Source organism: Streptomyces sp. NPDC030820, assembly GCF_055572075.1.
Genome location: NZ_JBVIEB010000010.1, coordinates 13,746 through 129,088 on the forward strand (window position 1 = coordinate 13,746; position 115,343 = coordinate 129,088).

Sequence of the window (115,343 nt, forward strand, 5' to 3'; positions counted from 1 at the left end):
GAGGGGTGGGAGGAGAGGGGCGGGGGGGGGGGGGGTGATCCTCTCCCCTTGTCTCTTCTGGGAAGGGGGGGGGGGGGGGGGGGGGGGGGTCCCCCCCCCCCCCCCCCCCCCCCCACCACCCGCCGAAGCCGCCAGGGACACCGACCAGGGGGGACCCACGCATGTCCGACACCGCACGCGCCGCGCTCGCCGACGCCCGCCTGTACCTGTGCACGGACGCGCGCACGCGCCAGGGCGACCTTCCCGAGTTCCTGGACGCGGTCCTGGCCGGCGGTGTCGACATCGTGCAGCTGCGCGACAAGGGCATGGAGGCCGCCGAGGAGCTGGCGCACCTGGAGGTCTTCGCGGACGCCTGCGCCCGGCACGGCAAACTTCTCGCGGTGAACGACCGCGCGGACGTCGCCCACGCCGCCCGCGCCGATGTGCTGCACCTCGGCCAGGGCGACCTGCCGGTCCCCGCGGCCCGCGCCGTCCTCGGCGACGAGGTCCTGATCGGCCGCTCCACGCACGCCGAGTCCGAGGCCGCCGCGGCCGCCGTGCAGGAGGGCGTGGACTACTTCTGCACCGGACCCTGCTGGCCCACCCCCACCAAGCCCGGCCGCCACGCCCCCGGCCTGGACCTGGTCCGGTACACGGCCGGCCTGGGCACCGACCGCCCCTGGTTCGCGATCGGCGGGATCGACCTCGCCAACCTCGACCAGGTGCTGGACGCGGGTGCCCGCCGGGTGGTCGTGGTCCGCGCGATCACCGAGGCCGACGACCCGGGAGCGGCCGCGGCGGAGTTCGCGAAGCGGCTGCGGCAGCCCTAGCTGTCCAGGTTTCTGTCCAAGGGGTGGACAGGAAGGCGACAATTCGGGCAAATCTTTGTGGTTCGGTTGGGGGACCGCCCGCCCCTGGCTAACCTGCCGGTATGGCCCTCGGAACCCCCTCCACCAGGACTGATCGCGCACGCACCGTGCGCGACATGCTCGCCACCGGCAAGGCGACGTACTCGTTCGAGTTCTACGCGCCGAAGACCCCGCAGGGCGAGCGGAACCTGTGGAACGCGCTCAGAAGGGTCGAGGCCGTCGCCCCCGACTTCGTCTCCGTCACCTACGGCGCCGGCGGTTCCACGCGCACGACCACGGTCCGCGAGACGCAGCAGATCGTCGTGGACACGACGCTCACACCCGTCGCCCACCTCACCGCGGTCGACCACTCCATCGCCGAACTGCGGAACATCATCGGCCAGTATGCGGACGCCGGGATCCGTAACATGCTCGCCGTGCGGGGCGACCCGCCCGGCGACCCGATGGGCGAGTGGGTGCCGCACCCCCGGGGACTGACGTACGCGGCCGAACTCGTCCGGCTCATCAAGGAGTCGGGCGACTTCTGCGTGGGCGTCGCCGCCTTCCCGGAGATGCACCCCCGCTCCGCGGACTGGGACACCGACGTCGCCCACTTCGTGGACAAGTGCCGTGCGGGTGCGGACTACGCCATCACACAGATGTTCTTCCACCCGGAGTCGTATCTGCGGCTGCGTGACCGCGTGGTGGCCGCGGGCTGCGAGACCCCCATCATTCCCGAGGTCCTGCCGGTCACCAGCGTGAAGATGCTGCAACGGGTGCCCAAGCTCAGCACCGCCCTGTTCCCCGACGCCCTGAAAGAGCGGATCCTCACAGCGAAGGACGATCCGGCGGCGGTACGCTCCATCGGTATCGACTTCGCCACGGAATTCTGCGCTCGGCTGCTCGCCGAGGGAGTGCCCGGACTGCACTTCATCACGCTGAACAACTCCACGGCGACCCTGGAAATCTACGAGAACCTGGGCCTGCACCACCCCCCGCAGGCCTAGACCGGCCGCACCGCGATACGACACACTGCGTAGCGGTCACTGGGAGAGGGGCGTACATGGGCTGGACGGTCCTCTACATCGCGTTCGGCGTCGTCGCACTGTGGTTGCTGGGCGAGGTGCTGCTGCAGTACAAGGCGCGCCTGCGCTGGCGGCTGCTCGCGTTCGCCGGCTTCCTCGGCGTCGTGGTCGGCGTGCTGATGCCCTCCGTGATCGTGATCGGCGTCGGTGCCATCGCCTTCGCGGTCGGCCAGACCTATGTCACGCTGTCGTTCCGCCGCGGCTTCGCCGCCGGCTGGGCGGTCAAGCGCCCCGAGCCCGGGGACGAGCCCGAAGGCGGCAGCAAGCGCCGCCGCGGCAGGGCCGACCGGCACGACGCGGCACTGGACGGCCCCGACCCGGAGCAGGCCCTCGGCCCGGAGGACGACCGGGACGCCGACGGGGCCGGCTACGGCCAGGGGTACGGCGACTACGGCGACTACGACCGCGACGACGTCTTCACCCCGGCCGGGCCTCAGGCCACAGAGCCGACCGCGGCCGAGAGCACCGCCGTCTACGAGCCCCAGCCGCTGCCCGAGGACACCGGCTCCTACGGCGTCTACGGCGACACCGCCTACGCGGGGGCCGCCCAGCCCCAGCCCGGCGAGCAGCAGAACTACGCCTACGGCTACTCCGGCTACGGCCAGCAGGGGTACGGCTACGACACCGGCGGCCAGCAGGGCTACGCCAACTACTCCGACCCGTACATCGGCAGTCAGTCCTATGGCGGCGCCTCGTACGACACCGGCTACTCCGGGCAGTACGACCAGCAGGGCTACGCCCAGGCCCCCTACGGCGGCGGCTACGGCGAGACCACGGCCGGCGGGGTGTGGGTGCCGCAGCAGCGCACCGACGAGACCTACGGCGGCGAACTCCCGCCGGAGCAGCCGTACCCGTACCAGAACCAGGGGCACGGGTATGCCCAGCAGCCCGGTGCCGAGTACGACGAGCAGTACCGCTTCTAGGCCGTTCCGCTTCCGGGGCCCGGCCCCGGCTCACCGGGAGCCGCGGAACTCCGGGCCCTCCACGATCAGCCCCGCCACCAGCGCGCCCGACATGCCCGCGTGCGGCAGCCCGCCGCCGGGGTGTGACCAGCCGCCGACCCGGTACAGACCGGGCAGCCGCGTGGTGTTCGACGGGTGCAGGAAACGCCCCTGGCCGGCGGCCAGTGCGGGGGCCGGCACCGTGCCGAGGAAGGCACCCGTCTCGTCGTCGGTGTTGTCGGGTGTGCGCACCTCCTGCCACAGGACGCGCTCCCGCAGGCCCGGTATCGCGACCTCGGCGGCTTCGAGAAGATGCTCCGTGTACTGCCGGACCATGCCCTCCTCGTCCCAGTCGACGGCGCTCGGCACCACCGCGGACAGCACCACGGACTCGTGCCCGTCGTCGGGTCTGAGCGCGGGGTCGTCCGGGCGCAGCACGGTCACCGTGGGCGCCGGCGGCTGGTCCCCCTCCGGCGAGGCCAGGAAGTCCAGCTCGGACTCCGGGTCCGGCGCATGGACGACCGCGCGATGTGCGGCACCGGCCTCGCACCCGCCGCGCAGGGCCAGCAGCACCGCGAACCGCCCGGGACGGGGCATGAACGGATCGGCCCGCACATCCCCGTTCTCGTCCAGGGGACGGTCCGTCAGCGTCTTCAGCCACGCCGGGTCCACGTCCGCCACGACATGGTCCGCCTCGGCCACCGTGCCGTCTCTCAACTCCACGCCCGCGGCCCGGCCGTCCTTGACCAGGATGCGCAGGACCTCCGCGTCGAAGACGAACTCCACCCGCCGCTTCAGACACCGCTCGTACACCGCGCGCGCCAATTCCCGGATGCCGCCGCGCACGTACCAGGTGCCGAAGGCGTGCTCCATGTAGGGCAGGACGGCCGCGCTCGCCGGAGTGGTCCGCGGATCGAGGCCGTGGGCGAGCACGGAACTCTCCAGCAGGGCCGCGAGACGCTCGTCGCCCAGCTCCCAGGTGCCGATCTCGGAGAGCGTGCTCGCCCGCCGCGTGCGCAGCAGCCGCTTGTGCGGGACGGCCGGATACGGCTCCTTGTCGGCCAGCACCCGCCAGTTGGGCCACAGCGGCTCCTCCAGCAGCGGCCTGCGGGTGCGGTCCCAGGCCTCCCGGGCCCGCACCAGGAACTCGCCCCAGCGCTCGCCCGCGCCCCCGCCGAGCGCCTCGTCCAGGGCCGCGACCACACCCGCGCGCGAGGCGTTCGGCAGCGACACCTCGGTGCCGTCCGCGAAGAGGTGCCGTGACGACGGATCGACCTGGACCAGCTCGACGCAGTCCTCCATCGGCTCCTTGCCGGTCTTGACGAACAGATCGCGGTACACGGCGGGCAGCGTCAGCAGGCCCGGGCCGGTGTCGAAGCCGAACCCGTCCCGCTCGAAGCGGCGCACCGCACCGCCGTAGGTGTCCGTGCGCTCGTACACCACCACCCGGTGGCCCGCGACGGCCAGCCGGGCAGCGGCCGCCATCGCGCCCATCCCGGCGCCGATCACCGCAATCCGTGCCATGCCTGCGACTTTATCGACCGCCACTGACAATGCGGCCCGCGGGAGGCCGGGGCGCCCGGGACACGGCCCGGAAGCGTGGGCACGCGTGCGCAGTCCTGAGTACCCGTACTCAGGTCGCGAGATGAGTACGCGCGCGGATGGGCCGCGACCTGTGCGAACGGGAGAGTGGAGACACGGCAAGGGGGCGTGGCCCGGCACCGCCGACACGGGGCGGCGGAACGGCGCCCGCCACCCGGCCGCTCCTTCCGCCGATCCGTCGGCGGAAGCGAGCCGGGGGACCCGGGGACGACCGCCCACGGGGGACCACAGGGGGAGTACGGGGGAGTGGGAGGGCGCCGGTCCGGCAGCGGACCGGCGCCCTCCTCATGTGCTCAGCCCTTGCCGCTCACGCGTCCCTGGAGCAGCCGGGACAGGGCCGCGTGGACGTCGTCCAGGGACCGCTCCGGCTGGAAGGACTTCCAGTCCAGCGCGGCCACCAGGACCATGCCCACCAGCGCGGCCGCCGTCAGCTGGATGTCGATCTCGTCGCTGAACTCGCCGGCCGCCACACCCTCGCGCAGCACCCGCTCGACCACGGCGACGGCCTCCTGCCGGACCACCATCAGCGTGGACTGCCAGGCCCGGTTGGTGCGCCACAGCTCGGCCACGTACAGCTGGGTGAAGGCCGGATAGCGGTCGATGAAGACCAGGCCCGCGCGGATCATCGCGTCCAGCGCGTCCACCTTGCTGCCGCCCGCCCGCGCGGTCTGCTCGGCCGCCTCCTGCAGAGAGGCGGTGAGCAGGCCCACACCGTGCCGCAGCAGCTCCTCGAAGAGGACCGACTTGCTCGCGAAGTTGTAGTAGACCGTGCCCTTCGCGACCCCGGCCCGCTCCGCGATCTCGTCCACCGTGGTCGCGGAGAAGCCCTGCTCGGCGATGAGCGTGACGGCCGCCTCGTAGAGCTTCTGCCGGGTGGCCTCGCGACGCGTGCTGCCGCCGGACCTGGCGCTGCTGCTTTCCATGGCCCTGATTCTCACAGGTACGCGCGCGTGCGGGGCCTCCCCCCGGTTCACAGGCTCAGTTCCGGGTGCAGCCGGTCGAGCGTCCACACCTGGCGGCGCCGGGCCGCGAGGGCGGTCAGCGCGAGCGCGCCCGCGGTGAACGCGGCCAGCACACCGCACGCCTGCCAGACCGGGCCGAGCCCGCCGCCGGTGATCAGCCGGCGCAACGCCTCCACGATGTAGCTCATCGGCAGGAACGGGTGGATCGCGTTGAAGAAGCCCGGGCTGGTCTGCACCGGGTAGGTGCCGCCCGCCGAGGTCAGCTGGAGCATCAGCAGCGCCAGCACCAGGATCCGGCCGGCCGCGCCGAAGCGGGCGTTCAGCCACTGCACGATCGCCCCGAAGCAGGCCGTGACCAGGCACAGGAAGCCGATCGTGCCGGCCGCGCGGAACATCTGCAGACCGATCGCCCAGTGCAGTACGGCCATCAGCGCGGCCACCTGGAGCACACCGACGGCGACCACCGGCAGCCAGCCCGCGAGCGCGATCCGCCAGGCCGGCGAACCGGCCGCCAGGGCACGCCGGTTGAGCGGCGGGATCAGCATGTAGGCGACCATCGTGCCCACCCACAGGGACAGCGGGATGAAGTACGGGGCGAATCCGGTGCCGTAGTTGGGCGCCTTGTGCAGGTCGTGGGAGGCCAGCTGGACCGGGTCGGCCATCACGCCGGTGCGCCGGTCGCGGTCCTTCTTGTCGTAGTCCGGGATCTTCCTGGCGCCGTCGTGCAGTCCGCCGGCGAGCTTCCCGGAACCGTCGGAGAGCTTGTAGAGGCCGCCGTTCAGGGTCTGGGCGCCCGACGCGGCCGTGCCGATGCCCTGGTCCAGCGTGGTCGCGCCGGTCTGTGCGGTACCGAGCCCGGCGTGCAGCTTCTTGGCACCGTCGGCGACCTGCCGAGCGCCGGCGTTCAGTTGGTCGATCTTCTCGACGGCGTCGTCGACGTCCTCGTACAGGTGCGGTGCGCGCTTCTCGAGGGCCGTGGCCTGGTTCTGGAGGGTGCCGAGGTTGTCCCGCATCGTCTTCAGGTCGCCGTCCTGGTCCGCGATCAGCGTGTTGAGGTCGTCGGCGACGGTGGCCACCTCGGCTGCGGCCTTCTTGGCGCGCTTCAGCTGGGGGCAGTACGGATCGGGGATGGTCGCGGTCTCGCAGCGCGCCCTGTAGATCTCGTCCAGGATGGCCGAGTTCGTGTGGGCGGTCTGCGCGGCGCCCGGGGCGAGCTTCACCAGGACGTCGAGATTGTCCTTGACGGTCCTGGCCGAGTCGGCGACCAGCCGGGCGGTGTCCCCGATGGTCTTCTCGTTGTCCTTGAGGTAGGGACCGGCCTTGCCGTAGACGCCATTGACCTTGTCGGCGAGGGCCTGCGTGCCGTCGGCGACCCGGCGGGAGCCGTCCTGGAGGTCGCCGGCGCCCGTGTTCAGCTTCTTCAGGCCCTCGGCCAGCTTGCCGCTGCCGCTCTTGGCGTCCTTCAGCCCGTCGGCGAGGTCCTTGGAGCCCTTCTCCGCCTTTCCGATACCGGTGTTCAGCCGGTCGGCGCCCTCCGCGGCCGTGACGGTCTTGTCGTGGATGCCGGAGAACGAGACGAAGATCCGGTCCAGGTAGGTGCGGGAGGCCTTGGCGGAGGCGGCCGAGCGGACCTCGTGGAACACGGTCCGGGAGATCTGGCCGACGATGTAGTTGTTGGCGTCGTTGGAGCGCACCTGGAGGGCGCCGGTCTCGGGGGAGTTGCCCGAGCTGGAGGCGATCCGCCGGCTGAAGTCGGCCGGCACGGTCAGCGACAGGTAGTACGTGCCGTTCTCGACGCCCTCGCGGGCCGCCTTGTCGCTCACCTCGTGCCACTCGAAGGTACGGCTGTCGCGCAGCCCGGCCACGATGTCGTCACCGGCGGCGATCTGCTTCCCGCCCGCGGATGCGCCCTTGTCGTCGTTCACCAGGGCCACCGGAATGCGGTCCAGCCGGCCGTACGGGTCCCAGAAGGACCACAGGTACAGGGCGCCGTAGAGCAGCGGCAGCACGAGCAGCGCGACCAGGGCGGCACGCGGCAGCCGCCCGCGCCCGAAGCGCCTGAGTTCGAGCGCGGCCAGCCTAGGCGAGCGCATCGACGTCCTCCTTCGGGTCGCTCTTCCCGGCGCTCTCGCCGTCGGTCTCGTCGCTCGTGCCGGACTCGGCTCCGGCCTTCTTCGCGTCGCCCGTGCCGGTCTTGGCGCCGGTGGCCTTCGGCCCCGTCGGTACGACGACGCAGTCGCCGGGGGCCGTGCGGCAGACGACCGCCACCGTCGTCCCCGCGCGCGTGAGCGAGCGCAGCAGCTCCCACAGTTCGCCGCGCTCGGCGTCCGAGAGCTTGGTGTCGATGTCGTCGATGCCGAGCAGTCCGGGCCGGCCGAGCAGCGCCAGGGCGATGGACAGGCGCAGTTCCTGCGGCCGCTCCAGGTCGCGCACGGCCGTCCGGGAGCCCTTGGGCAGCGTTTCCAGGTCGAGTCCGGCGGCGGCCAGGGCCGCGTCGACGCGCAGCCGTGCCTCGTGCACGCGCTGGGTGCGCGGGCGCAGCAGTTCGCGCAGCGAGTCGCCGAAGCGGCTTTGCAGCAGGGCCCGTTCGCGCAGATGCTCGCCGACGGTCAGGGCCGGCTCCGGATCGGTCATCCCGGCCACGTTGGCCACCGCGCTGACGCGGCGCAGCCGGGCCATGTGCCGGGGGAGCCGGAACCCGCCGACGGTGGCCGTTCCCTCGGTGGTCCTCATCCGTCCCGTGAGCGCGAGCAGCAGACATGTGCGCCCGGAGCCGGACGGTCCCTCGATCGCGATGAGTGAGCCGGGCTCCGCGTCGAGGGTGACGCCCCGGAAGGCCCACCCCCGAGGCCCCTTGAGCCCGAGGCCCTCCGCCCTGACGTGCATGCCGTCCACAAGCCCCCCTGTGGCTCGGTGATTTTTGAACTGACTGGTCAGTGCAAAAATACGCCCGAACCTACGATCGAAGCAAAACCCCAGGTCAGAACGGATTGTCAGTGCCATACCGCACGATGGGCACATACGGCACCCGTGCCGTCACCCAGACGACAGGAGGTTCGTCATGGCCAACCCCTCCGCAGCCGCCGCCCGCCGGCGCCGCGCCACCGGCCCTGCCCCCTCACTGACCGGCCCGGCGAGCGATGTGCACCCCGTGCTCCGCCGGGCCACGGCCCCGCCCGCCGCCCTTGACCTGCTCGCTCAGGCCCGGGCCGCACTGGACGAGTCCACCGTCCTGGAAACGCCGAACGAGCGCTATGCGACGGCCCACCTCGCCGCCCTGCGCACCGCCGCCGCCGTGCTCGCCGCCCGCGGCCGCCCCGAGACCTCCCCGCGCCGCCGCGCCCGGATCCGCAGCGCCTGGGAAGTGCTGCCCGAGATCGCCCCCGAACTGACCGAGTGGAGCGCGCTGTTCGCCTCCGGCGCCGCCCGCCGGGCCCGTGCCGAGGCCGGCATCCAGGGCGCCGCGAGCCGCCGCGACGCCGACGACCTGATACGGGACGTGGCGATGTTCCTGCGCATCGTCGAGCGGATGCTCGTCCTCCAGCCGGTCCTGCCCCAACCCCGCCAGGACCCCGGGGAACCGGACGGCCCGAGAGCGCGCGGTGAGCTTCCGGACGCGGGCTGACCACCGGAAGTCCGGCGTTCGAGACGTGCCCGGTCGTATCCGTCCGCGGTGACCGGTAGGGCGGCGGAGGCAATAGGGTGGAGTCGCCTGAAGCGATCCAGCCCTGCCGAGGAGTCAACTGCCGTGTCGGACCCGAGCCGCCCCCGCGCCTCCCTGCGTACCGCCGTGGTCTGGGAGGTCCTTCAGGACGCCCTCGACCGCCGGGTCAAGGCCACGGGACGGGAGTCGCTGGACGTCCTCGACACCGGAGGCGGCAGCGGCCACTTCGCCGTGCCCGTCGCCCGGCTCGGCCACCGCGTCACCGTCGTCGACCCCAGCCCGAACGCGCTGTTCGCGCTGGAGCGCCGGGCCGCCGAGGCCGGTGTCGCCGACCGGGTCAGGGGCGTCCAGGGCGATGCGCACGGCCTCTTCGACGTGGTCGAGCGCGGTGGTTACGACGCCGTGCTGTGCCATGGCGTCCTGGAGTACGTGGACGACCCGGCCGAGGGCATCCGCAACGCCGTCGCCGCGCTGCGCTCCGAGGGCGTGCTCAGCCTGCTCGCCGCCGGTCTCGGCGGCGCCGTGCTCGCCCGCGCCCTCGCCGGCCACTTCACGGAGGCCCGGCAGGCGCTGCAGGACCCCGAGGGCCGCTGGGGTGCCGGCGACCCGATGCCGCGCCGGTTCACCGCCGAGCAGCTCATCGCGCTGGTCGAGGGCGCGGGTCTGACGGTCGGCGCCGTGCACGGCGTGCGGGTCTTCGCCGACCTGGTCCCCGGCGTGCTCGTGGACACCGAGCCCGGCGCCCTGGACGCGCTCCTCAAGCTGGAGGCCGCCGCGGCCGAGCTGCCGGCGTTCCACTCCGTCGCCACCCAGCTGCACGTGCTCGGTGAGACGCCGGGTGCCGCCGAGGCCTGAGCGGACCGCCGTGACCCGCCGCTGATCAGGGCCTTGGCAGCGGATGGAGTACGCCACAAGACCCCCGATCGAGGGGTTTGCGCCGTATGATCGAGGTACACCGCCCGGCATGACGGGTCGGCCGCCGGGGAATGGAAGCCTCAGCGAGCCGGGACGGCCATGACGGACTCCGGTTGGCCAATTGGCGTAGAGGGGCGGGTTTCACGGGGGCGATTCCCTGCCTATCCTGAAGGGACCCCCCGGGTCGCCCCGGCGACTGCACGATGAGGAGGACTCCGTGCCGCTCTCGGAGCACGAGCAGCGCATGCTCGAGCAAATGGAGCGAGCGCTGTACGCCGAAGATCCCAAGTTCGCGTCGGCGCTTGAGGGAAGCGGGCTGCGTACGTACACCCGGCGGCGGGTCTACCAGGCGGTCGCAGGCTTCCTCGTGGGAATCGCGCTCCTCATGGCCGGAATGGTCGCGCAGCTGATCTGGGTCAGCGTGGTGGGTTTCCTCGTCATGCTGGGCTGTGCCGTACTCGCCGTCACCGGCTGGCGCAAGACCCCGAAGCCGGGCGAACAGCCCGCGGGTGCCGCTCGTCGCCAGGTGCGGCCGAAGCGCTCCATGATGGACCGCATCGAAGAGCGCTGGCAGCGCCGCCGGGACGAACACGGCCATTAGCCGGCGACGGTCCTCCCGGAGTTCCCCGGACACCGACAGTCACCATGTGAGGGGCGACCACCAGCGGTGGTCGCCCCTCACACATGCTCTCAGCCCTGCTGCTGCGACGGCCGGCGCAGGCCGCCGGGCCGGGCCCCCGCCACCCGCGCCCTGAGCGCCGACCAGCGGGCCGCCACCGCCCACAGCACCCGCACCGACGAGCGGGGCAGGAACAGCGCCCGCAGCCGGGTTCCGGTGCCCGCCGTGCCACGCAGCCCCTCGATCACCCGGTGCACGTCCGCCGCCGTACCCGCCGACGGGCGTGGCCGGGGCGCGTACAGCACGTGCTCCACCGCGTCCGCGACCCGGTGCACCGCGGCACCGGTCGCCTGGTCCAGCCGTCCGAGCTCGGCGATCCGGGCGGCCGCCCGGCGCGGGGTCAGCGACTCGTCCGGCGCGATGCCGTGATCCCAGGCGCTGTCCGTCAACTCCTGCCAGGCCGCCAGGGTGTGCGCGGCCGCGCCCTGCTCGGTCCGGGCGTGCCCGCCGAGCCGCACCGAGCGCACTCGCATCCGCCACAGCAGCGGCGACAGCGGAATCGCCAGGACCACCAGCGCGGCCAGGCCGATCAGCGCATACCACCACGGGCCCGTACCACCGCCACCGCTCTGCGGGGCCGCCGCGGCGGACGCGGTGTCGCAGCCCTGCAGCCGGACCACATCGCGCGCACAGCTCTGGCTCGGCGAGGCCGCCGCCGAGGGCGCGGTGGAGGACTGGTGCGACGGCAGGGTCTGGTCCGGCAGCGAGCTGCCGTGCGTGTCCGACTGGGTGTACGACGGCGTGGTGCCGCGGGTCGGGGTCGGCTCGAAGCGGGTCCAGCCCACACCCTCGAAGTACAGCTCGGGCCAGGCGTGCGCGTCCTTCTGGTTCACCGCCACCGTGCCGTCGGGCTGCGGGGTACCGGGTGCGAAGCCCACCGCGACCCGGGCCGGGATGCCGAGGGTGCGGGCCATCGCCGCCATGGCGAAGGAGAAGTGGACGCAGAAGCCCTCCTTCTTCTTCAGGAAGTTCGCGATGGCGTCGGGGCCGCGCCCGACCTCGACCCGGGTGTCGTACTGGAAGCCGCCCGTGACGGCGAAGTAGTCCTGGAGCTTTACGGCCTCCTCGTAGTGGCTGTGTGCGCCCGCCGTGATCTCCTTGGCGGTGCTGGCCACCACCTTCGGCAGCGCGGACGGCACCTTCGTGTAATCGCGCTTCAGGGCCGCCGGCGGCTCCGGTGCGGTGGACAGCTGCTCTGCGGTCGGCTGCACGTCCAGGCTGGTCACCTGGTAGGTCTCGCCACGCGTGGTCTGGCCGTGGTCGCCGACCAGGGTCATGCCGACCGGCTCGTAGCGCCAGCGGCCGCCGATCCGCACACCGCTCGGCGGGTACGGCATCGGCAGCCAGTCCTGGGCGTACCAGTCCGACGCCGAGACCGTGGTCGTCACCGTGCCGCGCTTGACGTCCGCGTCGAGGCCGATGGGCGTCGGGAACCTGTCCGGTACGCCGACGATGTGCCGCTGGGCCGGCTTCCAGGTGGTGCCGTCGAAGTCGTCCAGGGACACTATCCGCAGATACAGGTCCGAGATGTCGTTCGTGCTGGTCTTCAGGGACAGCACCTGGCGGTCGTTGTTCGTGTTCAGGCTGTCGCGCAGGGACACCAGCGGATTGACCGCGGAGATCGTGCCGCCGTTGCCGTTGCCGGCTCCCACGCCCGCGCCGGCGGCGTCCAGCAGGCCTCCCTGCATCGCGGGCAGGGCGAGCGGCACCACCAGGGCCGCACCGAGCGCGACCGCGCCGATCCGGCGTCCGGTCCGCGCCGGAGCCACCGCGCCGGTCTCCAAGGAGCCCTGCGTACGGGGAGCGCCGCCGAAGACCCGGCCCCACTGCGCCAGCCGGTCCCGGCCCTCCGCGAGCAGCAGCATCAGATAACCGGCCGCCGCCACCAGGAACCACAGCCAGTCGGCGCCGCCGTCGGACAGCCCGGCGGCCACCGAGTACAGCGCGAGCAGCGGCAGCCCGGCCGGGGCCGCGCTGCGGAAGGTCACCGCGAGCGTGTCCACCAGCAGGCCGATCAGCAGCACGCCGCCGATCAGCATCAGCTTGATGCCGTCGGTCAGCGGCGCCGGTATCGCGTACTCGCTGACGTCGGTCGAGCCCTGCTGGAACAGGTCGGCGAAGTGCCGGAAGGCGTCCGGGCCGGGAATCAGCCCGATGACCGCGTACTCCCGCGCGAAGACCAGGGTCAGCAGCACCAGGGTGACCAGCGCCTGCGCCAGCACGGTCAGCGGACGGCCCAGCGGCACCCGGCGGGCCGCCGCGCCCACCCCGGTCTGCACGGCCACCAGCGGGATCAGCTGCAGCAGCCAGGTCGGCTCGGCCACCAGGGGCAGCAGCGCACAGGAGGCCATCAGCGTGGCCGCGGCCGCGCACAGCGCCAGTCGTGCCCGCCCGCTCATCGCGCCGCCTCCCCGCCCACCGCGGCCAGGCCCGAGCGCTCCCGGTCCGCCTGCTGCCACAGCCCGTTCAGTGCCGCGCCGCGGGGCACGCTCAGCGCCGTCCAGCCCGCCTCGCGCAGCATCCGCAGCCGCTCGGCATGCCGGTCGCCCGGCCGCGACACATCGGTCGCCTCCCGCACCCACGTGTCCGGGTCCAGCACGAAGGCGACGGCGCCTCCGCTGCGCCGGCTCATCTTGGCGACCGTCGCGGCCTGCTCCTCGTCCAGGTCGCCCAGGAAGGCGACCAGCAGCCCCTCGTTGCCGCCGCGCAGCACGTCGTACGCCCGGGACAGGCCCGTGCCGTCGGAGTGGTCGATCACCGCGAGGGTGTCCATCATCAGCCCGGCCGCCTCCGCGGTCTCCTGGCCGGCACCCGCGAACCCGTCGGCGCCCTCGCCGGGCACCACACTGCCGCTGTCGGTCAGCAGCCGTACCGAGAAGCCGCGTTCGAGCATGTGCACCAGCACCGAGGCGGCACCGGAGACGGCCCACTCGAAGGCCGCATCGGGGCCCGCGCCCTCGTAGGCGCCGCCCCGGGTGTCCAGCAGGACCGTGCAGCGCGAGCGACGGGGCTGCTCCTCGCGCCGCACCATCAACTCGCCGTAGCGCGCGGTGGACCGCCAGTGCACCCGGCGCAGATCGTCGCCGTAGCGGTAGCCGCGCGGGATCACGTCGTCCTCGCCGGCCAGGGCCAGCGAGCGCTGCCGCCCGTCGCCGTACCCCTTGGCCTCGCCGCTGAAGCGGACCGGGGCGAGCGGCGCCACGCGCGGGATGACCGTGAGGGTGTCGAACGTCGAGAAGGAACGGGTGAGTTCGCACATTCCGAAGGGGTCCGTGAGCCGCAGCTGCAGCGGGCCCAGCGGATAGCGGCCGCGCAGATCGGAGCGGACCCGGTAGGACACCTCGCGGCGGCCGCCCGGCTCCACCCGGTCCAGCACGAACCTCGGGCGCGGACCGAGGACATACGGCACCCGGTCCTGGAGCATCAGCAGGCCGGTGGGCAGCCGGGAGACGTTGTCCATCCGCAAGTGCACCCGGGCCTCGCTGCCGGCCGGCACGCGCGCGGGGGAGAGCCGGCGGGTGCCGGACACCCGGTAGCGCGTGCGGTACACCACGGTCGCGCAGGTCAGCGGCAGTACGGCCAGCAGCAGGCCGACCCGCAGCAGATCGCTCTGGCCGAGCACGTACGCGCAGATCGCGGCCGCGATACCGGCCGCCAGGAAGGAACGGCCGCGGGTCGTCAGCCCCGCCAGGGCCGTACGGACGCCGCCCGACTCCCCGCGGTCGGCCTCCGCCTGCCCCGTCCCCCCGGCGCTCATCACAGACTCCGCGGGGGCTGCTGGGGATACGCCGGAACGCCACGGCCGAGCCCACCGAAGCCGCCCTGCTGCCCCGGCGCGGCGGGCACCGGGGTGTGCTGCAGGATCTCCTGGACGACCTGCTCTGCGGTACGGCGGTTCAGCTGGGCCTGGGCGGTGGGCAGCAGACGGTGGGCGAGGACGGCGACGGCGAGCGCCTGGACGTCGTCCGGAAGCGCGAACTCCCGGCCGGCGAGGGCCGCGGACGCCTTCGCCGCCCGCAGCAGATGCAGCGTCGCGCGCGGGGAGGCGCCGAGTCTGAGGTCGGGGTGGGTGCGGGTGGCGGCGACCAGTTCCACCGCGTACCGCCGGACCGGCTCGGAGACGTGCACTCCGCGCACGGCCTCGACCAGCTTCACGATCTCGTGCGCGTGCGCCACCGGCTGCAGGTCCTCCAGCGGGCTCACCCCGCCGTGGATGTCCAGCATCTGCAGCTCGGCCTCCACGCTCGGGTAGCCGACGGAGACACGGGCCATGAAACGGTCGCGCTGGGCCTCGGGCAGCGGGTAGGTGCCCTCCATCTCGACCGGGTTCTGCGTGGCCACCACCATGAAGGGGCTGGGCAGTTCGTACGTCTGCCCGTCGATGGTGACCTGCCGCTCCTCCATGGACTCCAGCAGTGCCGACTGGGTCTTGGGCGAGGCGCGGTTGATCTCGTCGCCGATCACGATCTGCGCGAAGATGGCGCCCGGCTTGAACTCGAAGTCCCGGCGCTGCTGGTCCCAGATGGACACACCGGTGATGTCCGAGGGCAGCAGGTCGGGCGTGAACTGGATGCGCCGCACCGAGCAGTCGATGGACCGCGCCAGCGCCTTGGCCAGCATCGTCTTGCCCACTCCGGGGACGTCCTCGATCAGCAGGTGGCCCTCGGCGAGCAGCACGGTCAGCGCGAGCCGTACGACCTCGGGCTTGCCCTCGATCACGCCCTCCACCGAACCGCGCACCCGCTCCACCGTGGCGGTCAGATCTGTGAGGCTCGCTCGATCGTCATAGGTCGTCACCCGGCCCTCCTCGGCCCATTCTTTCCGGGCCGACGCTGCGTGCGAAACCGGCCCACCCCGAAACACGGGCACCACGCGGGAAAAGTTCCGCGCGACGCCACACCCCGCATTCTTGCCGCCGTTACCGATTCGTGTCACTCGCCTGTGGACAACTGCCCGCACGATGTCGGTCTTACGACTTTTTCGACCGCATTTTCGATACGGCGATACGGCGGACGGCGGGGTGCTTCCGGGGCGGCCGGCCGGTGTGCCGGGGTCAGGCCGGGTCGACCTCGCGCAGCAGACCGGTGCGCACGTCGAACACAAAACCGCGCACGTCGTCGGTGTGCAGCAGGAACGGCGAGGTGCGCACGCGCTGCATGGACTGGCGCACGTCCTGGTCGACGTCCCGGAAGGACTCCACCGCCCAGGCCGGCCGCTGGCCGACCTCCATCTCCAGGTCGTGCCGGAAGTCCTCGGTGATGGTCTCCATGCCGCATCCGGTGTGGTGGATGAGCACGACGCTGCGGGTGCCGAGCGCACGCTGGCTGATGGTCAGGGAGCGGATCACGTCGTCGGTGACGACACCGCCCGCGTTGCGGATGGTGTGACAGTCGCCGAGCTGCAGGCCGAGCGCGGCGTGCAGGTCGAGACGCGCGTCCATGCAGGCCACGACCGCGACCTTGAGAACGGGACGGGCGTCCATTCCGGGGTCGGTGAACTCGGCGGCGTATGTCTGGTTGGACTCGACCAGGCGATCGGTCACGGTGCCACCGTTGGTTATGGCGCCTTCGGATCCAGTGGGCACTGCTGCGGAAGTCGTCATACCCATGACGTTACTGGTCACCCCCGGTTCCGTCCTGATGTGAGAGTGGGACAAAAAACGTCATCGCGGCTTGTTGTGAGCTACCCCACAGGGGGGCAAACATCCTCCGGTCGGGTGAATTCCGTCGAATTGCGTCGCCTGCCGCGGTGCGGTAGGCGACGCGCAGGCCGGTTGATTGACCGCGAGACACGGTGGACTAAAGTGACGCGAAGCGGGAGACGTGGCTCTCCCTGCTGGTAAAACCCCCGGAGACCCCGGCTCACCCCGGACCGTCTCCCCGCGTGCGCGGCGCGTACGTACGGCTCGGCCTCCTCCCGCTCCCGGTCCGGCTGACGCTTCCGGCGCCTGCAGGCCTCCCCTACACGAGCTGGCGGGGACCCGGCGGTGCGTACGGCCCGCCGGAAGATGAGAGGCCCCCTTGAGCCAGAGTCGACACGTCCCGGTGATGCTCCAGCGGTGCCTGGACCTGCTGGCGCCCGCCCTGGAGCGCCCGGGAGCGGTGGTCGTCGACTGCACCCTCGGCCTCGGCGGACACAGCGAGGCGCTGCTGACCCGGTTCCCCGAGGCGCGGCTGATCGGCCTGGACCGGGACAAGGAGGCGCTGCGCCTGTCGGGCGAACGGCTGGCGCCCTACGGCGAGCGCGCCACCCTCGTGCACGCCGTCTACGACGAGCTGCCCGACGTCCTGCACAAGCTCCGCGTCGCGCGCGTGCAGGGCGTGCTGTTCGACCTCGGGGTGTCCTCCATGCAGCTGGACGAGGCCGACCGCGGCTTCGCCTACGCCCAGGACGCGCCGCTGGACATGCGGATGGACCAGACGACCGGCATGAGTGCCGCCGAGGTCCTGAACACCTACCCGGCGGGCGAACTGGTGCGGATCCTGCGCGCCTACGGCGAGGAGAAGCAGGCCAAGCGGATCGTGGCCGCGATCGTGCGTGAGCGCGAGAAGGAGCCGTTCAGCAACAGCGCGCGGCTGGTCGAGCTGATCCGTGACGCTCTGCCGCAGGCCGCCAAGCGCACCGGCGGCAATCCCGCCAAGCGCACCTTCCAGGCGCTGCGCATCGAGGTCAACGGTGAACTGTCCGTCCTGGAGCGGGCGATCCCGGCGGCGGTGAAGGCCCTGGACGTCGGCGGCCGTATCGCCGTCCTCTCGTACCACTCGCTCGAGGACCGCCTGGTCAAGCAGGTCTTCGCGGCCGGCGCCACGTCCACCGCACCCCCCGGCCTCCCGGTCGTGCCGGAGCGCTACCAACCGCGGCTCAAGCTGCTCACCCGGGGTGCCGAACTTCCCACCGAGGAAGAGGTCGCCGAGAACCGCCGGGCCGCACCGGCCAGGCTGCGCGGCGCCGAACGCATCAGGGAGGACGCCGAGTGACCGAGACGGGTCGGTTGGATTCCCGAACTCACCGGGACTCCGGGTCTCTCCAGGGGGGTCGGGGACATGCCCGGACTCGCCAGGGAGATCGCGCGGCTTCCCGCACGTACCGGGCGCCGCGCGCGATCCGCCTGGCTCCCCAGGACGGCCGCGGGGACCTTCGGACGCACCGGGGGGCCGGTGAGGGATCCCGGACTCGCCGGGAGCGCCGCGAGGATCCCCGGACTCGCCTGGGGTGCCGTGGGGACTCCGGAACGTGCCGGGGGGCCGGTGCGGGGTTCCGGACTCGCCGGGAGTGCCGCGTGAACTCTGGAACGTGCCGGGTTCGTGGTGTGGACCTCGGAGCTTGCCGGGGGTGCTGCGAGGGTTCTCGGACTCGCCTGGGGTGCCGAACCGACCGGGGGAGCTGTGAGTAGGAAACCGCACTTGAGGGGGCGGGCCGCGCGGCTTGTCCGGCTTTTTCCGGCCGGCCGGGCCCGGGCCGCCCGCACCCCGTTCGTCCTGCTCGTCGTCCTGCTCCTCGGCGGCGGTCTCATCGGACTGCTGGTGCTCAACTCCGCGCTCAGCGAAGGCTCGTTCAAGCTGGCCGACCTGCAGAAGCAGACGAAGAACCTGACCGACGAGGAACAGGCCCTCCAGCGGGACATCGACGCCTACTCCTCTCCCGACGCCCTCCAGCGCCGCGCCCGTCAACTCGGCATGGTTCCCGGCGGCGACCCGGCCTTCCTCGGCTCCGACGGCAAGATCAAGGGCGTCCCGAGCCCCGCCACCCCCGAGCCCGCCGCCTTCACCGACCCGGTCGCCCCCGAGGTCCTGACCCCGGCCCCGGCCCCCTCCACGGCCTCGGCCGCACCCACCACCCCGGCCTCGGGCACGCCCTCCGCCACCGCACCGGCACAGGGACGGACCCAGTCCGCCCTCATCGCCTCCGCCCCCGCGGGGGCCGTTCCCCCGTCCCCCTCCACCCCCCAGCCCATCCCCACCCCGACCCCCGGCAGGTGACGGAAGTGTCCGACAGGGAACCGCCGCGCCGTCGTGTGCCCGGGCCGGCCAGGCCGCCGCGGCCGAGGAGTGCCGTGCGGCGGCAGCCCGCGCCCGGTGCGCGTCCGGCGGTGCGGCGGCCGAGTGGTGCTCGACCGCCGTATCAGCGCCCGCTCCGGCTCGGCAGCCCGCGGCCCCGGCTGCGCCTGGTCAGCCTCACGCTGACCCTGGTCCTGATCGCCTTCGTCGTACGGCTGCTCCAGGTGCAGGCCGTCGACGCCAGCGCGTACGCCGCGCGGGCCGAGCAGAACCGGTATGTCGTGCACACGCTGGCCGCCGAGCGCGGCGGGATCACCGACCGCAACGGCGTGGCCCTCGCCATCAGCGAGGACGCGTACGACATCACGGCCGATCCGACGATGTTCAACAGGAAGCAGCTGAAGGTCGACGACGGCCCGGAGCAGGCCGCCGCGCTCCTCTCGCCGATCCTCGGGCAGAGCCAGGGCGACATCGTGAAGAAGCTGCGGCCGAAGAACAAGAACTCCCGGTACGCCCGGCTCGCCACCCGGCAGACCCCGCAGGTCTGGAAGCAGATCAAGGACCTGAAGACCGCGCTCGCCAAGAAGGCGGAGACGGACAAGAACACCGTCAACGTGCTCGCCGGCGTCTTCGCCGACCCGAGCAGCCAGCGGGTGTACCCCAACGGCGACCTCGCCGCCGGGATACTGGGCTGGGTCAACGCCGACGGCCAGGGCGGCGGCGGCATCGAGCAGGAGCTGAACAAGCAACTGTCCGGAAAGGACGGCAAGATCCGCTATGCCCAGTCCGGGGGGCGTGAGGTGCCCACGGCGGGATCGACGGAGACGCCCGCCGTGCCCGGTTCCGACGTCGAGCTGACCATCGACCGCGACATCCAGTGGGCCGCGCAGAACGCCATCACCGAACAGGTGAAGAAGTCCAAGGCCGACCGCGGTTACGTCGTCGTCCAGGACACCCGCACCGGGCAGATCCTGGCCATGGCCAACTCGCCGGGTTTCGACCCCAACGACCTGTCGAAGGCCGACGGCGCGGCCCTGGGCAACGCGGCCGTCCAGGACGCCTACGAGCCCGGCTCCACCGCCAAGGTGATGTCCATGGCGGCCGTGCTGGAGGAGAACGCGGCCACTCCGCTCACCCACGTCGTCGTACCGAACCGGCTGCATCGGGGCGACCGGCTCTTCTCCGACGACGTCGACCACGGCACCTGGAACCTCACGCTGAACGGCGTCCTCGCCAAGTCCAGCAACATCGGCACCATCCTGGCCACCGGCCAGCTCGGCAGGACGCAGTCCGAGGCCAACAAGGTCCTCTACTCCTATCTGCGCAAGTTCGGCATCGGCCGCTACACCGGACTCGGCTTCCCGGGCGAGACCCCCGGCATCCTCGCGCCGTACCAGAAGTGGTCCACCTCGCAGCAGTACACGATTCCTTTCGGCCAGGGCTTCGCCATCAACGCCGTCCAGGCCGCCTCCGTCTACTCGACCATCGCCAACGGCGGGGTCCGGATCGAGCCGACCCTGGTGCGCGGCAGCAAGGGCGCCGACGGCCGCTTCACCCCTGCCCCCAGGGCCAAGCAGACCCGCGTGGTCAGCGAGAAGACGGCCCGGACCCTCGCCAGGATGCTGGAGTCCGTCGTGGACGACGAGCAGGGCACCGGCGTCAAGGCCCGCATCCCCGGCTACAACGTCGCGGGCAAGACCGGCACGGCCAACCGCGTGGATCCGGCCACCGGCAAGTACCACGGGTACACCTCGTCCTTCGCCGGCTTCGCACCCGCGGACAACCCCCGCATCACCGTCTACTGCGCCATCCAGAACGCCACCTCCGGCAGCTACTTCGGCGGTCAGATCTGTGGCCCCATCTACAAGCAGGTGATGGAGTTCGCCCTGAAGACCCTCCAGGTCCCGCCGACCGGGGCGCCGGCCGCGAACCTGCCCGTCGACTACAAGCCCTGATCAGCACACCGGAACACCAGGAAACGAACTCGTGACAACGATCACCCCGGAACCCGGGAACCAGGGGGCCGAGAACCCCTCACTTCGCCCCGGAGCGGGTACGCCCGGTACGCTCACCGCCGTGCCACACGCTGATCAGTCCCAAACCACCCAGAAGGGCCAACCCGTGACATATCCGGGACTGCCCAGGCCGACGCTGCTCCCCGCCACACCCCTCGCGGAGCTCGCCGACCAGCTGGGTGTCACCGCGCCGGAGGGCGCCGCCGAGATCAAGGGCATCACCCATGACTCGCGCGCCGTCCGCCCCGGCGACCTGTACGCCGCCCTCCCGGGCGCCCGGCTGCACGGCGCCGACTTCGTCACCCAGGCCGCGAGCCTGGGCGCCGTCGCCGTGCTCACCGACCCCGCGGGCGCCGAGCGCGCCGCCGCGACCGGACTGCCCGTCCTGGTCGTCGACGACCCGCGCGGACGGATGGGAGAGCTGGCGGCCACGATCTACCGGCACCCGGGCCGCGACCTGCTCCAGATCGGCATCACCGGCACCTCCGGCAAGACCACCACCGCCTATCTCGTCGAAGGCGGCCTGGGCGCGTCCCGCCCGGCCGGCCTCATCGGCACGGTGGAGATCCGCATCGGCGACGAGCGCATCAAGTCGGAGCGCACCACCCCCGAAGCCACCGACCTCCAGGCCCTGTTCGCGGTCATGCGCGAAAGAGGGGCGGAGGCGGTCGCCATGGAGGTCTCCAGCCACGCCCTGGTCCTCGGCCGGGTCGACGGCTGCGTCTTCGACATCGCCGTGTTCACCAACCTCAGCCCGGAACACATGGAGTTCCACTCCGACATGGAGGACTACTTCCGGGCCAAGGCGCAGCTGTTCACCCCGAAACGCAGCAAACTCGGCGTGATCAACGTGGACGACGCATACGGCCGCCGGCTGGCCGAGGAGGCCTCGGTCCCCGTCGTCACCTTCTCCGCCGAGGGCCACCCCGACGCCGACTGGCGCGCCGAGGACGTCCAGGTCGGCCCGATGGACTCCACGTTCACCGTCGTCGGCCCGAACGGCGAGCGGATCCACGCCAAGTCGCCGATCGCCGGTCCCTTCAACGTGGCGAACACCCTCGCCGCCGTCGTCGCCCTCGCCGCCGCCGGTCTCGACCCGCAGACCGCCGCCGACGGCATCGCCGCCGTCCCGGGCGTCCCCGGCCGGCTGGAGCGCGTGGACGCCGGGCAGCCCTATCTCGCGGTGGTCGACTACGCCCACAAGACCGACGCCGTCGAGTCCGTGCTCAGGGCGCTGCGCAAGGTCACCAAGGGCCGCCTGCACGTGGTCCTCGGCTGCGGCGGCGATCGCGACCGGACCAAGCGCGCCCCGATGGGCGCCGCCGCGGCCCGGCTCGCCGACACGGCCGTACTGACCTCCGACAACCCCCGCTCCGAGGACCCCCTGTCGATCCTCGCGACCATGCTCCAGGGCGCCGCCTCCGTGCCCGCGCACGAGCGTGGCGAGGTGCTCCTGTTCGAGGACCGGGCCGCCGCGATCGCCGCCGCCGTGGGCCGCGCCCAGGCCGGCGACACCGTGCTGGTCGCGGGCAAGGGCCATGAGCAGGGCCAGGACATCGCCGGCGTGGTCCGTCCCTTCGACGACCGCCAGGTGCTCCGCGAAGCCATCCAGAAAACCCAGGGATGAAAATCCAGAAGACCCAGGGGATGAACTTGTGATCGCCCTCTCCCTCGCCGAGATCGCAGCAGTCGTCGGCGGGCAGACGCACGACATACCGGATCCGTCCGTCGAGGTCACGGGACCGGTCGTCCGGGACTCCCGCGAGGTGGTGCCCGGCAGCCTGTTCGCCGCCTTCGTCGGTGAACGCGTGGACGGCCACGACTACGCACCGCAGGTGATCGAGGCGGGCGCGGTCGCCGTACTGGCGTCGCGCCCGGTCGGCGTGCCCGCGATCGTCGTCGACGACGTCCAGACCGCGCTCGGCGCCCTCGCCCGGCACGTCGTACGTCGGCTCGGCGCGACCCTCGTCGCCCTGACGGGCTCGGCGGGCAAGACCAGCACCAAGGACCTGATCGCGCAGGTGCTCCAGCGCAAGGCGCCGACGGTGTTCACGCCCGGCTCGCTCAACAACGAGATCGGGCTGCCGCTGACCGCCCTGTCCGCCACCGAGGAGACGAAGTTCCTCGTGCTGGAGATGGGCGCCCGCGGCATCGGGCACATCCGCTACCTCACCGACCTCACGCCTCCCAGGATCGGTCTGGTCCTCAACGTCGGCACCGCCCACATCGGCGAGTTCGGCGGCCGCGAGCAGATCGCCCAGGCCAAGGGCGAGCTCGTCGAGAGCCTGCCGGAGGACGGCGCCGCGATCCTCAACGCCGACGATCCGCTGGTCCGGGCCATGGCCGCCCGTACCAAGGCGAAGGTGGTCCTTTTCGGAGAGTCGGCCGAAGCGGACGTACGCGCCGAGAACGTGCGACTCACGGACAGCGGACAGCCCTCCTTCAGGCTTCTCACACCCTCCGGTGCATGCGATGTGACCATGCGCCTGTACGGTGAGCATCACGTGTCGAACGCGCTCGCCGCGGCCGCCGTCGCCCATGAGCTGGGCATGTCCGCGGAAGAGATCGCCACCGCGCTCTCCGAGGCGGGCTCCCTCTCCCGCTGGCGCATGGAGGTCACCGAGCGCCCGGACGGCGTGACCATCGTCAACGACGCCTACAACGCCAACCCCGAGTCCATGCGGGCCGCCCTTCGGGCGCTCGCGGCCATGGGCAAGGGGCGCCGCACGTGGGCGGTGCTCGGCAAGATGGCCGAGCTGGGGGACGAGGCGCTCGCCGAGCACGACGCCGTCGGGCGGCTCGCCGTCCGGCTCAACGTCAGCAAGCTCGTCGCCGTCGGGGGGATTGAGGCCTCCTGGCTGCAACTGGGCGCATATAACGAGGGTTCGTGGGGTGAGGAGTCGGTGCACGTGTCCGACGCACAGGCGGCGATCGACCTGTTGCGCAGCGAGTTGCGCCCGGGGGACGTCGTGCTCGTGAAGGCGTCCCGTTCGGTGGGTCTGGAGAGCGTTGCCCAGGCGCTCGTCGAGACCGGTGCCGAGGGCGAGGTTGCCGCCCGATGATGAAGCAGATCCTGTTCTCAGGAGTCATTGGCCTCTTCCTGACGCTGATCGGCACCCCGCTGCTGATCAAGCTCCTCGCCCGCAAGGGCTACGGCCAGTACATCCGTGACGACGGTCCGCGTGAGCACGCCAGCAAGCGCGGTACGCCGACCATGGGCGGTATCGCCTTCATCCTGGCGACGATCGCGGCGTACTTCCTGAGCAAGCTCATCACCGGTTACCCGCCCACCTACTCCGGGCTGCTGGTCCTCGGCCTGATGTTCGGCATGGGCCTGGTCGGTTTCCTCGACGACTACATCAAGATCGTCAAGCGGCGTTCGCTGGGTCTGCGGGCCAAGGCGAAGATGGCCGGCCAGCTGATCGTCGGCATCGCCTTCGCGGTGCTGTCACTGATGTTCGCCGACGCGCGCGGCAACACCCCGGCCTCCACCAAGCTGTCCTTCATCACCGACTTCGGCTGGACGATCGGCCCGGTGCTGTTCGTCGTCTGGGCGCTGTTCATGATCCTCGCGATGTCGAACGGCGTGAACCTCACCGACGGTCTGGACGGCCTGGCCACCGGCGCCTCCGTGCTCGTCTTCGGCGCCTACACGTTCATCGGCGTCTGGCAGTTCCAGGAGTCCTGCGCCAACGCCACGACCCTGACCAACCCGGGTGCCTGCTACGAGGTGCGCGACCCGCTCGACCTCGCCGTCGTCGCCTCCGCGCTGATGGGCGCCTGCCTGGGCTTCCTGTGGTGGAACACCTCGCCGGCGAAGATCTTCATGGGCGACACCGGTTCGCTCGCCCTCGGCGGTGTGCTCACCGGTCTGGCCATCCTCTCCCGCACGGAGCTGCTGGTGGCCATCATGGGCGGCCTGTTCGTCCTCATCACCATGTCGGTCGTCATCCAGGTCGGCTCCTTCCGGCTCACCGGCAAGCGTGTCTTCCGGATGGCGCCACTCCAGCACCACTTCGAACTCAAGGGCTGGTCCGAAGTCCTGGTGGTGGTCCGATTCTGGATCATCCAGGGCATCTGTGTGATCGTCGGACTGGGCCTCTTCTATGCAGGATGGGCAGCGGACAAGTGACCTCCACCTCGGAGCTCTACGACTTCCAGGGCAAGCACGTCACCGTCGCCGGGCTCGGCGTCTCCGGCGTCCCGGCGGCGAAGGTGCTGCACGCGCGCGGGGCGGTCGTCACGGTCGTCAACGACGGCGACGACGCACGCGCGCGTGAGCAGGCCGCCGAACTGGAGGCGCTCGGCATCACCGTGCGCCTCGGCGACGGGGCCACCCTGCCGGAGGGCACCGAGCTGATCGTCACCGCGCCCGGCTGGAAGCCCGACAAGCCCCTCTTCACGGCGGCGGCCGAAGCGGGCGTGCCGGTCTGGGGCGATGTCGAGCTGGCCTGGCGCCTGCGCGGACCCGACGCGGCGCCCTGGCTGGCCGTCACGGGCACCAACGGCAAGACCACGACCGTGCAGATGCTCGCGTCCATCCTGCGGGCCGCGGGCCTGCGCACGGCCGCCGTGGGCAACATCGGCGTCTCCCTGCTGGACGTGGTGCTCGGGGACGAGGAGTACGACGTCCTCGCCGTGGAGCTGTCCAGCTACCAGTTGCACTGGGCGCCCTCGCTGCGCGCCCACTCGGCCGCCGTCCTCAACGTCGCCCCGGACCACCTCGACTGGCACGGCTCGATGGAGGCGTACGCCAAGGACAAGGGCCGTATCTACGAAGGCAATCGGGTCGCCTGCGTCTACAACGTGGCCGACAAGCTCACCGAGGAGCTGGTGCGCGAGGCCGACGTCGAGGAGGGCTGCCGGGCCGTCGGCTTCACCCTCGGCACCCCGGCGCCCTCCCAACTCGGCGTCGTGGAGGGCATCCTGGTCGACCGCGCCTTCGTCGAGAACCGGCAGAAGAACGCCCAGGAGCTGGCCGAGGTCTGCGACATCAACCCGCCGGCGCCGCACAACATCGCCAACGCCCTTGCCGCGGCGGCCCTCGCGCGCGCCTTCGGGGTGCCCGCCAAGGCCGTACGGGACGGCCTCAAGGCCTTCCGCCCGGACGCGCACCGCATCGCGCACGTCGCCGACCTCGACGGGGTCGCGTACATCGACGACTCCAAGGCGACCAACACCCATGCCGCGGAAGCATCATTGGCGGCATATGAGTCGATCGTATGGATTGCGGGTGGTCTGGCGAAGGGTGCGACGTTCGACGAGCTGGTCGCCAAGTCGGCGAAGCGACTTCGCGGAGCCGTCCTGATCGGCGCCGACCGTGAGCTGATCCGCGACGCCCTCGCGCGACACGCACCGGAAGTACCCGTGGTCGACCTCGACCGGACCGACACTGGGGCGATGCTCCAAGCGGTGACGGAAGCGAAGCGGCTCGCTCGGCCCGGTGACACGGTGTTGCTGGCCCCGGCCTGCGCCTCCATGGACATGTTCACCAACTACAACCAGCGCGGTGACGCGTTCGCGGCGGCGGTCCGCGAACTCGGCGCGGGCGCCTGACGGCGGGTCTCGGCCACCTGGGGTGCTTCGGGACCCTTGGAGGGACGCGTGAGGCGGATGTGGCTCGGGTTTGGTCGGCGGGTGCGAGGAGCTGGTGATGTCCGGTAGCCGTACAGGCCGTCCACCGGTGCAGCGCGCCGCCGGAAGGCCCGCGGCAGCCCGCCCGCCGCGCGAGAACCCCGTACAACGGCTCTACACCCGCGCCCGGAAGGCCTGGGACCGGCCGCTGACCGCCTACTATCTGATTGTCGGCGGCACCCTGCTGATCACCGTGCTGGGCCTGGTGATGGTCTACTCGGCCTCCCAGATCACGGCGCTGCAGCTGTCGCTGCCCGGGTCTTACTTCTTCCGCAAGCAGTTCCTCGCCGCGGTCATCGGCGGTGTACTGCTGTTCGTGGCCTCCCGCATGCCGGTGAAGCTGCACCGGGCGCTGGCGTACCCGATCCTCGCCGGCGCCGTCTTCCTGATGGTCCTGGTGCAGATCCCCGGGATAGGGATGGCGGTCAACGGCAACCAGAACTGGATCGCCCTCGGCGGCTCCTTCCAGATCCAGCCCAGCGAGTTCGGCAAGCTGGCCCTGGTGCTGTGGGGCGCGGACCTGATCGCCCGCAAGCAGGAGAAGAGGCTGCTGACCCAGTGGAAGCACATGCTGGTGCCGCTGGTGCCGGTCACCTTCCTGCTGCTCGGGCTGATCATGCTCGGCGGCGACATGGGTACGACGATCATCCTGACCGCGATCCTGTTCGGGCTGCTGTGGCTCGCGGGAGCGCCGACCCGGCTGTTCTCCGGGGTACTGACCGTCGCCGGGCTGCTCGCCGCGCTCGCCATCTGGTCCAGCCCGCACCGGCTGAACCGGCTCAGCTGCATCGCCGCCACCGACCCGGGCCCGAACGACATGTGCTGGCAGGGCGCGCACGGCATCTACGCCCTCGCCTCCGGCGGACTCTTCGGTTCCGGTCTCGGTGCGAGTGTGGAAAAATGGGGCCAACTGCCGGAGGCCCACACCGACTTCATCTTCGCCGTCACCGGCGAGGAACTGGGCCTGGCGGGGACGCTGTCGGTGCTCGCCCTGTTCGCGGCTCTAGGCTATGCGGGTATCCGCGTGGCCGGACGCACGGAGGACCCCTTCGTGAGGTACGCAGCGGGAGGTGTGACCACCTGGATCACCGCCCAGGCGGTGATCAACATCGGTGCGGTGCTCGGTCTGCTGCCGATCGCCGGTGTCCCTCTCCCGCTGTTCTCCTACGGAGGGTCCGCCCTGCTGCCGACCATGTTCGCCATCGGGCTGCTGATCGCCTTCGCACGCGACGAGCCCGCTGCGCGGGCGGCGCTTGCGATGCGGCAACCTCGCTTTGGTAGAAAGCGGGCGGGAGGCTCCGGTGCCGAGCGGGGGCCTCGGAGATGGAACACGATGCGACGGCGTGCCTCGGCGGCGCGTTCGTCCGGAGAGCGGTGAATTTCGGTGCATGTCGTACTCGCCGGTGGAGGGACCGCCGGCCACATCGAGCCCGCGCTCGCCCTCGCGGACGCCCTGCGCAGGCAGGACCCGACCGTGGGGATCACGGCCCTGGGCACGGAGCGCGGCCTGGAGACCAGGCTCGTCCCGGAGCGCGGCTACGAGCTGGCGCTGATCCCGGCGGTGCCGCTGCCCCGTAAGCCGACCCCCGAGCTGATCACCGTCCCGGGCCGGCTGCGCGGCACCATCAAGGCCGCCGAGCAGATCCTGGAGCGCACCAAGGCGGACGTCGTGGTCGGTTTCGGCGGCTATGTCGCCCTGCCCGGCTATCTGGCGGCCAAGCGCCTCGGTGTGCCCATCGTGATCCACGAGGCCAACGCCCGCCCCGGCCTGGCCAACAAGATCGGCTCGCGGTACGCGGCCCGGGTCGCTGTCTCCACGCCCGACAGCAAGCTGCGCGACGCCCGCTACATCGGCATCCCGCTGCGCCGCTCCATCGCCACCCTGGACCGCGCCGCCGCCCGCCCCGAGGCCCGGCACCGCTTCGGCCTCGACCCGAACCTGCCCACGCTGCTCGTCTCCGGCGGCTCCCAGGGCGCCCGCCGCCTCAACGAGGTCGTCCAGCAGGTCGCCCCGTGGCTCCAGCAGGCCGGCATCCAGATCCTGCACGCGGTCGGCCCGAAGAACGAACTGCCGCAGGTGCACCAGATGCCGGGAATGCCCCCCTACATCCCGGTAAGTTACCTGGACCGGATGGACCTCGCGTACGCCGCGGCCGACATGATGCTCTGCCGTGCGGGCGCGATGACCGTCGCCGAACTCTCCGCCGTCGGACTCCCGGCCGCCTATGTCCCGCTGCCCATCGGCAACGGCGAACAGCGGCTCAACGCCCAGCCGGTGGTCAAGGCCGGCGGCGGCCTCCTGGTCGACGACGCGGAACTCACGCCGGAGTGGGTCCAGCAGAACGTCCTGCCCGTGCTCGCCGATCCGCACCGGCTGTACGAGATGTCCCGCGCGGCAAGCGAGTTCGGCCGCCGGGATGCCGACGAGCTGCTCGTCGGCATGGTGTACGAGGCGATCGCCTCGCGCCACCACTAGCATCGGCGAGTGAGCCGAAGGGGCGCGCCCCGGAGGTGAGCCGAGCCAGGAAAGGGAGCGCGCGTGGCCGGACCGACGACCGCCGAGCGCGGTGAACGCCAGCAGGAGTCGTCCGGCCCGCCGCTCGTCCGCAGGCTCAGGAGACTGCGCCTTCGTACGATCGTCATCCTGGCCGTGCTCGCCGTACTCCTGGGGGCCGGTGGCACCTGGGTGTTGTACGGCTCGAACTGGCTGCGCGTCCGGCACGTCTCGGTGTCCGGCACGCGCGTGCTCACCCCCGCCGAGGTGCTGGGCGCGGCGGCCGTACCGGTCGGGGCGCCGATGATTTCCGTCGACACCGATGGCATCGAAGCCCGACTTCGCCAGAAATTGCCCCGAATTGACACCGTTGATGTGGTCCGGTCCTGGCCCCATGGAATCGCTCTGAGAGTGACTGAGCGCACTCCGGTGCTGATTGTCCGAAAAGACCGGAACTTCGTCGAAATCGACCACGAAGGTGTCCGATTCGCCACGGTTTCTCAGGCGCCGAGTGGCGTTCCGGAGCTGGAATTGTCCGTCTCCCGTACCGGTTCCGGCTCCGCGAGCTTCCGCCGCTTCGGCACCGACCGGCTGGTGCGCGAGGCGGTCCGGGTCGCCGGCGAGCTGCCGGCCGCCGTGGCGAAGGACACCCGGACCGTCCAAGTCCGTTCCTACGACGACATCTCAGTGGAGTTGGCCGACGGCCGCACGATCGCATGGGGCAGCGGTGAGAACGGCCGTGCCAAGGCACGGACCCTCACAGCTCTCATGAAAGCAGCTCCCGGCGCGCGGCACTTCGATGTCAGCGTTCCCACCGCCCCTGCGTCATCGGGCAGTTGACGCACATCAGCGCAGGCCAGCACCCTGGTTGGGCACTGCTACGGCTGATCACATAGGGTGAAAAGAAAAACGGGAGGTTCGGCGTGTTCGTTGAACGGGCGCCACTTGTCGACTTAGTGTCCTGTTCAGAAGACTCCAGGGAACAGACACACTGGTAACCCTAAACTTCAGGGTTAGGGTTCGGGTCGGCGTTATGGACCGTCCCATTCGGCATCTGTCGTCCCGGCGCGGGGCACCGCGCGGCGACGGCAACGTAATTCGAGGCGAGAGGCCTTCGACGTGGCAGCACCGCAGAACTACCTCGCAGTCATCAAGGTCATCGGTGTCGGCGGCGGTGGTGTCAATGCCATCAACCGGATGATCGAGGTCGGTCTCAAGGGCGTCGAGTTCATCGCCATCAACACCGACGCTCAGGCGCTGTTGATGAGCGACGCCGACGTCAAGCTGGACGTCGGCCGCGAACTCACCCGCGGACTCGGCGCCGGAGCCAACCCGGCCGTGGGCCGCAAGGCCGCCGAGGACCACCGCGAGGAGATCGAGGAGGTCCTCAAGGGGGCCGACATGGTCTTCGTGACGGCCGGTGAAGGCGGCGGCACCGGCACCGGCGGCGCGCCCGTCGTGGCCAACATCGCGCGCTCCCTCGGCGCCCTCACCATCGGTGTGGTCACGCGCCCGTTCACCTTCGAGGGACGGCGCCGCGCCAACCAGGCCGAGGACGGCATCGCCGAGCTGCGCGAAGAGGTCGACACCCTCATCGTCATCCCCAACGACCGGCTGCTGTCCATCTCGGACCGCCAGGTCTCGGTCCTGGACGCCTTCAAGTCCGCCGACCAGGTCCTGCTCTCCGGTGTCCAGGGCATCACCGACCTCATCACCACCCCCGGCCTCATCAACCTCGACTTCGCCGATGTGAAGTCGGTCATGTCCGAGGCCGGTTCGGCCCTCATGGGCATCGGCTCGGCCCGCGGCGACGACCGCGCGGTGGCGGCGGCCGAGATGGCGATCTCCTCGCCGCTGCTGGAGGCGTCCATCGACGGCGCCCGGGGCGTGCTGCTCTCCATCTCCGGCGGCTCCGACCTCGGTCTGTTCGAGATCAACGAGGCGGCCCAGCTGGTCAGCGAGGCCGCCCACCCCGAGGCCAACATCATCTTCGGCGCGGTCATCGACGACGCCCTCGGCGACGAGGTCCGGGTCACCGTGATCGCGGCCGGCTTCGACGGGGGCCAGCCCCCGGCCCGCCGGGACAACGTCCTCGGTTCGGCCTCGGCTTCGGCGGGCTCCCGCCGCGAGGAGCCTGCGGCCCGGCCCGGCGAGCCCAGCCGTCCGTCCTTCGGCTCGCTGGGCAGCGTCAAGCCCAAGGAGGAGCCGGAGCCGGCGCCCGAGCCGGTGGCCGACATCCCGGCCGCCCCGCCGGTCACCCCGGCTCCGCGGACCCCCTACGCGGACAGTGCGGCCGAGGAACTGGACGTCCCGGACTTCCTGAAGTGATAGGACAGCGCGAGAGCGTGAGCGGCGCGCACTTCGCCTTCACCGACCGGTGGGGCGGGGTGAGCGCCGCTCCGTATGAGGAGCTCAACCTCGGCGGCGCGGTCGGTGACGACCCCGAGGCCGTACGGACCAACCGGGACATCGCGGCGAAGTCGCTCGGCATCGACCCGGGCCGGGTCGTCTGGATGAACCAGGTGCACGGGGCCGACGTGGCCGTGGTGGAAGAACCCTGGGGAGAACACCCGGTGCCGGAGGTCGACGCGATCGTCACCGCCCGCCGCGGACTCGCCCTCGCCGTCCTCACCGCCGACTGTGTGCCGCTGCTGCTGGCCGATCCCGTCGCCGGGGTCGCCGCTGCGGCGCACGCGGGCAGGCCCGGCATGGTCAAGGGGGTCGTCCCCGCCGCCGTACGGGCCATGGTCGAACTCGGCGCCGAGCCGGGCCGGATCGTCGCCCGTACCGGACCGGCCGTCTGCGGGCGCTGCTACGAGGTTCCGGAGGCGATGCGCGCCGAGGTGGCGGCCGTCGAGCCGACGGCGCACGCTGAGACGAGCTGGGGCACGCCGGCGGTCGATGTGGGCGCCGGGGTGCACGCGCAGCTCGACCGGCTCGGGGTGTGCGACCGGGCGCAGTCGCCGGAGTGCACTCTGGAGTCGGGCGACCACTTCTCGTACCGCCGTGACCGCACCACCGGGCGGCTCGCGGGCTATGTCTGGCTGGACTGATGGGGCATGACGGACCGTAAGACCCAACTCGCCGCAAATCTGGCGAAAGTGGAGGAGCGCATCACCGCCGCGTGTGTGGCGGCCGGGCGCAAGCGGGAGGAGGTGACCCTGATCGTGGTCACCAAGACCTATCCGGCGAGTGATGTGCGGATTCTGTCGGAACTCGGTGTGCGTCACGTCGCCGAGAACCGTGACCAGGACGCGGCACCCAAGGCCGCGGCTTGCGCGGATCTGCCCCTGAAATGGCATTTTGTCGGTCAGTTGCAGACCAACAAAGTCCGTTCCGTGGTCGGTTACGCGGATGTCGTGCAGTCCGTCGATCGTTCCAAGCTCGTCACAGCTCTGTCGAAGGAGGCCGTGCGGGCCGGGCGCGAGGTGGGCTGTCTCGTCCAGGTCGCGCTGGACGCGGGGGAGAGCGGCCGGGGCGAGCGCGGAGGCGTCGCGCCGGGCGGAATCGAAGAGTTGGCCGATCTCATCGGCGAGGCGCCGGGACTGCGGCTCGACGGGCTGATGACGGTCGCTCCGCTCACCGGGGAGTACGCGGGACGCGAACAGGCGGCGTTTGAACGGCTCATGGATTTGTCGACTGACCTGCGCCGAGCCCATCCGGCTGCAACCATGGTGTCGGCAGGGATGAGCGCGGACCTCGAACAGGCCGTGGCCGCCGGGGCGACACATGTGCGCGTCGGCACTGCGGTGCTCGGAGTCCGCCCCAGGCTCGGGTAACGTCGCCAGGAAGTCGGACCACAGCAGAAAATATGGTCAATGCCTGTGAAGACGGGCACAACGACCTCGTGGATCGCGGGCACTTGGCAGTCGTCAGTCGATCCACCACAGAGCGGAGGACTCAGAGCATGGCCGGCGCGATGCGCAAGATGGCGGTCTACCTCGGCCTCGTGGAGGACGATGGGTACGACGGCCGCGGATTCGACCCCGACGACGACTTCGAGCCCGAGTTGGACCCGGAACCCGAGCGGGATCATCGACGGCACGATTCGTCACAGCAATCGCACAGTGCACATCAGTCCCAAAGGGACGAAGAGGTGCGAATCGTGCAACCGCCCGCGCCGCGCGAGCCGGTGGTCCGATCGACTTCGCTCGCCGCGGAATCCGGGCGTCCGGCGCGCATCGCGCCCGTGGCGTCCATCACACAAGAACGTCAGTCCCTCGAGAAGAACGCACCGGTGATCATGCCCAAGGTTGTGTCCGAGCGAGAGCCTTACCGGATCACCACGCTCCACCCGCGGACCTACAACGAGGCCCGTACCATCGGGGAACACTTCCGTGAGGGCACCCCGGTGATCATGAATCTGACTGAGATGGATGACACAGACGCGAAGCGACTTGTCGACTTTGCGGCCGGTTTGGTGTTTGGTCTTCACGGCAGCATCGAGCGGGTGACGCAGAAGGTGTTCCTGTTGTCTCCTGCTAACGTCGATGTCACGGCGGAGGACAAGGCCCGCATCGCAGAGGGCGGGTTCTTCAACCAGAGCTGAGACGCAGGCAACCGGATCGAGGCTCGGAAGAGCATGGAACAGGGGAGAGGGAAGCGCAGACCATGAGCGTGTTCGTCACGGTGGTCCACACCGCGCTGCTGGTGTTCCTCGCCGTGCTCATCTTCCGGCTCGTGATGGATTACGTGTTCCAGTTCGCCCGCTCGTGGCAACCCGGCAAGGCGATGGTGGTCGTACTGGAGGCCACCTACACTGTCACCGATCCACCGCTGAAGCTTCTGCGGCGGTTCATCCCGCCGCTGCGTCTCGGGGGCGTGGCGCTCGACCTGTCCTTCTTCGTACTGATGATCATCGTCTACATCCTCCTCTCCATCACGGGGAGCTTCATGTGATGAGGGTGGACGATACGGTCTTGCCGACTGCCGATGACTACGTTGAGGTGAAGAGATGCCGTTGACCCCCGAGGACGTGCGGAACAAGCAGTTCACGACCGTCCGCCTCCGAGAAGGCTATGACGAGGACGAGGTCGATGCCTTCCTCGACGAGGTCGAAGCCGAACTGACCCGTCTGCTTCGTGAGAACGAGGACCTGCGCGCCAAGCTGGCCGCGGCGACCCGTGCGGCCGCCCAGAACCAGCAGAACATGCGCAAGGGCCCGCCGGAGCAGGACCAGCAGCACCCGCCGCAGCACCCCCAGCAGGGCATGCGAGGTCCCGGCGCGCCGGTGCCCGCCGGCATATCGGGCCCGCCGCAGCAGCAGATGGGCGGCCCCATGGGTGGCCCGCCCCAGCTGCCGAGCGGCGCCCCGCAGCTGCCCGCCGGTCCCGGCGGTCAGGGTGGCCCGCAGGGTCCCGGCCCGATGGGCCAGGGTCCGATGGGTCCCGGCCCGATGGGCGGCCAGCCGCCCATGCAGCAGATGGGTGGCCCGATGGGCGGCCCCATGGGCGGTCCGATGGGCGGCCCCGGTCAGGGCCCCGGTGGCGACAGTGCCGCCCGTGTCCTCTCGCTGGCCCAGCAGACCGCCGACCAGGCGATCGCCGAGGCCCGCTCCGAGGCCAACAAGATCGTCGGCGAGGCCCGCAGCCGCGCCGAGGGTCTGGAGCGTGACGCCCGTGCCAAGGCCGACGCCCTGGAGCGGGACGCGCAGGAGAAGCACCGCGTCGCGATGGGCTCCCTGGAGTCCGCCCGCGCCACGCTGGAGCGCAAGGTCGAGGACCTGCGCGGCTTCGAGCGCGAGTACCGCACGCGTCTGAAGTCGTACCTCGAGTCCCAGCTGCGCCAGCTGGAGACCCAGGCCGACGACTCCCTGGCCCCGCCGCGCACCCCGGCGACCGCGTCGCTGCCGCCGTCCCCGGCGCCCTCCATGGCTCCGGCCGGCGCCCCGTCCTACGGTGGCAACCAGACGATGGGCGGCAACCCCGGTCCGTCCGCCCCGTCCTACGGCGGCCAGCAGCAGATGACCCCGGCCATGACTCAGCCCATGGCCCCGGTCCGCCCGCAGGGCCCGTCCCCGATGGGTCAGGCACCCTCGCCGATGCGCGGGTTCCTGATCGACGAGGACGACAACTGAGCACCGGGCACTAGTACGACAACGGCGTCGGCAGCGCTCAATAGGGCGGGCCCCCTGGACTTCGGTCCCGGGGGCCCGCCCTTTTTACGCGGGTTGAGTGAAGAAACAGAAGGGCCCGGCCTCCGAGACGGAGACCGGGCCCTTCTCAGCAAGGTCGGCGCTTACACCTTCCGCAGCCGGAACGTCAGAGACAGCCCCTCATCGGTGAACGGCTCACCAAAGCTGTCGTCGCCCACACCCTGCCCGAAGTCCGTGGACAGAACCTCGTCGGCGATCAGCTCGGAGTGTTCGGACAGCGCCGCGACCACCGCGGCATCCGTCGACACCCAGCGCAGAGCGATCCGGTCGGCCACATCCAGACCGCTGTTCTTGCGGGCCTCCTGGATCAGCCGGATCGCGTCACGGGCCAGGCCCGCCTGCCGCAGCTCCTCGGTGATCTCCAGGTCCAGGGCGACCGTGGCGCCCGAGTCGGAGGCCACCGACCAGCCCTCGCGCGGGGTCTCGGTGATGATCACCTCGTCGGGAGCGAGGGTCACCGTCTCACCGTCGACCTCCACCGAGGCCGTGCCCTCACGCAGGGCGAGGGAGAGCGCGGCCGCGTCGGCGGCGGCGATCGCCTTGGCCACGTCCTGCACCCGCTTGCCGAACCGCTTGCCCAGGGCGCGGAAGTTGGCCTTGGCGGTGGTGTCGACCAGCGAGCCGCCGACCTCGGACAGCGACGCCAGCGAGGAGACGTTCAGCTCCTCGGTGATCTGCGTGTGCAGCTCCCGGTCCAGGGACTCGAAACCGCTCGCCGCGATCAGCGCGCGCGACAGCGGCTGACGCGTCTTGACGCCCGACTCCGCGCGCGTGGCCCGGCCCAGCTCGACCAGCCGGCGGACCAGGACCATCTGCTTCGACAGCTCCGGGTCGATCGCCGCCAGGTCCGCCTCCGGCCAGGAGGCCAGGTGCACGGACTCCGGCGCGCCCGGGGTCACCGGCACGACCAGGTCCTGCCACACCCGCTCGGCGATGAACGGGGTGATTGGCGCCAGCAGCTTGGTGACCGTCTCCAGCACCTCGTGCAGCGTGCGCAGCGCGGCCTTGTCGCCCTGCCAGAAGCGGCGGCGGGAACGGCGGACGTACCAGTTGGACAGGTCGTCGACGAACGCGGACAGCAGCTTGCCGGCGCGCTGGGTGTCGTACGCCTCCAGGGCCTGCGTCACCTGGTCGGTGAGCGCGTGCAGCTCGGACAGCAGCCAGCGGTCCAGCAGCGGGCGCTCGGCCGGCGCCGGGTCCGCCGCGCTGGGCGCCCACTCGGAGGTGCGGGCGTACAGCGCCTGGAAGGCGACCGTGTTCCAGTACGTCAGCAGGGTCTTGCGGACGACCTCCTGGATGGTGCCGTGGCCGACCCGCCGGGCCGCCCACGGCGAGCCGCCGGCCGCCATGAACCAGCGCACCGCGTCCGCGCCGTGCTGGTCCATGAGCGGGATCGGTTGCAGGATGTTGCCCAGGTGCTTGGACATCTTGCGGCCGTCCTCGGCCAGGATGTGGCCCAGGCAGACGACGTTCTCGTACGACGACTTGTCGAAGACCAGCGTGCCGACGGCCATCAGCGTGTAGAACCAGCCGCGGGTCTGGTCGATCGCCTCGGAGATGAACTGCGCCGGGTAGCGGCTCTCGAACAGCTCCTTGTTCTTGTACGGGTAGCCCCACTGCGCGAACGGCATCGAGCCCGAGTCGTACCAGGCGTCGATGACCTCCGGCACGCGCGTGGCCGTCTTGCCGCAGCCGTCGTGGCGGCAGGCGAAGGTGACCTCGTCGATGTACGGCCGGTGCGGGTCCAGGCCCGACTGGTCGGTGCCCGTCAGCTCGGTCAGCTCCGCGCGGGAGCCGACGCAGGTGAGGTGGTCGTCCTCGCAGCGCCAGATCGGCAGCGGGGTGCCCCAGTAGCGGTTGCGGGACAGTGCCCAGTCGATGTTGTTGTTCAGCCAGTCGCCGAAGCGGCCGTGCTTGACCGTGTCCGGGAACCAGTTGGTCTTCTCGTTCTCCTGGATCAGGCGGTCCTTGATCGCCGTCGTGCGGATGTACCAGGAGGGCTGCGCGTAGTAGAGCAGCGCGGTGTGGCAGCGCCAGCAGTGCGGGTAGCTGTGCTCGTACGCGACGTGCTTGAAGAGGAGGCCGCGCTGCTGGAGGTCCGCGGTGAGCTTTTCGTCCGCCTTCTTGAAGAAGACGCCGCCGACCAGCGGGACATCCTCCTCGAAGGTGCCGTCCGGGCGGACCGGGTTCACGACGGGCAGACCGTAGGCGCGGCAGACCTTGAGGTCGTCCTCACCGAAGGCGGGGGACTGGTGGACCAGACCCGTACCGTCCTCGGTCGTCACGTACTCGGCGTTCACCACGAAGTGCGCCGGCTCCGGGCTGTGCCCATTGGTTCCCTCGCTGGCGCTCGGGAACTCCACGAGCTCGAACGGACGTTGATACGTCCAGCGCTCCATCTCGGCGCCGGTGAAGGTCCGGCCCGTCGGCTCCCAGCCCTCGCCGAGCGCCTTCGCGAGCAGCGGCTCGGCGACGACGAGCTTCTCCTCGCCGTTGGTGGCGACGACGTAGGTGACCTCCGGGTGCGCGGCGACCGCCGTGTTGGACACCAGGGTCCAGGGGGTCGTCGTCCACACCAGGAGCGCGGCCTCGCCGGCGAGCGGACCGGAGGTGAGCGGGAAACGGACGTACACGGACGGGTCGACGACCGTCTCGTAGCCCTGGGCCAGCTCGTGGTCCGAGAGGCCGGTGCCGCAGCGCGGGCACCAGGGGGCGACGCGGTGGTCCTGGACCAGCAGGCCCTTGGTGAAGATCTCCTTCAGCGACCACCAGACCGACTCCACGTACTCGGGGTCCATGGTCCGGTAGGCGTCGTCCAGGTCGACCCAGTAGCCCATGCGGGTCGTGAGCTCGGCGAAGGCGTCGGTGTGCCGGGTCACGGACTCACGGCACTTGGCGTTGAACTCGGCGATGCCGTACGCCTCGATGTCCTGCTTGCCGGAGAAGCCCAGCTCCTTCTCGACGGCCAGCTCCACGGGCAGGCCGTGGCAGTCCCAGCCGGCCTTGCGGGCCACGTGGTAGCCGCGCATGGTGCGGAAGCGCGGGAAGACGTCCTTGAAGACGCGCGCCTCGATGTGGTGGGCGCCGGGCATGCCGTTGGCGGTGGGCGGGCCTTCGTAGAACACCCATTCCGGGCGGCCCTCGGACTGCTCCAGGCTCTTGGCGAAGATCTTCTGCTCACGCCAGAAGTCGAGCACGGCGTGCTCAAGAGCGGGCAGGTCGACCTGTGCGGGCACCTGGCGGTACGTCGGCGCTGTCATCTGCGAGCATCCTCCAACGGACTTGCTGCCTTCCGTCGGAGGGACGAGAGCCTTCGATCCTGCTTACGCCGTGTGCGGCGCGCTCCCGCGGTACCACCCTCCTTGGCCCTCCGCCGCGCCGTACGCGCCGGTGAGCCCCCTCATTGGGGTCGCGAAGCCGGTTCTACTCGCCGTGGCCTGCTGGCTGCGGCTTTCTTCCGGCGGCTCCGGGGTGATCTTCACGTCGCGCTCGCCCCCGGGCTCACACCGTCCCCGGGTCGCTCTGGGCTGCGTACGCCGCTACTCGTCCCCATCCACGCTTTTCGCTCCGCCCAGTGTACGGCGCCGCGCGGACAGCGGCCGACCGGTTTTCCGCGCGGTGTGCCGCCGGCCGCGCGACGGTCCGGGGTGACCCGAATGGCCAGGTGGCGGGCGCTCGGGTCCGGGCGGGGCCGGCCCGGCGGATTACCCGGCGGGGAGCTGGGCACAACGGATGCAGGTCCGCTGCGCGGGGAGTGCGGGCGGGCGAATCGGGCGGTGTGCCCCGTTGCCGCGGGACTCAAGTCGATTTATCGTCCCAGCACGATTCGCGAGCAACATCACAGTATGTGAAGGGGTCGCGGCCATGGTGGCGAAAAGGACCGCCGTACAGCAGCCGGCGACCGGCCGGCGCGGGGGTGTGGTTGCCTCCGGCGGCGAGGCCAAGGCAGTGGACGGCAGGAAGAGGCCGACCGCGGGGAGGGGCGTGCAGCCGGCCGCGAGGAAGACGGCGATGAGAGCGCCGGCCGTGAAGGAGCCGGCTGCCGGGAGGACGGCCGCGCGGAAGCCCGCGGGGCAGGAGCCGGCCGCCGAGGAGAAGGCTCCCAGGAAGCCGGTGGACAAGGCGATGACGGCCGAGGAGGAGACCGCCGTCAAGAAGACGGCTGCCGGGAGGACGGCCGTGCGGAAGACCGCGGCGAGGGATCCGGCCGCCGAGGAGAAGGCTCCCAGGAAGCCGGTGGACAAGGCGATGACGGCCGAGGAGGAGACCGCCGTCAAGAAGACGGCCGCCGGGAGGACGGCCGTGCGGAAGACCGCGGCGAGGGATCCGGCCGGCGAGGAGGAGGCTCGCCGGAAGCCCGTGGACAAGGCGATGACGGCCGAGGAGGAGACCGCCGTCAAGAAGACGGCCGCCGGGAAAACTGCTGCCGGGAAGACTGCCGCCAAGAGGACGGCCGCCGACAAGTCGGCCGCCCCGAAGACGGCTGTCGAGAAGTCGGCTGCCAGGAAGTCCGCGGCCGAGAAGACGGCCGCCGAGAAGACGGCTGCCAGGAAGTCCGCGGCCAAGGAGACGGCCGCCGAAAAGGCGGCGGTGGGGGAAGAGACGGCCATGAAGAAGGCCGCCAGGAAGATGGCGGCCGGGTCCGCCAAGAAGGCGACCACCAAGGAGACCGCCGTCAAGGAGAGGCTGGCCAAGAAGGCCGTTGCCAGGAAGGCCGCCGCCGAGAAGACGGCGGTCGCCGCGGTCGCGGTGGCGGCCGAGGCGGCCCCGAAGAAGGCGGTGGCAGAGAAGTCCGGCGGAAAGAAGCCGGCGGCGAAGGGAGCGGTGGAGGAGACGGCCGTCAAGAAGGCGCCGGCCCGGAAGGCCGGCGGCAGGAAGGCGGCCGCGAAGGGCGTCTCCACGGAGGCGGCTGACACGAGCAGGGCCAAGAAAGCGGGCGCGGCGCGGGCCGCGGAGCAGACGGGAGCCACGACGGTGGTTGCGAAGAAGACTCCTGGCACGGCCATGGCGGAGACCGCCGTTCCCAAGGCGCGAGTCGCCGCGGCGGAGCCCGGCGAGCTGGCGGTGCGCCCCGGAGAGGACCCCTGGACCCCGGAAGAGGTCGCCGAGGCCCGTGCCGAACTGCTGTCCGAGGTGGAGCGGCTCCGCACCGAGATCAGCTCCTCCGAGGCGTCCCTCGCGGGCCTGATGCGGGACTCCGGGGACGGCGCGGGAGACGACCAGGCCGACACCGGCACCAAGAACATCACGCGTGAGCACGAGCTGGCGCTCGCCGCCAACGCGCGCGAGATGCTGGTCCAGAACGAGCACGCCCTGGAGCGGCTGGACGCGGGCACCTACGGCCTGTGCGAGAACTGCGGCAACCCCATCGGCAAGGCCCGGATGCAGGCCTTCCCCCGGGCCACGCTGTGCGTCGAGTGCAAGCAGAAGCAGGAACGCCGCTCCTGACCGTGCGGGGCCGTGCCGTAGTCTCGTCCTCAGTCAGGCACCTAGGTTGAGGGACTCACGTGGCAGAGGCGGAGCGCATCATCGGTACGCCGGACACCCCGGACGACGGCGGCGAGCGGACGGCTGCGGCCGGAGCGCCCGCCGGTTCCGGTGCGTCCAGCCCGGCCGCCGCGTCCGGCGCGGGCGGGCAGCAGACCCCGGCCGCGGCGCGGGGTGGTCGTGGGCGCCGGATCGCCCTGCTGTTCGCGGTGGCCGCGTTCGCGTACGCCCTCGATCTGATCAGCAAGCTGCTCGTGGTCGCCAAGCTGGAGGGCCATGAGCCGATCAGGCTCGTCGGGGACTGGCTGGAGCTGAACGCCACCCGCAACCCAGGTGCGGCCTTCGGCTTCGGCGCGGCCTTCACGATCATCTTCACCGTGATCGCCGCGGCCGTGATCGTGGTGATCATGCGCCTGGCCCGCAAGCTCTACAGCTACCCCTGGGCCATTGCGCTCGGCCTGCTGCTCGGCGGTGCCCTCGGCAACCTGACCGACCGCATCTTCCGGTCGCCCGGCGTGTTCGAGGGCAAGGTCGTGGACTTCATCGCGCCCAAGGGATTCGCCGTGTTCAACCTGGCCGACTCGGCGATCGTGTGCGGCGGCATCCTGATCGTCCTGCTGTCCTTCCGGGGCCTGGACCCGGACGGCACCGTCCACAAGGACTGAGGCCAGGGCCGTCCGCAGGCGGTTTTCCACAGGCTCGTGCGGGCCGGTTCCACCCGTCCGGCATACTCGACGGGTGAGCACGATTCCCGAGATCCGTACCCTGCCCGTGCCCGACGGCCTGGAGGGCGAGCGCGTCGACGCCGCCATCTCCCGCATGTTCGGCTTCTCCCGCACCAAGGCGGCGGAGCTGGCCGCGGCCGGCAAGGTCCAGGTCGACGGCACGGTGGTCGGCAAGTCCGAGCGGGTGAGCGGCGGCGCCTGGCTGGAGGTCGAGATGCCCCAGGCGCCCGCGCCGGTGCAGGTGGTCGCCGAGCCGGTCGAGGGCATGGAGATCGTGCACGACGACGAGGACGTGGTCGTGATCGTCAAGCCGGTCGGCGTGGCCGCGCATCCGTCGCCGGGCTGGAGCGGCCCCACCGTCATCGGCGGTCTCGCCGCCGCCGGATACCGGATCTCCACCTCCGGCGCCGCCGAGCGCCAGGGCATCGTGCACCGCCTGGACGTCGGCACCTCGGGCCTGATGGTGGTCGCCAAGTCGGAGCGGGCGTACACCTCGCTCAAGCGCCAGTTCAAGGAGCGCACGGTCGACAAGCGCTACCACACCCTGGTCCAGGGCCACCCGGACCCGACGAGCGGCACGATCGACGCGCCCATCGGCCGCCACCCGAACCACGACTACAAGTGGGCGGTCACGGCCGACGGCAAGCCCTCGGTGACGCACTACGACCTCATCGAGGCCTTCCGCGCCGCCTCCCTGCTGGACGTGAAGCTGGAGACGGGCCGCACCCACCAGATCCGCGTCCACATGTCCGCCCACCGCCACCCCTGTGTCGGCGACCTCACCTACGGCGCCGACCCCACCCTCGCCAAGCGGCTGCGCCTGACCCGCCAGTGGCTGCACGCCGTGCGCCTCGGCTTCGAGCACCCCGGGGACGGCGAGTGGGTGGAGTTCGAGAGCGCCTATCCCGAGGACCTGCAGAAGGCCCTCGACCAGGTTCGCGAGGAGACGTACGCGTGAGCGCGCCGTACACCGTCCGGGTCGCCGAGGATCCCGCCGACCGCGAGGCGTGCTTTGCGGTCCGCAAGGAGGTCTTCGTCCGCGAGCAGGGCGTCGACGAGACCATCGAGTACGACGCCTACGACGCGGTCGCCGTGCATGTGCTCGCGGTCCGCGAGGACGGCGTGCCGCTCGGCACCGGGCGGCTGCTGCACGGCGAGCCCGCGGCGGCGAAGACCGGCGGCGACGCCTCGGTGGGCTCCCTGGGGCGGCTCGCCGTCGCCCGTGAGGCCCGCGGGCTCGGCGTCGGCGTGGCCCTGGTGCGGGCCATCGAGGAGGCGGCACGCGCGCATGGCCTCACCGCGGTGGACCTGCACGCACAGACCCACGCGCTGGGCTTCTACGAGCGGCTCGGCTATGTGGCGTACGGCCCGGAGTTCCCGGACGCCGGCATCCCGCACCGGGCGATGCGCCGGGCCCTGTAGAAGCCCGCGCAGCGCTCCGGCGGCGGCAGGCGTTCGGGCTGGTCGGTGGCCGGCTTGAGGCCTGCCGTGTGACTGTCGACCCCGGGAGCGCCGGCCGTGGATCAGTTGGCTCTGCTGTCCCGGGGCTGCCGGACGACGTGCGCAGTTTGCCGTGAGCTGAGCCCTGTGCATGAAAAGTCATATGAACATGGCGGACCTGTGGACAAATCCCGGCATCGTCGGCCGATCACTCCTACTCTCGGATCATGACTCGCAACATCGTGATCAGTGGTGGTGGTACGGGCATCGGGCTGGCGACGGCGCAGGCCTTCGCGGCGGACGGCGACCGGGTGCTGTTGCTGGGGCGGCGCGCGGAGGTGCTGGAGAAGGCCGCGGTGCCCGGCTCCCTCACCTTTGCGGCAGACCTGACGGAGCCGGCGGACGTACGGGGCGTGGCAGAGTTCGTCGCCCGGGAACTCGGCACGGTCGACGTGCTCGTGCACAGCGCCGGAGGCGCCGGGGGCCAGCATCCGCCGGCCGGTGGCGAGGACCCCCTGGAGCTGGTGGCCCACGCCTGGACGGACAACTTCCGGCTCAATACCCTGACCGCCGCTCTGCTCACCGAAGCCCTGAAGGACCGGCTCGCCGAACCGGGCGGGCGGGTGCTGTTCATCTCGTCCATCGCCGCCTACCGCGGTTCGGGCAGCGGCGCCTACGCGGCGTCCAAGGCCGCGCTGCACCCGTACGCACACGATCTGGCCCGGCAGCTGGGACCGCACGGCATCACCGTGAACGTGGTCGCGCCCGGTTACATCGAGGACACCGAGTTCTTCGGCGCCGGCCCGACGCCGGAGCGGCGGGCGCAGCTCATCGCCGAGACCTCGACCGGCCGCGCCGGGATACCGGGAGACGTGGCCGCGACCCTGCACTGGCTGGCCTCGCCCGGAGCCGCGCACGTCACCTCACAGGTCATCCAGGTCAACGGGGGCGCGGAGCGCGGCCACTGACCGGCTCCGCGGGACGCGGCACCGCCTCGGAGGTGTTGACGCGAGGGAGGGCGTACGGGTGTTCCCTCGCCAGCCAGGTGATCATCTGCTCGCGGACCGTGACCCGCACCGTCCAGATGTCGTCGGCGTCCTTCGCGGTCATCAGGGCCCGCACCTGGACGGTGTTGGGCGTGCTGTCGGTCATCACGAGGCCGTAGGCGCGGCCGTCCCAGGCGGGGCTCTCGCGCAGGATGTCACGCAGCTTCTCGCGCATCGCCTCGATGGGCGCGCTGTGGTCCAGGTGCCAGAAGACGGTGCCGGTCATCTGCGGGGTGCCCCGCGACCAGTTCTCGAAGGGTTTGGAGGTGAAGTACGACACCGGCATGGTGATCCGGCGCTCGTCCCAGGTCCGTACCGTCAGAAAGGTCAGGGTGATCTCCTCGACCGTGCCCCACTCGCCGTCCACGACCACCGTGTCGCCGATGCGCACCATGTCCCCGAAGGCGATCTGCAGTCCGGCGAACATGTTGGACAGGGTCGACTGGGCGGCGACACCGGCCACGATGCCGAGGATGCCCGCCGAGGCCAGCAGCGAGGCGCCGGCCGCCCGCATCGCCGGGAACGTCAGCAGCATGGCCGCGATCGCCACGACGATGACGATCGCCGACACCACCCGCATGATCAGCTCCACCTGTGTGCGCACCCTGCGCACCCGGGCCGGATCCCGGTGCGCGCGGGCGTAGCGGCTGTAGGTGGTCTCGACGATCGCCGCGGCGATCCGGATGACCAGCCAGGCGGCGGAGCCGATCAGCACCAGTGTCAGTGCCCGGCCGATGCCGACCTGGTGCCGCTCCAGCAGCTTCGCCTGGTCGTAGGACCCGCGGAGCAGGGCGGCGCACAGCACGAGCTGGTAGGGGACGCGGCCGCGGCGCAGCAGCGCCCACAGCGGTGAGTCGTGTTCGCGTTCGTCGGCCTTGCGCAGCAGCCGGTCGGTGGCCCAGCCGACGGCCAGCGTGAGCAGCACCGAGCCGCCGATCACGATCACAGGGCGGACCAGGTTCTCCATGCACCAGCTTCTAACCGGTGCCCGGCGGGCATGAACATGTGAGTTCGGCGTGTTCCCGGCTGCGGCGGTGCCGGCGATCTCGCACCGGCTGGCACCATGGCCTCATGAACATCATGCTTTTTCACTCGACCTACGGCCTCAGGCCCGCGGTACGCGAGGCCGCGGACCGGCTGCGCGCGGCCGGTCACGAGGTGTGGACGCCGGACCTCTTCGAGGGGCGCACGTTCGACACCGTCGAGGAGGGCATGGAGTTCAAGGAGTCGGTCGGCAAGGAGGAACTGCTGAAGCGGGCCGTGCTGGCGGCGGCCCCCTACTCGGACCGCGGGCTGGTGTACGCCGGGTTCTCGCTCGGCGCCTCGATCGCCCAGACCCTCGCCCTCGGCGACGACAAGGCGCGCGGGCTGCTGCTTCTGCACGGCACGTCGGACATCGCGCCGACGGCGCACGTGGACGAGCTGCCGGTGCAGCTGCATGTGGCCGAGCCGGACCCGTTCGAGACGGACGACTGGCTGACCGCCTGGTACCTGCAGATGGGGCGCGCCGGAGCCGACGTGGAGGTCTACCGCTACGCCGGCGCCGGGCACCTCTACACCGACCCCGAGCTGCCCGACTACGACGCCGAGGCCGCCGAGGCCACCTGGCGGGTGGCGCTCGGCTTCCTCGACACCCTGCAGTCCGGATAGCCGCCGGCTACACCGGGTCGTAGGTCCGTTCGACCCGCTGCGTGCCGCTGCGGGTGCGGTAGGAGCGCACCCATTGGGAGGTCGCGTTCTGGTCGGTGCGGTCGGACAGGACGTAGTAGTCCATCTGCGCGCGGTCGGCGGTGATGTCCAGCACGCCGTAGCCGTGCCGGTCGGTGTCCACCCAGTGGACGTGCCGGTTGGCGACCTCGATGAGCGGCGCGGCGACGGCGGAGACCGTGCCCTCGGGGACCTTGACGATGTCGTCGAGGTTGTCGGAGGTCACCGAGGTGATCACGAACTCGGTGGCCGCCGACGGCGACAGCGGATAGGTGCCCGCGTCCACCGGCACGTCGTTGGCCCAGGACATGTGGATGTCACCGGTCAGGAAGACGGTGTTGCCGATGCCGTTCGAGCGCAGGTGGTCGAGGAGTTCGCGACGGTCGTGGGTGTAGCCGTCCCACTGGTCGGTGTTGACGCCGATGCCGTCCTGCGGCAGATCGAGCAGCTTGGCGAGCGGCTTGAGGAGGTCGGCGGTGAGGGAGCCGATGACGAACGGCGCGATCATCACCGAGTTGCCGACCAGCCGCCACCTGGTGTCGGAGGCCTTCAACCCGGCCTTCAGCCAGTCGAGTTGGGCCCGCCCGGTGATCGTGCGGTTCGGGTCGTCCACCGAGCCGCTGCCCGCGGACGCCTGCTGGGAGCGGAAGGAGCGCAGGTCCAGCAGGGACAGGTCGGCGAGCTTGCCGAAGCGCAGCCGCCGGTAGGTGGTGCCCTCGATGGCGGGGCGGACCGGCATCCACTCGAAGTAGGCCTGCCTGGCGGCCGCCTTGCGGGCCGTCCAGGTGCCCTCCGCGCCCTCGGTGTGGTTGACCGCGCCGCCCGACCAGGCGTTGTCGGCGAACTCGTGGTCGTCCCAGATCGCGACGACCGGCGCCTTCAGATGCAGGGCCTGGAGGTCGGGGTCGGTCTTGTACTTCGCGTGCCGGATCCGGTAGTCGGCGAGCGTGATGATCTCGTTGGCCGGTGCGTGCGGGCGGACGACCGTGCCGCGCGCCGCGTACTCGCCGGACTTGTACTCGTAGATGTAGTCGCCGAGGTGCAGCCAGGCGTCCAAATCGCTGCGGGCCGCGAGATGGCGGTAGGCGGCGAAGTAACCGGCCTCCCAGTTGGCGCAGGTGACCACGCCGAAGCGGAGGTTCGCCACGGCCGCGTCGGTCGCCGGCGCGGTGCGGGTGCGCGCCACCGGGGAGTCGGTGCCGCCGGCCGAGAAGCGGAACCAGTAGTCGGTGGCCGGCTGCAGGCCGCGCACGTCGGCCTTCACGGTGTGGTCGGAGGCCGCGGTCGCGGTCACCGAGCCCTTGGCGACGATGCTGCTGAACGCCTTGTCCCTGGCGACGACCCAGCTCACCTCGGTGTCCGGGCCCACCCCGGAACCGGGTACGGCGTCGGGGGTCGGGGTCACCCGGGTCCACAGCAGGACACCGTCGGGCAGCGGGTCACCGGAGGCGACACCGTGCAGGAAGGCGGGGGCCTGGTCGGCGGCGCGCGCCGGAAGGGAGGCGGCGAGCGGGCCGGCCAGCACAGCGGTCGCCGCCGCGGCCTTGACGACCGTACGGCGGCGGGGCGAGAGGGAGTTGAGGCCTTCGGCGGCCGAAAGTGATCTTTTTCGACTGGTCACGGCCGATCAGGTTACTGACCGGTACGCACGTGAGAGCGGGCGAACTCCCAATGTTCGCCCGCTCTTCACGGGAAGGACGGATTCCGCCGGTGCGTCAGCCCTTGAGTGCCGCGTCGATGGCCTTGTCGAAGTCGGCCACGGTCATAGGCGGGTTCTTGCCGTCGGCGCCCGTCAGCGTCTTGCCGTCCATCTTCAGGGTCGGGGTGCCCTGGATGCCGTCCTTGTCGAAGATCTTGGACTCCTCCAGCGCCCACCGATCGTAGGTGCCGTCCTTCACGGCCTTCTGGAACGTCGCGTTGCCCTTCAGGGCGGGAACCGTGTCCGCGATCTTGATCAGATAGGCGTCGTCCTTGAACTTGTCGTCGTTCTCGTCGGGGTGCCACTTCGTCGAGTACATCGCGGCCTTGTACTCGAGGAACGCCTCCGGGCTGACGTTGAGCGCGGCGCCGAGGGCGCTGAGCCCGTTCTTGGAGCCCACACCGGGCAGGTTCTTGTCGAGGAAGGTGGCACCGACGTACCGGAGCTTGAACTTGCCGTCGTCGATGTCCTTCTTCACGGTCGAACCGACCGTCTGCTCGAACTGCGCGCAGACCGGACAGCGCGGGTCCTCGTAGATGGTGAGGGTCTTCTGGGCGGTGCTCTTGCCGATGACGACGGTCGTGCCGTCCGCGCCCGTGGTGTTGGCCGGCTTCACGAGCGGCTTGGTCTTCGCGGCGTTCCACCCGGTGGGTGTGTTCGCCTGGACGACGGCATAGCCGATGCCGCCGGCCGCGGCCAGCACGGCCACGACCGAGGCGGCCACGATGACCTGCCGCTTTGCCTTGTCGCGCTTGGCCTGCCGCTCGCGCTCCTGACGCAGCCGCTCCCGGGCCGCCGTCTTCGCCGACTGGCTGTTTCGCTTGCTCATGTTGGTGATCTCCGTGTGGGACGCGCACATGCCGTACGCGGGATACGTGTGGGGGACTGGAAGTGCTCAGGCCTCGCCGGCGAGGGCGAGGGCGGGCGAGCACGGCGGTCCACGCCGTCCCAGGGAGTGCACGAGAAGCCGGTCGCGGGCGGCGGCCCGGCGCGGGGCCGGGCGCGGCAGCCGGCGCGCCGGGGTCAGCCGGACGGCGCCCGCGGCGACCGCGAGCAGCAGCGGCCGGAAGGTGGTGGCGGCGACCGCGCGCAGCAGCTGCACCAGCGCCCGCTCGCCCCGGCGCAGCCAGGCGGCGGCGAGCAGACCCACGCCGACGTGCGCGGCGAGCAGCAGCCAGGCGGCGGCCGGACTGGCGTGCGCGAGCAGCGCCCCGGGACGGCCGTCGGTCCCGGTCATCTGGGCCAGTGGGGTGCCGACGGCACCGCCCCGGCACAGCACGTCGAAGCCGAACGCGTGCAGGGGGCCGGCGACCGGGCCCCCCGCCCTGCCGTAACAGGTGTTCTGGCCGGTGGTGAACACCGTGTCGGCGGCCAGTTCCAGCGGGATCAGCAGGGCCGCGATGCGGCCGAAGCCGCGCTCGCGGCCCGCCAGCGCATACGCGGTGGCGAACACTGCGGCGGCGACCGCGAGCACGGTCGCCACCGGCAGCGGGGCCCGGGACAGCAGCACGTGCGACGCGGTGCTGAGCGTCACGACGACAGCCGTGAACAGCGCCGCTCGCACGGTTCTGAGCTGGGCCCCGGATATGTCCATAGCGAGAGAAGAGTGTGTCACGTACGCGGGTAAAGGCCCCCTAAAGGGTGCCTGTGAGTCCGCGAAGGTTACAGCCCCGGAATCCGGCCGTTGCGGAACAGGTCGACGAAGATCTGGTGGTCGGCACGCGCGCGTGCGCCGTAGCCGTGCGCGAAGTCCACCAGGAGGGGTGCGAAGCCCTCCTCGTCGGCGGCGATGGCCGCGTCGATGGCACGCTCGGTGGAGAACGGCACCAGGGACTCGCCGGAGGTGTCGTCCGCCGCCGCGTGCATCGTCGCAGTGGCCCGGCCCAGGTCGGCGACGACCTGCGCGATCTCCTCCGGGTCGTCGATGTCGCCCCAGTCCAGGTCGACGGCGTACGGCGAGACCTCGGCCACCAGCTGGCCCGCGCCGTCCAGCTCGGTCCAGCCCAGCCACGGGTCGGCGTGCGCCTGCAGGGCGCGCTGGGAGATCACCGTGCGGTGGCCCTCGTGCTGGAAGTAGCCGGCGATGGCCGGATCCGTGATGTGCCGGGAGACGGCCGGGGTCTGGGCCTGCTTGATGTAGATCACGACGTCGTTCTCCAGGGCGTCGCTGTGCCCCTCCAGCAGGATGTTGTACGACGGCAGGCCCGCCGACCCGATCCCGATGCCCCGTCGGCCGACGACGTCCTTCACGCGGTAGGAGTCCGGGCGGGCCAGGGAGGAGTCCGGCAGCGTCTCCAGGTAGCCGTCGAAGGCCGCGAGGACCTTGTAGCGGGTGGCCGCGTCCAGCTCGATCGAGCCCCCGCCCGGCGCGAAGCGGCGCTCGAAGTCCCGGATCTCCGTCATCGAGTCCAGCAGCTCGAAGCGGGTCAGCGAGCGGGCCGCGCGCAGGGCGCCCAGCAGCGGGCCCTCGGCGGTGTCCAGGGTGAACGGCGGCACCTCGTCGCTCTTCGCGCCGGTGGCCAGCGCGTGGATGCGCTCGCGGTAGGCGGCCGCGTAGGTCTGCACCAGCTCGGTGATCTGCTCGTCGCTGAGCGCCTTCGCGTACCCGATGAGGGCGATCGACGCCGAGAAGCGCTTCAGGTCCCAGGTGAACGGGCCGACGTAGGCCTCGTCGAAGTCGTTGACGTTGAAGACCAGGCGGCCGTTGGAGTCCATGTACGTGCCGAAGTTCTCCGCATGCAGATCGCCGTGGATCCACACGCGCGAGGTGCGGTCGTCCAGAAATGGACCACCGCGCTTCTCGGCGTCCAGGTCGTGGTAGAAGAGGCACGCCGTGCCCCGGTAGAACGCGAAGGCCGAGGCCGCCATCTTCCGGAACTTCACCCGGAACGCGGCCGGGTCGGCGGCCAGGAGCCGGCCGAAGGCGGTGTCGAAGACGGCGAGGATCTCCTCGCCGCGCTGCTCGTCGCTGAGCTGGGGGAACGACATCGCTGGGTGCCTCCTGGTGCTTTCCGTGCCTACCTGTACGACAGCGTTTCTGCCGTCTCCAACGGGCGACGCCACGCGGGAGTGCCCGGTTCCCGCATGAAGGTACGCGGATGGGGCCCGCGAGTGTCAGTCCCGAGGCATAGACTTCGACGCTGTCCCCAGAACTGTCCGCCAGCCCGTCGCCAAGTGTTTCCGTTGGAGGCCATACCGTGTCAAAGCCGCCCTTCACGCACCTGCACGTACACACCCAGTACTCGCTGCTGGACGGTGCCGCGCGGCTCAAGGACATGTTCAACGCCTGCAACGAGATGGGCATGACGCACATCGCCATGTCCGATCACGGCAACCTCCACGGGGCGTACGACTTCTTCCACTCCGCGAAGAAGGCCGGAATCACCCCGATCATCGGGATCGAGGCGTACGTCGCCCCCGAGTCCCGGCGCAACAAGCGCAAGATCCTCTGGGGCCAGCCGCACCAGAAGCGGGACGACATCTCCGGTTCCGGTGGTTACACCCACAAGACGATGTGGGCCGTGAACAAGACCGGTCTGCACAACCTCTTCCGCCTCTCCTCCGACGCCTACGCCGAGGGCTGGCTGCAGAAGTGGCCCCGGATGGACAAGGAGACCATCGCCCAGTGGTCCGAGGGCATCGTCGCCTCCACCGGCTGCCCCTCGGGCGAGGTGCAGACCCGGCTGCGCCTCGGCCACTTCGACGAGGCCCTGAAGGCCGCCGCCGACTACCAGGACATCTTCGGCAAGGACCGGTACTTCCTGGAGCTGATGGACCACGGCATCGAGATCGAGCGCCGGGTTCGCGACGGCCTGCTGGAGATCGGCAGGAAGCTCGGCATCCCCCCGCTGGTCACCAACGACTCGCACTACACCTACGCGCACGAGGCGGGTGCCCACGACGCCCTGCTGTGCATCCAGACCGGCAAGAACCTCTCCGACCCGGACCGCTTCAAGTTCGACGGCACCGGCTACTACCTGAAGTCCACGGACGAGATGTACGCCATCGACTCCTCGGACGCCTGGCAGGAAGGCTGCGCCAACACGCTCCTCGTCGCCGAGATGGTCGACACGGACGGCATGTTCGAGAAGCGCGACCTCATGCCCAAGTTCGACATCCCCGAGGGCTACACCGAGGTCACCTGGTTCAAGGAGGAGGTCCGCCGCGGCATGGAGCGCCGCTACCCGGGCGGCATCCCCGAGGACCGCCAGAAGCAGGCCGACTACGAGATGGACGTCATCATCTCGATGGGCTTCCCCGGCTACTTCCTCGTGGTCGCCGACTTCATCATGTGGGCCAAGAACAACGGCATCGCCGTCGGCCCCGGCCGAGGCTCCGCGGCCGGCTCGATCGTCGCCTACGCCATGGGCATCACCGACCTCGACCCGATTCCGCACGGCCTGATCTTCGAGCGCTTCCTCAACCCCGAGCGCATCTCGATGCCCGATGTCGACATCGACTTCGACGAGCGCCGGCGCGTCGAGGTGATCCGGTACGTGACCGAGAAGTACGGCGCCGACAAGGTCGCCATGATCGGCACCTACGGCACCATCAAGGCGAAGAACGCGATCAAGGACTCCGCGCGCGTGCTGGGCTACCCGTACGCGATGGGCGACCGCATCACCAAGGCCATGCCCGCCGACGTCCTGGGCAAGGGCATCCCGCTGTCCGGCATCACCGACCCCAGCCACCCCCGCTACAGCGAGGCGGGCGAGGTCCGCGCGATGTACGAGAACGAGCCGGACGTGAAGAAGGTCATCGACACCGCGCGCGGTGTGGAGGGCCTGGTCCGGCAGATGGGCGTGCACGCCGCCGGCGTGATCATGTCCAGCGAGACCATCACCGAACACGTCCCGGTGTGGGTGCGGCACACCGACGGCGTGACCATCACCCAGTGGGACTACCCGAGCTGTGAGTCGCTCGGCCTGCTGAAGATGGACTTCCTGGGCCTGCGCAACCTCACGATCATGGACGACGCGGTCAAGATGGTGAAGGCCAACAAGGGCCTCGACATCGACCTGCTGTCCCTGCCGCTCGACGACCCCACGACCTTCGACCTGCTCCAGCGCGGCGACACCCTCGGCGTCTTCCAGTTCGACGGCGGCCCCATGCGGTCCCTGCTGCGGCTGATGAAGCCCGACAACTTCGAAGACATCTCCGCCGTGTCGGCCCTGTACCGGCCGGGCCCGATGGGCATGAACTCCCACACCAACTACGCCCTGCGCAAGAACGGGCAGCAGGAGATCACGCCGATCCACCCCGAGCTGGAGGCGCCGCTCAAGGAGGTCCTGGACGTCACCTACGGCCTGATCGTCTACCAGGAGCAGGTGCAGAAGGCTGCCCAGATCATCGCGGGCTACTCGCTCGGCGAGGCCGACATCCTCCGCCGGGTCATGGGCAAGAAGAAGCCCGAGGAACTGGCGAAGAACTTCACCATCTTCCAGGCCGGCGCCCGCAAGAACGGCTACAGCGACGAGGCCATCCAGGCGCTGTGGGACGTGCTGGTCCCCTTCGCCGGCTACGCCTTCAACAAGGCGCACTCCGCCGCGTACGGCCTGGTCTCCTACTGGACCGCCTACCTCAAGGCGAACCACCCCGCCGAGTACATGGCCGCGCTGCTGACCTCCGTCAAGGACGACAAGGACAAGTCGGCGGTCTACCTCAACGAGTGCCGCCGCATGGGCATCCGCGTGCTCCCGCCGAACGTCAACGAGTCCGAGGCCAACTTCGCCGCCCAGGGCGACGACGTGATCCTCTTCGGCCTCTCCGCCGTCCGCAACGTCGGCACCAACGTGGTCGAGTCGATCATCAAGTGCCGCAAGGCGCAGGGGAAGTACGCCTCCTTCCCCGACTACCTCGACAAGGTCGAGGCGGTGGTCTGCAACAAGCGCACCACCGAATCGCTCATCAAGGCCGGCGCCTTCGACGAGATGGGCCACACCCGCAAGGGCCTCATGGCGCAGTACGAGCCGATGATCGACAACGTGGTCGCGGTCAAACGCAAGGAGGCCGAGGGGCAGTTCGACCTCTTCGGCGGCATGGGCGAGGACACCACCAGCGAGCCCGGCTTCGGACTCGACGTGGAGTTCTCCACCGACGAGTGGGACAAGACCTATCTGCTCGCCCAGGAGCGGGAGATGCTCGGTCTGTACGTCTCCGACCACCCCCTCTTCGGCCTGGAACACGTCCTCGCCGACAAGGCCGACGCGGGCATCGCCCAGCTCACCGGAGGCGAGCACGCCGACGGCGCGGTCGTCACCATCGGCGGCATCATCTCCGGCCTGCAGCGCAAGATGACCAAGCAGGGCAACGCCTGGGCGATCGCCACCGTCGAGGACCTCGCAGGCTCCATCGAGTGCATGTTCTTCCCGGCGACCTACCAGCTGGTGTCCACCCAACTCGTCGAGGACGCCGTGGTGTTCGTCAAGGGACGTCTCGACAAGCGCGAGGACGTGCCCCGGCTCGTCGCCATGGAGCTGATGGTCCCGGACCTGTCCAACGCGGGCACCAACGCGCCGGTGATCCTCACCATCCCGGCCGTGAAGGTCACTCCGCCCATGGTCAGCCGCCTCGGCGAGATCCTCAGCCATCACAAGGGCGACAGCGAGGTCCGCATCAAGCTCCAGGGCCCGCGCAAGACCACCGTGCTGCGCCTGGACCGGCACCGGGTCAAGCCCGACCCCGCACTCTTCGGCGACTTGAAGGTGCTGCTCGGCCCGTCCTGCCTCGCGGGCTGAGCCCGCTGCGTGAGCACACGCACGAAGGGGCGCACCCGCCAAGGGTGCGCCCCTCCTGCTGCCTGGGCTTCAACTGCCCTTTAGTTGTGGCCGAAGCTCTTCCGCTTCTTGCCGGCAACATCCGCCGGGCTGCCCTGGATGTGCGACACCGGCGACTCGTGCGCCTCCGTCTGCCGCTGCGCGTGCTCGTTGCTCTGCTCGGCGTGCGACGCGCGGTTCTGCGGGCCGGCCTGCTTGCGGTTCTTGTTCTTGGCCATGGTGATCTGCCTCCTGTGGGGGATCTAGGGGCCAGGGCCGGGACCAGATTCACATACGCTGACATCAAGCGCATGTCGGATAATTACCGTGTGTGACAGGGCAGGTGGGCGAGCGGGATCCGCAAACGCCACGCCGAAGATCGAGTTCGGGCCGTTAACCCCCGCGCCGTCGGGCAGACTCGAAGGAAGTCCGAAGCAAAACCTCCCGGGAAGAGGGTGAGTCGCGTGGACCGCTGCATCGTCCTGGTGGACGCCGGGTACCTGCTGGGAGCCGCCGCCAGCCTCCTCGCCGGTGAGCCCTCGCGGTCCCGGATCACCGTCGACCACACGGCCCTGATCCATGCGTTGCGGGAACGCGCGGAGTCCGACACCGAGCGTCCCCTGCTGCGCATCTACTGGTTCGACGGCGCCCCCGACCGTGTCCCCCAACCGGAGCATCGCCGGCTGCGCGTGATGCCCCGGGTCACCGTCCGGCTCGGCGCCCTCACCCGCAGCGACGGGCGCTGGGCGCAGAAGGGCGTGGACGCCGCCATGCACGCCGAGCTGACCGAACTGGCCCGCAACCGCGCCTGCTCCGACATCGTCCTCGTCACCGGCGACGGCGATCTGCTGCCCGGCATGATGGCCGCCAAGGAGCACGGCGTCGCCGTCCACCTGTGGGCCGTACAGGCCGCCGACGGCGACTACAACCAGTCCGAGGACCTGGTCGCCGAGGCCGACGAGCGGCGTGTGCTGGACCGCGCCTGGATCACCCAGGCCGTCCGCGTCAAGGAACTGACCGGCATCTGCGCCCCGCCACCCGCGCCCCGGCCCGAGATCGCCGCGATCCTCTCCGCGCCGCTGCCCGAGTCCGCGCTCGCGGCGGCGGCCGAGCGGCCGGCCGAACAGGGTGCGCCCCAGCCGGCCGCGACGGTGACGGAGAACGGCACCCAGGAGCGGGCCACCGCCCACAAGGGCGTCCCCACCCCCAAGGACCTCGCCGCCCTGCGCGCCCCCGGCGTCCCCTCCGCCCAGCACCCCGCGACCGCGACCCTGCGCTGGTCCTCCGACAAGGGCTGGGTGGACCGGCCGGGCGCGGTCGCCGAGCCGCCCGAGGTCGCTTCCATGCCGACGCTCGCCCAGCTCACCACGGCGGAGCAGCGGTGGGCCGACCGTGAGGAGGACATCACCACCGTCGGCGGCGACCCGTACGAGGTGGGACAGGTCTTCGCCCGCCGTTGGATGTCCCGGCTCGGCGACCAGGCCCAGCTGCAGAAGCTCTCGCAGCTGTATCCGCGCATCCCGCACCGCATCGACGGCGAGCTGCTGCGGTACGCCGCGCGGTTCGGGCTGCTCGCCCACAAGGACGACCAGATCGACGAGCACGACCGTTACGCCATTCGGGCGGGGTTCTGGCGGGAGATCGACGTTCCGGCGGCGGCGGAGAGTGCGACGGGGGAGTAGCGGCGGGGATTTCTTACCGGTCGCGTACGGAAGTGGCCCCAAAGGCGAGTAAAGCGGTCCGACCCCGTACTCTCGTCCCTTGTGAGTACGCGCGCGGCACAGGCACCTCGGTATGACGAGGTCGTACGCGTGCGCGGGCTCGGCAAGACCTATCCGGCCGTCAAGGGCCGGCGGGGTGCGCCCGGCACTCCCGAGGTGCGGGCCACCGACGGGGTCGAGCTGGATGTGCGGCGCGGCGAGGTCTTCGGGCTGCTCGGGCCGAACGGCGCCGGCAAGTCCACGCTCGTACGGCAGCTCACCGGGCTGCTGCGGCCGGACACCGGCAGCATCGAGATCCTCGGGCACGACATCGTCCGGCACCCCGAGCGGGCCGCGCGCCTCCTCGCCTACCTGGGGCAGGAGTCCTCGGCGCTGGACGAGCTGACCGTCTCCCTCGCCGCCGAGACCACCGGACGCCTGCGCGGCCTGGACGTGACGCGGGCCCGGGCCGAACGGGACGCCGTACTGGAGGAGCTGGGGCTCACGCCGATCGCCGGGCGGGCGCTGAAGAAGCTGTCCGGCGGGCAGCGCCGGCTCGCCTGCTTCGCCGCCGCCCTCGTCGGCGAGCGCCCGCTGCTCGTGCTGGACGAGCCGACCACCGGCATGGACCCGGTGGCCCGGCGTGCGGTCTGGGCGGCCGTGGACCGGCGGCGCGCCGAGCGCGGTACGACCGTGCTGCTGGTCACCCACAATGTCATCGAGGCCGAGACCGTGCTGGACCGGGTCGCCGTCATCGACCAGGGCCGGGTGATCGCCTGTGACACCCCGGCGGGGCTGAAGGAACAGGTCGCCGGAGAGGTGCGGGTCGAGCTGGTGTGGCGGGACCGGGCGCCGCTTCAGGTGCCCGAGGTCGCCGCGCTGCGTGAACGCGCCGTGGAGTCCGGCCGGCGCTGGACGCTGCGGCTCGCGCCCGAGGAGGCCCGGGCCGCCGTCGCCACCGTCACCGGTGGGGCCGCCTTCGCCGCCCTGGACGACTTCACGCTCGCCACGCCCAGCCTGGAGGACGTCTACCTGGCGCTCGGCGGCGCGGCCCGGCAGGGGTTGGTGAAGGCATGAGCGCGGCGGGCGTGCGGTGCGTATGGGTCGGTGCGACCGCGGTCGGTGCGACTGCGGTCTGCAGGACCGCGGTCTGTGGGACTGGCGCAGGGAAGAGGAGCAGCTCGTCGTGAGTGTCGTACCCGCCGAGGTTCTGCCGGGCGGCCGCCGGGTGGTGCCGGAGACGGCGCCGGGCGCGGCTGAGCTCGGACCGCCCGCGCGGCTGTGGCCGTCCCTGGCGGCCGTCTACCGGGCGCAGCTGTCCCGGGCCCGGGTGGCGCGGATTCCGCTGCTGTTCGTGGCGACCTTCCAGTCCGTCGGCATCACCGTGATGATGCGGGGTGTCGTCGACAGCGGGAGTGAGGCCCAGTCCGTGGTGGCGGGGTCGTCGGTGCTGGTCGTCGCGTATGTGGCGCTGAATCTGCTGGCGCAGTACTTCGGGCAGTTGCGGGCGAGCGGCGGGCTCGATCACTACGCCACCCTGCCGGTGCCGCCTGCGGCCGTGGTGCTGGGCGCGGCGGCGGCGTACGCCTCCTTCACCGTGCCGGGGACGCTGGTGACGGCTGTCTTCGGGTGTGTCCTGTTCGGGCTGCCGCTGGGCAATCTGTGGATTCTCGTGGCCGTGATCCCGCTCGCCGGGGCCGCGCTGTCCGGGCTCGGCGCCGCCTGTGGGCTGCTCGCGCCGCGGCCCGAGCTGGCCACACTGCTCGGGCAGCTGGGCATGTCGGCGGCGCTGCTGCTGGGTGTGCTGCCGGCCGACCGGATGCCGGAGATCGTACGGCTGGCGCGGGATCTGCTGCCGTCGACGTACGGTGTGGAGGCGTACGCCCGCACCTTCGGGGCGCATCCGGACTGGGCCGTTGTGCTGCTCGACCTGGGGGTGTGCGCCGGTGTCGGGGTCGTCTCGCTGGCCGTGGCGGCCCGGGCGTACCGCAGGGCCGCCGTCCGGTGACGCGGCGCACAGCGCGACCTGGCACGATGTCAGGGTGACCGCACCGTTGACTCCGCCTACGCCGCCGCACAACCAGTCCCCGGACGATGTCTGGCAGGCGCCGCCGCCTGCCGGGATGTCCGGGGGCGTGTACGAACAGGACGGCCCCGGGATGAAGACCGAACTGCGGGATGCCGCCGTGATCACGGTGGCCGTGGCGCTGGGCGGGGTGCTGCTGGGGCTGCTGTGGTGGTGGCTGGCGCCGCATGTGCCGCTGGTCGGCGACGTGGTCGACAAGAACTGGGTCGTCTACCTCAAGGACAGCGAGGGCGAGCAGGCGGCGGGTGTGGACGGCACCTTCACCCTGCTGGGGCTGGGCTTCGGGCTCGTCAGCGCGGTGGCGGTCTTCCTGCTGCGGCGGCGTGGGGGTGTGCCGGTCGTGGTGGCACTCGGGCTGGGCGCGCTGCTCGGGTCGGTGCTGGCGTGGCGGTTGGGGGTGTGGCTCGGGCCCATGTCCGACGTGCTCGCGCATGCCAAGGCCGTGGGGAAGGGGGTCACCTTCTCGGCACCGCTGAAGCTGGACGCCAAGGGGGCGTTGCTGGCCTGGCCGCTGGGCGCGCTGCTGGTCCACCTGGGCCTCACGGCACTGTTCGGCCCCCGCGACCCCGAGACGCCGACGCCGTGACCAGGGGGCCCGCCCCCTGGCCCCCGTTTCCCACCTACCCACCCGACTCGGTCGACTGACAAGTGGCCGTCCCGGTTCAGCTCAGCTCAACCACCCCGAGACCCCCCGCCAGTTCCCCCCAACGCCCCGGCGCCGGCCCGGCCTGACGGGTGCGAGCAGGTTGTCCGTCCGCCCAGCCCGACGGACGCCGGTTCCGCCCGCGTCGGCCCCGCCGGGAAGCCGCCTCCGTTGCCCCACCCCGGCGTCGGCCCGGCTCGGTGGGTGCGAGCAGGTTGTTCGTCGACCCCCAGACGGCCGTTCCGCCCGTGTCAGCCCCGCCGGGAAGCTGCGCCCTTCGCCCGCCGCAGCGCGGACCGATGGTTGCGAGCAGCGGGTTTTGGGCTCGTCTGGGTGGCGCTGTGCCGGGGGTTCCGTCCGCCGGTGGGCCACCGGCAGGTCACCGGCAGACGCGAGCAGCCGCCCGGACGCCGGTTCCGGTCGCGTCAGCCCCGCCCGATAGGCGCCAGCACCGCGTTCGTCAACTTGGTCAGGGCCGTTGGGGACAGTTCCACCTCCAGGCCGCGGCGGCCGGCTGAGACGCAGATCGTTTCGTGCGATTCGGCCGAGTCGTCCAGGACCGTCGGGAGCTTCTTGCGCTGGCCCAGGGGTGAGATGCCGCCGCGGACATAGCCCGTGGTGCGCTCGGCCAGGGTCGGGTCGGCCATCGTGGCTCGTTTGCCGCCCACCGCCGCCGCGAGGGCCTTCAGGTCCAGGGAGCCGGACACCGGGACCACCGCAACGGTCAGCGTGCCGTCGACGTCGGCCACCAGGGTCTTGAAGACGCGGTCGGGGGAGACACCCATCGCCTCCGCCGCCTCCTCGCCGTAGGAGGGGTGGGAGGGGTCGTGGTCGTAGGAGTGGACCGCGAAGTCCACGCCGGCCGAGGACAGGGCGACCGTCGCGGGGGTGCCTGCGGACTGCTGCTGTTGCTTCTTCGACTTCTTCGCCATCTGTCCTGCTCCGCGGTTCTTCCTGGTCTCCGGCTCGTCCCGCCGTCTTCGTCAGTTCAAGCTCGTCGGCGCCCGTGTCAGCTCGAACGCGGGCAGTGACGGAAGACTACGGATGATGGCCGTCTCGGCGCGAAGGAGTTTCAGCTCGTCGCGCAGGCGGGACGCGGTGTCGGGGGCCTGGAGCAGCCGCTGTTTCGTCGGCGTGTCATGCACCATCGCCGCCGCGACCAGGTAGGACACCACCGAAGGGTCGTCCGGCAGGTCCGCGCCCGTCGACAGCGAGCGCTCCCGCGCGCCCGCCAGCCGCTTCTGGTACTGGCGGAAGGAGCGCAGCACCCCCTCGGCCAGCGCGCCCGCCTCGTCGCCCGGCTCCTCCGGCAGCTCCTCCAGCTCCGCCGTCAGGAACGGGCCCGTCGCGTCGACCGAGAGCAGCCGCACCCGGGTCGTGCCCGTCGCCAGCACCTCGAACGTGCCGTCGGCCCGCTCCCGGACGGTCGCCGCGTCCGCCACACACGCCACCCCGTGGAAGGACTTCAGGGGGTCCGGGCCGAAGCCCGCGGCGGGCCCCCGGTCGGGCTGTGCCGTGGGGTCCGGCATGCCGGGGGCGCTCGGCGCCACCTCGTAGCCGTCGCGGATGGCCACGACGGCGAACCGGCGCGGCTCGTCCTCCGGTGTCTTGAGCAGCTCGCGCATCATGGCGCGATAGCGCTCCTCGAAGACGTTCAGCGGCAGCACGAGCCCCGGGAACAGCACCGTGTTCAGCGGGAAGAGCGGGAGACGGACGGTGGTCACGACGCCCCAGCCTAGTGGTCACCGGCGTACGCGTGTCCGCCGCGCTTGCCGAGGGGGACTTCAGGGGCGCTCATCAGCGCCATGAGGCCTGCGGGGGCGGGCCGGGATCCCGCCGTCAGCAGGTGCTCGCGCAGCCGCAGGAAGTGGCCGAGCGGGTCCTCGGAGAACCGCTCCCAGGGGAAGGACGTGGCGTACGGGCCGATCCGGCGCAGCTCGGCGCGGGCGTCCTCCCAGCGGTGCAGGCGCAGCAGGACGTACAGGAGCTTGTTGCGGACCTGTGCGGCCCACGGGTCGGCCGTGGGGAAGCGGGCGGAGAGCGTGAGAGCCCGGTCGGCGGCGGCATCCAGCCGGGCGCGCGGGATCTCAAGGCCGCGGCCGTCGATCAGGTAGCCGAAGGCGGCCCGGGCCGGCAGGGCCTGGACGAGCGAGTCGGCCGGGGCGTCCTGCGCGGCCCGCTCGGCGAAGTCGAAGCAGGCGCCGTGGGAACCGCGCCGGAAGCTGGCCAGGTAGCGCAGGGCGGCCACATGGCAGCCGTAGTGGTGCGGGGCGCGGCGGACGGCCGCTTCCCACAGCTCCTCGAAGTACCGGTGACCGGCCCGCGAGCCGCGCGCGTGGTCGAGCGCGATCCGCCAGGGCACCGGGTCGCGGTCGTCGGCGCGGGCGGCGGCGGTGATCAGCGGGCTCACCTCGCGCAGCAGCTCGGCGCGGGCAGGCGAGGGCCAGGCGCGGTCCACGGCCAGCTGTGCCTCGACCAGCAGGGCGTCGGGCTTCGCCGGGGTGGCCGCCCGCCAGGACTCGAACCACTCGGGACGCGAACGGGCGAAGGCGGCCAGATGCCGGACGTACCGGTCGTGGTTCTCCCACTCGCCCCCGGTGCGGGTGGTCGCGAGCAGCTCGGCCGCGGCGTGGTACTCGCCCCGGCCGGCCGCGACCAGTGCGGGCGAGAGGCGGTCGTCGGCGGCGTCGAGTACGACCTCGTCCCCGGCCGGCGGTCGGCCGGCCGGGCGCGTGGAGCGTTTGGTCATCCGGGTGGGGCGGATGAACGAGGGAAGCAGAACCATGGTGCCGACCATTGAAAGACCGCAGGTCGGCGGCGCGCCAGAGGCTTCCGGCAAGTCATGGAAAGTTGTACGGCGGACGGTCAAGGGCCGGTAAAGGTGATTCTTCAATGTTTGAGCCATCTGTGGCTTCCGCGCCCCCTGCGCCCCCTGGGAGGACCGGTGCCATCGCGCGCCCCCGGGTGGCCGTCCTGTGCGCCGCCCGCGCCCTCCGGGCGGGTCACGGGTCCTCCGGACCGTCCGCGCTCCTCGGTGGCTGTCCTCCGCGCCGCCTGCGCCCCGAGAGGCCGTCCCGTGCGCAGCCCGCGCCCCGCCTCACCCACCGCGCCTCGCGCCCCGCCTCACCCACCGGCTCCTCAGGCCCCGCCTTACCCACCGGCTCCTCAGGCCCCGCCTCACCCACCGGCTCCTCAGGCCCCGCCTCACCCACCGGCTCCTCAGGCCCCGCCTTACCCACCGGCTCCTCGTCCTCAGGCCCCGCCTTACCCACCGGCTCCTCGCGCCCCACCTCACCCACCCGCGCCCCCGCGCGCCTACGCCGCTCGTACCCCGCGCGCCCCGCCTCCGCCCCGCCCGCGTGCCCGCGCCGCCGTCGACGCTCAGCTTCGCCGCAGCAGTCGGGTCGCCCGTCGCTCAGCTCCGCCGCAGCAGTCGGGTCGCCCCCGCCGCCACCGTCGTCGCCAGGATCCAGCCGAGCAGGATCATCACGGCCGCCAGCCACTGCCAGCCGCCGTGCAGCTGCCACTGGCCGACCTGGCCCAGGTCGATCACCGGCAGCAGCAGGTCCAGCGTGAACAGGGCCGGACTCCAGTACGGATGGGCGTCGTGGCTCGTCGGCGGATGGTCCGCGTGCGCGAACGCCAGCGTGCCCGCCGCCCACAGCACCGCCATCCACACCGCGGCCCGGCCGGGACGGTAGCCGTAGGCGACCGTCAAGTCCTGGACGTACCCCCAGAACTTCCCGGCCAGCGGCAGCGTCTCGCGGCGCCGCCGCTGCTTGGCGAGCAGCACCTCCCGCGCGTCCTCGTCCTCGCCGGCCGCCCGCAGCACCGCCGCCAGCCGCTCGTACGGCTCCGGGGCGTACTCCGCGGTGGCCGCCGCCACCCAGTCCAGCCGGCCGGCCAGCGGGAACGGACCGCGCGGGACGAGGTTCTCGTACACGAAGCCGCCCATGTGCAGATTGCCGGGGCCCGGCCAGCTCGCCGCCCGGTCCACCAGGCTGACGATCCGCGCGCCGGACAGCACCACCTTGCCGCGCTGCGGCCCGTCCCCGAGGAAGCGCAGCTCCGACGCGTGCACCCGGCGCAGTGACAGCTCCTGGTCGTCGGTGAGGGTGAACCGGGCCCGTTCGAAGTCGACGGCGTCCCCGAACCGCCCGTCGTCCAGCCGTATCCCGCCCCGGCAGTCGAAGCGCTGGATACGCGTCCCGCGCGCCGGTGTCGTGCCGCTCAGCAGCGGGCTGCCGACGCCGGCCGGGGTCAGGTACAGGGTGCGCTCGACGGTCAGCTGGGGTGCGTTCAGGGCGTAGCGGGAGTACGGGTTGTCCAGGTTCGCGCCGCGCAGGCTGAGCGAGACGCCCACCTTGGCGCCGCGCAGCCGCAGTTCGCCGTGCGACTGCAGCATCTCCGCCTGGAGGTCCTGGCCGACGGTCATGCCGTCCGCCGAGATCGACCGCCCGCTGCGGTCGCGGTACACCACCGCCTCGTTGAGCATCAGATCGGTGCCGATGCGCGCGTCCGTCAGCCGGGCCCCGTTCTGGAACCGGCACCGCGGCAGGTGCAGGTCGCCCTCGGTGTGCACCCGGGCCGCCTCCAGCCGGGGCACCGCGCAGTCCACCATGCGCAAGGTCGTGAACCGGGCCTCCGGCAGCAGGACCTCCTCGTCGAAGCGGCAGCCGCGCAGCTCGACGTACGGCCGAACCGTGCCGCCCGAGAGGTCCAGCGTGCCGTTGATCCGCACGCCGGTCAGCTTCAGCGAGGAGACCCGGCCCGCGAGCGCCGGCGGGCCGCCCAGCAGCAGCCAGGCCACGATCCGCGCCCGCACCGTGCGCTCCGGACCCCACGGGTGTCCGCCGTGCGGATCGTCCACCACGGTGTCGCCGCAGCTCAGGTCGTACACAGTGCCGTTGCGGAAGGCCTGCCACATGCCCGCCTCGGCCGCGGTCAGCTCGTCCGGCAGGTCCCCGGCGACGACGCCGGTCCCCTCGGTCACCTTCGTCCTCTCCTGGTCCGGTGCTTTCGGTACAGCCGTTCATGCCCGCTGAGTGACGCCCGGAACACTAGACGTGAAGGCGATCTTCCAAGTTCCGCCACGTTCTGTATCAGCCATTGATACGCGTCCACGGCCCGCGACGCCGGTCTGAGAGAATTGGGGCTGTGATTTCCCGAATCGATCTGCGCGGCGACGCCCTTCCCGAGGGCCCCGCCCTGCGCGACCTGCTGCCCCGAGCCGACTTCGACGTCTCGGCCGCCCTGGAGAAGGTGCGTCCGATCTGCGAGGCCGTGCATCATCGTGGCGACGCGGCGCTGATCGACTTCGCCGAGAAGTTCGACGGAGTACGGCTGGAATCCGTCCGTGTCCCGGCCCAGGCCCTCACCGATGCCCTCGAGGCCCTCGACCCGGCCGTGCGCGCCGCGCTGGAGGAGTCCATCCGCCGCGCCCGCCTGGTCCACCGCGAACAGCGCCGCAGCACCCACACCACCCAGGTGGTGCCGGGCGGCTCCGTGACCGAGAAGTGGGTGCCGGTCGAGCGCGTCGGGCTGTACGCGCCGGGCGGCCGGTCCGTGTACCCGTCCTCCGTGATCATGAACGCCGTACCGGCCCAGGAGGCCGGGGTCGGGTCGATCGCGCTCGCCTCGCCGCCGCAGGCCGAGTTCGGCGGCCTCCCGCACCCGACGATCCTCGCCGCCTGCGCCCTGCTCGGCGTGGACGAGGTCTACGCGGCCGGCGGCGCCACCGCCGTCGCGATGTTCGCCTACGGCACCGAGTCCTGCGCGCCCGTCAACATGGTCACCGGGCCGGGCAACATCTGGGTCGCCGCCGCCAAGCGCTTCTTCACCGGCAGGATCGGCATCGATGCCGAGGCCGGCCCGACCGAGATCGCCGTCCTCGCGGACGACACCGCCGACCCGGTGCACGTGGCCTCCGACCTGATCAGCCAGGCCGAGCACGACCCGCTCGCGGCGGCCGTGCTGGTCACCGACTCCGTCGAGCTGGCCGAGGCGGTGGAGAAGGAGCTGGAGCCGCAGGTCGCGGCCACCAAACACGTCGAGGACCGGATCGTGCCCGCGCTCAGGGGCCGGCAGTCCGCGATCGTGCTGGTCGACGGCATCGAGGAGGGCCTCAGGGTCGTCGACGCGTACGGCGCCGAGCACCTGGAGATCCAGACCGCTCGGGCTTCCGAGGTCGCCGACCGCGTCAAGAACGCGGGCGCGATCTTCATCGGCCCCTGGGCCCCCGTCTCGCTCGGGGACTACGCGGCCGGGTCCAACCACGTCCTGCCCACGGGCGGCTGCGCCTGCCACTCCTCGGGCCTGTCCGTCCAGTCCTTCCTGCGCGGTATCCACATCGTGGACTACACGAAGGACGCGCTCGCCGAGGTCGCCCATCACGTGGTGACGCTGGCGGAGGCGGAGGACCTGCCGGCGCACGGCGCGGCGATCAAGGCACGGTTCGGCTGGAAGGTACCCGAGAGCAAGTGACCGGCATCGACGATCTCCCCGTACGGGACGAGCTGCGCGGCAAGTCCCCCTACGGCGCGCCCCAGTTGGACGTCCCCGTACGGCTGAACACCAACGAGAACCCCTATCCGCTGCCCGAGCCGCTGGTCGAGCGGATCGCGGAGCGGGTGCGGGAGGCCGCCCGCGACCTGAACCGCTACCCGGACCGGGACGCGGTCCAGCTGCGCACCGAGCTGGCCAAGTACCTGACGAAGACGGGCAAGTACCCGCTCGGCATCGAGAACGTGTGGGCCGCCAACGGCTCCAACGAGGTCATCCAGCAGCTGCTGCAGACCTTCGGCGGTCCGGGCCGTACGGCGATCGGCTTCGAGCCGTCGTACTCGATGCACGCGCTCATCGCGCGCGGCACCGGCACCGGCTGGATCTCGGGCCCGCGCAACGAGGACTTCACGATCGACGTGGCGGCGGCCGTCGAGGCGATCGCCGAGCACAGGCCCGACGTCGTCTTCATCACCACCCCCAACAACCCCACCGGCAACGCTGTCCCGCCCGAGACGGTCCTCGCGCTGTTCGAGGCGGCGCAGGCGGCCAAGCCGTCGATGGTGATCGTGGACGAGGCGTACATCGAGTTCAGCCACGGTGACTCGCTGCTGCCCCTGCTGGAGGGCCGCCCGCACCTCGTCATCTCCCGCACGATGTCGAAGGCCTTCGGCGCGGCGGGCCTGCGCCTCGGCTATCTCGCCGCCGACCCGGCGGTCGTGGACGCCGTCCAGCTGGTCCGGCTGCCGTACCACCTGTCGGCGATCACCCAGGCGACCGCGCTGGCCGCCCTGGAGCACACCGACACCCTGCTGGGGTACGTCGAGCAGCTGAAGACGGAGCGGGACCGGCTGGTCGCCGAGCTGCGCGCGATCGGCTACGAGGTCACCGAGTCCGACGCGAACTTCGTGCAGTTCGGCCGGTTCGCCGACGCCCACACCGCCTGGCAGCAGATCCTCGACCGGGGCGTCCTGGTCCGGGACAACGGCGTACCGGGGTGGCTGCGGGTGTCCGCCGGCACCCCGGAGGAGAACGACGCGTTCCTCGACGCGGTCCGTGAGTTGAAGAAGGAGCAGGGTTCATGAGCCGCGTAGGACGCGTGGAGCGCACCACCAAGGAGACCTCGGTCCTCGTCGAGATAGACCTCGACGGCACCGGGCGGACCGACATCGCCACCGGCGTGGGCTTCTACGACCACATGCTCGACCAGCTCGGCCGGCACGGCCTGTTCGACCTGACGGTGAAGACCGACGGCGACCTGCACATCGACTCCCACCACACCATCGAGGACACCGCCCTCGCGCTCGGCGCCGCCTTCAGGCAGGCGCTCGGCGACAAGGTGGGGATCTACCGCTTCGGCAACTGCACGGTGCCGCTGGACGAGTCCCTCGCCCAGGTGACCGTCGACCTGTCCGGCCGCCCGTACCTCGTGCACACCGAGCCCGAGAACATGGCGCCGATGATCGGCGAGTACGACACCACGATGACCCGGCACATCCTGGAGTCCTTCGTCGCCCAGGCGCAGATCGCGCTGCACGTGCACGTGCCGTACGGGCGCAATGCGCACCACATCGTGGAGTGCCAGTTCAAGGCGCTGGCCCGGGCGCTGCGTTACGCCTCCGAGCGCGACCCCCGCGCGGCCGGCATCCTCCCCTCCACGAAGGGCGCGCTGTAACCCCATGAACAGCCTCTCCTCCCTGCTGATCGTCGTCGGTCTCTTCCTGGTCGGCGGCATCGTCTCCTTCGTCAAGCAGAAGATGCCCACGAGCCTGATCGTGCTGCTCTCCATCGGCGCGGGCCTGTGCCTGGTCGCGGGCGTCATGCGGCTGGGGGTGTGGAATTGAGCATTGGCAGCAAGAAGGTCGTGGTCTTCGACTACGGCTTCGGCAACGTCCGTTCCGCCGAGCGTGCCCTCGCGCGCGTGGGCGCCGATGTCGAGATCACGCGTGACTTCGACAGGGCGATGAACGCCGACGGCCTGCTCGTGCCGGGCGTGGGCGCCTTCGCCGCCTGCATGCAGGGCCTGCGCGCCGCGCGCGGTGACTGGGTGGTCGACCGGCGGCTGTCCGGAGGCCGGCCCGTGATGGGCATCTGCGTCGGCATGCAGATCCTGTTCGCGCGTGGCATCGAGCACGGCGTGGAGGCCGAGGGCCTGGACGAGTGGCCCGGCACGGTCGAGCCGCTCCAGGCCGAGGTCGTGCCCCACATGGGCTGGAACACCGTCGACGCCCCCGCCGACTCCGAGCTGTTCGCCGGCCTCGACCCCGACGCCCGCTTCTACTTCGTGCACTCCTACGCCGTACACGACTGGCAGCTGGAGTCGCACAACCCGTTGATCGCCGCCCCCAAGGTGACCTGGTCGACGCACGGCAAGCCGTTCGTGGCCGCCGTGGAGAACGGCGCCCTGTGGGCCACCCAGTTCCACCCCGAGAAGTCCGGCGACGCCGGCGCCCAGCTCCTCACCAACTGGATCGGAACCCTCTAGACCATGGCCAAGCTCGAACTCCTCCCCGCCGTCGACGTCCGCGACGGCCAGGCCGTCCGCCTCGTGCACGGCGAGTCCGGGACCGAGACCTCCTACGGCTCCCCGCTGGAGGCCGCCCTCGCCTGGCAGCGCTCCGGTGCCGAGTGGCTGCACCTGGTCGACCTGGACGCGGCCTTCGGCACGGGCGACAACCGTGAGCTGATCGCCGAGGTCACCCGGGCGATGGACATCAAGGTGGAACTGTCCGGCGGCATCCGCGACGACGCCTCGCTGGCCGCCGCCCTGGCCACCGGCTGCACCCGGGTGAACCTCGGCACGGCCGCCCTGGAGACCCCCGAGTGGGTCGCCAAGGTCATCGCCGAGCACGGCGACAAGATCGCGGTCGGCCTGGACGTGCGCGGCACGACCCTGCGCGGCCGCGGCTGGACCCGCGACGGCGGCGACCTCTACGAGACGCTCGAGCGCCTCAACAAGGAGGGCTGCGCCCGCTACGTCGTCACCGACATCGCCAAGGACGGCACCCTCCAGGGCCCCAACCTGGAACTGCTGAAGAACGTGTGCGCGGCGACGGACCGCCCGGTCGTGGCCTCCGGCGGCGTGTCGTCCCTGGACGACCTGCGTGCCATCGCCGAACTGGTACCCCTCGGTGTCGAGGGCTCCATCGTCGGGAAGGCCCTGTACGCGAAGGCGTTCACCCTGGAAGAGGCCTTGGAGGCTGTGTCGTCATGACGTCCGAAGCCGTGCGGCGCGTGCAGAGCGGAAGTCCCTGGGAAGAGAGTTTCGGTTTCGCACGTGCCGTCGCGGCGGGCGACCGGGTGCTGGTGGCGGGCACGACGTCCTTCAAGGGCAGCGTGCTGTACGGGGAGGGCGACCCGTACGAGCAGGCGAAAGTGGCGTTCACCAGCGCGCTGGAGGCGATCGCCGAGTTCGGGCTCGGTATCGGGTCCGTGATCCGTACGCGGATGTACCTGACCCATGTGCGGGACGTGGACGCCGTCGGCCGGGCCCACAAGGAGCTGTTCGACTCCGTGCGCCCGGTGTCGACCCTGCTGGTCGTCGAGGGATTCGTCGATCCGCGCATCCTGGTGGAAGTGGAACTTGAAGCATTCAGAGGAGCCTGAGCAGTCATGACCCTGGCGGTCCGAGTCATCCCCTGCCTGGACGTGGACAACGGCCGGGTCGTCAAGGGCGTCAACTTCCAGAACCTGCGTGACGCGGGCGACCCCGTCGAGATGGCCAAGGTGTACGACGCCGAGGGCGCCGACGAGCTGACGTTCCTGGACATCACCGCGTCCTCGGGCGACCGGGAGACGACGTACGACGTGGTGCGGCGCACCGCGGAGCAGGTGTTCATCCCGCTGACGGTCGGCGGCGGCGTCCGTACGGCCGAGGACGTGGACAAGCTGCTGCGGGCGGGCGCCGACAAGGTGGGCGTGAACACGGCGGCGATCGCGCGTCCCGACCTGATCCGGGAGATCGCGGAGCGCTTCGGCCGCCAGGTCCTGGTCCTGTCGGTCGACGCGCGCCGTACCGAGTCGGGCTCCTTCGAGGTGACGACGCACGGCGGCCGGCGCGGCACCGGCATCGACGCCGTCGAATGGGCGCACCGGGCGGCCGAGCTGGGCGCCGGCGAGATCCTCCTGAACTCCATGGACGCCGACGGCACCAAGGACGGCTACGACCTGGAGATGATCGCGGCGGTCCGGCGGCACGTGACGGTCCCGGTGATCGCCTCCGGCGGCGCGGGCAAGCTGGCCCACTTCCCGCCGGCGATCGCCGCCGGCGCCGACGCGGTCCTGGCCGCGTCCGTCTTCCACTTCGGTGATCTGCGGATCGGCGAGGTGAAGCAGACGCTGCGGGAGGCGGGGCACCCCGTGCGCTGACGCTGCGCTCCGGTAGATGCGAAAGAGAAGTTGCGCCAGGGGATGCGCGGCCTTGCCATCCGGTTCTCCAGCGTGGTCGGCGCCCCGCTCGGCGGGCTCGGCGTGGCCGTCGGGGGCGCCCCGGCCGCGTTCGCCCTCGCCGGGCTGCTCATCGCCGTCTCGGTGCCGCTGCTGCTCTCGGTGCGGGTACGGGACCTGCCGAAGGACGACACGCCCGAGGTGGCCGGAACCGCCTGGAGCGACCTCGGCGCCGGTCTGCGCTACATCCGCCGCCACCGCGTCCTCGCCCCGCTGATGCTGGCCATCGCCCTCGGCGACCTGGGCTTCGTCGGCCCGCTGAACGTCGGGCTGACCCTGCTCGCCGACCGGCGGGGCTGGGGCGCCTCCGGCATGGGCTGGGTGCTGGCCGGGTTCGGGGTCGGGGCGGGAGCGGCCTCGCTGCTGCTGACGGTCCGAGGGCGGCTGCCGCGCGCCGGGCTGGTCACCGGGTGGGCGTGTGCCGTGGGGGCCGTGGCCGTCGGCGCCCTCGCCTTCGTACCCACCCTGCCCGCGGCCGTCGGTGTGGCCCTGCTGGTGGGCCTGCTCACCGGACTCAGCGGCGCCCTGTGCGGGGCCCTGCTGCAGACCCAGTCCGACCCCTCCTGCCTGGGCCGGGTCACCGCCGTCTCCAGCCTGGTCAGCCTCGGCCTGACCCCGCTCAGCATGCCGCTCGCGGCCGCCGCGATCGGCGCCTTCGGGCTCGGGCCGGTCTACGCCGTCAGCGCCGGCGTCTGCGCCCTAGGCGGGGTCGTCGCTCTCGCCGTGCCGGCCCTGCGCCGCGCGGAGCTCCCGGGCTGAACTCCGTCGAAGCTCAGATACCCAGCTGCCTGGACTCGTTCAGCTTGCTGATCGCGTCCGTCTCGCCCTCGACCTCCACCTTGGCCGCGTTCTGCCGCCCGAACACGAACATCAGCAGCTCCGACGGCTCGCCCGTCACCGTCACCACCGGTGTGCCCCGGTGCGCCACCGCCGTCTGCCCGTCCGGGCGGCGCAGCACCAGACCCGTCGGCACACCCCGGGCCACCAGCCGCGCGGTGCGTTCCAGCCGGGACCACAGGGCGTCCTGGAAGACGGAGTCCAGCTCGCGCGGGCTCCAGTCCGGCTGGGCGCGGCGGACGTCCTCGGTGTGGACGTAGAACTCGACGATGTTGGCCGCCTCGTCGATCTGCTTGAGCTGGAACGGGGAGAAGCGCGGCGGGCCGGTACGGATCAGCTGGATCAGCTCCTCGTACGGCTTCGCGGTGTACTCGGCCATCACCTTCTCCAGGCGCGGCGCGAGCTGCTTGATCAGCGTGCCCCCGGCCGCGTCCGGGCGGCGCTCGCGCACGATGACATGCGCGGCCAGGTCCCGGGTCCGCCAGCCCTCGCAGAGGGTGTCGGCGTCCGGACCGACGGTTTCCAAGAGGTCGGCGAGCAGGAGCCGTTCACGCTTGGCGAAGGTCGACATGGGGTCAGCCTACGACCAGGTGCTCAGTCCGCGCAGTGGACACGGCACCGGCACTGTCGTACCCGCGCGGCACAATGGCACCCATGACCAGTACGACCGGGACTCCCCGGCCCAGCAGCAGCCTCGACCCGGAGATCGCCGCCCGCCTCAAGCGCAGCGCGGACGGCCTCCTGCCCGCCATCGCCCAGCAGTACGACACCGGTGAGGTGCTCATGCTCGGCTGGATGGACGACGAGGCGCTGCATCGCACACTGACCACCGGCCGCTGCACCTACTGGTCGCGCAGCCGCCAGGAGTACTGGGTCAAGGGCGACACCTCGGGCCACGTCCAGCGGGTGAAGTCGGTCGCGCTGGACTGCGACGCCGACACCGTCCTGGTCAAGGTCGACCAGGTGGGCGCGGCCTGCCACACCGGCGCGCGCACCTGCTTCGACGAGGACGTGCTCCTGAAGGACACCGACACCGACGCCGATTCCGCCGCTCCGGCATCTGATCAGTAAGGTCGGCCGCCATGGACCTCGAGACCTTCCGCAAGCTCGCCACCGACCGGCGCGTCATCCCGGTGACCCGCAAGCTCCTCGCCGACGGCGACACCCCGGTCGCGCTGTACCGCAAACTGGCCGCCGAGCGCCCCGGCACCTTCCTGCTGGAGTCCGCGGAGAACGGCCGCTCCTGGTCCCGGTACTCCTTCGTCGGCGTCCGGTCCGCCGGGACGCTGACGGAACGCGACGGACAGGCGCACTGGCTCGGCACGCCGCCGGTCGGCGTGCCCGTGGACGGCGACCCCCTGAAGGCCCTGCGCGCCACGATCCAGGCCCTGCACACCCCGCACCAGGACGGCCTGCCGCCCTTCACCGGCGGCATGGTCGGCTATCTGGGCTACGACATCGTCCGCCGCCTGGAGAAGATCGGCCCCGGCGAGCGCGACGACCTGCGGCTGCCCGAGCTGACCATGCTCCTGACCAGCGACCTCGCCGTCATGGACCACTGGGAGGGCTCGGTCCTGCTGATCGCCAACGCGATCAACCACAACGACCTCGACACGGGTGTGGACGAGGCCTACGCGGACGCCGTGGCCCGGCTCGACGCGATGGAGGCCGACCTCACGCGCGCGGTCGCCCAGCCCCCGGCCGTGCTGCCGCCCTCCGAGCTGCCCGAGTACACCGCGCTGTGGGGCGGCCCCGACTTCCAGGTGGCCGTCGAGGACGTCAAGGAGCGCATCCGCGCGGGCGAGGCCTTCCAGGTCGTGCCCTCGCAGCGCTTCGAGACCCCGTGCAGCGCCAGTGCCCTGGACGTCTACCGGGTGCTGCGGGCCACGAACCCGTCCCCGTACATGTACCTGTTCCGCTTCGAGGGCTTCGACGTCGTCGGCTCGTCCCCCGAGGCGCTGGTGAAGGTCGAGGACGGGCAGGCGATGGTCCACCCCATCGCCGGCACCCGGCCCCGCGGGACCACCCCCCAGCAGGACCAGGCCCTCGCCGAGGAGCTGCTCGCCGATCCCAAGGAGCGCGCCGAGCACCTGATGCTGGTCGACCTCGGCCGCAACGACCTCGGCCGGGTCTGCGAGCCCGGCTCGGTCGAGGTGGTCGACTTCATGTCCATCGAGCGCTACTCGCACGTGATGCACATCGTCTCGACCGTCACCGGCCGGGTGGCCGAGGGCCGCACGGCCTTCGACGTGCTCACCGCGTGCTTCCCGGCGGGCACCCTCTCCGGCGCCCCCAAGCCCCGCGCGATGCAGATCATCGACGAACTGGAGCCGTCCCGGCGCGGCCTGTACGGCGGCTGCGTCGGCTATCTGGACTTCGCGGGCGACTCCGACACCGCGATCGCCATCCGTACGGCGCTGCTCCGGGACGGCACGGCATACGTGCAGGCCGGAGCCGGCATCGTCGCCGACTCCGACCCGGTGGCGGAGGACCAGGAGTGCCGCAACAAGGCGGCGGCGGTCCTCCGCGCGGTGCACACGGCCAACAGGCTCAATTCATAGGAGAGTTCAGCCGGTGAACGCGGCGGTGCCGTTCGGGGTGCCGAGCCCGGTCGGCCCGTCGTACCCGGTGGTGCCGGTGCACAGGTACGAGCCGCCGCAGCTGCCGTTGGAGCCGCTGGTGACGTCGTTCAGCGCCGAGGTGTGCGCGTACGGGAAGGACGCGGGGGAGGAGCCGGCGGACGGGGCGCCGGCCAGCGCATAGGTCGCCGCGATCAGCGGGGAGGAGGCGCTGGTGCCGCCGAAGACCATCCAGCCGGAGCCCTGCCCGTAGGTGTCGTACACCGCGACACCGGTGTTGGGGTCGGCGACCGCCGAGACGTCCGCGACCGTGCGGTTCGCACAGCCGGAGTCCTTCTGCCAGCTGGGCTTGGCGTCGTACGCGGAGCAGCCGGAGCCGGCCCCGCTCCACACGGTGTCCGTCCAGCCGCGGGTGTTGGAGGCCGTCTTCAGGGACGTACCGCCCACCGCCGTCACGTACTTCGACGCCGCCGGGTACTCGACGCCGTAGCCGTTGTCACCGGAGGAGACGGTGATGGCGACGCCCGGGTGGTTGAAGTAGGTGGAGTCGTAGGTCGCGTCGCTGGAGGACTCGGAGCCGCCGTAGCTGTTGGAGACGAACTTCGCGCCGAGGCGGACGGCGGTGTTCACGGCCGTGCCCAGGTTGGTCATGCTGGAGGAACTCGCCTCCACCAGCAGGATCTTGCAGTTCGGGCAGGCCGCGCTGACCATGTCGAGGTCGAGGGAGATCTCCTCGGCCCAGCCGGAGTTGCCGCGCGGGTACTTGGTGCCGCCGTTCTGGTCCACCTTCCGGAAGCAGCCGTTGGCCGTGGTGCAGGCGGACAGGCCGTACTGGGAGCGGTAGACGGCGAGGTCGGACTCGGCGCTCGGGTCGTCGTAGGCGTCGACGATCGCCACCGTCTGGCCCGAACCGCCGGTCGCGGAGGGCAGGTTGTACGCCGCCTGCAGCGAGGCCGGGCCGTAGCCGGAGGGTGCGGCGGCCGCGGTCAGATCGCTCTCGGCGTGCGCCGACTTCGGGGTGCCCGAGGTGACCTTGATGGCGTTACAGGCCATCTCGCCCTTCTGCGTCGGGGCGCCGCAGGCATGCGCGACGGTGACGCCGTGGGACGAGGAGGCGGTGGACTGGGCGGCCTGGCCGACCGGGGCGGCCAGGGCGAGGGCGGCCGTGGCGAGTGTGGCCACGGCGGTGAGGGAAGCGGTTCTGCGCAACGTACGTCCTCCGCGAGGTGGGTGAACCGGGAAGGGCTGTGGGGGGTGCGCGGGTGTCACCACGGCGCGTGGTGTCGCGCCGTGGTGGCGCAGAACGTACGGATGGCGGGGCCACGTCAACAAGATGGATGTTGAAGTAGGAACGTTCCTTTGCAGTTCCTGGGACGTTCATGTGCCGTTCCTGGGCGGATCATGGCCGGAACTCGACCCACCCATGGCTTGACGGACCCGGGTGACGGTTCGCAGGGGGTTCAGGCGATAGTGGAGTACGTGACTGCTGTTCCTCACCCTCGTACCGATGCCGCCGAGCCCTCCCGCTCCGGCCGGCGGAGCCTCGCCGTGGCCCTCCTGTGCGGTGCGCTCGGCGCGGCCGTGGCGCTGCTCGCCACCCGGCAGCGCTGGGCCGAGGGCACCGCGACGGTGGCCGGCGGCGCGTTCCCGCTGACCGTCAAGGGCAGCGACGTCACGGGCGTCCCCGCGGCCCTCGCCATAGTGGGCCTCGCCGCGCTCGTCGCCGTCTTCGCCGTCCGCAGGGCCGGCCGGCTGGTCGTCGCCGGGCTGCTCGCGCTGTCCGGCGCCGGCATCACGGCCGCCGCGCTCGTGTCCGCCTCCGACAGCTCCGCGCTGGACGCGAAGGCCGCCCAGGCGAGCGGCGACACCTCCGCCACCGTCGCCGCGCTCAGCCACACCGGCTGGCCCTACGTCGCGGCCGCCGGCGGACTGCTGATCCTGCTGGCCGGCGTGCTGGCGCTGCGCTACGGCAACCGGTGGCCCGCCATGTCCGGCCGCTACGAGCGCGGCACCGACCGCCCGCGCCGCAGGGCCCGCCCGGTCGACCCGGAACGGCCCGAGGAGATGTGGAAGGCCCTGGACCGGGGCGAGGACCCCACCGGGACCTGATCCGCCGACCCGGTGTGGCGAACCAGACGCCACCCCCGCGTCCGGCACGGGCACGCGTACGGGACAATGGACGACGAGCGTCCGGCTCGGACAGTGACGGTCGGGCTCGGAGCCGTACGACACGTACGCCGCTCTTCTGGGACACGTACACAGCAACGAGGAGCACAGACATGGCGGGCAGCAGCCACGGCCACGGTCACACCCCGGCCGCCTGGACCGGTGTCATCATTTCCTTCATCGGTTTCTGCGTCGCGGGCGCCTTCATGGTGATGGCCCAGCCGGTCGGCTTCTGGGCCGGCATGGTGCTCATCCTCGGCGGCGCGGTGGTCGGCGGCATCATGCGCGCCATGGGCATGGGCCAGAAGCAGGTCCCTCTCCAGATGAGCGGCGCCCCCCTCGCCACCCGTGAGCCGGCCGCCGCGGAGAGCTGAAGCCCAGGCACCGCTTCCCCGAGGGGCGGCCCGGCACCTGCGAGGGTGCGGGCCGCCCCTCGCGGCGTCCAGGGACTCCGGTGGCCGGACGCGCGTGCTGCCGGACCGCGGGGGACAATGATCGTGTGAACGCCGAGAGTCCGTTCCCGCTCGTCGCCCGTACCGCCCCTGCCGGCCCGGTCTGGCGGCGCCTCGCCGTCCCGGCGGGGCTCCTCGCTGCCGTCGCTGGGGCCTTCGCCTACGTGGGCACCGTCGACCCGAACGAGCCCGGTCACTACCCCGTCTGCCCGCTGTACCGGATCACCGGCCTGTACTGCCCCGGCTGCGGCGGACTGCGCAGCGCCCACGCCTTCGTCCACGGCGACCTGCTCACCGCGCTGCGGGACAACGCGCTGGGCGTGGCCGCCTACCTGGGCTTCGCGGTGCTGTGGACCGTGTGGGTGGTGCACGCCGTGCGCGGCCGGCCGATGCGGCTCGATCCGCGGCCGGCGCACCTGTGGGCGATCGGTGCGTTGCTGCTGGTGTTCACGGCTGTCCGGAACCTGCCCTCGGGAGGCTGGCTGCACCCTTGATCACATGGTGAACGTCCAGGTAGTGGGACCGGCGTCCACCGGATGCGAGGGCTCCGTGCTGCTGCGGATACCATCGCAGTGACCACGGGTTTTCAAAACCTGAAGGAACCACCGTCTGAAAGGGGGCCGCTCGCGTGAGTGTGCTCGACGAGATCATCGACGGAGTCCGTGCCGACCTCGCGGAGCGGCAGGCACGCGTCAGCCTCGACGAGCTCAAGGAGCGCGCGGCCAAGGCTCCCGCCGCCAAGGACGGGGTGGCCGCGCTCAAGGGCGACGGCGTCAAGGTGATCTGCGAGGTCAAGCGCTCCAGCCCCTCCAAGGGCGCGCTGGCGGCGATCGCCGACCCGGCCGGACTCGCCGCGGACTACGAGGCGGGCGGCGCGGCCGTCATCTCCGTCCTCACCGAACAGCGCCGCTTCGGCGGCTCGCTGGCCGACCTGGAGGCCGTCCGCGCCCGCGTGGACATCCCGGTGCTCCGCAAGGACTTCATCGTCACGTCGTACCAGCTGTGGGAGGCCCGGGCGTACGGCGCCGACCTCGCCCTGCTGATCGTGGCCGCCCTCGACCAGCCGGCCCTGGAGTCGCTGATCGAGCGCGCGGTGTCGATCGGGCTCACCCCGCTCGTCGAGGTGCACGACGAGGACGAGGTCGAGCGGGCCGTGGACGCGGGCGCCAAGGTCATCGGCGTCAACGCGCGCAACCTCAAGACCCTTGAGGTCGACCGGGGCACGTTCGAGCGGGTCGCGCCGGAGATCCCCGACCACATCGTCAAGGTCGCCGAATCCGGTGTCCGTGGCCCCCACGACCTGATCGCCTACGCCAACGCCGGCGCCGACGCGGTCCTGGTCGGCGAGTCCCTGGTCACCGGGCGCGACCCCAAGACCGCCGTCGCCGACCTGGTCGCCGCGGGTGAACATCCCGCGCTGCGGCACGGCCGGAGCTGATCGCCCGGTAGGCTGACCCCGATGACTCTCACCGTGACGACCGTCGACCGGTACGCCCGCCTGGCGCGCGGCTGCCGCCCAAGGGGCTGCCGCGCCCCGGCGAGGCGCGTCCACGGTCGCAGGGTGCGGTACGTCATCGGTGACGAACCCGGGCAGGTCAACGGCATGCGATGGCAGCAGCCAACCTGAGGGGCGCGGGGCTCTGTTCTATTTGCGGCTACCGCCACGCGGGCGCGACAAGCCACTGACGGCCCGCAGTCAAAGGACAAATCCCCGCCCCCACGGCGAATAGTGTCTTTTCACACGCACTCACCGTGAGGTTTCGGCATGCCCAGCAACTTCTTCTACCCCGACCCGGAGGGTCAAGTCCCCAGCGCCGAAGGCTACTTCGGCGTGTTCGGCGGCAAGTTCATCCCGGAGGCCCTCGTCGCCGCCGTGGACGAGGTCGCCGTCGAGTACGACAAGGCCAAGCACGACCCCGAGTTCGCCCGAGAACTCGACGACCTGATGGTCAACTACACCGGCCGCCCCAGCTCCCTCACCGAGGTCCCGCGTTTCGCCGCGGAAGCGGGTGGCGCTCGCGTGTTCCTCAAGCGCGAGGACCTCAACCACACCGGCTCCCACAAGATCAACAACGTCCTCGGCCAGGCGCTGCTCACCAAGCGGATGGGCAAGACGCGCGTGATCGCGGAGACCGGTGCCGGTCAGCACGGCGTCGCGACGGCGACCGCCTGCGCCCTGTTCGGCCTCGACTGCACCATCTACATGGGCGAGGTCGACACCAAGCGCCAGGCCCTGAACGTGGCCCGCATGCGCATGCTCGGCGCCGAGGTCGTCGCGGTGAAGTCCGGCAGCCGGACCCTCAAGGACGCCATCAACGAGGCGTTCCGCGACTGGGTGGCGAACGTCGACCACACCCACTACCTGTTCGGTACGGTCGCCGGCCCGCACCCCTTCCCGGCCATGGTCCGCGACTTCCACCGTGTGATCGGCGTGGAGGCCCGCCGCCAGCTCCTGGAGCGCGCCGGGCGCCTGCCCGACGCCGCGATCGCCTGCGTCGGCGGCGGCTCCAACGCCATCGGCCTCTTCCACGCCTTCATCCCCGACGAGGGCGTCCGCCTCATCGGCTGCGAACCGGCCGGCCACGGCATCGAGACCGGCGAGCACGCGGCCACGCTGACCGCGGGCGAGCCGGGCATCCTGCACGGTTCCCGCTCGTACGTCCTGCAGGACGACGAGGGCCAGATCACCGAGCCGTACTCCATCTCGGCCGGCCTGGACTACCCGGGCATCGGGCCCGAGCACTCCTACCTCAAGGACTCCGGCCGCGGCGAGTACCGCGCGATCACCGACGACGCGGCCATGCAGGCGCTGCGTCTGCTGTCCCGCACCGAGGGCATCATCCCGGCCATCGAGAGCGCCCATGCCCTCGCCGGCGCCCTGGAGGTCGGCAGGGAGCTGGGCAAGGACGGCCTGATCGTCGTCAACCTGTCCGGCCGCGGCGACAAGGACATGGACACCGCCGCCCGCTACTTCGGCCTGTACGACGCCGACGCCGAGGTGGCGGCCGACGAAGCCGACACCGCCGAGATCGAGGGGGACGCCAAGTGAGCGGGAAGATCCAGCTGCTGTCGGACGCCCTGGCCGCGGCCAAGGCCGAGGGCCGGTCCGCGCTCATCGCCTACCTCCCGGCCGGGTTCCCGACCGTGGACGGCGGCATCGAGGCGATCAAGGCCGTCTTCGCCGGCGGGGCGGATGTCGTGGAGGTGGGCCTGCCGCACAGCGACCCCGTCCTGGACGGCCCGGTCATCCAGACCGCCGACGACATCGCCCTGCGCGGCGGCGTCAGGATCGCCGACGTCATGCGCACGGTCCGCGAGGTGTACGAGGCGACCGGGAAGCCGGTGCTCGTCATGACCTACTGGAACCCCATCGACCGCTACGGCGTCGAGCGGTTCACCGCCGAGCTGGCCGAGGCGGGCGGCGCGGGCTGCATCCTGCCCGACCTGCCCGTCCAGGAGTCGGCGCTGTGGCGGGAGCACGCCGAGAAGCACGGCCTCGCGACCGTGTTCGTCGTGGCGCCGAGCAGCAAGGACGAGCGGCTCGCCCAGATCACCGCGGCGGGCAGCGGCTTCGTCTACGCGGCCTCGCTGATGGGCGTCACCGGCACCCGTGAATCCGTCGGCGCGCAGGCCCAGAACCTGGTCGAGCGCACCCGCGCCACCGGTACCGAGCTGCCCGTCTGCGTCGGACTCGGCGTCTCCAACGGCGCTCAGGCCGCCGAGGTCGCCGGCTTCGCCGACGGCGTCATCGTCGGCTCGGCCTTCGTGAAGCGGATGCTGGACGCCCCCGACCATGCGGCCGGCCTGGCAGGGGTCCGCGAGCTGGCCGGGGAGCTGGCGAAGGGCGTGCGGGGCCAGGCGTAACCGCAGGTCACTTTCCCTATCAGAACACCCCGTCAAAACATTCGGTCACTCGAACGAGTGGACCTGGGACCGGGGAGGCGCGCTGCGCCTCCCCGGTTCGTTCTGGGGGTGTGAGCGAGAAGAACCGTGACGGAAAGCGCACCGCCCGGGAGCGGCTGGCGGTCGAGCGTGAGAAGCAGAAGGCCGCGGAGAAGCGGAGGCGCACGCTGATCGTGGGCGCGAGCATCGTCTGCGTCCTGGGCCTCGCGGCGGTGATCGGCGTGCTCGCCGCGAACGCCGGCAAGAACAAGAGCAGCGAGAAGGCGGGCCCGGTCGTGGCGCCCTCGGGCGCGCAGGGCAAGGACAGCCTCGCCGTCCCGGTCGGCAAGGACGGCGCCAAGTCGACGCTCACCGTCTGGGAGGACGTCCGCTGCCCGGCCTGCCAGGCCTTCGAGATCGCCTACCGCCCGACGCTCCATGAACTGGTCGACTCCGGCAAGCTCAGAATCGAGTACCACCTGGTCCGGCTGATCGACGGCAACCTCGGCGGCACCGGCTCCCTGCGCGGCGCCAACGCCGCGGCCTGCGCCCAGGACGCCGGAAAGTTCCGCGACTACCACGACGTGCTGTACGCGAACCAGCCCAAGGAGACCGACGACGCGTACGCGGACAACGCCAAGCTGATCGACCTGGCCGGCAAGGTCGGCGGCCTGGACACCCCCGCCTTCCAGAAGTGCGTCAAGGACGGCACCCACGACAGCTGGGTCAACAAGTCCCACAAGGCCTTCCAGACCAGCGGTCTCAACTCCACGCCCACGGTCCTGCTCGACGGCAAGAACATCTACCAGCAGCAGGGCATGACCCCGGCCAAGCTCAAGCAGATGGTGGAGGCGGCCAACCGCCGGTAAGGATCTTCCTTTCGCCGCCCGTTTTCTCACGCCCCCGTTATGGACCCGTAGCCGGGCTGCTTGCCGTCACCACGGCCCGGCACGGTAGCGTCGGACCTGCCATGGAACTTGCCTACATTCCCAGCCCGTCGCGCGGGGTGCTGTATCTCGGCCCCATCCCGCTGCGCGGCTATGCCTTCTGCATCATCATCGGCGTCTTCGTCGCCGTCTGGCTCGGCAACAAGCGCTGGATCGCCCGCGGCGGGCGGGCCGGCACGGTCGCCGACATCGCGGTCTGGGCTGTGCCGTTCGGTCTGGTCGGCGGCCGGCTGTACCACGTGATCACGGACTACGAGCTGTACTTCAGCCCGGGCCGTGACTGGGTGGACGCCTTCAAGGTGTGGCAGGGCGGCCTGGGCATCTGGGGCGCGATCGCGCTCGGCGCGCTCGGCGCGTGGATCGGCGCGCGGCGCCGGGGCATCCCGATGCCGGCGTACGCCGACGCCGTCGCCCCCGGCATCGCGTTCGCGCAGGCCATCGGCCGCTGGGGCAACTGGTTCAACCAGGAGCTGTACGGCCGTGAGACGCACGTTCCCTGGGCCCTGCACATCACCTCCTCCGAGGGCGGCCGGGTGCCGGGTTACTACCACCCGACCTTCCTGTACGAGTCCCTGTGGTGCATCGGCGTGGCTCTCCTGGTCATCTGGGCCGACCGCCGCTTCACGCTCGGCCATGGCCGCGCCTTCGCCCTGTACGTCGCGTCCTACTGCGTGGGCCGGGGCTGGATCGAGTACATGCGCGTGGACGACGCGCACCACATCCTGGGCCTCCGCCTGAACGACTGGACCGCGCTGATCGTGTTCCTGTTGGCGGTGACGTACATCGTGGTGTCGTCCAAGAAGCGGCCGGGCAGGGAAGCGGTGGTCGAGCCGGGCGTCGTCTCCGACGGCTCGGCCGACGGCACGGGAGCTGCCGACAAGGCCGAGGACAAGACTGACGACGAGGCCGAGGACAAGGCCGAGCCGGAGGCCGCGGAGGCCGCGGAGGCTGCTGAGGCCGTAGAGGCCGTAGAGGCCGTAGAGGCTGTAGAGGCTGGGGAGGCCGTGGAGGCGAAGGACGAGGCAGAGTCGGCCACGAAGAAGAGCTGACGGCTGCTCGTACGACGCCGAGGGCGCCCGGAGCTCGTTCCGGGCGCCCTCGGCGTGTGTGGGCGAGTGAGGAAAGTCAGCCTCTCGCCGCCAGGGACAGGGTCCGCTGGGCCAGCGCCACCATCGCCGCGTCGATGAAGCGGCCGTCGGGGAGGGCCTGGGCGCCCTCTTTTGTCGCGGCTGCCTTCAGGACCGTTTCCGCGTGTTCGATCTCCGTCGGGGTCGGCAGATAGGCCCGTTCGATCACCGGGAGCTGCCGGGGATGGATGGCCGCGCGGCCCAGGAAGCCGAGGGAACGGCCGTGGGCGCAGGAGGCGGCGAGGCCGTCCAGATCGCGGATGTCGGGGTGGACCGACTGGGGCGGTGGGGCGAGGCCGGCCGCGCGGGCGGCGACGATCACCCGGGAGCGCGGCCAGTCGAGGCCCGCGTCGGCCCGTACCCCCAGGTCGGCCCGCAGATCCGCCTCGCCGAGGGCGATGCCCCGCAGGGCGGGGTGAGCGGTCGCGATGGCGTGCGCGTGCTCGATGCCGAGGGCCGACTCCAGCAGGGCGTACAGCGGCACGGGGGTGGCCGCGGCGGCCTGCCTGATCTCGGCCGGACCGGTCACCTTCGGCAGACGCAGGCCCGCAAGGCCGGGAAGCACGGCGAGGGCCGCCAGGTCGGCTGCCGCCCAGGGGCTGTCCAGGGCGTTGACGCGGACGTGGACCGGGACCGGCTGGGGGTCGGTGAGCATCTCGGCCGTGGCCGCGCGGGCGTACTCCTTGCGGTTCTGGGCGACCGCGTCCTCCAGGTCGACCACCACCACGTCGGCGCCCGCGGCCAGCGCCTTGGCCACCACGGGCGGACGGTCGCCGGGGACGTAGAGCCAGGTGAGCGGGTGCGGGGTCACAGGGCGCCCTCCTCGCGCAGGGCGCGCAGCTCGGCCGGGGAGAGACCCAGCTCGGTGAGCACGGCCTCGGTGTCGGCGCCGTGCGGGCGGCCGGCCCAGCGGATCGCGCCGGGCGTCGCCGAGAGCCGGAAGAGGACGTTCTGCATGCGCAGCGGGCCCAGCTCGGGGTCGTCGACGGTGGTGACCGTGTGCAGCGCCTGGTACTGGGGGTCGGCCAGGACGTCCCGGACGTCCTGGACCGGGGCCACCGCCGCCTGAGCCTTCTCGAAGGCCGAGAGGACCTCGGCGCGGGTGCGGGCGGCGATCCAGGAGCCGACCGCCTGGTCCAGGACGTCGGCGTGCGCGGCGCGGTCCGCGCCGGTGGCGAACCACGGTTCCTCGGTCAGCTCCGGGCGGCCCACCAGGCGCATCACCCGCTCCGCGACCGACTGCGCGGAGGTGGAGACGGCGACCCAGTGACCGTCGGCGGTGCGGTAGGTGTTGCGGGGGGCGTTGTTCGCGGACCGGTTGCCGGTGCGTTCCTGGACGTGGCCGAGCTGGTCGTACCAGGTGAGATGCGGGCCGAGGACCGACAGGATCGGCTCGATGATCGCCATGTCGACGACCTGCCCGGCGCCGGTGCGCTCCCGAGCGGACAGCGCGGTGAGCACGGCGTAGGCGGTCGCCAGGCCCGCGACCGAGTCCGCGAGCCCGAAGGGCGGGAGCGTGGGCGGCGCGTCCGGTTCGCCGGTGATCGCGGCGAAGCCGCTCATCGCCTCGGCGAGGGTGCCGAAGCCGGGACGGTGTGCGTACGGCCCGAACTGACCGAAGGCCGTCACCCGGGCGAGAACCAGCCGGGGGTTGGCGGCCGCCAGTTCCGCCCAGCCCAGGTCCCACTTCTCCAGGGTGCCCGGCCGGAAGTTCTCGATCACGACATCGGCGGTGGCGGCGAGCCGGAGCAGGGTGGCACGGCCGCCGGACGTGGACAGATCCAGGGTGATGGCCCGCTTGTTGCGGCCGAGCACCTTCCACCACAGGCCGACGCCGTGCTTGGCCGGGCCGTGCCCACGGGAGGGGTCGGGCCGCTCCGGATGCTCGACCTTGATCACCTCGGCGCCGAAGTCGCCGAGCAGCGTGGCGGCCAGCGGACCGGCGAAGAGGGTCGCGAGGTCCAGCACCCGCAGACCGGCCAGGGCCGGTGAAGTCGTCGTACTCATGCGTCGTACCTCATGCGTTGTACCTCATACGTCGTCGCACCTCACGCCGTGAACTGGGCGTCGATCTCCGGGCGGTACGGCATCGACGCCGACGCCCCGGCCCGCTGGACGGAGATCGCCGCGGCGGCCGCCGCCCAGGACAGGGCCTCCCGTACGGGTTTCTCCTCGGCGAGGGCCACCGCGAGCGCGCCGACGAAGGTGTCACCGGCGCCCGTGGAGTCGACGGCGGTCACCTTCGGCGCCGGCGTCACGAGCGGCTCGGTGCCCCGGGCCAGATACAGGCTGCCGGTCGCGCCCAGGGTGACGGCCACCTCCGGCACCAGGTCCAGCAGGGCGGCGGCGGCCTCGCGCGGATCGGTGCGGCCGGTGAGGGTGACCGCCTCGTACTCGTTGGGCACCAACAGGTCGGTCGCGGCGAGGAGTTCGGGCGGCAGCGGCTGGGCGGGGGACGGGGTGAGCACCGTACGGATCCCGTGCCGGCGCGCCGCCTGCGCACCCGCGACGACGGCGCGCAGCGGGATCTCCAGCTGCAGCAGCAGGGCGTCGGCGGAGGCGATCAGGCCCTCGTCGCCGGGGGAGAGGTGGTCGACGGTGCCGTTCGCGCCGGGGATGACCACGATGGAGTTGGCGCCCTCGTCGTCCACCACGATGTGCGCGGTGCCGGACGGGCCCTCGACCGTCCGCAGGAAGTCGGTGTCCACGCCGGAGTGTTCGAGGGTGTCGCGCAGCCGCAGACCGAAGGCGTCGTTGCCGACCGCGCCGATCATCGAGACGGTGGCGCCGGCGCGGGCCGCGGCGATCGCCTGGTTGGACCCCTTGCCGCCGGGGATGGTGCGGAACTCGCGTCCCGTCACGGTCTCGCCGCGCTGCGGGGCCTTCGCGACATAGGTGACGAGGTCCATGTTCGTGCTGCCGAGGACGACGATGTGGGTCATGGGCGGGTCGCCTCCAGGTGGGTGAGATGGGCGAGGGTGTCGAAGCCGGTGCCGTCGAAGTCGGCGACGGTGGTGGCGAGCCGGTTCTTCAGCGGGGCCCGCCAGCGGTCGGGGAGTGCGGCGGGTTCGCCCGTGAGCAGCCCCGCGATGCTGCCGGCCGTCGCTCCGTTCGAGTCGGTGTCCAGGCCGCCCGACACGGCACGGCAGATGGAGCCGGTGAAGTCGCCGTCCGCGTGGGTGAGGGCGGCGGTCAGCAGGGCGGTGTTGGGGATGGCGTGCACCCAGTGGTGGGCGGGGGAGTAGCGGGCGTGGAGCTCGTCCACCACGTCGTCGAAGTCCTCGTGGGACTCGGCCAGCCGGACGGCGTGGTCGATCGCGTGCGCGAGCCGGGAGCGGGGCGGGACCACCCGGCGGCCGGTGCGCAGACAGGCGTGGACGTCCTGGCTTCCGGTGGCGGCGGTGGCGATGACGGCGGCCGTGAACATCGCCGCGTAGACGCCGTTGGCGGTGTGGGTGAGGACCGCGTCGCGGTGCGCCTGTGCGGCGGCGGCCGCCGGGTCGCCGGGGTTGGTCCAGCCGTGCACGTCGGCGCGGATCAGGGCGCCGATCCACTCGCGGAAGGGGTTGCGGTGGCGGGCGGTGTGCGGGGGTTCGATGCCGCTGAGGAGGTTGCGGCAGGCGACGCGTTCGGCGGTGAAGGTGCGGCCGGGCGGGAGTTCGTCCAGCCAGAGCCGGGCCACGTCCGCGGTGGTGAAGGTCTTGCCGTGACGGCGGAGGAGCAGGAGGTTCAGGAGGGGGTAGTTGAGGTCGTCGTCCTCCGGCATGCCGTCGATGTTCTCGGCGAGGGAGGTGGGGGCGGAGCGGCGGTTCCAGGGGTACTGGGCGAGGAGGTCCTCGGGGACGCCGCGGGCCGTGAAGTATGTGGTGAGGGGCCAGTTGCCGGTTGCCTGGGCGAGGGCGCGGATGCCGTCGAGGGGGAGCTTTTCGACGGGCTTGCCGAGGAGACAGCCGATGGCTCGGCCGAGCCAGGCGGCTTCCAGGGCGGCCGGGGCGGGGGCCGGCCGGGGGTGGGTCTCGCTTGCCCGCGCCGGCGGGTCCGGCCAGTCCGGGCACAGGGACTTGATGCGGGCCAGGTCCGTCGGCTCGTCTTGGGACAAGCCGCTGGGGAGGTCGGCCAGTTCGTCCAGGAGGTCTTCGGCCAGCAGGCGCAGATACCGCGAGACGCCGTGCGCGGAGGCGCCCGCCCGGGGCGGCGCGTCCGGGCCGCCCGCCGCCCGCCACCGTGCCTCGATCGCCGACGGTTCCCGCCCGTCCAGGCGGGCCTGGCGAAGCTCGTGGCCGAGCAGGTCCTCCGGCTGGACCCAGGTCAGTCGGAGCATACGGGGCCTCCGAGGGCCGTGAACGCCCGCTCGTGCGCGCGCCGCCGGCGCACGTCCCGTTCGAAGACCTCCCGCGCGACCTCGGTCAGCGTGCGGGCCGGCTCCCACAGGTCCAGCCGGCTGGCCTCCGCCACCGTCTTCGCCCAGTCCTCCGGGACGGGCGAGCCCAGGGCGCCCGCGAGGGCGCCGGCCATCGTGGCGATCGAGTCGCAGTCGCGGCCGTAGTTGACGGCACCGAGGACGGCGTGCCGGTAGTCGCCGCCGGAGACCAGCACCATGCCGAGGGCGATGGGCAGTTCCTCGATCGCGTGCAGCCGCGAGGGGCGGCGGGCGGCCAGGGAGGGCGCACGGTAGTCCGGGCCGACGGTGTCGTACGGGGCCACCGCCGCGCGCAGAGGCCCCAGCGCCGACTCGAAGTCGCTGTGGCCGCGGGCCACTTCGCAGACCTTCTCGATCGCCTCGCGCGTGCCGTCCTTCGCCAGGGACAGGCAGGCGGTGACGACCGACTCCGGGGTCGCGCCCGGTGCCGTGGCGGCGGCGACGGCCGCGGCGAGGACACCGGCCGCCTCACGGCCGTACGACGACTGGTGCGCGCCCGCGATGTCCAGGGCCTCGGCGTAGGCGGCGGCCGGGTTGGCGGCGTTGACCAGGCCGACGGGGGCCATGTACATCGCCGCGCCGCAGTTGACGATGTTGCCGACGCCCGCCTCCCGGGGGTCGGCGTGACCGTAGGCGAGCCGGGCCACGAGCCATTTCTCGGCCAGGAAGAGGCGGTGCAGCGGCAGCGTCTCGGTCTCCAGCTCCGGGATCCAGCGCGGGTTCGTCATCAGGTCCGGGACCAGGTGGTCGGCGATCGCGTACGCGTCGAGGTGGTCGCGGACGCGGGCGTACGCCCGGATCAGCGCGTGCGTCATCAGGGTGTCGTCGGTGACGTGGCCGTCGCCCTTGTGGTACGGCGCGATGGGACGGGCGGTGCGCCACTCGTCGCCGTGCCAGGGGCCGACGATGCCGTGGACGCGGCCGCCGTGGCGCTCGGCGATCTGGTCGGGGGAGTACCCCTCGACGGGGCCGCCGAGGGCGTCGCCGACGGCGGCCCCGACGAGGGCGCCGGTGATCCGGTCGGCGAGACCGGGCGGGGATGGCGGGCTGCTTTCTTCTTCTTTGAGTCCTTTGGACTCCATGGGCGTCATGCCCCGAATCATCCTCCTGGGTGGGCCGGTTGTGCGGCTTCCAGGAGTCCGGCGAGTTCCACCAGGTCGGTGCCGCTGAGACGGGGCAGGACGCAGCCGGACAGGGTGCGGCAGGCGTCCCGCCAGGTCTCCGGCACGGCCGCGGCACCGCCGAGGGCTCCAGTGAGGGCGCCCGTGAGGGCCGGGGCCGAGTCGGCGACCCGGGACAGACAGGCGGCGGCGGGTACGGCCTCGGCGATACGGCCGCGGGCGGCGGTGGCCAGGGCGAGGGCGACCGGGACGGTCTCGGCGGCGGCGATGCCGTAGCTGTAGACGTGGTCGACGATCTGGTGCTCCAGGAGCGGGACGAGGGCGAAGGCGGACTCTCCGTCCTCGGCGAGGGCGAGCGCGTGGCGGGCGTTGCGGCCGATCTCGGTGTCGGGCGGGAGTTCGGCGAGCGCGGCGGTCACGCACGTGTCCGTCCCGGCGTCGGCGAGGGCGAGCGCGAGGGCGGCGGCCATGGCACGGGCGCCGTGCACGCCGTCGCCGTCCTGGGTGTAGCGGGCGTCGAACTCGGCGAGGGCGGCGGCGCGTTCGGGGTCGCCGGGGTGGGCGACGGCGAGGACACAGGCGCGGACGCAGGCGGCGTCGTCGAAGTAGTGCGGGTTGTCGTGGCCGGTCGCGGGCGGGCGCAGGCCGGCGGCGAGGTTGCCGAGGCCGGCGCGGACGGAGATGCGGGCGCGCAGGGGGAGCACGGCGGACTCGACCTCGGGTGCGCGCTCCGCCGCGGCGGCGACCTCCGCGGCCACGGCGGTCCAGGTGAGGTCGATGGCGGCGCGGGTACGGCGCTCTCGGCTGAGATCGCCGAGGGCGTCGTCGTCGCCGGCCCGCAGCACCGCCTCCGCGGCGAAGGCCGCCCACTCGGCGTCGTCGGAGGGGCCGAGGCGGAGGGGTTCGGGGGGTTGGTTGAGGGCGATCGGCACCGGGAGGGTGGTGGTGGCGTTCTGCTCGGCGAAGGTGTCCAGCTCGCGGGTGAGGCGGCGGGTCCACTCGGGCATACGGCTGGCCCGATGCCGTGCGGCCGGCCAACCGGCGGCGTCGCCTGCCGCCAGGCCGAGCAGGAGTCCCTCGATACGGCGCGCTGTCATGACTGCACCTCGCTGTCCGGGTGCCCGGAGTTACCCGCCCCAACCAGGGGTGGGGGTGGCTCGGTCGGCACCTCCGCCGGCACCCCCTCCGGCAGCACCCCCGGACGCATCACCCCCACTCCCCACTTCCCGCCCTCCCCCGGTACCAGCAGCTCCGCGACGTCCAGGACGTGGTGGCCCGCCATGGACGGCAGGCAGCGGCCCCGGGCCGGGCCGATGGCGGAGGACCAGGTGGGCGGGATCGCGCAGATGCCGTGGGTCGCGCCGGACAGGGCGCCGGCCACCGCCGCCGTCGTATCCGCGTCGCGGCCCATGTTGACGGCCGTGAGGACCGCCTCCCTGAAGTCGCCGTCGGCCGCCGCGTACGCGCCGAAGGCGAGGGCGACCGCCTCGGGCGCCAGGTCGGTCCAGGGGTAGCCGCCGATGACGACCGCGGAGCGGACCGCGCGTTCGCCGCGGTGGGCGACGGCCACCGCCCGGCGCAGGGAGCGCGCCGTCCAGGAGTCCTCGGGGATCACGGCCAGGGCGGAGGCGATCACCACCGGAACCGGGGCGCCCGTCATCGCCGCCGCCACCCCCGCCGCGACCGCCTGGCCGCCGTAGATGCCCTCGCCCTCGTGGCTGACCGAACCGTCGATCGCCACCAGCCGGGCCGCTTCGGCGGGGCGGCCCGCGGCGAAGACGCCGAAGGGGGCCGCCCGCATGGCCAGACCGTCGCTCCAGGCGTGCCGGTGCTGGGCCGAGATCGGGGCGGCGAGGCCCCGGCGCAGGTTCTCCAGCGTGCCGCGTTCGCTGAAGCCCGCGCCCCGGAAGGGGCCCTCGGCCCGGTCGGCGATCCACTCGTGCCAGGCCGCCTCCACATGCGCCGGGGTCAGTGCCGAGCCGTGCCGGGCGAGCAGCAGGCCCGAGAAGATCGCGTACTCCGTGTCGTCCGTGCCGGACGGAACATCGGCCACATAGCCCGTGATGCGGCCCCAGCGGGCGCGGATCTCGGACGGCCTGAGGTTCTCCGCCGGCGCTCCCAGCGCGTCCCCGACGGCCAGGCCGAGCAGCGCCCCGCGGGCCCTTTCCCGGAGGGCGGCGGCGTCGTCGGGCGCCGGGACCGGGGGAGTACAGGCGGTCGATGCCATGGGCGGACTCCTTCGGGGCCGGGAAGGCGCTTTGCGGATGTGTGCCACGGCGTGCGGCCGCACGAGCCTCCGCACTGCTCCAAGTCACCCGCTTGGCAACTGAGCAAGATCGTGCACGGATGAGCAAAGACGGGCAAAGGTACTGGTTAGCCCAGCCTTTCCTTGCTGGCAGAAGTGGCGGAAGCGGCGTAGGTTCAGTGTTGTCGAAAAGTAGAACTCGTCCAAAGTTAGCTTTGGCTAAGCTATCCGGGGGGCCCGCATGGCCATCATCGAAACCCAGGCCGCGCTGCACGAAGCGCACCGCGACAACCACACGCACCGCGATGTCAACGGCGGCTGGCTGCGCCCCGCCGTCTTCGGCGCCATGGACGGACTCGTCTCCAACCTGGCCCTGATGACCGGTGTGGCCGGCGGATCCGTGAGCCAGCAGACCATTGTCATCACCGGCCTCGCGGGGCTGGCGGCGGGTGCCTTCTCCATGGCGGCCGGCGAGTACACCTCGGTGGCCTCCCAGCGGGAACTGGTCGAGGCCGAGCTCGATGTCGAGCGCCGTGAGCTGCGCAAGCACCCCCAGGACGAGGAGGACGAGCTCGCGGCACTGTACGTCGCCCGGGGCGTGGAGCCCGGCCTGGCCCGGGAGGTCGCGCGCCAGCTGTCCAAGGATCCCGAGCAGGCCCTGGAGATCCACGCCCGCGAGGAGCTGGGCATCGACCCGGGTGACCTGCCCTCGCCGCTGGTCGCCGCCGTCTCCTCCTTCGGGTCCTTCGCCCTCGGCGCGCTGCTCCCCGTGCTGCCGTTCCTGCTCGGCGCGAGCGCGCTGTGGCCCACCGTGCTGCTCGCCCTCGCCGGGCTCTTCGGCTGCGGTGCCGTGGTGGCCAAGGTGACCGCGCGGAGCTGGTGGTACAGCGGCCTGAGGCAGCTCGCGCTGGGCGGTGCGGCGGCCGGTGTGACGTACGCCCTGGGCACCCTGTTCGGAACGGCCGTAGGATAGCGAAGCCGGTACCTATGCGTTGGGCCGCATAAGTAGCCGCGAAAGCCTGTTACTCGCTGGTTTCGACTGCGTGACCACCGGGCATGAGCCGTAAGCGGTGTGGGCAATGACGCCTGCCGCACCCCCGTGGGGTGAGTGACGACGCTCTCCCCGCCCCCCCATCGGGCCGCCGGACACCGATCCGACCGATCTCGTCCGTTCGGCCCCCCTCACACGTTCGCCGCCACCGCGCGGCACCCAGGCCGTCCTGTGCGGTCCCGCCGCCACGCGCGGCACCCCGCCGCCCCCGTGCGGCACCTTCGCCACGGACCCCGTGGCGTCCGCATGTTGGAACGGTCTATCCGCTTCCCGGGAACCGCCCCATCATGTAACCTGCACGAAATTTTGAGATCACGCAGAGGGCCAACGTCGTCCCTCGGCACTTGCCACATGCCTCATGACGACGACGGGAGAGCCGATGCGTACGCCGCGCCAGCCGTCCCAGCACTCCGCGAATGGCCAGAACTGGTCTTTCATGGATGCTCGCCCTGCTGCGCAGGGTATGTACGACCCCCGCAACGAACACGACGCGTGCGGCGTCGGTTTCGTCGCCACCCTCACCGGCGAGGCGTCCCACACCCTGGTTGAACAGGCACTCACCGTGCTGCGCAACCTGGAGCACCGCGGTGCCACCGGCTCCGAGCCCGACTCGGGCGACGGCGCCGGCATCCTCTCCCAGGTACCCGACGCCTTCTTCCGCGAGGTGGCCGGATTCGAACTGCCCGCCGCCGGCTCCTACGCCGTCGGTATCGCCTTCCTGCCGGTGGACGGCACCGCCGAGGCCATCTCACAGATCGAGACGATCGCCGACGACGAGGGCCTCACCGTCCTCGGTTGGCGCGAGGTTCCGGTCGCCCCGGAGCTGCTCGGCGCCACCGCCCGCTCCACCATGCCGGTCTTCCGGCAGATCTTCGTCGCCGACCACGCCAGCGAGGGCATCGCGCTGGACCGCAAGGCCTTCGTGCTGCGCAAGCGCGCCGAGCGCGAGGCCGGTGTCTACTTCCCGTCGCTGTCCGCGCGCACGATCGTGTACAAGGGCATGCTGACCACCGGCCAGCTGGAGCCCTTCTTCCCGGACCTGTCCGACCGCCGCTTCGCCTCCGCGATCGCGCTCGTGCACTCCCGGTTCTCCACGAACACCTTCCCGTCGTGGCCGCTCGCGCACCCGTACCGCTTCGTCGCGCACAACGGTGAGATCAACACCGTCCAGGGCAACCGCAACTGGATGCGCGCCCGCGAGTCGCAACTGGTCTCCGACCTGTTCGGCGACAAGGGCCTGGAGCGCATCTTCCCGGTCTGCACGCCGGACGCCTCCGACTCCGCCTCCTTCGACGAGGTCCTGGAGCTGCTGCACCTGGGCGGCCGTTCGCTGCCGCACTCCGTGCTGATGATGATCCCGGAGGCGTGGGAGAACCACGACTCCATGGACCCGGCCCGGCGCGCCTTCTACCAGTTCCACTCCACGATGATGGAGCCCTGGGACGGCCCGGCCTGTGTCACCTTCACCGACGGCACCCAGGTCGGCGCCGTGCTCGACCGCAACGGTCTGCGCCCCGGCCGCTACTGGGTCACCGACGACGGCCTCGTCGTCCTCGGCTCCGAGGTCGGCGTCCTCGACATCGACCAGGCCAAGGTCGTCCGCAAGGGCCGGCTGCAGCCCGGCAGGATGTTCCTCGTCGACACCGCCGAGCACCGCATCATCGAGGACGACGAGATCAAGGCGACCCTCGCCGCCGAGAAGCCGTACGCCGAGTGGCTGGAGGCCGGCGAGATCGAGCTGGGCGACCTGCCCGAGCGCGAGCACATCGTCCACACCCACGCCTCGGTCACCCGCCGCCAGCAGACCTTCGGCTACACCGAGGAGGAGCTGCGCGTCATCCTCGCCCCGATGGCCCGCACCGGCGCCGAGCCGATCGGCTCCATGGGCACGGACTCGCCGATCGCGGCCCTGTCCGAGCGCCCGCGGCTGCTCTTCGACTACTTCACCCAGCTGTTCGCGCAGGTCACCAACCCGCCGCTGGACGCGATCCGCGAGGAGCTGGTCACCTCCCTGCGCTCGTCGCTGGGCCCGGAGGGCAACCTGCTCGACCCGACGGCCGCCTCCTGCCGCTCGGTCACCCTGCCCTTCCCGGTGATCGACAACGACGAGCTGGCCAAGCTCATCCACATCAACGCCGACGGCGACATGCCCGGCTTCAAGGCCGCGACCCTGTCCGGCCTGTACCGGGTCTCCGGCGGCGGTGACTCCCTCGCCGCGCGCATCGCGGAGATCTGCGCCGAGGCCGACGCCGCCATCGAGAACGGCGCCCGCCTGATCGTCCTGTCGGACCGCCACTCGGACGCCGAGCACGCGCCGATCCCGTCGCTGCTGCTCACCGCGGCCGTCCACCACCACCTCATCCGCACCAAGCAGCGCACCCACGTGGGCCTGCTGGTCGAGGCCGGTGACGTCCGCGAGGTCCACCACGTCGCCCTGCTGATCGGCTACGGCGCCGCCGCCGTCAACCCGTACCTGGCGATGGAGTCGGTCGAGGACCTGCTGCGCGCCGGCACCTTCCTGAGCGGCCTGGAGCCGGAGAAGGCCATCAAGAACCTGATCTACGCCCTCGGCAAGGGCGTGCTGAAGGTCATGTCCAAGATGGGCATCTCCACCGTCGCCTCCTACCGCGGCGCCCAGGTCTTCGAGGCCGTCGGTCTGGACGAGGCCTTCGTCGAGAAGTACTTCAACGGCACCGCCACCAAGATCGGCGGCGTCGGCATCGACGTCATCGCGAAGGAGGTCGCCGCCCGCCACGCCAAGGCCTACCCGGCCTCCGGCATCGCCCCGGCGCACCGCGCGCTGGAGATCGGCGGCGAGTACCAGTGGCGCCGCGAGGGCGAGCCGCACCTGTTCGACCCGGAGACGGTCTTCCGCCTCCAGCACTCCACGCGCACCGGCCGGTACGACATCTTCAAAAAGTACACGTCCCGCGTGAACGAGCAGTCCGAGCGCCTGATGACGCTGCGCGGCCTGTTCGGCTTCAAGTCCGACCGTGCCCCGATCTCCATCGACGAGGTCGAGCCGGCGAGCGAGATCGTCAAGCGGTTCTCGACGGGCGCCATGTCGTACGGCTCCATCTCCAAGGAGGCGCACGAGACCCTCGCCATCGCCATGAACCAGCTGGGCGGCAAGTCCAACACCGGTGAGGGCGGCGAGGACCCGGAGCGCCTGTACGACCCGGCGCGCCGCTCGGCGATCAAGCAGGTCGCCTCCGGCCGCTTCGGCGTGACCTCCGAGTACCTGGTCAACGCGGACGACATCCAGATCAAGATGGCCCAGGGCGCCAAGCCCGGCGAGGGCGGCCAGCTGCCCGGCCACAAGGTCTACCCGTGGGTCGCGAAGACCCGGCACTCGACGCCGGGCGTCGGCCTGATCTCCCCGCCGCCGCACCACGACATCTACTCCATCGAGGACCTGGCCCAGCTGATCCACGACCTCAAGAACGCCAACCCGGCCGCGCGTATCCACGTGAAGCTGGTGTCCGAGGTCGGCGTCGGCACGGTGGCCGCGGGTGTCTCCAAGGCGCACGCGGACGTGGTGCTCATCTCCGGCCACGACGGCGGTACGGGCGCCTCCCCGCTGACCTCGCTCAAGCACGCGGGCGGCCCCTGGGAGCTCGGCCTCGCCGAGACCCAGCAGACCCTGCTGCTCAACGGCCTGCGCGACCGGATCGTCGTGCAGACCGACGGCCAGCTGAAGACCGGCCGTGACGTGATCATCGCCGCGCTGCTCGGCGCCGAGGAGTTCGGTTTCGCGACCGCGCCGCTCGTCGTCTCCGGCTGCGTGATGATGCGCGTCTGCCACCTGGACACCTGCCCGGTCGGCATCGCCACCCAGAACCCGACGCTGCGCGACCGCTTCGCCGGCAAGGCCGAGTACGTGGTGAACTTCTTCCAGTTCATCGCCGAGGAGGTCCGCGAGCTGCTGGCCGAGCTGGGCTTCCGCTCCATCGAGGAGGCCGTCGGCCACGCCGAGGTGCTGGACGTCGAACGTGCCGTCGACCACTGGAAGGCGCAGGGCCTGGACCTGGAGCCGCTGTTCCACGTGCCGTCGCTGCCCGAGGGCGCCGTGCGGCACCGGGTGGTCGAGCAGGACCACGGCCTGGAGAAGGCGCTGGACAACGAGCTGATCAAGCTCGCCGCCGACGCCCTGGCCGCGAACGACGCCACCGAGGCCCAGCCGGTGCGCGCCCAGGTCGCCATCCGCAACATCAACCGCACGGTCGGCACCATGCTCGGCCACGAGGTGACGAAGAAGTTCGGCGGCGCGGGTCTGCCCGACGACACCATCGACATCACCTTCACCGGCTCGGCCGGCCAGTCCTTCGGCGCGTTCCTGCCGCGCGGTGTCACGCTGCGCCTGGAGGGCGACGCCAACGACTACGTCGGCAAGGGCCTGTCCGGCGGCCGTATCGTCGTCCGCCCGGACCGGGCCGCCGACCACCTCGCCGAGTACTCGACCATCGCGGGCAACACCATCGGCTACGGCGCCACCGGCGGCGAGCTGTTCCTGCGCGGTCGTACCGGCGAGCGGTTCTGCGTCCGCAACTCCGGTGCGCTGGTCGTCTCCGAGGGCGTGGGCGACCACGGCTGTGAGTACATGACCGGCGGCCGCGCGGTCGTCCTCGGCCCGACCGGCCGCAACTTCGCGGCGGGCATGTCCGGCGGTATCGCCTACGTCATCGACCTCGACCGCGACAACGTCAACGTCGGCAACGCCGGGTCGGTCGAGGCGCTGGACGACGCGGACAAGCAGTGGCTGCACGACGTGGTGCGCCGCCACGCCGAGGAGACCGGCTCGACGGTCGCCGAGAAGCTGCTCGCCGACTGGGAGCAGGCCGTGGAGCGGTTCAGCAAGATCATCCCCAGCACGTACAAGGCAGTGCTCGCCGCCAAGGACGCCGCCGAGCGAGCCGGTCTCTCCGAGACCGAGATCACCGAGAAGATGATGGAGGCGGCGATCAATGGCTGACCCGAAGGGCTTCCTGAACCACGGCCGCGAGGTCGCCAAGACCCGTCCCGTCAGTGAGCGCGTCAAGGACTGGAACGAGGTCTACGTCCCCGGCTCCCTGCTGCCGATCATCAGCAAGCAGGCCAGCCGCTGCATGGACTGCGGCATCCCGTTCTGCCACAACGGCTGCCCGCTGGGGAACCTGATCCCCGAGTGGAACGACTACGCCTACCGCGAGGACTGGACGGCCGCCTCCGAGCGGCTGCACGCGACCAACAACTTCCCGGAGTTCACCGGTCGCCTCTGCCCGGCCCCCTGTGAGTCGGCGTGTGTGCTCGGCATCAACCAGCCGCCGGTCACCATCAAGAACGTCGAGGTCTCGATCATCGACAAGGCGTGGGACTCGGGCACCGTCGCCCCGCAGATCCCCGAGCGCCTGTCCGGCAAGACGGTCGCGGTCATCGGCTCGGGCCCGTCGGGTCTCGCCGCCGCCCAACAGCTGACCCGGGCCGGCCACACGGTCGCCGTCTACGAGCGCGCGGACCGCATCGGTGGCCTCCTCCGGTACGGCATCCCCGAGTTCAAGATGGAGAAGCGGCACATCAACCGCCGTATCGAGCAGATGCGCGCTGAGGGCACCCGCTTCCGCACCGGCGTCGAGATCGGCCGCGACATCAACGCCCGCGACCTGAAGAAGCGGTACGACGCGATCGTGATCGCCGCCGGCGCCACCACCGCCCGTGACCTGCCCGTCCCCGGCCGCGAGCTCAAGGGCATCTACCAGGCGATGGAGTACCTGCCGCTGGCCAACAAGGTCCAGGAGGGCGACTACGTCACCGCCCCGATCTCGGCCGAGGGCAAGCACGTCGTCGTCATCGGCGGCGGTGACACGGGCGCGGACTGTGTGGGCACCGCCCACCGGCAGGGCGCGGCCTCGGTCACCCAGCTGGAGATCATGCCCCGCCCGAACGACGAGCGGCACCCGACCAACCAGCCCTGGCCGACCTTCCCGATGCTCTACAAGGTCACCTCGGCGCACGAGGAGGGCGGCGAGCGGGTCTACTCCGTCTCGACGACCCACTTCGAGGGCGACGAGGACGGCAACGTGCAGTGGCTGCACCTGACCGAGGTCGAGTTCGTCGACGGCAAGCTGACCCCGAAGCCGGGCACCGAGCGCAAGATCCCGGCCCAGCTGGTCACCCTCGCCATGGGCTTCACCGGCACCGACCGGGAGAACGGCCTGGTGGAGCAGTTCGGCCTGGAGCTCGACGAACGCGGTAACATCGCCCGCGACGCCGACTTCCAGACCAACGTGCCGGGCGTGTTCGTCGCCGGTGACGCCGGCCGCGGCCAGTCCCTCATCGTGTGGGCGATCGCGGAGGGCCGCTCGGCCGCCCGCGGTGTCGACCGGTTCCTGACCGGTGCCAGCGACCTGCCGGCCCCGATCCGCCCGACCGACCGCGCCCTGGCGGTCTGACGGCACCCCGATAGACGTCCCGTACAACGGCGTACGGAACACCGAACGACGCCTGCCCTGTCCCCGACCGGACGCCTGGGCAGGCGTCGTTGCATGTCCGGCCTCCGGCCGGGCCTACTCGTACCAGACCCCGTGCAGCGGCCCGCGCTTGGTGACGGCCCGTACCCCGGCCGGTACGACGGCCCTGCTCCGGTCACCGCGGACGTGCTGGTAGAGCGTGGGCGTGGGCAGCCCGACGGTCTGGATCCAGCCACGGCCGTGCACATGCCCGGCCGCGATCAGCTCCTCCGCCTGCCCCGCCGGAGCCAGGGCCTTGTTGTACAACTGACCGATCGTCTGGTCGTCGTCGGCGTAGGCGAACCGTGCCGCGTACGCGTACCGGTCGTCGTTCAGCCACACGTACAGCACGACGGGCTTGTCCAGCACCGTCCGGAACCACCGCGCCGACCGGTCGGCCAGCTCATCGACCGTGCCGGTGGCCTCCAGTGCCCAGGCGGAGGGGCGGTCGGTCAGGATGAACAGCTGGTTGTGCAGACGGTCACCGCGGACGCGACCGCCGGAGAAGTGCACGCCGACGTCGATCAGATGGCGCGGGGCCTCGGGGTCGTCGAAGGACAGGCAGGCGACCAGCGCGTCGTCGGTCCGATCGAGCCAGCCGTCGACGCGGGCCTCGGCCCAACCGGCGGTGCGCTCGCGCAGCGCGGTCGCGAAGGCGCGCTCGTCGTCGGTGAACTCGAACTCTTCGTCGTCTTCCGGTTCGATGACGAACCACGGATGCTCGGGCATGGCCGGAAGCGTACGGCCGGCCCCGACGGCCGGCACCTGGTTCAACGGCGGCCGATCAGCTCGTCAGCGAGGCGACCTTCACCCAGGTGAGCACCAGCAGCAGCGCCGTCACCGCCACGCACACCCCCGCCTGGACCAGGGTGCGCCGGCCGTCCCGGGGCGCGTACGCGTAGGCCAGCGTCACCGCTGCGCCCGCGAGCAGGCCACCGAGGTGGGCCTGCCAGGAGGTCAGCCATGCGGAGATCACCAGCCAGGCCAGCAGCCCGCCCATGTACTGGTTGACCGCCCGCATGTCGTAGCCGAGCCGACGGCCCATCACGTAGTACGCCGCCCCCAGGCCGAAGATCGCGCCGGACGCGCCGACCGTGAACTCCGTGGGGGCGAGCAGCAGCACCAGCACCGAACCGCCCAGCGCCGACAGCAGATACAGCGCGAGATAGCGGACCCGGCCCAGCTGTGCCTCGACCACCCGGCCGATGTTCCACAGCGCGAGCATGTTGAACAGGATGTGCGTGATGCCGAACGTGCCCTCGCCGGGCGTCAGATGCAGGAACGCGCCGGTCAGCAGCCGGTACCACTCGCCGTGCGCGACGCCCTCCGGGAGGTGGCCCGCGGGCACGGTGCCGAGCATGGCGAAGCGGTCCTCGATGGACGGCCGCGCCAACTCGGCCAGGTAGGCGAGCACGTTGAGCCCGATGAGGACGTAGGTCACCAGCGGCACCGCGCTGATCCGGCCGCCGAACGCCGTGCGCGCCTGCCGCACCGACCTCGCGCCCTCCTGCACGCACTCCACGCACTGGTGGCCGACGGCCGCCTCGCGCATGCAGTCCGGGCAGATGTAGCGGTCGCAGCGGGTGCAGCGGACGTGGGACTCCACCTGGGGGTGACGAAAGCAGGTGGTGACGGCGGACTCGGCGGTCACGGCCGGCTCCTTGGAGAAAGATCGGGATGGGGTGAGCCGGTGGGGACGGCGGCGAACAAAAATAGCGAACTGGTGTGACAGGAGCGACAACAGGGCCCAGTGATCACATAAGCTGCCCGGAAAGCCGAGGGGGGACCATGGCCGCGATCAGTCTGCGCAAGGTGGAGGAGACCGCACCCGCGCTCGTCGACGCCTTCAGGTCGGCCGGGGTGTCGCTCACCAAGCACGGCCTGGACGGACTGCGCGCCGCCGTCTACCTGGTGGTCGACTACTCCGGCTCGATGAAGCCGTACTACGCGGACGGCAGCGTGCAGGCGCTCGCCGACCGGGTGCTGGGCCTGTCCGCGCACCTGGACGACGACGGCCGGGTGCCGGTCGTGTTCTTCTCCACGGACGTCGACGCGATCACCGACATCGCCCTCGACGACCACGAGGGCCGGATCGAGCGGATCGTGGCCGGGCTCGGGCACATGGGCAGGACCAGCTACCACCTGGCGATGGACGCCGTCATCGACCACTACCTGGACAGCGGCGCCACCGACCCCGCCCTGGTCGTCTTCCAGACCGACGGCGGCCCGATCAACAAGCTCGCCGCCGAACGGCATCTGTGCAAGGCGGCGAAGCTCCCGCTGTTCTGGCAGTTCGTCGGCTTCGGCGACCCGGGCAGCCGGCAGTTCGAGTTCCTGCGGAAGCTGGACGAGCTGGCCGTACCGGACAAGCGGATCCTGGACAACGCCGGTTTCTTCCACGCCGGCCAGGACCCGCGGCGTGTCTCCGACGCCGAACTGTACGACCGGCTGGTCGGCGAGTTCCCGCAGTGGCTGGCGGCCGCACGCGCCGCGGGCATCGTGCGGCTTCCCTAATGACTGTTTGAAACAATCGGTGCGTGCCCACCAAGAAGAACCCCCCGGTGACCGCGGCGGCAGCCCGGCGCGGTGAACTCCTCGGCATCGCCGCCGAGGTCTTCGCCGAGCACGGCTACAACGCCACCACCGTCCGCCGGATCGCCGACCACGCCGGGATGCTCGCGGGCAGCCTGTACTACCACTTCGAGTCCAAGGAGTCGATGCTCGAGGAGATCCTGCGGACGTTCCTCGACGAGCTGTGGGACGGCTACGACACCGTCCTCGGCTCCGGACTCGGGCCCCGCGAGACGCTGGAGGCGCTCGTCACCGAGTCCTTCCGGGAGATCGACCGGCACCGCGCCGCCGTCGCGATCTACCAGAAGGAGAGCAGGCAACTCGTCGCCCAGGAACGGTTCGCGTTCCTGGCCGAGTCGCAGGCGCGGTTCGAGAAGGCATGGCTCGGCACGCTGGAACGCGGGGTCACCGAGCATGCCTTCCGCGCCGACCTCGACGTCCGCCTCACCTACCGCTTCGTGCGTGACACCGTCTGGGTCGCCGCCTCCTGGTACCGGCCCGGCGGCGGGCACAGCCCCGAGGAGATCGCCCGCCAGTATCTGTCGATGGTGCTGGACGGGATCGCCGTACGCGCATAGAGCGCCGTACGGTCAGCCGGTCAGGCGGGCGGCGGCGGCGCGCTGGCGCTCGCTCATGACGGACAGGAAGCGGATGACGGTCCGCAGCTCGTCCGTGCTGAACTCCTCGCAGGCCTCGACGACGTCCCGCGCCCAGTCCTCGAAGAACCCGGCGAGTTCGGCGATCTTCTCCTGGTTCAGCTCGACCAGCACCCGGCGCTTGTCCGTCGGGTGCTTGACCCGGTGGACGAAGCCCTTGGTCTCCAGCCGGTCGATCAGTCCGGTGACCGAGGCGGGGGCGAGTCCGGTCAGCTCGGCGAGGTCCTTCGCGGTGAGCGGGCCGTGCCGCTGGAGGAGGTCGAGGGTCTTCTCCTCCGTCGCGTTCAGCCCCTGCTTGGCGGCGACGGCCGAGTGGAACATCACCGTGACCCCGCTGTGGACCCGGCCCACCTCCATGAGCTGCGCCAGCGTCTCGGAGCGCGCCGCCTCGTCCCGCTTCTCGTCTGCCTTGGCCATGCTCCCAGGCTAACAAAAATTTCGTTCGGACGAACTAATGACTTGCGGAGGGAGTGGTGTCGTGCAACTCTTTCGTTAGGCCGAACGAAATAAATCTTGGCCTGACGACATCCAGTGCCGAGGAGCCGAGGAGACCTCCATGTCCGCAACGCTCACCGAACCCGCCGCCGCCACGGCGCAACCCCATCCCCGCCGCTGGGCCGCGGCCGTCGTGATGATGATCGCGGCGCTCATGGACCTGCTGGACACCACCATCGTCAACGTGGCCGTGCCGTCGATCAGCCGTGATCTGCACGCCTCGCCGAGCGACCTGCAATGGACGGTCTCCGCCTACCTGCTGGGCTTCGCCGCCGCCCTGATCGTCTCCGGCCACCTCGGCGACCGCGTCGGCCGCCGCCCGCTCTTCCTCGCCGGTACGGCCGGCTTCGGGCTGGCCAGTCTGGCCTGCGGGCTCGCCCAGTCGCCGGGACAGCTGATCGCGGCACGCGCGGTGCAGGGCGTGCTCGCCGCCGTGCTGGTGCCGCAGGTGATCGGCTCGTTCCGCACCCTCTTCCACGGCAAGGAACGCGGCGCCGCCTTCGGGATGTACGGCGCGGTCGCCGGGTTCGCCTCCGCCGTCGGGCTGCTGCTCGGCGGGGTCCTCACGGACGCCGATCTGTTCGGCTGGGGCTGGCGCTCGGTGTTCCTGGTGAACGTGCCGGTGGCCGTGGCGACCTTCGTCGCCGGGCTGCTGCTGGTCCCCGCCACACGCGAGCGGTCGGCGGGCCGGCCGGACGTGCTGGGCAGCCTGCTGCTGGCCGGCGGCCTGGTCGCGATCGTGCTGCCCCTGGTGCAGGGCCGGGAGAACGGCTGGCCGCTGTGGGGCTGGTGCTGCCTCGGGGCGGGTGCGCTGGCGGTCGTGGGGCTCGGGGTGTACGAGGCCCGGCGGCACCGCCCCGGGACGGTGCCCCTGCTGCCCGCCCGCGCCTTCCGGCTCCCCGCGTTCTCCGTGGGCGTGCTCGTCCAGCTGCTGTTCTCCGTCGGCATGCAGGGCTTCTTCCTGGTCTTCGCGGTCTGGCTGCAGGCCGGTGAGCGGTATACGCCGATGCAGGCCGGGCTGGTGACGGTGGCCTTCTCGGCCGGCGGCTTCCTCACCGCGCCCGCCGCGGACGGGCTCGCCGTACGGTACGGGCGGCTGGTGCTCGGCGCCGGGGCGCTGCTGATGGCCGGCGGCTTCGGCTGGGTGTGGTCCGTGGTCGACGGCGCGCCGGCCGTGCACACGGGGGCGTGGCCGCTGGTGCCGGGGCTGGTCATCGCCGGGGCCGGACTCGGGTTCCTGGTGGTGCCGCTGGTGAACGTGGTGCTGTCGGCGGTGCCGGGGGAGTTGGCCGGCGGGGCGTCCGGGATCTTCTCGACGGCTCAGCAGTTCGGCGGAGCGGTGGGGGCCGCCGTGGTCGGCACGGTGTTCTTCGGGGCCGTCGGGAAGGGGATGACCGGGGCGCTGGGGGACGCGATGCCGTGGGTCGTGGGCGCGTTCGTGGTGTGCGGGGGGCTGTGTGCGGCGCTTCCCCGGCGGGCGGTGGCTGAGGACCTCGGCTGACACACCGGACCATCTGGGGGCGCAGCCCCCGGTGGTGCCGTAAGGCTACGTGTCGCACTCCAGCACCGTCCGGCACAACCCGCACCGCGCCCGTACCCGCCCCTTCACCGGTATCCGGATCCGCTGGTGGCAGGTCGGGCAGGGGAAGGACACGCGCAGGTGGCCGGAAGGGTCGGGGCTGAAGGCATAGGGGCCGGTCGGCTGGATACCGGGCGAGTGCCGCCGGTCGTGGGCATAGCGGCGCCGACCCGCCCAGCCGGCGCCGGTCAGCGGCGGCTGCTGTTCGTCCCGCCGGGCCAGGGACATGCCCTTGACGTACGCGTCGTAGGCCTGCGGGCTGGTGAACCACACCGACGGGTCCTCCTGGAAGAGCAGCGCCCGCTTGGCCAGGACGTAACCGAACTCCTCCGGGGTGAGGTAGCCGAGCTTCTGCGAGGAGACGGCGTCCTCCCGGAAGGCGTCCAGCAGCAGCCAGCCCGCCCCGAGGTACGTCGTCACCGTGTCCGTGAGGATCTCGTTCTCCGGCGTCGTGGGGAAGGAGAGGTCCAGTCGATGCAGGTACACGTGCGCCACCTCGTGCGCGAGCGCCGCGCCGATGTCCCGGCGGTGGGTGCGGAAACGGTCGTTCAGTTCCACGAAGTACTCGGGGCCCGCGGCCAGTTCGACGTTCGCCGCGTGGGTCATCTCCCGGAAGCCGACGATCAGCCGCGCGTCCGGCAGCCGGAAGTGCCGCACGATCTCGCGGGCCACCCGCTGCGCGCCCAGATGCAGGTCGTCGGTGTCGCAGAAGGCCACGTCGGCGGGGAGCACGCTGGTCGAGAAGGTCTGGACGGTGCCGTAGGACAGGCGCTTGTACAGCGCGGTGATGGCGGCCCGCACCGTCTCCAGGTGCGGGTAGCCGTGCTGGACCGGTCCGCCGTTCGCCACGTCCGCACCCCCAAAGACGCCGGAACTCCTCTCCACTGTAGGCGGGACGGGCCGCTGGTCACACGGGCAGCAGGCGGGGCGCCGGGCGGCCCGGTTCGGTGTCCTGCAGTTCCAGGACCCAGACCTCGTTCTCGCCCTCCCGCAGCACCGGGCCGGGGACGTACAGGGACCGCTGGGGGCCCACCGACCAGTAGCGGCCCAGGTTGAAGCCGTTGATCCAGACGAACCCGCGGGTCCGGCCGGGCAGCTCCAGCCGGGCGTCCCCGGCCCCGTGGACCGTGACGGTGCCCCGGTACAGCCCCGGTGCGCCCTCCCGCGGCAGCGCGCCGAACCGCACCGCGTCCACACCGTCGTCGAAGGCGCACAGATCCAGCCCACGCGCGCGTACCCCGTGCAGGAACTGCCGTTCGTGCAGGATGCCGCCGGTGATCCCCTTCGCCTCCCCGAAGCGCGGCCCGTAGTTCACCCGCCCGAGGGACTCCACCCACAGCTCCACGCGCGCGGGGCCCGCGACGGGCTCCTTCAGCCGCGGCTCCTCCTCGGTGAGCACCCCGGCCCGCTCGCCGTCGACGTACACCACCGCGAGGTCCCGCAGCCCGCGCAGGGTCAGCGGGTACGGCTGCCGGGGGCCGGGCACGTCCACCTCGTAGCGCACCAGACCCCGGGTGACGTGCAGTTCCTCGAAGGTGGGCGGCAGGGGGGCGACCCTCTCCGCGCCGCCCAGCGTCTCCAGGACGCCGGCCAGGGGCGCCCAGGCGTCCAGCGTCACCTCCGCCGGGCGGCCCAACCGGGCCGGCATCGGCGGCAGTTCGGGCAGCGGTCCGGGACGGTGGTCGGCCAGCACCTCGCGGAAGCGCCAGAACTTCTCCGTGGGGCGGCCGTACTCGTCGACGGGGGCGTCGTAGTCGTAGGAGGTCACGTCCGGCTCCAGCGGGCCCTCGTGCAGTTCGCCGCCGCCCCGGTTGGCACCCGCCCAGCCGCCGAAACTCGTGCCGCCGTGCGCCATGTAGAGGTTCACCGACGCCCCGCACTCCAGGATCTCCCGCAGCGCCCCGGCGGCCTCCTCCGGGTCCCGTACGGCATGCCCGCCGGCCCAGTGGTCGAACCAGCCGCACCAGAACTCCATGCACATCAGCGGGCCTTCGGGGCGGTGGCGGCGCAGCGTCTCGAAGGCCACGCGTGCGTGGGAGCCGAAATTCACCGTGGCGAGCACCCCGGGCAGCGAACCGCCGGTCAGCATGTGGTCCTCGGGGCCGTCCGAGGTGAACAGCGGGACCGTGACCCCCTTGGCGCGCAGCAGACCGGCCAGCGCCTCCAGATAGCCGGTGTCACTGCCGTAGCTGCCGTACTCGTTCTCCACCTGCACCAGGATCACCGGGCCGCCGCGGTCGATCTGCCGGGGCACGATCTCGTGCGTCACATGGTGGAACCACTGCTCCACGCGGGACAGATACCGCTCGTCACGCGTGCGCACGTGCGTGCCCGGCTCGCCCGTCACCCAGGGCGGCAGTCCGCCGTTCTCCCACTCGGCGCAGATGTAGGGGCCCGGCCGGACGATCGCCCACATCCCGGCCTCCCGGACCGCGTCCAGGAAGCGGCCGAGCGCCTGCACGTCCCGGTAGCCGCCCGGGGCCGGCCAGTGCAGGTTCCAGGGAACGTATGTCTCCACGCAGTTCAGGCCCATCGCCCGGAGCATCGCCAGTCGGTGCCGCCAGTGACCCTCGTGCACCCGGAAGTAGTGCAGCGCCCCGGACAGCAGCCGCACCGGCCGCCCGTCCAGCAGGAAGTCGGATTCCCCCACCGCGAACTCGCTCATGCGGTCAAGCCTCACCTCTTCCGGCGGTCGGCGCCATGGACGAAGATCGTCGCTGCTTGGACAAACCGTCTGGACAAACCGTCTGGACAAACCGTCTGGGCAAGATCGTTTGGACAGAACTCCGCGTCGGAGCACGCCCGGGAGGAGCACCGATGTACCAGACCTGGATGCGGTTCTTCAGCCCCGGCCCCGCCCACCAGCGGCTCGGTCTGGTCTGCCTCGGCGTCGGCCTCCAGCACGGCGCGCTGCCCACGGTCGGCCCGCGCGCCCTCGACCACCACGTGGCCGTCGTGATCAGCGCGGGCCGCGGCTGGTACCGGGGCGCCGACGGCCGCCGTACGACCGTCACCGCGCCCGCGCTGCTCTGGCTCACCCCCGGCGTGACCCACCACTACGCGCCCGATCCGGACACCGGCTGGGACGAGGGCTTCGTCGACTTCGCCGGGCCCGCCACCACGACGTACACCGAGCTCGGCTACATCGAACCCGAGCGGCCCGTCGTCCCGCTCTCCGACGCCGCCGGGCCCCGCGCGGTGGTCGCCCGCATCGCCCGCGCCGCCCGCCGCGGCAACCCGCTGCTGGAGGTGGAGACCGGCGCCGCCGTGCACGAACTCCTCGTCGCCCTGCGCCGCGCCCGCGCCGACCTCGCCCCGGACGGCGACCAGGTGCTGCAGGCGCTCGCGCGGGACGCCTGCACACCGATGAGCGTCGCCGACCACGCGCGCGTGCACGGCATGACCCCCGCCGAGCTGCGCAGTGCCGTCCGCCGGGCCGCGGGCTGCAGCCCCAAGGACTACCTGCTCGGCATCCGCCTCGGCCGTGCCAAGGAACTCCTGGCCGCCACCGAGCTGCCGGTCGCCGCCGTCGCCCGCCGTGTCGGCTACGACGACCCCGCGTACTTCTCCCGGCTGTTCACTCGCCGTGTGGGGCTGGCCCCGGTCCGCTTCCGCGCCCAGCAGGGTCGCAGCGTGCCCGGCGGCTGGAGCGACCGCGTACCGGAACCGGATGATCCGCCTATGATCCACTCTCCGGACAGCCCGGAGGGCCGGCCCGGAGAACCCATAGGGTGACCTGCATGACCACCAGCAACACCGGAACCGGTGACGTGGACCCCGAGGTCCGCCAGGAACTGGAGCGGCTGCGCGACAGTATCGACAACATCGACGCGGCCGTCGTCCACCTGCTCGCCGAGCGGTTCAAGGCCACCCAGCAGGTCGGCCGGCTCAAGGCGGTGCACCAGCTGCCGCCCGCCGACCCGGCCCGCGAGGCCCGCCAGATCGCGCGGCTGCGCCGCCTCGCCGAGAACGCCAAGCTCGACCCGGGCTTCGCCGAGAAGTTCCTGAACTTCATCATCGCCGAGGTCATCCGGCACCACGAGCGCATCGCCGAGGACACCGCCAACGGACAGCAGACGGACGCCTGATCCCGACCGGGGCGGTCGCGGCCGACCGGCAGCGATGAGGTAGCCGAGGGGGCGGCGAGCGCGGGCGAAGGGCGGACGGGGGCGGGCGCCGGTGGGCAGCGCGGGCAGTCAGGCGCCTGGCCAGGGCGGGTGTCGCGCGCGGGCGTGGAGGGTCCGGGGTCCGAGAGGGATGGGCGCCGGTGGGCGGGCGCGGGCAGTCGGGGGCCGGGCCAGGGCGGTCGCGGTGGGTCGGGGGGCCTGGGCAAGGGAGCGGGCGGAGAGAGCCGGGGCGCGGCAGGGGGCCGGGGCGCTGAGTCGGACATATGTCGTGAACCCGTTCACCCCTGTGCGCTGTCAGCGCGATCAGGCAGCATGGCCTGCATGTCCGTACTCACGCGCGATGAAGCGCAGCTCCGAGCACAGCTCCTCGACGTCCACCGCTACACGGTCGAACTGGACCTCACGACCGGGGACGAGACCTTCGACTCCCGCACTGTGATCCGGTTCACCGCGCGGTCCGCCGGGGACACGTTCGTGGAGCTGAAGCCCGCCGAGTTGCGCGCCGTCACGCTCGACGAGGAGCCCCTCGACCCCGAGTCGCTCGACGACGGCCGGCTGGCGCTGAAGAACCTCTCCGCCGGGGAGCACGAGCTGCGCGTCGACGCGGCCATGCGCTACTCCCGCACCGGCGAGGGCATGCACCGCTTCACCGACCCCAGCGACGGCGAGACGTACGTCTACACCCAGATGTTCATGGACGACGTCCAGCGCGTCTTCGCCGCCTTCGACCAGCCCGACCTCAAGGCCGTCTTCGAGGTCTCCGTCAGGGCACCCGAGGGCTGGACCGTGCTCGCCAACGGCATCACCGAACAGCGGGCCGACGGCGTCTGGCAGGCCGCCCCCACTCCGCTGATCTCCACCTACCTCGTCGCCGTCGCCGCAGGCCCCTGGCACTCGGTGCGCACCGAGCACCGCGGACTGCCCTTCGGTATCCACTGCCGCCGCTCCCTCGCGCCCCACCTGGAGGCCGACGCCGAGGAGATCCTCGACGTCACGCGCGCGTGCTTCGACCGCTACCACGAGAAGTTCGAGGAGCCGTACCCCTTCGACTCCTACGACCAGGCGTTCGTCCCCGAGTTCAACGCGGGCGCCATGGAGAACCCGGGCCTGGTCACCTTCCGCGACGACTTCGTCTACCGCTCCGCCGTCACCGACGCCGAGCGGGAGACCCGGGCCATGGTCATCGCGCACGAGATGGCCCACATGTGGTTCGGCGACCTCGTCACCCTCAAGTGGTGGGACGACATCTGGCTGAACGAGTCCTTCGCCGAGTACATGGGCTACCAGACCACCGCCGAGGCCACCCGCTTCACCGGCCCCTGGACCGAGTTCGGCGTCACCCGCAAGGCCTGGGGCTACGACGCCGACCAGCGGCCCACCACCCACCCCGTCGCCCCCGAGAAGGTCGACGACACGGCCTCCGCGCTGCTCAACTTCGACGGCATCTCCTACGCCAAGGGCGCCTCCGCGCTGCGCCAACTCGCCGCCTGGCTCGGCGAGAAGGACTTCCTCGCCGGCATCAACACCCACTTCACCCGGCACCGCTTCGGCAACGCCACCCTCGCCGACTTCATCGACTCCCTCGCCTCCGCCACCGAGCGCGACGTGCCCGCCTGGGCCGACAGCTGGCTGCGCACCACCGGCGTGGACCGGCTCACCCCCGCCGTCGCCTTCGCCGACGGCACCTGCACGCTGACCGTCGACCGCACGGGCAGCCGCCCGCACCGCCTCACCGCCGGCCTGTACGACCACGACGTCGCCGACGAGGGTCGGCTGGTGCTGCGCGAGCGCCTCGACCTCGACGTCCCGCAGACCGCCCCGCAGCCCATCGGCAAGCGCCCCGCGCTGCTCGTGCTCAACGACGGCGACCTCACCTACGCCAAGGTCCGCTTCGACACCGAGTCCTTCGAGACGGTCCGCGCCGGCCTGTCGGGCCTGCCCGACCCGCTCACCCGCGCGGTCGTCTGGAACGTCCTCAGGGACGCCGTACGCGACGGCGAACTGGCGCCCGCCGCCTACCTGGAGACCGCCCGCGCCCACCTCCCGCGCGAGACCGACCTCGCCCTGGCCCAGGGCGTCCTCGCCTTCGCCTCCGGCCAGATCGCCGACCAGTACCTGAGGCCCGAGGACCGCCCGGCCGCCCTCGCGACCCTCACCGCGCTCTGCCGCGACCTGCTGCGGCGCACCGAGGACGGCGACCACCCGGGCCTGCGCCTGATCGCCGTACGGCACCTGATCTCCGTGGCCGCCCACCCCGACACCATCGCCGCCTGGCTCGCCGACGGCACGGTGCCCGGCGGGCCCGAACTCGACCCCGAGCTGCGCTGGCGCATCCTCGGCCGGCTCGCCGTGCTCGGCGCCACCGACGAGGCCGCCATCGCCGCCGAGCTGGAGCGCGACCCGAGCGCCACCGGCCAGGAGGGCGCCGCCCGCTGCCGTGCCGCCCTGCCCGACCCCGAGGCCAAGCGGACGGCCTGGGAGGCGATGTTCGCCGGCGACGACCTGTCCAACTACCTCTTCACGGCCACCGCCCAGGGCTTCTGGCAGCCCGAACAGGCCGATCTGGTACGGCAGTACGTGCCGCGCTTCTACGCGGACGCGGTCGCCGTCAGTACCCGCCGGGGCCCCGCCATCGCGCAGGCCGCCGGCCGCTGGGCCTTCCCGGCCCACGCCGTCGACACCGAGAACCTGCGGCTCGGCGAGGCCTGTCTGCGCGACACCGACCCCACCCCGGCCCTGCGCCGCACCCTCGCCGACCGCCTCGACGACCTGGCCCGCGCCCTGCGGGTGCGCGGCGAGGACACGGAAGAGTCGCAGGTGGCACGGGTGGAGTAGGTCCCTGGGACTAGGGCGCGGCTGGTCCCTGCCGACGATGCCGCGGTCCGGATCGCCCCCCTAGGCTCGAGCTGTCAGGAACGATCAGCCGAGCCTTCGGAGGAACCTTCCGTGATCGTAGTGACCGGCGCCACCGGCAATGTCGGCCGTGCCCTCGTCGACCGTCTCCTCGCCGCGGGCCGGCCCGTGCGGGCGCTCACCCGCAACCCGCAGCGGGCCGCCCTGCCCGCCGGCGCCGAGGTGGTCCGGTTCCGGCCGGACGACCCTGCCGCCCTGTTCGGCGGGGCGACGGCCCTCTTCCTGTACGCACAGGCGGGCACGGCCGACCTCCTCCAGGCCGCCCGCGCCCACGGGGTGCGGCATGTCGTGCTGCTCTCCAGCGGCATCATCCAGGAGGGCGCCGACGAAACCCACCCCATCCACGTCATGCACGCCACCGCCGAACAGCAGATCCGCGACAGCGGGCTCGACTGGACCTTCCTGCGGCCGAACGCCTTCGCCACCAACGCCCTGCAGTGGGCGCCGCAGATCCGCGCCGGGAACACCGTCCGGGGCGTGTTCGCGGACGGGCTGTCCGCACCCATCCACGAGGACGACATCGCGGCCGTGGCCGAGCAGGTGTTGCTCTACGGCGGACACGAGGGCGCCGTGCACCGGCTGACCGGTCCCGCGGCGATCACCAACGCCGGACAGGTCGCGGCGATCGGCGCGGCCGTCGGCAAGGAGCTGACGTTCGTGGCGACCGACCCCCGCGAGGCGGGCCCCGAACTGTTCCCGCACGTACCACCGCACATGCTCGAACGGCTCCTGCGGACCTTCGAGGAGACGGTGGGCGTAGCGCCGGAGATCACCGACACGGTGGAGAAGCTGACCGGCGCACCGGCCCGCACGTTCGCCCAGTGGGCCCGGGACCACGCGGAGGACTTCGGCGGAAAGGCCTGAGCACCCTTCCGCCGTACCCACTTTCGGGTTTCGATCGTTGAGCTTTCGGGACACACAGGGCGCTTCCCGTACAAGCTGGAAGCCCAAGGCCCCGTAAAGCCGGAAGGCGGGGTCGGTCCACGAGCGGAGGGAAGCCGATGAGCGGTCAAGAACCTCTGCGCCCGCCGCCCCTCGCCTCGGGCCCGCACGGCCCCGCCGCCCTGCGCCCCCTCCTCGGCACCGTCCTCGACGCGCTCGCGGCCGGAGCCCGGGCGCGCGGCGGGCCGTTGCCCGGTGGGGGACCGCAGGCCGTCGCCGCCCGCGTCGCCGACGCGCTCGGGAGCGTGCTTGCGGACCAGGGCGACCCCGACGCCCTGCGCGCCCTCGTGCACGCCCTAGCAGAGGGCGCCGCCGACCCCGCCGACCCGCTGTGCGCGGCCCATCTGCACTGCCCGCCGCTCGCCGTGGCCACCGCCGCCGACCTCGCCGTGAGCGCCCTCAATCCCTCCCTGGACTCCTGGGACCAGGCCCCGGCCGCCTCCGCCCTGGAGGCCGCCGTCACCCGCGCCCTCGCCCACACCGCCGGGCTCGCCGACGCCCTCATGACCACCGGCGGCACCGAGTCCAACCAGCTCGCCCTGCTGCTCGCCCGCGAGGCGCACGGCGGCAGTGTGCGCCTCGTGTGCGGGGCCAACGCCCACCACTCGCTGCCGCGCGCCGCCTGGCTGCTCGGCCTGCCCGACCCCGTCGTCGTCCCGGCGGCCGGCGGCACCCTCGACCTCGCCGCCCTCGACGAGGCCCTCACCACGCTCTCCGGCCCGCTGCTGGTCGCCGCCACCGCCGGCACCACCGACGCCGGCCTGATCGACCCACTGCCCGAGATCGCCGGCCTGTGCGCCGCGCACGGCGCCCGACTGCACATCGACGCGGCCTACGGCGGCGGCCTGCTCTTCAGCGACCGGCACCGGGAGAAACTCGCCGGGCTGGAAGCCGCCCACACCGTCACCCTCGACCTGCACAAGCTCGGCTGGCAGCCGGTCGCCGCCGGTCTCCTCGCCGTCGCCCGCCCCGCCGAACTCGCCGTCCTCCACCAGCGCGCCGACTACCTCAACGCCGACGACGACACCGAGGCCGGACTCCCCGACCTGCTCGACCGCTCCCTGCGCACCACCCGCCGCCCCGACGTCCTCAAGACCGCGGTCACCCTGAAGACCCTCGGCCGCACCGGACTGGGCGCACTCGTCGACCAGGTCTGCTCCCACGCAGGCGAGTTCGCCGCCCTGGTCGAGGAACACCCCGGCTTCGAGCTGTACGACCGGCCCGTGATCAGCACCGTCCTGTTCCGGCCCGCAGACGCCGCCGACGGCGCCGTGGCCGCCGTACGCCGCAGGCTGCTGCACGAGGGCCGGGCCGTCCTCGGGCGCGCCCGGCTCGACGGCCGCCTCTGGCTCAAGGCCACCCTCCTCAACCCCCACACCCGGCCGGACGACCTGGCCCAGCTCCTGAAACTCGTCGAAGAAGGCACCCTCGCATGACCAACCCCCCACGCCACGAGCCGACATCCCCCCGCGACCTGGTCGGCATCGGCATCGGCCCGTGCAACCTCTCACTGGCCGCCCTCGCCCACCCACTCGCCGAACTCGACGCCGTCTTCTACGAACAGCGACCCGGCTTCGACTGGCACCCCGGCCTGCTCATCGAGGGCGCCACCATCCAGGTGCCGTTCCTGGCCGACCTGGTGACCCTCGCCGACCCGACCAGCCCGTGGAGCTTCCTGAACTACCTCAGGACCCGCGAGCGGCTCTTCCCCTTCTACTTCGCCGAGCGCTTCCACATCCAGCGCACCGAGTACGACGCCTACTGCCGCTGGGTCGCACAGAGCCTGCCCGGGCTGCACTTCCGCCACCAGGTCGACGCCGTGCGCTGGAACCCCGAGCGGGACGTGTTCGAGGTCGACTTCACCCAGCTCGACGCCGAGGGCGAGGCCGAGGCCCTGGGCCGTGCCTACACGCGCAACGTCGTCCTGGGCGTCGGCACCGCGCCCTATGTGCCCGAACCGCTCAAACCCCTGGTGGACGCCTCGGGCGTACCGGTCGTCCATGCCGCCGACTACCTGGACCACCGCGCCGACATCCTCGCCGCCGGGCACGTCACCGTCGTCGGCTCCGGACAGTCCGGCGCCGAGGTCTTCCTCGACCTGCTCCGGCACCGACCCGCCGGACGGGAGAGGCTGCACTGGATCGGCCGCAGCGAGGCGTTCGCTCCGATGGAGTACTCCAAACTGGGCCTGGAGCACTTCACCCCCGACTACACCCGCTACTTCCACGCCCTCGCCGAGCCCGTCCGGGACCGGCTGGTCGCCGCCCAGTGGCAGCTGCACAAGGGCATCGACGCCGGCACCCTCGCCACCATCCACGACGAGCTGTACCGGCGCACCCTCGACGGCGGCTGGCCCGACACCGTCCTCACCCCGGGCGTCCGGGTCCGCACGGCGGGCCGCATCGCCAACGCCAGGATCGAGCTGCACCTCGAACACCTCCAGCAGCACAGCCGCTCCCGGCTGGCGACCGACGCCGTCGTCCTCGCCACCGGCTACCGCGAACGCCCGCTCGCCCGCCTCCTCGCCGCACTCGACCCCTACATCCGCCGCGACAGCAGCGAACGCCTGCGCATCGACGAGGAGTTCCGGCTCGTCCTCGACCCGTCCGTGACCGGCACCGTGTACGTCCAGAACGCCGAACTGCACACCCACGGCGTGGGCGCACCCGACCTCGGCCTCGCCGCCTGGCGCAGCGCCGGCATCCTCAACTCGCTCACCGGAAAAGAGCCGTACCCGCCGGCCTCCCGAACGGCCTTCACCACCTTCGGCCTCCAGGAGGACCGGAACCGAGTACCACAGTCCCGGCAGGGGCAGCACCTCACACCCCTGGTCGAGGGAAGGTGACCGCGCGGGTGGAATTCGCTCATCGGAGCGAGCGGTCGCACAATTCAACACTTGTCAATGACCCTTTACTCAAAGGTTGTTGAGTGGTCATGTGGGGCCGATTATCTACCCACGGGTAAGGCCTAGGCTCGACATATGCGCCGAGCAAAGATCGTCTGCACTCTGGGCCCCGCCACCGACTCGTACGACCAGATCAAGGCGCTGGTCGACGCCGGAATGGACGTGGCCCGGTTCAATCTCAGCCACGGCACCCACGCCGAACACGAGGAGCGCTACCGGCGAGTGCGCAAGGCGGCCGACGAAACCGGCCGCAGCGTCGGCATTCTCGCCGACCTTCAAGGCCCGAAGATCCGGCTCGGCCACTTCGCCGAAGGACCGGTACTCCTTGAACGCGGCGACACCTTCACCATCACCGTCGAGGAGGGCGTCGAGGGCGACCGCCACCAGTGCGGCACCACCTACGCCGGCCTCGCCGCCGACGTCACCCCCGGCGAACGCGTCCTCGTCGACGACGGCAAGGTCTGTCTGGAGGTCACCGCTGTCGAGGGCCCCCGCATCCGCACCCTCGTCATCGAGGGCGGCGTGATCTCCGACCACAAGGGCCTCAACCTCCCCGGCGTCGCCGTCTCCGTCCCCGCCCTGTCCGAGAAGGACGAGGAGGACCTGCGCTGGGCGCTGCGCTGCGGCTTCGACGTCATCGCCCTCTCCTTCGTCCGCAGCGGCGACGACGCCAAGGGCGTGCACCGGATCATGGCCGAGGAGGGCCGCCGCCTCCCGGTGATCGCCAAGGTCGAGAAGCCGCAGGCCGTGGCCAACCTCGACGACATCGTGGCCGCCTTCGACGGACTCATGGTCGCGCGCGGCGACCTGGGCGTGGAGATGCCCCTGGAGCAGGTGCCGATCGTGCAGAAGCGCGCGATCAAACTCGCCAAGCGCAACGCCAAGCCGGTCATCGTCGCCACCCAGATGCTCGACTCGATGGTCGACAACTCCCGGCCGACCCGCGCCGAGGCCTCCGACGTGGCCAACGCGGTCCTCGACGGCACGGACGCGGTGATGCTCTCCGGCGAGACCAGCGTCGGCAAGTACCCGGTCGAGACCGTGCGCACCATGGCCAAGATCGTCGCGGCCGCCGAGGAGGACATGCTGGCCAAGGGCCTCCCGCCGCTGACCGAGCGGAACAAGCCGCGCACCCAGGGCGGCGCGGTCGCCCGCGCGGCGGCGGAGATGGGCGACTTCCTGGGCGCCAGGTTCCTCGTGGCCTTCACCCAGTCGGGAGACACCGCCCGCCGCCTGTCCCGCTACCGCTCCCCGATCCCCCTCCTGGCCTTCACCCCCGAACCGGCCACCCGCTCCCAGCTCAGCCTCACCTGGGGCGCCGAGACCTTCCTCGGCCCGCACGTCGACTCCACCGACGCCATGGTCGACCAGGTGGACGAACTGCTGCTGAAATACGGCCGCTGCGAGAAGGGCGACGTCGTGGTGATCACGGCCGGCTCCCCGCCCGGCGTCTCCGGCTCGACCAACATGGTCCGGGTACACCACATCGGGGAGGACGACAGCCCGAAGGCATGAGACCCGAAGGCATGAGACGAGAGCCTGAAGGCATGAAAAAGGGCCCCTCATCCTGAGGGGCCATCCGAAACCCTGACCTTGGAAACCAAGGAAAAGTGCCCCGGGTCGGACTCGAACCGACACTGTACGGGTTTTGAATCCGTTGCCTGCTGCCAATTGGGCTACCGGGGCTCGCAGAATCCAAGGTCTCCCCCGACCCTCCGCGCGTCCACCATACCGTAGCTAGGTAGGCTCTTGTCAGCAGTACCCCTGCCCTGAACGAGGAGCCCCCGTGACCGCCGAGTCGCCCCAGCCCGTAGACGCGCCCGACGACGACAAGTCGCACGTGCCTCCGCTGACGACCCGTGTCGTCATCGCCGAGGACGAGGCCCTGATCCGGCTCGACCTCAAAGAGATGCTGGAGGAGGAGGGGTACACCGTCGTCGGCGAGGCCGGGGACGGTGAGCAGGCCGTGGAGCTGGCCCGTGAGCACCGGCCGGACCTGGTGATCATGGACGTGAAGATGCCCAAGCTCGACGGCATCTCCGCGGCCGAGAAGATCGCCGAGGAGTCCATCGCGCCGGTGCTGATGCTCACCGCCTTCTCGCAGCGCGACCTCGTCGAGCGCGCCCGGGACGCCGGTGCCATGGCGTACCTGGTCAAGCCGTTCAGCAAGAGCGATGTCGTCCCGGCCATCGAGATGGCCGTCTCGCGCTTCACCGAGCTGAGGCAGCTGGAGCAGGAGGTCGCCGACCTCACCCAGCGCCTGGAGACCCGCAAGCTGGTCGACCGCGCGAAGTCGATCCTCCAGACGGAGTACGGTCTGACCGAGCCGGCCGCGTTCCGCTGGATCCAGAAGACCTCCATGGACCGGCGGATGTCGATGCAGCAGGTCGCCGAGGCGGTCATCGCGGACAACGAGGAGAAGAAGGCGGCCAAGAAGGGCTGACCTGTACGGCAAAGGCCCGTGCCCCGGAGAAGGGGGCGCGGGCCTTTGCCGTCGTACGGGTCAGTCCTCGCCCAGATAGGCCTTGCGGACCGACTCGTCGTGCAGCAGGTCCTGGCCCGTGCCGGACAGGACGATGTTGCCGATCTCCATGACATGGCCCTGGTCGGCGAGCGAGAGCGCCGCCTGGGCGTTCTGC

General features: G+C 71.6%; 100 protein-coding genes, 1 tRNA gene and 1 pseudogene (1 of these 102 only partly in view). 67 read left to right on the top strand and 35 right to left on the bottom strand.

Going from position 1 to position 115,343, the window contains the following annotated elements; all coding sequences use genetic code 11:
* Window positions 1-161: 161 nt before the first annotated feature.
* The 3 genes from thiE to ACZ418_RS26525 all read left to right on the top strand — a co-directional run bounded on the left by thiE (window position 162) and on the right by ACZ418_RS26525 (window position 2,835).
* Entirely contained in the window at window positions 162-809 is a 648-nt protein-coding gene (gene thiE, locus ACZ418_RS26515) for a thiamine phosphate synthase (RefSeq protein WP_468367481.1), read from the top strand.
* A 101-nt stretch (window positions 810-910) separates the two neighbouring features.
* Window positions 911-1,834, top strand: a complete 924-nt coding sequence (metF, locus tag ACZ418_RS26520) for a methylenetetrahydrofolate reductase [NAD(P)H] (protein WP_468367486.1) — start codon at window positions 911-913, stop codon at window positions 1,832-1,834.
* Window positions 1,835-1,890: 56 nt separating this feature from the next.
* Entirely contained in the window at window positions 1,891-2,835 is a 945-nt protein-coding gene (locus ACZ418_RS26525; protein ID WP_468367489.1) for an SCO2102 family sporulation regulator, read from the top strand.
* A 30-nt stretch (window positions 2,836-2,865) separates the two neighbouring features.
* Here the strand turns inward: ACZ418_RS26525 and ACZ418_RS26530 are convergent, their stop codons facing one another.
* The 4 genes from ACZ418_RS26530 to ACZ418_RS26545 form a co-directional block, all read right to left on the bottom strand.
* On the bottom strand, window positions 2,866-4,377 hold the full coding sequence (locus ACZ418_RS26530; RefSeq protein WP_468367492.1) for a phytoene desaturase family protein: 1,512 nt from the start codon (window positions 4,375-4,377) through the stop codon (window positions 2,866-2,868).
* Between the two features lie 371 nt (window positions 4,378-4,748).
* Window positions 4,749-5,378, bottom strand: a complete 630-nt coding sequence (locus ACZ418_RS26535) for a TetR/AcrR family transcriptional regulator (protein WP_468367495.1) — start codon at window positions 5,376-5,378, stop codon at window positions 4,749-4,751.
* A 47-nt stretch (window positions 5,379-5,425) separates the two neighbouring features.
* Entirely contained in the window at window positions 5,426-7,510 is a 2,085-nt protein-coding gene (locus tag ACZ418_RS26540; protein WP_468367498.1) for a YhgE/Pip family protein, read from the bottom strand.
* Complete coding sequence (locus ACZ418_RS26545; protein ID WP_468368326.1) at window positions 7,497-8,303, bottom strand: ATP-binding cassette domain-containing protein; 807 nt, start codon at window positions 8,301-8,303, stop codon at window positions 7,497-7,499. Before ACZ418_RS26545 ends, ACZ418_RS26540 begins: the two co-directional genes overlap by 14 nt.
* 175 nt (window positions 8,304-8,478) lie before the next feature.
* On the opposite strand from ACZ418_RS26545, the gene ACZ418_RS26550 reads away from it, so the two are divergent.
* The 3 genes from ACZ418_RS26550 (at window position 8,479) to ACZ418_RS26560 (ending at window position 10,597) form a co-directional block, all read left to right on the top strand.
* Window positions 8,479-9,042 (top strand): SAV_6107 family HEPN domain-containing protein, encoded by a 564-nt coding sequence (locus tag ACZ418_RS26550; protein WP_468367500.1) that lies wholly within the window; start codon window positions 8,479-8,481, stop codon window positions 9,040-9,042.
* 123 nt (window positions 9,043-9,165) lie between these two features.
* On the top strand, window positions 9,166-9,936 hold the full coding sequence (locus ACZ418_RS26555; RefSeq protein ID WP_468367501.1) for a methyltransferase: 771 nt from the start codon (window positions 9,166-9,168) through the stop codon (window positions 9,934-9,936).
* A 277-nt stretch (window positions 9,937-10,213) separates the two neighbouring features.
* On the top strand, window positions 10,214-10,597 hold the full coding sequence (locus ACZ418_RS26560; protein ID WP_468367504.1) for a DUF3040 domain-containing protein: 384 nt from the start codon (window positions 10,214-10,216) through the stop codon (window positions 10,595-10,597).
* Window positions 10,598-10,686: 89 nt separating this feature from the next.
* On the opposite strand, the gene ACZ418_RS26565 is transcribed toward ACZ418_RS26560, so the two are convergent.
* The 4 genes from ACZ418_RS26565 to ACZ418_RS26580 all read right to left on the bottom strand — a co-directional run bounded on the left by ACZ418_RS26565 (window position 10,687) and on the right by ACZ418_RS26580 (window position 16,277).
* A complete protein-coding gene (locus ACZ418_RS26565; RefSeq protein WP_468367506.1) occupies window positions 10,687-13,074 on the bottom strand; it encodes a transglutaminase TgpA family protein in 2,388 nt (795 codons plus the stop codon).
* Window positions 13,071-14,432, bottom strand: coding sequence for a DUF58 domain-containing protein (locus ACZ418_RS26570; protein ID WP_468367509.1), 1,362 nt, complete (start codon window positions 14,430-14,432; stop codon window positions 13,071-13,073). The genes ACZ418_RS26565 and ACZ418_RS26570 overlap by 4 nt, the downstream gene beginning before the upstream one ends.
* Window positions 14,432-15,472 carry an AAA family ATPase gene (locus ACZ418_RS26575; protein ID WP_468367512.1) on the bottom strand — a complete coding sequence of 347 codons (1,041 nt, stop codon included), beginning with the start codon at window positions 15,470-15,472 and terminating at the stop codon, window positions 14,432-14,434. Before ACZ418_RS26575 ends, ACZ418_RS26570 begins: the two co-directional genes overlap by 1 nt.
* 256 nt (window positions 15,473-15,728) lie before the next feature.
* Window positions 15,729-16,277 (bottom strand): beta-class carbonic anhydrase, encoded by a 549-nt coding sequence (locus ACZ418_RS26580; protein WP_468367515.1) that lies wholly within the window; start codon window positions 16,275-16,277, stop codon window positions 15,729-15,731.
* Between the two features lie 418 nt (window positions 16,278-16,695).
* On the opposite strand from ACZ418_RS26580, the gene rsmH reads away from it, so the two are divergent.
* From rsmH to ACZ418_RS26660, 16 genes are all read left to right on the top strand, one after another.
* Entirely contained in the window at window positions 16,696-17,652 is a 957-nt protein-coding gene (rsmH, locus tag ACZ418_RS26585; protein WP_468367518.1) for a 16S rRNA (cytosine(1402)-N(4))-methyltransferase RsmH, read from the top strand.
* 408 nt (window positions 17,653-18,060) lie between these two features.
* A complete protein-coding gene (ftsL, locus tag ACZ418_RS26590; protein ID WP_468367520.1) occupies window positions 18,061-18,654 on the top strand; it encodes a cell division protein FtsL in 594 nt (197 codons plus the stop codon).
* 5 nt (window positions 18,655-18,659) lie between these two features.
* Window positions 18,660-20,627 carry a peptidoglycan D,D-transpeptidase FtsI family protein gene (locus tag ACZ418_RS26595; RefSeq protein WP_468367522.1) on the top strand — a complete coding sequence of 656 codons (1,968 nt, stop codon included), beginning with the start codon at window positions 18,660-18,662 and terminating at the stop codon, window positions 20,625-20,627.
* Window positions 20,628-20,793: 166 nt separating this feature from the next.
* Window positions 20,794-22,314 carry a UDP-N-acetylmuramoyl-L-alanyl-D-glutamate--2,6-diaminopimelate ligase gene (locus tag ACZ418_RS26600; RefSeq protein WP_468367525.1) on the top strand — a complete coding sequence of 507 codons (1,521 nt, stop codon included), beginning with the start codon at window positions 20,794-20,796 and terminating at the stop codon, window positions 22,312-22,314.
* Window positions 22,315-22,342: 28 nt separating this feature from the next.
* Entirely contained in the window at window positions 22,343-23,749 is a 1,407-nt protein-coding gene (locus tag ACZ418_RS26605; protein WP_468367527.1) for a UDP-N-acetylmuramoyl-tripeptide--D-alanyl-D-alanine ligase, read from the top strand.
* Entirely contained in the window at window positions 23,749-24,819 is a 1,071-nt protein-coding gene (gene mraY, locus ACZ418_RS26610) for a phospho-N-acetylmuramoyl-pentapeptide-transferase (RefSeq protein WP_468368328.1), read from the top strand. The genes ACZ418_RS26605 and mraY overlap by 1 nt, the downstream gene beginning before the upstream one ends.
* The gene (murD, locus tag ACZ418_RS26615) at window positions 24,801-26,243 is read left to right on the top strand and encodes a UDP-N-acetylmuramoyl-L-alanine--D-glutamate ligase (RefSeq protein ID WP_468367530.1); all 1,443 of its coding nucleotides are present in this window, start codon (window positions 24,801-24,803) and stop codon (window positions 26,241-26,243) included. Before mraY ends, murD begins: the two co-directional genes overlap by 19 nt.
* A 97-nt stretch (window positions 26,244-26,340) precedes the next feature.
* Window positions 26,341-27,699, top strand: coding sequence for a putative lipid II flippase FtsW (gene ftsW, locus ACZ418_RS26620; protein WP_468367533.1), 1,359 nt, complete (start codon window positions 26,341-26,343; stop codon window positions 27,697-27,699).
* Window positions 27,700-27,705: 6 nt separating this feature from the next.
* Complete coding sequence (gene murG / locus ACZ418_RS26625; RefSeq protein ID WP_468367535.1) at window positions 27,706-28,797, top strand: undecaprenyldiphospho-muramoylpentapeptide beta-N-acetylglucosaminyltransferase; 1,092 nt, start codon at window positions 27,706-27,708, stop codon at window positions 28,795-28,797.
* 63 nt (window positions 28,798-28,860) lie between these two features.
* Window positions 28,861-29,655 (top strand): cell division protein FtsQ/DivIB, encoded by a 795-nt coding sequence (locus ACZ418_RS26630; RefSeq protein WP_468367537.1) that lies wholly within the window; start codon window positions 28,861-28,863, stop codon window positions 29,653-29,655.
* Window positions 29,656-29,934: 279 nt separating this feature from the next.
* Window positions 29,935-31,143 carry a cell division protein FtsZ gene (gene ftsZ / locus ACZ418_RS26635; RefSeq protein ID WP_468367540.1) on the top strand — a complete coding sequence of 403 codons (1,209 nt, stop codon included), beginning with the start codon at window positions 29,935-29,937 and terminating at the stop codon, window positions 31,141-31,143.
* The gene (gene pgeF, locus ACZ418_RS26640) at window positions 31,140-31,868 is read left to right on the top strand and encodes a peptidoglycan editing factor PgeF (protein WP_468367543.1); all 729 of its coding nucleotides are present in this window, start codon (window positions 31,140-31,142) and stop codon (window positions 31,866-31,868) included. The genes ftsZ and pgeF overlap by 4 nt, the downstream gene beginning before the upstream one ends.
* Before the next feature lie 6 nt (window positions 31,869-31,874).
* Window positions 31,875-32,594, top strand: coding sequence for a YggS family pyridoxal phosphate-dependent enzyme (locus tag ACZ418_RS26645; protein ID WP_450980679.1), 720 nt, complete (start codon window positions 31,875-31,877; stop codon window positions 32,592-32,594).
* 128 nt (window positions 32,595-32,722) lie between these two features.
* Complete coding sequence (locus ACZ418_RS26650; protein WP_468367546.1) at window positions 32,723-33,364, top strand: cell division protein SepF; 642 nt, start codon at window positions 32,723-32,725, stop codon at window positions 33,362-33,364.
* Window positions 33,365-33,426: 62 nt separating this feature from the next.
* Window positions 33,427-33,714, top strand: a complete 288-nt coding sequence (locus tag ACZ418_RS26655) for a YggT family protein (RefSeq protein ID WP_055707297.1) — start codon at window positions 33,427-33,429, stop codon at window positions 33,712-33,714.
* A gap of 55 nt (window positions 33,715-33,769) precedes the next feature.
* The gene (locus ACZ418_RS26660; RefSeq protein ID WP_468367550.1) at window positions 33,770-34,891 is read left to right on the top strand and encodes a DivIVA domain-containing protein; all 1,122 of its coding nucleotides are present in this window, start codon (window positions 33,770-33,772) and stop codon (window positions 34,889-34,891) included.
* A gap of 161 nt (window positions 34,892-35,052) precedes the next feature.
* Here the strand turns inward: ACZ418_RS26660 and ileS are convergent, their stop codons facing one another.
* The gene (ileS, locus tag ACZ418_RS26665; RefSeq protein ID WP_468367553.1) at window positions 35,053-38,229 is read right to left on the bottom strand and encodes an isoleucine--tRNA ligase; all 3,177 of its coding nucleotides are present in this window, start codon (window positions 38,227-38,229) and stop codon (window positions 35,053-35,055) included.
* A gap of 751 nt (window positions 38,230-38,980) precedes the next feature.
* Between ileS and ACZ418_RS26670 the strand changes: the two genes are divergently transcribed.
* The 5 genes from ACZ418_RS26670 (at window position 38,981) to ACZ418_RS26690 (ending at window position 43,589) form a co-directional block, all read left to right on the top strand.
* On the top strand, window positions 38,981-40,417 hold the full coding sequence (locus tag ACZ418_RS26670) for a histone H1-like repetitive region-containing protein (protein WP_468367555.1): 1,437 nt from the start codon (window positions 38,981-38,983) through the stop codon (window positions 40,415-40,417).
* A 59-nt stretch (window positions 40,418-40,476) separates the two neighbouring features.
* Window positions 40,477-41,121, top strand: a complete 645-nt coding sequence (gene lspA / locus ACZ418_RS26675; protein ID WP_468367558.1) for a signal peptidase II — start codon at window positions 40,477-40,479, stop codon at window positions 41,119-41,121.
* 73 nt (window positions 41,122-41,194) lie between these two features.
* Entirely contained in the window at window positions 41,195-42,139 is a 945-nt protein-coding gene (locus ACZ418_RS26680) for an RluA family pseudouridine synthase (RefSeq protein ID WP_468367560.1), read from the top strand.
* The gene (locus ACZ418_RS26685; protein WP_468367563.1) at window positions 42,136-42,603 is read left to right on the top strand and encodes a GNAT family N-acetyltransferase; all 468 of its coding nucleotides are present in this window, start codon (window positions 42,136-42,138) and stop codon (window positions 42,601-42,603) included. The genes ACZ418_RS26680 and ACZ418_RS26685 overlap by 4 nt, the downstream gene beginning before the upstream one ends.
* Before the next feature lie 245 nt (window positions 42,604-42,848).
* On the top strand, window positions 42,849-43,589 hold the full coding sequence (locus tag ACZ418_RS26690) for an SDR family NAD(P)-dependent oxidoreductase (RefSeq protein ID WP_468367566.1): 741 nt from the start codon (window positions 42,849-42,851) through the stop codon (window positions 43,587-43,589).
* On the opposite strand, the gene ACZ418_RS26695 is transcribed toward ACZ418_RS26690, so the two are convergent.
* Window positions 43,561-44,634: a mechanosensitive ion channel family protein gene (locus ACZ418_RS26695; protein WP_468367569.1), complete on the bottom strand. Its 1,074-nt coding sequence runs from the start codon at window positions 44,632-44,634 to the stop codon at window positions 43,561-43,563. The genes ACZ418_RS26690 and ACZ418_RS26695 overlap by 29 nt on opposite strands.
* Before the next feature lie 104 nt (window positions 44,635-44,738).
* On the opposite strand from ACZ418_RS26695, the gene ACZ418_RS26700 reads away from it, so the two are divergent.
* Entirely contained in the window at window positions 44,739-45,317 is a 579-nt protein-coding gene (locus ACZ418_RS26700) for a dienelactone hydrolase family protein (RefSeq protein ID WP_468367572.1), read from the top strand.
* Between the two features lie 7 nt (window positions 45,318-45,324).
* Here ACZ418_RS26700 and ACZ418_RS26705 read toward each other — a convergent pair whose 3' ends face one another.
* The 4 genes from ACZ418_RS26705 to ACZ418_RS26720 all read right to left on the bottom strand — a co-directional run bounded on the left by ACZ418_RS26705 (window position 45,325) and on the right by ACZ418_RS26720 (window position 50,061).
* A complete protein-coding gene (locus ACZ418_RS26705) occupies window positions 45,325-46,995 on the bottom strand; it encodes an alkaline phosphatase D family protein (protein ID WP_468367574.1) in 1,671 nt (556 codons plus the stop codon).
* Window positions 46,996-47,089: 94 nt separating this feature from the next.
* Window positions 47,090-47,902 (bottom strand): DsbA family protein, encoded by an 813-nt coding sequence (locus ACZ418_RS26710; protein ID WP_468367577.1) that lies wholly within the window; start codon window positions 47,900-47,902, stop codon window positions 47,090-47,092.
* A gap of 66 nt (window positions 47,903-47,968) precedes the next feature.
* Window positions 47,969-48,667, bottom strand: coding sequence for a hypothetical protein (locus ACZ418_RS26715; RefSeq protein ID WP_468367579.1), 699 nt, complete (start codon window positions 48,665-48,667; stop codon window positions 47,969-47,971).
* Between the two features lie 68 nt (window positions 48,668-48,735).
* Entirely contained in the window at window positions 48,736-50,061 is a 1,326-nt protein-coding gene (locus tag ACZ418_RS26720; RefSeq protein WP_468367581.1) for a DUF2252 domain-containing protein, read from the bottom strand.
* Window positions 50,062-50,270: 209 nt separating this feature from the next.
* Here ACZ418_RS26720 and dnaE point away from each other — a divergent pair, with 209 nt between their 5' ends.
* Window positions 50,271-53,810: a DNA polymerase III subunit alpha gene (dnaE, locus tag ACZ418_RS26725; protein ID WP_468367585.1), complete on the top strand. Its 3,540-nt coding sequence runs from the start codon at window positions 50,271-50,273 to the stop codon at window positions 53,808-53,810.
* An 80-nt stretch (window positions 53,811-53,890) separates the two neighbouring features.
* On the opposite strand, the gene ACZ418_RS26730 is transcribed toward dnaE, so the two are convergent.
* Entirely contained in the window at window positions 53,891-54,067 is a 177-nt protein-coding gene (locus ACZ418_RS26730; RefSeq protein WP_451004050.1) for a hypothetical protein, read from the bottom strand.
* Window positions 54,068-54,292: 225 nt separating this feature from the next.
* Here ACZ418_RS26730 and ACZ418_RS26735 point away from each other — a divergent pair, with 225 nt between their 5' ends.
* The 4 genes from ACZ418_RS26735 (at window position 54,293) to ACZ418_RS26750 (ending at window position 58,200) form a co-directional block, all read left to right on the top strand.
* Complete coding sequence (locus ACZ418_RS26735) at window positions 54,293-55,510, top strand: NYN domain-containing protein (RefSeq protein WP_468367588.1); 1,218 nt, start codon at window positions 54,293-54,295, stop codon at window positions 55,508-55,510.
* 81 nt (window positions 55,511-55,591) lie between these two features.
* Window positions 55,592-56,605 carry an ABC transporter ATP-binding protein gene (locus ACZ418_RS26740; protein WP_468367591.1) on the top strand — a complete coding sequence of 338 codons (1,014 nt, stop codon included), beginning with the start codon at window positions 55,592-55,594 and terminating at the stop codon, window positions 56,603-56,605.
* A gap of 109 nt (window positions 56,606-56,714) precedes the next feature.
* Window positions 56,715-57,536, top strand: coding sequence for an ABC transporter permease (locus ACZ418_RS26745; RefSeq protein WP_468367594.1), 822 nt, complete (start codon window positions 56,715-56,717; stop codon window positions 57,534-57,536).
* A gap of 34 nt (window positions 57,537-57,570) precedes the next feature.
* The gene (locus ACZ418_RS26750; protein ID WP_468367596.1) at window positions 57,571-58,200 is read left to right on the top strand and encodes an AAA family ATPase; all 630 of its coding nucleotides are present in this window, start codon (window positions 57,571-57,573) and stop codon (window positions 58,198-58,200) included.
* A 482-nt stretch (window positions 58,201-58,682) separates the two neighbouring features.
* Here the strand turns inward: ACZ418_RS26750 and ybaK are convergent, their stop codons facing one another.
* The 4 genes from ybaK to ACZ418_RS26770 all read right to left on the bottom strand — a co-directional run bounded on the left by ybaK (window position 58,683) and on the right by ACZ418_RS26770 (window position 63,250).
* Window positions 58,683-59,189, bottom strand: a complete 507-nt coding sequence (gene ybaK / locus ACZ418_RS26755) for a Cys-tRNA(Pro) deacylase (protein ID WP_468367599.1) — start codon at window positions 59,187-59,189, stop codon at window positions 58,683-58,685.
* Between the two features lie 51 nt (window positions 59,190-59,240).
* On the bottom strand, window positions 59,241-59,981 hold the full coding sequence (locus ACZ418_RS26760; RefSeq protein WP_468367601.1) for an LON peptidase substrate-binding domain-containing protein: 741 nt from the start codon (window positions 59,979-59,981) through the stop codon (window positions 59,241-59,243).
* Between the two features lie 11 nt (window positions 59,982-59,992).
* Window positions 59,993-61,054: a hypothetical protein gene (locus tag ACZ418_RS26765; RefSeq protein WP_468367604.1), complete on the bottom strand. Its 1,062-nt coding sequence runs from the start codon at window positions 61,052-61,054 to the stop codon at window positions 59,993-59,995.
* A gap of 618 nt (window positions 61,055-61,672) precedes the next feature.
* The gene (locus tag ACZ418_RS26770) at window positions 61,673-63,250 is read right to left on the bottom strand and encodes an oxidoreductase (protein WP_468367607.1); all 1,578 of its coding nucleotides are present in this window, start codon (window positions 63,248-63,250) and stop codon (window positions 61,673-61,675) included.
* A 164-nt stretch (window positions 63,251-63,414) separates the two neighbouring features.
* On the opposite strand from ACZ418_RS26770, the gene hisD reads away from it, so the two are divergent.
* From hisD to ACZ418_RS26815, 9 genes and pseudogenes are all read left to right on the top strand, one after another.
* A complete protein-coding gene (gene hisD / locus ACZ418_RS26775) occupies window positions 63,415-64,740 on the top strand; it encodes a histidinol dehydrogenase (protein WP_468367609.1) in 1,326 nt (441 codons plus the stop codon).
* Window positions 64,737-65,843, top strand: coding sequence for a histidinol-phosphate transaminase (locus ACZ418_RS26780; RefSeq protein WP_468367612.1), 1,107 nt, complete (start codon window positions 64,737-64,739; stop codon window positions 65,841-65,843). The genes hisD and ACZ418_RS26780 overlap by 4 nt, the downstream gene beginning before the upstream one ends.
* A complete protein-coding gene (hisB, locus tag ACZ418_RS26785; protein ID WP_356147650.1) occupies window positions 65,840-66,433 on the top strand; it encodes an imidazoleglycerol-phosphate dehydratase HisB in 594 nt (197 codons plus the stop codon). The genes ACZ418_RS26780 and hisB overlap by 4 nt, the downstream gene beginning before the upstream one ends.
* A 4-nt stretch (window positions 66,434-66,437) precedes the next feature.
* Entirely contained in the window at window positions 66,438-66,602 is a 165-nt protein-coding gene (locus ACZ418_RS26790) for a hypothetical protein (protein ID WP_365579313.1), read from the top strand.
* Entirely contained in the window at window positions 66,593-67,243 is a 651-nt protein-coding gene (gene hisH / locus ACZ418_RS26795; RefSeq protein ID WP_468367615.1) for an imidazole glycerol phosphate synthase subunit HisH, read from the top strand. The genes ACZ418_RS26790 and hisH overlap by 10 nt, the downstream gene beginning before the upstream one ends.
* Before the next feature lie 3 nt (window positions 67,244-67,246).
* Window positions 67,247-67,972 carry a bifunctional 1-(5-phosphoribosyl)-5-((5-phosphoribosylamino)methylideneamino)imidazole-4-carboxamide isomerase/phosphoribosylanthranilate isomerase PriA gene (gene priA, locus ACZ418_RS26800; RefSeq protein ID WP_468367618.1) on the top strand — a complete coding sequence of 242 codons (726 nt, stop codon included), beginning with the start codon at window positions 67,247-67,249 and terminating at the stop codon, window positions 67,970-67,972.
* Complete coding sequence (locus ACZ418_RS26805) at window positions 67,969-68,364, top strand: RidA family protein (RefSeq protein ID WP_468367621.1); 396 nt, start codon at window positions 67,969-67,971, stop codon at window positions 68,362-68,364. The genes priA and ACZ418_RS26805 overlap by 4 nt, the downstream gene beginning before the upstream one ends.
* Window positions 68,365-68,370: 6 nt before the next feature.
* Window positions 68,371-69,126: an imidazole glycerol phosphate synthase subunit HisF gene (hisF, locus tag ACZ418_RS26810; protein WP_468367624.1), complete on the top strand. Its 756-nt coding sequence runs from the start codon at window positions 68,371-68,373 to the stop codon at window positions 69,124-69,126.
* Window positions 69,127-69,162: 36 nt separating this feature from the next.
* A pseudogene (locus tag ACZ418_RS26815) lies at window positions 69,163-69,963 on the top strand (MFS transporter); the annotation flags it as partial.
* A 13-nt stretch (window positions 69,964-69,976) separates the two neighbouring features.
* On the opposite strand, the gene ACZ418_RS26820 reads toward ACZ418_RS26815, so the two are convergent.
* Window positions 69,977-70,612, bottom strand: a complete 636-nt coding sequence (locus ACZ418_RS26820; RefSeq protein WP_468367627.1) for a TIGR03085 family metal-binding protein — start codon at window positions 70,610-70,612, stop codon at window positions 69,977-69,979.
* Between the two features lie 83 nt (window positions 70,613-70,695).
* Here ACZ418_RS26820 and hisI point away from each other — a divergent pair, with 83 nt between their 5' ends.
* Together hisI and ACZ418_RS26830 are read left to right on the top strand one after the other, a co-directional pair.
* On the top strand, window positions 70,696-71,112 hold the full coding sequence (gene hisI / locus ACZ418_RS26825) for a phosphoribosyl-AMP cyclohydrolase (RefSeq protein WP_468367629.1): 417 nt from the start codon (window positions 70,696-70,698) through the stop codon (window positions 71,110-71,112).
* Window positions 71,113-71,123: 11 nt separating this feature from the next.
* Window positions 71,124-72,602, top strand: coding sequence for an anthranilate synthase component I (locus tag ACZ418_RS26830; RefSeq protein ID WP_468367631.1), 1,479 nt, complete (start codon window positions 71,124-71,126; stop codon window positions 72,600-72,602).
* A gap of 6 nt (window positions 72,603-72,608) precedes the next feature.
* Here ACZ418_RS26830 and ACZ418_RS26835 read toward each other — a convergent pair whose 3' ends face one another.
* The gene (locus ACZ418_RS26835; protein WP_468367633.1) at window positions 72,609-73,829 is read right to left on the bottom strand and encodes a S53 family peptidase; all 1,221 of its coding nucleotides are present in this window, start codon (window positions 73,827-73,829) and stop codon (window positions 72,609-72,611) included.
* A gap of 261 nt (window positions 73,830-74,090) precedes the next feature.
* On the opposite strand from ACZ418_RS26835, the gene ACZ418_RS26840 reads away from it, so the two are divergent.
* From ACZ418_RS26840 to lgt, 9 genes are all read left to right on the top strand, one after another.
* The gene (locus tag ACZ418_RS26840) at window positions 74,091-74,729 is read left to right on the top strand and encodes a TIGR02234 family membrane protein (protein WP_468367635.1); all 639 of its coding nucleotides are present in this window, start codon (window positions 74,091-74,093) and stop codon (window positions 74,727-74,729) included.
* 170 nt (window positions 74,730-74,899) lie between these two features.
* On the top strand, window positions 74,900-75,160 hold the full coding sequence (locus ACZ418_RS26845; protein ID WP_468367637.1) for an HGxxPAAW family protein: 261 nt from the start codon (window positions 74,900-74,902) through the stop codon (window positions 75,158-75,160).
* A gap of 125 nt (window positions 75,161-75,285) precedes the next feature.
* Entirely contained in the window at window positions 75,286-75,732 is a 447-nt protein-coding gene (locus ACZ418_RS26850; RefSeq protein ID WP_468367639.1) for a DUF2752 domain-containing protein, read from the top strand.
* A 134-nt stretch (window positions 75,733-75,866) separates the two neighbouring features.
* Window positions 75,867-76,676, top strand: a complete 810-nt coding sequence (gene trpC / locus ACZ418_RS26855) for an indole-3-glycerol phosphate synthase TrpC (RefSeq protein WP_055708900.1) — start codon at window positions 75,867-75,869, stop codon at window positions 76,674-76,676.
* A 21-nt stretch (window positions 76,677-76,697) separates the two neighbouring features.
* Entirely contained in the window at window positions 76,698-76,865 is a 168-nt protein-coding gene (trpM, locus tag ACZ418_RS26860) for a tryptophan biosynthesis modulator TrpM (RefSeq protein WP_351800536.1), read from the top strand.
* A 138-nt stretch (window positions 76,866-77,003) separates the two neighbouring features.
* Entirely contained in the window at window positions 77,004-78,287 is a 1,284-nt protein-coding gene (gene trpB, locus ACZ418_RS26865) for a tryptophan synthase subunit beta (RefSeq protein ID WP_468367642.1), read from the top strand.
* On the top strand, window positions 78,284-79,102 hold the full coding sequence (gene trpA / locus ACZ418_RS26870) for a tryptophan synthase subunit alpha (RefSeq protein ID WP_468367645.1): 819 nt from the start codon (window positions 78,284-78,286) through the stop codon (window positions 79,100-79,102). The genes trpB and trpA overlap by 4 nt, the downstream gene beginning before the upstream one ends.
* A 110-nt stretch (window positions 79,103-79,212) precedes the next feature.
* Window positions 79,213-79,989, top strand: a complete 777-nt coding sequence (locus tag ACZ418_RS26875) for a DsbA family protein (protein WP_468367648.1) — start codon at window positions 79,213-79,215, stop codon at window positions 79,987-79,989.
* Window positions 79,990-80,090: 101 nt separating this feature from the next.
* Window positions 80,091-81,116, top strand: coding sequence for a prolipoprotein diacylglyceryl transferase (gene lgt / locus ACZ418_RS26880; protein ID WP_468367650.1), 1,026 nt, complete (start codon window positions 80,091-80,093; stop codon window positions 81,114-81,116).
* Between the two features lie 76 nt (window positions 81,117-81,192).
* On the opposite strand, the gene ACZ418_RS26885 is transcribed toward lgt, so the two are convergent.
* The 7 genes from ACZ418_RS26885 to ACZ418_RS26915 are packed head-to-tail and all read right to left on the bottom strand — an operon-like array spanning window position 81,193 to window position 88,962.
* A complete protein-coding gene (locus ACZ418_RS26885) occupies window positions 81,193-82,005 on the bottom strand; it encodes an HpcH/HpaI aldolase/citrate lyase family protein (RefSeq protein ID WP_468367653.1) in 813 nt (270 codons plus the stop codon).
* Window positions 82,002-83,201: a CaiB/BaiF CoA transferase family protein gene (locus ACZ418_RS26890; RefSeq protein WP_468367655.1), complete on the bottom strand. Its 1,200-nt coding sequence runs from the start codon at window positions 83,199-83,201 to the stop codon at window positions 82,002-82,004. The genes ACZ418_RS26885 and ACZ418_RS26890 overlap by 4 nt, the downstream gene beginning before the upstream one ends.
* 41 nt (window positions 83,202-83,242) lie before the next feature.
* On the bottom strand, window positions 83,243-84,136 hold the full coding sequence (gene rbsK, locus ACZ418_RS26895) for a ribokinase (RefSeq protein WP_468367658.1): 894 nt from the start codon (window positions 84,134-84,136) through the stop codon (window positions 83,243-83,245).
* Complete coding sequence (locus tag ACZ418_RS26900; RefSeq protein WP_468367662.1) at window positions 84,133-85,515, bottom strand: ADP-ribosylglycohydrolase family protein; 1,383 nt, start codon at window positions 85,513-85,515, stop codon at window positions 84,133-84,135. Before ACZ418_RS26900 ends, rbsK begins: the two co-directional genes overlap by 4 nt.
* The gene (locus ACZ418_RS26905) at window positions 85,503-86,696 is read right to left on the bottom strand and encodes an ADP-ribosylglycohydrolase family protein (protein WP_468368331.1); all 1,194 of its coding nucleotides are present in this window, start codon (window positions 86,694-86,696) and stop codon (window positions 85,503-85,505) included. The genes ACZ418_RS26900 and ACZ418_RS26905 overlap by 13 nt, the downstream gene beginning before the upstream one ends.
* A gap of 17 nt (window positions 86,697-86,713) precedes the next feature.
* A complete protein-coding gene (locus ACZ418_RS26910) occupies window positions 86,714-87,832 on the bottom strand; it encodes an ADP-ribosylglycohydrolase family protein (RefSeq protein ID WP_468367665.1) in 1,119 nt (372 codons plus the stop codon).
* Window positions 87,829-88,962: an ADP-ribosylglycohydrolase family protein gene (locus tag ACZ418_RS26915; RefSeq protein WP_468367668.1), complete on the bottom strand. Its 1,134-nt coding sequence runs from the start codon at window positions 88,960-88,962 to the stop codon at window positions 87,829-87,831. The genes ACZ418_RS26910 and ACZ418_RS26915 overlap by 4 nt, the downstream gene beginning before the upstream one ends.
* Window positions 88,963-89,221: 259 nt before the next feature.
* Here ACZ418_RS26915 and ACZ418_RS26920 point away from each other — a divergent pair, with 259 nt between their 5' ends.
* From ACZ418_RS26920 to ACZ418_RS26930, 3 genes are all read left to right on the top strand, one after another.
* A complete protein-coding gene (locus ACZ418_RS26920) occupies window positions 89,222-89,953 on the top strand; it encodes a VIT1/CCC1 transporter family protein (protein WP_468367671.1) in 732 nt (243 codons plus the stop codon).
* A 457-nt stretch (window positions 89,954-90,410) separates the two neighbouring features.
* Window positions 90,411-95,003 (top strand): glutamate synthase large subunit, encoded by a 4,593-nt coding sequence (gene gltB, locus ACZ418_RS26925; RefSeq protein WP_468367673.1) that lies wholly within the window; start codon window positions 90,411-90,413, stop codon window positions 95,001-95,003.
* The gene (locus tag ACZ418_RS26930; protein WP_468367675.1) at window positions 94,996-96,459 is read left to right on the top strand and encodes a glutamate synthase subunit beta; all 1,464 of its coding nucleotides are present in this window, start codon (window positions 94,996-94,998) and stop codon (window positions 96,457-96,459) included. The genes gltB and ACZ418_RS26930 overlap by 8 nt, the downstream gene beginning before the upstream one ends.
* 114 nt (window positions 96,460-96,573) lie before the next feature.
* Here the strand turns inward: ACZ418_RS26930 and ACZ418_RS26935 are convergent, their stop codons facing one another.
* Both ACZ418_RS26935 and ACZ418_RS26940 read right to left on the bottom strand, forming a co-directional pair.
* Complete coding sequence (locus ACZ418_RS26935) at window positions 96,574-97,245, bottom strand: hypothetical protein (protein ID WP_468367678.1); 672 nt, start codon at window positions 97,243-97,245, stop codon at window positions 96,574-96,576.
* A gap of 55 nt (window positions 97,246-97,300) precedes the next feature.
* Window positions 97,301-98,167: a rhomboid family intramembrane serine protease gene (locus tag ACZ418_RS26940; RefSeq protein WP_468367681.1), complete on the bottom strand. Its 867-nt coding sequence runs from the start codon at window positions 98,165-98,167 to the stop codon at window positions 97,301-97,303.
* A gap of 137 nt (window positions 98,168-98,304) precedes the next feature.
* Between ACZ418_RS26940 and ACZ418_RS26945 the strand changes: the two genes are divergently transcribed.
* Window positions 98,305-99,030, top strand: a complete 726-nt coding sequence (locus ACZ418_RS26945; protein WP_468367683.1) for a vWA domain-containing protein — start codon at window positions 98,305-98,307, stop codon at window positions 99,028-99,030.
* Between the two features lie 23 nt (window positions 99,031-99,053).
* Window positions 99,054-99,665 (top strand): TetR/AcrR family transcriptional regulator, encoded by a 612-nt coding sequence (locus tag ACZ418_RS26950; protein ID WP_468367686.1) that lies wholly within the window; start codon window positions 99,054-99,056, stop codon window positions 99,663-99,665.
* A gap of 12 nt (window positions 99,666-99,677) precedes the next feature.
* Here ACZ418_RS26950 and ACZ418_RS26955 read toward each other — a convergent pair whose 3' ends face one another.
* Window positions 99,678-100,160, bottom strand: a complete 483-nt coding sequence (locus tag ACZ418_RS26955) for a MarR family winged helix-turn-helix transcriptional regulator (RefSeq protein WP_468367688.1) — start codon at window positions 100,158-100,160, stop codon at window positions 99,678-99,680.
* A 139-nt stretch (window positions 100,161-100,299) separates the two neighbouring features.
* Here ACZ418_RS26955 and ACZ418_RS26960 point away from each other — a divergent pair, with 139 nt between their 5' ends.
* Window positions 100,300-101,739 (top strand): MFS transporter, encoded by a 1,440-nt coding sequence (locus tag ACZ418_RS26960; RefSeq protein ID WP_468367691.1) that lies wholly within the window; start codon window positions 100,300-100,302, stop codon window positions 101,737-101,739.
* A gap of 45 nt (window positions 101,740-101,784) precedes the next feature.
* On the opposite strand, the gene ACZ418_RS26965 is transcribed toward ACZ418_RS26960, so the two are convergent.
* Window positions 101,785-102,666 carry a hypothetical protein gene (locus ACZ418_RS26965; protein WP_468367694.1) on the bottom strand — a complete coding sequence of 294 codons (882 nt, stop codon included), beginning with the start codon at window positions 102,664-102,666 and terminating at the stop codon, window positions 101,785-101,787.
* Window positions 102,667-102,724: 58 nt separating this feature from the next.
* Window positions 102,725-104,482 (bottom strand): glycoside hydrolase family 35 protein, encoded by a 1,758-nt coding sequence (locus ACZ418_RS26970; protein ID WP_468367696.1) that lies wholly within the window; start codon window positions 104,480-104,482, stop codon window positions 102,725-102,727.
* A gap of 152 nt (window positions 104,483-104,634) precedes the next feature.
* Between ACZ418_RS26970 and ACZ418_RS26975 the strand changes: the two genes are divergently transcribed.
* The 7 genes from ACZ418_RS26975 (at window position 104,635) to pyk (ending at window position 114,219) form a co-directional block, all read left to right on the top strand.
* Window positions 104,635-105,552, top strand: coding sequence for a helix-turn-helix domain-containing protein (locus tag ACZ418_RS26975; RefSeq protein ID WP_468367699.1), 918 nt, complete (start codon window positions 104,635-104,637; stop codon window positions 105,550-105,552).
* 5 nt (window positions 105,553-105,557) lie between these two features.
* The gene (locus tag ACZ418_RS26980; RefSeq protein WP_468367701.1) at window positions 105,558-105,905 is read left to right on the top strand and encodes a chorismate mutase; all 348 of its coding nucleotides are present in this window, start codon (window positions 105,558-105,560) and stop codon (window positions 105,903-105,905) included.
* Window positions 105,906-106,265: 360 nt separating this feature from the next.
* The gene (gene pepN / locus ACZ418_RS26985; protein WP_468367703.1) at window positions 106,266-108,779 is read left to right on the top strand and encodes an aminopeptidase N; all 2,514 of its coding nucleotides are present in this window, start codon (window positions 106,266-106,268) and stop codon (window positions 108,777-108,779) included.
* 111 nt (window positions 108,780-108,890) lie between these two features.
* The gene (locus ACZ418_RS26990) at window positions 108,891-109,721 is read left to right on the top strand and encodes an NAD(P)H-binding protein (protein WP_468367706.1); all 831 of its coding nucleotides are present in this window, start codon (window positions 108,891-108,893) and stop codon (window positions 109,719-109,721) included.
* Between the two features lie 137 nt (window positions 109,722-109,858).
* Window positions 109,859-111,235, top strand: a complete 1,377-nt coding sequence (locus ACZ418_RS26995; protein WP_468367708.1) for a pyridoxal phosphate-dependent decarboxylase family protein — start codon at window positions 109,859-109,861, stop codon at window positions 111,233-111,235.
* A complete protein-coding gene (locus ACZ418_RS27000) occupies window positions 111,232-112,644 on the top strand; it encodes a lysine N(6)-hydroxylase/L-ornithine N(5)-oxygenase family protein (protein WP_468367710.1) in 1,413 nt (470 codons plus the stop codon). Before ACZ418_RS26995 ends, ACZ418_RS27000 begins: the two co-directional genes overlap by 4 nt.
* Window positions 112,645-112,779: 135 nt before the next feature.
* Entirely contained in the window at window positions 112,780-114,219 is a 1,440-nt protein-coding gene (gene pyk / locus ACZ418_RS27005; RefSeq protein WP_468367713.1) for a pyruvate kinase, read from the top strand.
* Between the two features lie 96 nt (window positions 114,220-114,315).
* Here pyk and ACZ418_RS27010 read toward each other — a convergent pair.
* Window positions 114,316-114,390, bottom strand: a tRNA-Leu gene (locus tag ACZ418_RS27010).
* A 100-nt stretch (window positions 114,391-114,490) separates the two neighbouring features.
* Here ACZ418_RS27010 and ACZ418_RS27015 point away from each other — a divergent pair.
* The gene (locus ACZ418_RS27015) at window positions 114,491-115,147 is read left to right on the top strand and encodes an ANTAR domain-containing response regulator (RefSeq protein ID WP_468367715.1); all 657 of its coding nucleotides are present in this window, start codon (window positions 114,491-114,493) and stop codon (window positions 115,145-115,147) included.
* Between the two features lie 60 nt (window positions 115,148-115,207).
* Here the strand turns inward: ACZ418_RS27015 and ACZ418_RS27020 are convergent, their stop codons facing one another.
* On the bottom strand, window positions 115,208-115,343 hold the 3' portion of the coding sequence (locus ACZ418_RS27020; protein WP_388621304.1) for an ABC transporter ATP-binding protein. Its footprint extends 581 nt past the window's final position; 136 of the gene's 717 nt are visible here — the last part of the coding sequence; its start codon lies off the right edge, out of view; its stop codon occupies window positions 115,208-115,210.

Coding starts and splice junctions, on each gene's coding strand:
- ACZ418_RS26930 (WP_468367675.1), top strand. CDS start 94,996: ATGGCTGACCCGAAGGGCTTCCTGAACCACGGCCGCGAGGTCGCCAAG.
- hisF (WP_468367624.1), top strand. CDS start 68,371: ATGACCCTGGCGGTCCGAGTCATCCCCTGCCTGGACGTGGACAACGGC.
- lgt (WP_468367650.1), top strand. CDS start 80,091: ATGGAACTTGCCTACATTCCCAGCCCGTCGCGCGGGGTGCTGTATCTC.
- ACZ418_RS26955 (WP_468367688.1), bottom strand. CDS start 100,160: ATGGCCAAGGCAGACGAGAAGCGGGACGAGGCGGCGCGCTCCGAGACG.
- ACZ418_RS27000 (WP_468367710.1), top strand. CDS start 111,232: ATGACCAACCCCCCACGCCACGAGCCGACATCCCCCCGCGACCTGGTC.
- ACZ418_RS26695 (WP_468367569.1), bottom strand. CDS start 44,634: ATGGAGAACCTGGTCCGCCCTGTGATCGTGATCGGCGGCTCGGTGCTG.
- ACZ418_RS26765 (WP_468367604.1), bottom strand. CDS start 61,054: ATGGTCGGCACCATGGTTCTGCTTCCCTCGTTCATCCGCCCCACCCGG.
- priA (WP_468367618.1), top strand. CDS start 67,247: ATGGCCAAGCTCGAACTCCTCCCCGCCGTCGACGTCCGCGACGGCCAG.
- ACZ418_RS26720 (WP_468367581.1), bottom strand. CDS start 50,061: ATGTCGTTCCCCCAGCTCAGCGACGAGCAGCGCGGCGAGGAGATCCTC.
- ACZ418_RS26655 (WP_055707297.1), top strand. CDS start 33,427: ATGAGCGTGTTCGTCACGGTGGTCCACACCGCGCTGCTGGTGTTCCTC.
- ACZ418_RS26710 (WP_468367577.1), bottom strand. CDS start 47,902: ATGAGCAAGCGAAACAGCCAGTCGGCGAAGACGGCGGCCCGGGAGCGG.
- thiE (WP_468367481.1), top strand. CDS start 162: ATGTCCGACACCGCACGCGCCGCGCTCGCCGACGCCCGCCTGTACCTG.
- rbsK (WP_468367658.1), bottom strand. CDS start 84,136: ATGACCCACATCGTCGTCCTCGGCAGCACGAACATGGACCTCGTCACC.
- hisB (WP_356147650.1), top strand. CDS start 65,840: ATGAGCCGCGTAGGACGCGTGGAGCGCACCACCAAGGAGACCTCGGTC.
- murD (WP_468367530.1), top strand. CDS start 24,801: ATGGGCAGCGGACAAGTGACCTCCACCTCGGAGCTCTACGACTTCCAG.
- ftsW (WP_468367533.1), top strand. CDS start 26,341: ATGTCCGGTAGCCGTACAGGCCGTCCACCGGTGCAGCGCGCCGCCGGA.
- ACZ418_RS26960 (WP_468367691.1), top strand. CDS start 100,300: ATGTCCGCAACGCTCACCGAACCCGCCGCCGCCACGGCGCAACCCCAT.
- mraY (WP_468368328.1), top strand. CDS start 23,749: ATGAAGCAGATCCTGTTCTCAGGAGTCATTGGCCTCTTCCTGACGCTG.
- ACZ418_RS26970 (WP_468367696.1), bottom strand. CDS start 104,482: ATGAGCGAGTTCGCGGTGGGGGAATCCGACTTCCTGCTGGACGGGCGG.
- ACZ418_RS26980 (WP_468367701.1), top strand. CDS start 105,558: ATGACCACCAGCAACACCGGAACCGGTGACGTGGACCCCGAGGTCCGC.
- ACZ418_RS26830 (WP_468367631.1), top strand. CDS start 71,124: ATGGACCTCGAGACCTTCCGCAAGCTCGCCACCGACCGGCGCGTCATC.
- ACZ418_RS26690 (WP_468367566.1), top strand. CDS start 42,849: ATGACTCGCAACATCGTGATCAGTGGTGGTGGTACGGGCATCGGGCTG.
- hisI (WP_468367629.1), top strand. CDS start 70,696: ATGACCAGTACGACCGGGACTCCCCGGCCCAGCAGCAGCCTCGACCCG.
- pyk (WP_468367713.1), top strand. CDS start 112,780: ATGCGCCGAGCAAAGATCGTCTGCACTCTGGGCCCCGCCACCGACTCG.
- ACZ418_RS26530 (WP_468367492.1), bottom strand. CDS start 4,377: ATGGCACGGATTGCGGTGATCGGCGCCGGGATGGGCGCGATGGCGGCC.
- ACZ418_RS26900 (WP_468367662.1), bottom strand. CDS start 85,515: ATGCTCCGACTGACCTGGGTCCAGCCGGAGGACCTGCTCGGCCACGAG.
- ACZ418_RS26790 (WP_365579313.1), top strand. CDS start 66,438: ATGAACAGCCTCTCCTCCCTGCTGATCGTCGTCGGTCTCTTCCTGGTC.
- ACZ418_RS26580 (WP_468367515.1), bottom strand. CDS start 16,277: ATGACGACTTCCGCAGCAGTGCCCACTGGATCCGAAGGCGCCATAACC.
- ACZ418_RS26660 (WP_468367550.1), top strand. CDS start 33,770: ATGCCGTTGACCCCCGAGGACGTGCGGAACAAGCAGTTCACGACCGTC.
- ACZ418_RS26945 (WP_468367683.1), top strand. CDS start 98,305: ATGGCCGCGATCAGTCTGCGCAAGGTGGAGGAGACCGCACCCGCGCTC.
- ACZ418_RS26905 (WP_468368331.1), bottom strand. CDS start 86,696: ATGGAGTCCAAAGGACTCAAAGAAGAAGAAAGCAGCCCGCCATCCCCG.
- ACZ418_RS26540 (WP_468367498.1), bottom strand. CDS start 7,510: ATGCGCTCGCCTAGGCTGGCCGCGCTCGAACTCAGGCGCTTCGGGCGC.
- ACZ418_RS26890 (WP_468367655.1), bottom strand. CDS start 83,201: ATGAGTACGACGACTTCACCGGCCCTGGCCGGTCTGCGGGTGCTGGAC.
- ybaK (WP_468367599.1), bottom strand. CDS start 59,189: ATGGCGAAGAAGTCGAAGAAGCAACAGCAGCAGTCCGCAGGCACCCCC.
- ACZ418_RS26935 (WP_468367678.1), bottom strand. CDS start 97,245: ATGCCCGAGCATCCGTGGTTCGTCATCGAACCGGAAGACGACGAAGAG.
- ACZ418_RS26715 (WP_468367579.1), bottom strand. CDS start 48,667: ATGGACATATCCGGGGCCCAGCTCAGAACCGTGCGAGCGGCGCTGTTC.
- ACZ418_RS26730 (WP_451004050.1), bottom strand. CDS start 54,067: ATGGCCAAGAACAAGAACCGCAAGCAGGCCGGCCCGCAGAACCGCGCG.
- ileS (WP_468367553.1), bottom strand. CDS start 38,229: ATGACAGCGCCGACGTACCGCCAGGTGCCCGCACAGGTCGACCTGCCC.
- trpB (WP_468367642.1), top strand. CDS start 77,004: ATGCCCAGCAACTTCTTCTACCCCGACCCGGAGGGTCAAGTCCCCAGC.
- ACZ418_RS26805 (WP_468367621.1), top strand. CDS start 67,969: ATGACGTCCGAAGCCGTGCGGCGCGTGCAGAGCGGAAGTCCCTGGGAA.
- ACZ418_RS26535 (WP_468367495.1), bottom strand. CDS start 5,378: ATGGAAAGCAGCAGCGCCAGGTCCGGCGGCAGCACGCGTCGCGAGGCC.
- ACZ418_RS26700 (WP_468367572.1), top strand. CDS start 44,739: ATGAACATCATGCTTTTTCACTCGACCTACGGCCTCAGGCCCGCGGTA.
- ACZ418_RS26550 (WP_468367500.1), top strand. CDS start 8,479: ATGGCCAACCCCTCCGCAGCCGCCGCCCGCCGGCGCCGCGCCACCGGC.
- ACZ418_RS26975 (WP_468367699.1), top strand. CDS start 104,635: ATGTACCAGACCTGGATGCGGTTCTTCAGCCCCGGCCCCGCCCACCAG.
- pepN (WP_468367703.1), top strand. CDS start 106,266: ATGTCCGTACTCACGCGCGATGAAGCGCAGCTCCGAGCACAGCTCCTC.
- ACZ418_RS26845 (WP_468367637.1), top strand. CDS start 74,900: ATGGCGGGCAGCAGCCACGGCCACGGTCACACCCCGGCCGCCTGGACC.
- trpM (WP_351800536.1), top strand. CDS start 76,698: ATGACTCTCACCGTGACGACCGTCGACCGGTACGCCCGCCTGGCGCGC.
- ACZ418_RS26525 (WP_468367489.1), top strand. CDS start 1,891: ATGGGCTGGACGGTCCTCTACATCGCGTTCGGCGTCGTCGCACTGTGG.
- ACZ418_RS26915 (WP_468367668.1), bottom strand. CDS start 88,962: ATGGCATCGACCGCCTGTACTCCCCCGGTCCCGGCGCCCGACGACGCC.
- ACZ418_RS26920 (WP_468367671.1), top strand. CDS start 89,222: ATGGCCATCATCGAAACCCAGGCCGCGCTGCACGAAGCGCACCGCGAC.
- gltB (WP_468367673.1), top strand. CDS start 90,411: ATGCGTACGCCGCGCCAGCCGTCCCAGCACTCCGCGAATGGCCAGAAC.
- ACZ418_RS26995 (WP_468367708.1), top strand. CDS start 109,859: ATGAGCGGTCAAGAACCTCTGCGCCCGCCGCCCCTCGCCTCGGGCCCG.
- ACZ418_RS26645 (WP_450980679.1), top strand. CDS start 31,875: ATGACGGACCGTAAGACCCAACTCGCCGCAAATCTGGCGAAAGTGGAG.
- ACZ418_RS26820 (WP_468367627.1), bottom strand. CDS start 70,612: ATGTCGACCTTCGCCAAGCGTGAACGGCTCCTGCTCGCCGACCTCTTG.
- metF (WP_468367486.1), top strand. CDS start 911: ATGGCCCTCGGAACCCCCTCCACCAGGACTGATCGCGCACGCACCGTG.
- ACZ418_RS26650 (WP_468367546.1), top strand. CDS start 32,723: ATGGCCGGCGCGATGCGCAAGATGGCGGTCTACCTCGGCCTCGTGGAG.
- ACZ418_RS26670 (WP_468367555.1), top strand. CDS start 38,981: ATGAGAGCGCCGGCCGTGAAGGAGCCGGCTGCCGGGAGGACGGCCGCG.
- ACZ418_RS26565 (WP_468367506.1), bottom strand. CDS start 13,074: ATGAGCGGGCGGGCACGACTGGCGCTGTGCGCGGCCGCGGCCACGCTG.
- ACZ418_RS26910 (WP_468367665.1), bottom strand. CDS start 87,832: ATGACAGCGCGCCGTATCGAGGGACTCCTGCTCGGCCTGGCGGCAGGC.
- ACZ418_RS26570 (WP_468367509.1), bottom strand. CDS start 14,432: ATGAGCGCCGGGGGGACGGGGCAGGCGGAGGCCGACCGCGGGGAGTCG.
- ACZ418_RS26545 (WP_468368326.1), bottom strand. CDS start 8,303: ATGCACGTCAGGGCGGAGGGCCTCGGGCTCAAGGGGCCTCGGGGGTGG.